Below are 115,343 nucleotides of genomic sequence, written 5' to 3' on the forward strand. Positions count from 1 at the left end.
CTATAATCATAAAAGAATTAAGGCAAAATTAAAGGGTATGAGCCCAGTACAATACCGGGCTCATACCCTAGAGGCTGCCTAATGAAACGACCTGTCTAACTTTCGGGGGTCACTTCACACCCTGAACGGCTTTTCTTATTAAGTTAAATCACGTTTTAAAAACACAGTATATGAAATACATAAAAATACGAACAAATAAAGTAGTAACATACATGATGCAAACGGGAATGTTACTCCATCAATAAAACTTCCATTCTTTGAAATACTATATAAATCTGTGTTTGCTGGCAATAAATATTTCGCCCAGTTATATCTAGTGGCTGCTAATAACGCAATATTGCCTGATAAAGCAAGGAATAGTGAAATACCAATTGCACCTCCACTAGATCTCGTTAACACAGAAATCATAAATGCAAACGATGCATACACAACCGTTGGTAACCATGATAAAACATAATATTTACTTGCTTCCACAAAAATATTTTGTTTTATTATATTTCCATCTTGGAAAATAAACTCACTCCATGCAGGCTGTTGGAATTTATAAATAACAAGTCCACATAAAGCGGAGAAAATCATATTAAATATAAACAATAAAGCTGCAAATATAACGATTGCTAAAAACTTTGCTGTTAAAATTTTAAATCGACTCGCCGGACGGATTGTTAAAAATTTATATGTTCCCCAGCTATATTCATTCGCAAAAATTGTACTTGCATACACGAGGATAAATGGGAGCAAAATTGGAAATACGATAAAACCTGTATCTCTCATGAAAGAAAGTGGAGAACTGCTTGCCGGTGCTGTATCCGTATCTAAATGCTTCATCTTAAGCTGGTATTCTTTTACAAGCTCATCCCCTGATTTTTCTGCTAAAATAGCTTCTTTTTTCATGCCAAGCTTTTTCTCAATTTCTACAGTACGTTCTGTATAATCTACTTTCCATCCTTTTGTTTCCGGTTCAAAATACTTTACCGTAACCCATCCTAATCCGATTATTAATACTGCAATAACTGCAAATGGAATAATCGTTCGCTTCCGCTTAAATATTTTATACAGTTCATTATATACTAAATTAAACAATATCTTTTCCCCCTGTTAATTCTAAAAATTGCTCTTCTAACGTTTTTCTTTCTTCATATACACGATACACTTGAATATTTTTCTCAAGCAATGTACGAATAACATTTGGGATTTCTTCATCTTTTACATTAATAAGTAATTCATTATCTTTTACTAAAACATCATGCCCTAATATTTCCGCTGCTTTATTCGCATCATCTACACGTATACGGATCGTCTCCATCTCTTCGCTTTGGCTATGCTGAATATTTTGCGTAGCCACATATTCCCCGTGCTGAATAATGATAACTCTGTCACACATTAATTCAACTTCTGAAAGTAAGTGACTTGATACAAGTACAGCTTTTCCTTGTTCATGTGCAATTTTTTTTATGTACATTCTCATTTCATGTATTCCACTAGGGTCTAATCCATTTGTCGGTTCATCTAGTATCAACACGTCTGGATTGTGAATAAGCGCCTGAGCGATTCCTAAACGTTGTCTCATGCCGAGTGAATACGCTTTTACTTTGCGATCAATTACTTGTCCCATCCCTAACAATTTCACTACTTCATCGATACGTTCTTCAGTCACATTACCATTCATTCGTCCGAAATATGTTAAATTTTCATAGCCACTCAAAAAAGGATAAAATTCAGGTGTCTCAATTACCGCTCCAATTTTCGCAGCGGTTTTTTCGAATTGCTGTTTCACAGATTGACCATCAATCCATACTTCACCTTCTGTCATACGGATCATACCAACCATCATTCTCATTAAAGTCGTTTTTCCAGCACCGTTTGGTCCGAGTAAACCGACAACCTCGCCTTTTTTCACTTCAAAACTAATATTTTGTACAAGTGTCTTTGATCCGATTCGCTTCGTTAACCGATCGACTTTTACAATTGATTGTTCATTTGTCATTCTATACAACCTTTCCTTCCCATTCTTTGTCAGGTCTTTTCACTGTAACATGATTATTTTTATGTGTAAAATAGAAAAAAGCATGATTTCTCATGCCCTTTCTTTAAACCGCAACGAATTTTCACCCTTTAAACTTCGAACAAATCGATAACATTGCATCATCGATATTAAAACGACAGTCATAATAATTATACTAATAATTACAACTGCATATATTGTAATTGGCGCACTATTTATTCCTTGTATCCCTGCGATTTTCATAAAGATAACCGTGAATAATTTCAAAAATAGCATCCCATTAATTAATCCGAAAACAAATGCTGCTCCATAAATGAATAATTGCTCCTGACATAATACACATAGTACCTCTTTTCTTTTCATATTTTCTGCTACATAAGATGTAAACTCCTCCCTCCTCACATGCAAAAGAGAGTACATCATTTTATATGTAGTAAAAATACATATGAAAATTAATACAATAAAAAGTGTGTAAAAATACATTTGAAATACAAATGCATCCCCTACTTTCAAAATAGCTCCTTCATTAAATTGTAACGATATCATAAAAAACAAAATCATAGTACTCATAGCAATCCACATAAATTGCTTCATCCTTTTGGTAGCAAATGTTCTAATATTTTTTCTCGCTAACCGACATAAAGACATAACATTCTTCCCCTACCTTATTACATACACATTCTATACTACTAGTGTATAAAAATATGACATTTTAAACATCGCACTACAATCGGAATTTCTTCTAAGTCTTTAGTCCTAGAAAACGAAATGATAAAAAAATCACATTTAGAATATAATTGTAAAAAGGAGGAGATTGCATGCGTATAAAATTACTATCAATCTTGTCTTTATTATTACTCACAAGTTGTAGCCAACTAAAAAACAATGAAATTGCCATTGTTGAGCCATACAAATTAACAAAAGAGCAAGCTTCTATTTTACAAATGACTCCTTTTCAAGAAAGAAATAGCATGTTTTATAACGTTACGCTTAAAAATGATAAAGATGAAATAAATGCTACAATTGATTATTATAACAATGGTAAAAAAACAAAAGAAATTGCTAATATAGCTACCTCACATTTTTCAAAAAAGAAAGTAAAGCTTTCTTTTTTACCACCACATTTCCAATTCGATAAAGATATACAAGAAAAAAGGCAGTGGTATATGAATATTGAAGGTGGTTCAACGCTTGTTCATGAAGAAGAACCACGAAGCGTAAATAGCTCTGCAACTACTACAATTCAATCTATAAAAAATTTAAAATACAATCAAAAAACAACTTTAGCTGCTGTAATTCAAACCAGTAAAGAAACTGTAAGCGTTCCTACCATTGATGAAGAAACAGGTATTGATCTACTCTTAAAAGAAAATGAACACGTTTATCTATTTAGTATCGAGCTAAAAAAAGAACAATAAAGCGGAAATGCAACTTAAGTTGCATTTCCGCTTTATTGTTTAATAAGGTGTACTTTTATGGATTTGAATTAAATCCATTTTCTGTTACTACTATTATTCATCTTCTACTTCTATTCTTTTCTTCTCTCTTGCAATTTTTAAAAACTCTAGCAGCTCTGGATTACTATTCATTTTTTTGTAAGCCACTGACATTTCTGCCACAAAATTAGAATCATATAACTCTTTATATACAACTTCTGTTTTATATAACTTATTTGCCGATACGGGTATTACTGTAATTCCAATCCCTGCTGCTACAAGCCCCATAACTGTTTGATACTCTGTTGCTTCTTGTACAATGCGTGGACTAAATCCAACTTCTCTGCAAAGAGATAAAATTGTATCATACAAAGCTGGCCATACTGGTCTCGTAATAAATACAAACGGCTCATCTCGTAAATCTTCTATATGTATTTCATCTTTCTCTGCAAGTGGATGTGCCTTTGGTAAACATAAGGTGCAAGATAACCTTTGAATTGGCTCTAATTCTAATAATTGTGTTGGAATTGGTGGACGTAAAAAGCCAATATCGATACGGTTATCATGAAGTGCATGAACTTGATCTGGTGTTGACAATTCATGTAATGCAACAGACACTCTCGGAAATTTCTTTCTATATTCCCTAACAATTGATGGTAAAATATCATATATCGCCGCACCTACAAAACCAATTGAAAGTGATCCTACTTCTCCCCTTTGTGCACTTTGTGCAACTTCTACTGCTTTTTCAATTTGTTCAAACGCTTTTTTTACTTCTTTTAAAAACATTTCTCCTGCTTCTGTTAGTTCAACCTTTCTTTTCGTTCTTGAAAATAATGTAACTCCCATTTCTTTTTCTAATTGCTGTATTTGTTGACTAAGTGGTGGTTGTGTCATTTGTAAACGAGCAGCTGCCCGTCCAAAGTGTAACTCTTCTGCCACAACAACAAAATATTGCAAATGCCGTAATTCCATTTTTGGACACCCTTTTCACTTTCGATTAATACGTCTAATATATTAATACCATATAATTTATATATTAGACAAATATTTCGAATGAACGTATAGTAGAAATTGTTAATTCTTTTTTACAATTTTTATGTAAAAAAAGAAAGAGGTGGTTACTGTATGAAATGGTGGAAGTTAAGCGGACAAATTTTATTACTATTTTCTTTCGCTTGGACAGGTGAATGGATTGCAAAACAGGCACACCTCCCAGTTCCAGGAAGTATAATCGGTATTTTTTTATTATTAATTTCATTAAAATTAAACCTAGTTAAAAAAGAATGGATACAGGACGGAGCAGATTTTTTATTAAAAGAACTTATTTTATTTTTCATCCCTTCTGCAGTCGCTGTCATACGTTACAGAGATACACTAACACAATATGGAATCGATCTCATTTTAATTATTATGATTAGCACTCTTTGCGTTACCTTAGTTACAGGACTTTTAACAGAATTGCTACTAAAGCGGAAAGGATCAACGCAATGATCGGATTTCTTTGTTTACTATTAACACTATTCACATATTGGATATCAAAAAAAATGTATCAACGTTGGAATTGGAGTCTACTTTCTCCTCTTCTCGTCTGTCCCATTATTTTAATTGCTTTATTGCTCGGATTAAATACACCTTATGAAACATATGAATCTGGTGGTCACTGGTTAACTGAATTATTAAAACCCGCAACAGTTGCTTTTGCATGGCCAATCTATAAATACTTTGATTTATTAAAGAAACATGGAATGGCTATCTTACTTAATGTCATTGTCGGTTCGTTTTTATCAGTCATTACTTCAGCACTACTAGCAAATTATTTTCAAATTGATTCATCACTAGAACATAGTTTAGCTCCACATATCGTAACAACACCAATCGCAATGGCTATTTCAGAAATGATTGGTGGCATGTCACAATTAACTGCTGTATTTGTCGTTTTAACTGCCTTAACAGGAGCATTGCTCGGTCCTTCTCTCATACGTATTTGCCGTATTAAAACAGCAATCGCAAAAGGTATTATGTTAGGAACAAGCGCAAATGGAACCGGTACATCAAAAGCATTCGAAATCGGTCCTGTGGAAGGAACAATTGCAAGTTTATCTATGCTTTTAACAGCAGGCGCTAGTTTAGTTATCGTTCCGCTTTTCTTGTCTTGGATACATTAAAGAAGCAAGTATTTACATACTTGCTTCTTTATCTATATATTGGCACAGCAATTCATAATCCTCTGGAAAAGCTAAACACAATTGTTCAACTTCATGTATCCCTTTCCAAGCAATTTCATGTATTAACTCATCAGGATCTTGGATTTTCATATTACCGCCTATTTGTTTAACAAAATAATAATGGACATACACTGGAACACCGTATGTAATACCCTCTTTTTCATATATTTTATTTACAACTTCCACATTGTAACCTGTTTCTTCCCAAACTTCCCTAATACAACATTCTTCTAGTGTCTTTCCCTTTTCAAGTCCTCCACTTGGGACAGACCACCTTTTTTCTTCTCCCTCTTTTCCCTGCAGTACCATTAAAACTTCATTTCTTTCATTTACACATACCGCTGCACTACCTATCCATCTCTCCATAAACATCCCTCCCCTACTAAAATTCGCCCTCTTTATTATTTTCCCCTTGAAAAAAAGAGGAAAATAATAAAACAATGACGAAAAATTACATCAACTTCATAGACAATCCCTTTTTAGAAATTAAAACTGGAAGGATGAAAATATGATTTCTAATTATGTTGTGGAATGTGTCTTTTGTGAAAAAAATCGAAAGCCTCGCCAAGCTATTGTCACCGTTCCCGCCACTACTCAGCTACTAGCCATTGAAAAAGTGCGTGCAGAATGTAAACGTCGTTTCGGAAAAGCTTTATTATTACAAACAGAAATTAAAGAAGAAATAGTTTTTGAACAAAAAGAAAGCTGACCATCAATTGGTCAGCTTTCTTATCCGATCATATTTTCACATGAAGATTAGGGGCATCCTCTTTAAGGATCGGGATTTTCCCATTATGTACGTTCCATAATGGTCATCGAACAATATATTTCTATGCAATTAACTATTGAATAGAATAGGGCAAAACTTGTTCGCATTTTTAGAAAAGGGATAGGGATATAATTCAAGTAGTACTTCGAATACTCGAACTTTACACTCATAATATTAAAACAAATCCTTTTATATGGGAAATATGAATTACCTACATAATTCATTCGTAAAATATATTAATAGTTTGCTATATTAATTTTATCCCGCTATTTGTAAGCAGTACCCCCCTGCTTATTATAATTTCACTTTATTCCATCAATAGCATACATCCAGCTAAAACCGGTGTCATAATCATCGAAAACCTCAAAAGCATTCGCGGTGCATAATTTGTAAACTTCGCGCCAATATATGCCCCTAACATGGTCCCAATTAATACTTGCAATAACAATATATAATCTAAATATCCTTCCGAACTATATCCTAGCCCGCCTCCAATTGCAATCGGTAATATAACAAGCATCGTTGTCCCTACAGATTGCTGAATCGTTAGTCCCAATAGAACCATTAATCCAAGTTGAATAAACGGTGCAGAACCAATCCCAAATGAACCAGCCATCATTCCAGTAACTAATCCAAGGCATATACATTTCAACAAGTAGTTAACGGGAAACTCTTTATGTTTATATAAAGACGACTGTTCTTTGTTTTGGAACATAATTAATTTAATAAACATAAAAATTGCCGATAAAAATAACATCCCAGCTGTAAACCAATGAAGAAGATGAGCTGGTATAAGTGAACCAAATTTAGAACCAATATAAGAGCCAATTGCGCCAAATCCCCCAACAATCCCGCCTATAATAAGTGCTACATTGCCTTCACGGTAATGACTGACAACACCTGATAATGTCGTAAACGCCATTGCGGTTAAAGATGTTGCAAGAGCAACATGAATAGGAATATGGAATACTAAAGTGAGTATCGCGATAATAAACCCAGCTCCTCCAGCTCCAACAAATCCTAATAAAATACCCATTACTAACATTGTTATAATAATTGCCACAGACTTTCCCTCCAGTAACACAATTATCCATCATATTTATCCTTACATACAAATAAAAAGCATCCTAAACGGATGCTTTTTATTTCAATGATATGTACTTAATCTTGATTAATCAAAATAACCGCTGGACCAGCGACTACTACTCCAGCTACTTCTATCTTTTCAAATTCCTTTACTGTAATAGATATAACTCCTTCTCTTTCCATCAATTCTTTACTCAGGACATCAGTCGGGATTGCTTTCACCGTCTTACCTCCTTTTCATTTATACAATATGATAAAGTGAAACTTTCATCAGTGGGTTTTTTGTCCGTACTTATTGATTATTAACCCTCAGCAATCGGGCGAATAATCACCCAATGCATCTATATATATGCATCACCTCCGCTTTCATTCCTTATTCCACTCAAAAACCTTCTCCCCCTTCCGTGACATATTGAAAAATAAAAAAGAAGCTATAACATATAGCTTCCCTCCACGTTTCTTTAATCTTTATACACCGTATATTCCATAACTTTACCATCTCTATCAAATTGTAAAACAAGCTGTTCGCTATCTATTGGAATAAAGCCACGTTCAGTCCCAAGATAATACAAAGTGATAACTCCTTCTTCCCCACTTCTCGTTTCCGTTGGGGCTCCTAACAATTGTGTAATTTCTTCATTTGATTTCCCTATTAATTTATATTTTTGTAATAGATCATCTACCATATGTACCCGCTTATCTGCATGATTTAACCATCTATTCTGATTAAACTTTGATGTATATTCATTTACACTTAATTGTACAGTGCACACTATTAATGGTATGAGTGCTACTATTAAAACCCCCAACATTTGCTTCTTTTCTTCATTACGATTTTTAGAAACATATAAAATAACCCTTTGAATCATGACTAATAAAACAAATGGTATGAATACTACAAAAATGCTCCTTACACTTAAGGGTATATGGACCATATCAATGACGAATATAAATACAATGTACATTACTATATACAAACAAAAATAGCCATACAAAATGCTACGCAGCATATCGTTCAGAAAGATCTCCCCTTTTAACTCACTATATAGTTCATCCAGCTAATCATTTCTCGAATCTGTTCTAATTCTTGCTCTGTATATACTACTGTCCCTGTTAAGATTTCATTTCTGAAGAACGTTACAATTTGCTCCCGATCTTTTAATCTAGGTGTTTCCTCACTAGAAAGGTCTACTATTGCTTTTCCATTTTTATTATAAAAATATACAACTGGTTTTACCTTTTCTTTTATACTATTAGCCTGCATTTCATTCAAACAATTGTATAAAATTTTAGATAGTTTCTTCGCCTTATATACTGGATTCCCTTCATTTTTCACTTGTATAGTTGACGAATCTTTACCTACTATATATTCAAATGTCTCTTCTTTATCAACTTCTTGTTGATACTTACCCATTTCATCAATCATAAATGAATATATACCAGCATTTTCTTTCGTTAAACCATGAATTAATTTCTCGTTCCATTCTTTCGTCTCCAATAGATAAATACCAGTTTTGCACAAGATGAGATGATGGATTCTATTATCGTTTATTTCACTATTATTTTTAATAAAAACATTCGGCATGACTTGAATTTCAGCATCTAATATGATACCTTGCTCTATGAATCCTCGCTTCATATAATGTAATGTTTCGTACGTATTCATTTCAGCACCGTTTTTAGTATATTCTCGTAAATTTGCAATTAATTTTTGAAACATATGTATTTCGTTATTATGTTTATTTTGCATTTCACTACGTTCTTTACTATGCTGCATAGCTAATTGATTTTTCATCATACGCATATTTTCAATTTCTCTATTTGCACTTACTTGTAAATCATTGTATTTTTTCTGTTCCATATTTTTTAAATTATTTTGTTGTTCTTTATGCTCTATCACTGTAGCTGCAATTTCATTTTTATACGTTTCAATCGCTTGTTTCTTTTCAAATTCTACTTGCTGACTCTCTGATTCTAACTGTTTATTTTTATAAAACAGCACAAATGCTACAGCTAATAATATTAAAATCGCACCTATTAGCACATAATTCATATTTTTACTCCTTTATTTCATTTTCGATTATTTTTTATAAATATTTCTACTATAGTATACTATGGTTTCGATATAGACTTTGTAAAAGTTGTATATTTTTAATAAAAGGCACCTCTGACGGGGCACCTTTTATTTTCACTCTATTGTACACCATACTGAATATAACTCGAATCGTAGTATATCCATTGATTTGTCCCTAAGCAAAGCCATCCATCTTGCTTACTCCATACTCGATACGATTCACCCTGATGTAACTATCTTATAACATTTCCATTTAATGATGGAGCATCACGCAAATTTACATTATCACCAGTAATAGTCGCCACATAATGTTTATACTGAATATAACTCGGATCATTATATACCCACTGATTTGTCCCTAAACAAAGCCATCCATCTTGTTCTCCCCAAACTTCATATGTTTCGCCACGATTCAATTGGCGAATTATACTAGACTGTAAAGATGGTCCACTTCTCAAATTCACATTATCTCCATTAATTATAGCAACCCCGTACACTGGAGTTGCATTATTAAGCGGGGAAACATTACCTCCACCACTTGCTCCATTCCCTTTTAAAGCTTCTAATGAAACTGCAGCTGATACATCACAATTTCCTACGCCTGAAATTTGTCCAGAATCTGTGTACTGCCACGCTGTCCATCCACCAGCATCAGCAGGCGTTGTACTCGAGTATTTAGCAATCCAAAGCGGTATATCACTTAATCCGCTAATTCTGAACTCATTAATATACCAAACTCCTGTATATAACATTACATCTTTTCCAGTAGCCTGTTTCACATAATTTATGAAGCTTCTTGCCCAATTCGATATAGCGTTACCAGTTAAATTACTGTTGCTCGGATCTGTTGGTGATTCTAAACCCAGAACTGGCATTAAGTCTGTCTGGTTACTTTGTAATATACTCACAAAATATTTCGCCTCTGAAATTGCATCATTTTGTTCTGGACGTGCAAAATGGTATGCACCAATTAATACATTCGCACTTCGGGCTGCTTGTACATTTTTAGTAAAAGTAGGATCAATGTAGTTTACACCTTCTGTCGCTTTTGCATACGCTGCTGGAATTCCAGATGCCTTCACTGCATTCCAATCAATATTCCCTTCCCAATGAGACACATCAATAAACGTAACATTTGAACTTGATCTGTTTTACATATAAAATCTCCTATCAATTTTTTTACTTCGTATACATACAATATGTACAAGTTTCATAAGAGGACACGACATTTATGCTATAGAAACAAAGAGTAAACATATTTTGTATACAAAATAAAAAAGACCTTGTGTTACAAGGCCTTTTGCAAACTCACTTTATTTTGTAGCAAGTACATATTATAATACAAACCTTGCTCACTTAGTAATTCTTGATGTGTTCCTCTTTCTACTATCTCCCCATCATGCATCACAAAAATTTGATCTGCATCTTGAATTGTAGATAACCTATGCGCAATGGCTATCGTCGTTCTACCTTTTCGCATTTGTTGCAACGCTGTTTGAATAGCCTCTTCTGTTTCTGTATCGATATTAGCTGTTGCTTCATCTAATACTAATACTTTCGGATTCGTTGCTATCGTTCTAGCAAAAGCAATTAATTGTCGTTGACCGCTTGAAAATGCTGCACCTCTTTCTACTACTTCTGTTTCATACTGTTTTGGTAACTTTTCAATAAACGTATTCGCTTGCACAAATCGAGCAGCTTCTTTTACTTCTTCATCCGTAATTTCTTCATTATACATACGAATATTTTGCTTTACATTTCCAGCAAATAAAAATGCATCTTGCAATACGAGTCCTATTTTCTTTCTAATTTCTCGTTCTTCAAATTTTTCTAAATCTACACCGTCTATTACAATATTTCCTGACTTAATATTATAAAATCGCATTAACAAATTCATAATCGTACTTTTTCCGCTACCAGTATGCCCAACAAAAGCAACCGTTTGCCCTTGTTTCACGTGAAATGATACATTTTTTAAAACGTCACGCTTTCCATCATATGAAAAAGTAACATTTTTAAATTCAATATCTCCATCCACGACTTGAGGATTCTCATTGCCTTTTTGAACCGGTGCTAAATCTTTCTCGTCCATTAAATGAAATACACGTGATGACGAAACAAGTGCCTGTTGGAAAAAGGACAATTTCATCATCATCTCATTTACAGGTTGGAAGAAACGATGTATATAGTTAACAAAAGCATATAAAACTCCTACTTCAACAGGGCTCTTTAAAGCATCAATCCCAAATAAACCTAGTACTAACGCAATAGCTACAATATGCACTAAATCCGTAGCTGGTCGTAAAAGTAATGCGTCTAACTTCAAAGTACGTCGCCCTGCACTATAATGTTTATTATTCACTTCTTCAAACTCTTTTCTCATACGTTTTTCTTGTCTGAACACTTGAACAATATTCATTCCTTGTATGGACTCGTTCAACTTTGCATTTAACACGCTTAGTTGATTACGTACTTCTAAATAAAAAGCTGCACTTTTCCGGCGATATAATACCATAATCGCAAACATTATCGGAATTAATACGAGAGAAAATAGCGCTAATTTTACATCTAATAAAAACATCGCTACTAAAATGCCTACTAAAAAGACTACATTTTTCACAAATGTTGATAATACACTGACATAAAAATCTTTAATCGCTTCCGTATCATTCGTTATACGAGATACGAGCGTACCAATTGGCGTACGATCAAAGAAACTTAATGACAGCTTTTGAACATGTTCATATACTTCAACTCGCATATCTTGAACAATCTTAAAAGCAATGTTCTGAAAGTACAATAGATTTAAATACGTAAATAATACTTTTAATAAATGAGCAACTATGTAAATTACAAATAAAGTAACGAGCGCTGATCGTTCAAAATCCCGCGGTACTAGGTGTTCATCGAGGAATTGTTTAATTAAAAAAGGACCCATCATTTCCGTTACTGTCGCACCAACTAAAAAGATAAATGCTAAAGATAGCAACCCTTTATATGGCTTCATATAGGAAAGCAATCTACTTAAATCACTTCGCTTCTTCTCTACCATCATACGCCTCCTTTCTCGACTAAAGCTTCTAATTGCTGGCTTTCATACATTTCCTTATACCAGCCGTTTTCCTTCATTAATTCCTCATGTGTACCTCTTTGTACAATTCTACCTTCATCAACAACAAGAATAAGATTGGCATGCTGAATTGCACTTAATCGGTGTGCAGTAATAATCGTCGTTTTCCCTGCTCTTTCCCTCTTTAAGGCACTTAAAATCGTCTCTTCTGTTTTTGCATCTACTGCTGATAAACAATCATCCAAAATTAAAATTTCAGCATTTGTTAATAAAGCACGAGCAATAGAGATTCGCTGTTTTTGACCACCAGATAACGAAACACCTCTTTCCCCTACTACTGTTTCATATCCTTCTGAAAATTGGAGGATGTCATTATGAATACAAGCAATCTCTGCAGCTTCGGTAATTTCATTATATGTAGCATCCGCCTTTCCAAAGGCAATATTCTCACCAATACTTGCTGAAAATAAAAAATGATCTTGCGGCACGTATGAAATGGCAGAACGGACACCATGAAGTGTTATATCTCGAATATCTCGCTTCCCAATTTTTAATTCACCATTAAAATGATCATACTCACGGATTAAACATTTTAATAAAGTCGTTTTCCCTGCGCCTGTACGTCCTACAACTCCTAGTGTTTCACCCTTCTTCAAATCAAAGTGAATATCGGTTAAATGTAACAATTCATTTTTCTTATACGAAAATGAATCAACGGCAAACGAAACATTACCGCTCGCTATTGTATGTACAGCATTTTCGCTATTTACTACATCTGATTTTTGTGAAAGAATTTTTTCTACACGGTCATATGATGCACGCCCACGCTCCATAATATTGAACAACCACCCAAACGCTAACATTGGCCAAACGAGGGTACCTAAATATGTCGTAAATGTAACGAGATCACCTACTGTTAATTCACCTCTTACAACTAATACCGATCCATAACATACTGCGATTAAAAAAGAAAATCCAACGATAAGAGAGATTGTCGGATCAAATAACGAATCAATACGTGCAACTAACACATTTTTATGTACAACATCTTCTGATTTTTTTCGAAACGCCTGCAAATCTTCTTTCTCTTGTCCAAGAGACCGGATTACCTTCATCCCACTCATACTCTCTTGCACTTTATCATTGATTTCCGAAAACGATTGCTGTGCTTTATGAAACCTTTTATGTAATAACGTTCCATAATAATTTGTCGAAATGGCTACAATCGGCATTGGAATTAAACTTAATAATGTTAACTTCCAACTAATTGTAAAACCCATCGCTACGAGTACACATCCTCCGACAGCTAATGAGTCAACAAGCGTCAAAACACCCGCTCCAGCAGTTTGCTGGATCGCTTGAATATCATTGGTCGCATGTGCCATTAAATCACCTGTTCGATTTGACTGATAGAAAGATGGACTCATCTTTGTAAAATGTTCATATAAATTTTTTCGTAATTGGCGAGCTAATTTTAATGAAGACCCGAAAATCATAATACGCCATATGTAACGTAATATGTACATCGTAATACCTACAATTACTAATAATACAACCCATTTTAGTAACTTATCGGTCGTCAATGTTCCATCATTAATTTCATCTACAACGATTCCAATTACTTTTGGTGCTACAAGTTCTAGAAGTGCAACGCCAAACAATAAAATAATTCCAGTTATGTACGCTCGTTTTTCTTGTTTAAAAAACCACGCTAAATTCATAAATACTTTCATTTTTTTCCTCCTCCCTTAAAATGAGCGATGTTTTCAGTTTACCAAAAATACAGAATTTTTAAAAGTTTTAAAAACTATAACTAACAAAAAGAAAGACACTCTTAGCGAGTGTCTTTTAGCGCTTATTTCATTTGTTGCTTGTTCATCGCGCTCATCATTTGATTGATTTTCTTTTGGGAAGGTTTTTGTCCCATTTGCATCATCATCATTTTTAACATTTGTTCGTTAATTGGTGGATTTTTTTGTAAGTAATTCATCATGTATTTGCGGGCAATGAAAAATCCTAACGCCACGCCTGCTACTAGTGCTACTACGCCCACTAGAATACCTAACCAAATTGGCATATATTTTCCTCCTTCATGTTGTCTACCTTACAGTGTACTAAAACCTTTTCAATAAGACAAGATACAATTCGACATTTTTTACACATATGTTCGTACTTGTTTTAGAGGATTCAGCCATCCGTACTTTGTATTTTCATAATCCATTGCTAAAAATGTTAATTCACACTTTCTTAACACCTCAAAGAATGTCGTTTCCATAGAGACATTTCCAGAGGTATTCATACGAATATAGTGCGGTTTCACCATTATTTCGCCGTACTCCGCTCCCGTATAAAGTGTATGTGTATGATGTGTTCTATCATATTTACCAAGAACGCGCAAAGCTTGTTCTAATTTATGATGAATTTTCATTACTTGCAATGGCATCGTTATATACATCATTTGCTTATATAACACTTTTTTCTCCGAAAGGGACCCAGATTCTGAAAATCGAGCAAATAAATCAAAAAACAAATATTCACGACCAAAATAAGCTTTCGCAATATCCTCTTGAATTAAATACAATTCATACGTTTTCATTTTTCCACTCCCAATCTGGACAACCTTTTCTCTTCATTATATATAAGAAAGTTTGCAATGATTGTCTGACTGCGGAGAGATAAAAAACTTTTTCTGTCGAAAAAACTCATTTACATAGAAAAACCTCTCCATGCCGGAGAGATTTTTCTGAAATCATTAAAGCATTTCTTTTACTTTACGAACAACGTTCTCTACAGTAAATCCATACTCTTCCATAATCTTCTCACCAGGAGCAGAAGCACCGAATGTATCGATACCTAACACATCTCCTTCAAGACCTACGTAACGGTGCCATCCGAATGTAGCACCCATTTCAATTGCGAAACGTTTTGTTACTGCTTTTGGTAATACAGATTCTTTGTACTCTGCAGTTTGAGCTTCGAAGCGATCCATAGATGGCATGCTGACAACAGCTGCGTCAACGCCGTCTACTGCTAATGCTTTTTGAGCTTCAACAGCTAGGCTTACTTCAGATCCAGTTGCAAGTAAGATTACATCAGCCGTTTCTTTCTTGCTTGCCGAAACTACATATGCACCTTTTGCTACTTTTTCATACGTATCTTCTTTTGCACCTTCTAATGTTGGAAGGTCTTGACGAGTTAATACTAAAGCAGTTGGTTTGTTTGTAGATTCTAAAGCTAGTCTCCAAGCTGCAACAGATTCGTTACCATCAGCAGGACGGATAACAGAAACATTTGGCATTGCACGAAGCGCTGCTAATTGCTCGATTGGTTCATGCGTTGGACCATCTTCACCAACAGCGATACTGTCATGTGTGAATACATACGTTACTGGCAATTGCATTAATGCTGCAAGGCGAATTGCTGGGCGTAAGTAATCAGAGAATACGAAGAACGTACCACCGTAAGTTTTTAAACCGCCATGTAGTGCAATACCGTTCATTGCTGCACCCATTGCGAACTCACGTACACCGTACCAAATGTTTTTACCGCTGTAATCATCTCTTGTAAAGTCTTTTTCGTTATTCATGTATGTCTTGTTAGAACCAGCAAGGTCAGCAGATCCACCGAAGAATGATGGTACAGACTCTGCAATTGCATTAATTACAGCACCAGAAGAATTACGAGTTGCTGCTTTTGATCCTAATTCATAAGTTGGTAAGTTTTGCTCCCAACCTTCTGGAAGTTGACCGTTCATTGCTGCTTGGAATTCGTTTGCTAATTCTGGGTATGCTTGAGCATATTCACCTAGCATCGTGTTCCACTCAGCTTGCGCAGTTTCACCAACATCTTGTACTGTTTTACGGAAGTTGTCATATACTTCTTCTGCTACATGGAAGTCTTGCTCAGCAGTCCAAGCATATGCTTCTTTCGTTAATTTTGTTTCTTCTACACCAAGTGGAGAACCATGTGAAGCTGATTTTCCTGATTTGTTTGGAGAACCGAAACCAATTGTCGTTCTTACTTCAATTAGCGTTGGGCGTTTTTCGTCAGCTTTCGCTTCTTCAATTGCTTTCGCGATTGCTTCAATATCGTTTCCATCCTCAACACGGATTACTTGCCATCCGTATGCTTTGTAACGATCTTCTACACTTTCAGAGAATGAACGATTTAAATCGCCATCTAATGAAATATCGTTTGAATCGTAAAGCACAACAAGACGACCTAATTGTAAATGAGCAGCTAATGAAGATGCTTCAGCAGAAACGCCTTCCATTAAATCTCCATCACCACAAATAGCGTATGTATAATGATCTACTACATTATACGCATCACGGTTATATTTAGCAGCTAAATGTCTTTCTGCCATTGCCATACCTACAGCAGTTGCAATACCTTGTCCAAGTGGACCAGTCGTTGCATCTACACCAGCTGTATGACCATACTCAGGATGTCCTGGAGTTTTGCTTCCCCATTGACGGAAGTTCTTTAAGTCATCCATTGTTACATCATAACCAGATAGGTGAAGTAGGCTGTATAATAACATTGAACCATGACCTGCAGATAATACGAAACGATCACGGTTAAACCACGTTGGGTTATTTGGATTGTGTTTCATAAATTGAGTCCATAATGTATAAGCCATTGGTGCTGCACCCATTGGCATTCCTGGGTGACCAGAGTTTGCTTTTTCAATCGCATCGATGGATAATGTGCGAATCGTGTTGATAGAAAGTTGTTCGATTGAATGTGACATGCTATTCTTCCCTTCGCTTATATTAGTAAACGTTTTATACATTTATATGATAGCTTCCCACGCAAGATTATACAACATGTATCGACAAATATGTTGATGTTTTTTTGATTTTTTATAAAAAAATCAATGATTCCGGGAATGTATGGGTATTCAATATGACATACTTTTTCATTATTTTTATTTTAAAAAGAAAGGGAATTATCTGTATATTTATACAAATTTCTTCTATACTTACGTTTTTAAAAACATAAAAAAGCATCTAACTTCGATGCTTTTCAAATAAGTTAAACAATCCTTTTCCGAATCGAACTTGAAATCCAATCAATTATAATTACCATTAAAATGATACCTAATAAAATAATCCCAACACGAGACCAATTGCGTGAACTCAGCGCAAAAATTAGAGGCGTACCAATACCACCTGCTCCAATAACACCTAAAATGGCAGCAGATCGTACATTAATTTCGAACCTGTATAACGTATACGATAGAAAGTCTGGTAACACTTGTGGTAACACTGCATACCAAAGTATTTGAAAACGGTTTGCTCCTGTTGCTAGTAACGCTTCCGTGGGTCCTTTATCTATGTTTTCAATTCCTTCTGAATATAGTTTTCCTAACATTCCAATAGAATGTAATCCTAAGGCTAATACTCCTGCAAAAGAGCCTGGACCAACAGCTTTTATAAATAAAAGAGCCATAACTAATTCAGGAAACGTACGAACAAAACTAAGTACAAATTTTCCAGATCCTGAAGTTAATTTTCCACTACTCATATTCGTTGCCGCCCAAAAGGCAAACGGAACAGATAAAAATGCAGAAATAAATGTACCTAATATCGCAATTGCCAACGTATCAATTAATCCATGCAATAAATCTTCACCATCTGGCAAAGATACATACGACCAGTCTGGATTCAATACCCCTGTCATAATTGCTTTCGTGATTTCACCTGCTGTGTCCTTTATCCCTTCTAATGGTACTCCTGAAAAGGCCCAAACATAAACAAATGTAATTGCTATAAAAATAACCCAGCGATATACACTCAGTTTCTTCGGTTTTGGCACAATCATCGTCGTTTTACTCATTATAATTTCTCCCGCAACAATGTACTTGCATAATCAATTAATAATACAACAACAAGGGTATAGATAATAATAGATGCAGTTTGCTGATATTGTAAAAATCCAAGTGTACGATCATAGTATAATCCAATACCACCTGCCCCTACTAAACCTAAAACAGCCGCTGCACGTACATTCACCTCAAATGTATACAGAACATAGGAGACAAAATGTGCTTTCACTTGCGGAATTACCCCATAAACAATCCATTGCACTTTATTTGCTCCTACTGCTGTCATCGCTTCTAATGGACCTGGATCAATTGATTCAATTGACTCGTACAATAATTTTGCCACAAGCCCAATTGAGAAAAAAGTAAGAGCCAAAATACCCGGAAGTGGTCCTATTCCAAAAATAGCTACGAAAATTGCCGCTAATAATAAATCTGGTATCGTTCGAATAAAATTTAAAATCAATCGAGCTGGACTGTATAAAAATGTACTAGTAAACACATTACTTGCCGCAAACAGTGCAAGTGGAATAGCTAAAATCGCTCCTAAGGTCGTCCCAATAATCGCCATACGTATTGTATCTAACATCGCTGTTGTAATAACTTGAAAATAACTCCAATCAGGTGGCACCATTTCTTTCAATAGATCTACCATATTTGGAAAACCGTCTACCAGTTTTGAAAATGATGCATCTACTTGTACACTACTACTCCACAGCATTAAAATAACTAAAATAAACGTTAACATATGTTTCAATTTACTCGGCGGCTTCGGTATTTCATTTGAATATATCGTCACGTCATTCATTTTACTGCCACCTCTAATAATTCGCTTTTCTGAGCAACGTCCCCATAAATTTCAGCAAATTTTTCATCCGTTGCTTCTTCTACTAAACCGTCAAAAACAATTTCTCCTGCATGTAATCCGATAATGCGTGTCGCATATTGTCTAGCCAAATCAATAGAATGTAAATTTACAATTGTCGTGATTCCAAAATCCTCATTAATTTTTTTCAAATCATCTAGCACTTGCTTTGTCGTAAGTGGATCTAACGATGCAACAGGCTCATCTGCCAATATGATTTTTGCTTCTTGCGCCAATGCTCTAGCTATCGATACACGTTGCTGTTGTCCTCCTGATAATTCATCAGCACGTGCATATGCTTTTTCTAAAATATTCACTCTTTTTAATGCTTGAAATGCGAGCTCCACATCTTCTTTCGGAAACAAACCTAACGTTGTACGTAGTGTGGAATGATATCCAACACGACCAGCTAATACATTTTTTAATACTGTTGATCGCTTTACAAGGTTAAAACTTTGGAAGATCATACCGATATCCCGGCGCATACGTCGTAAATCTGTTCCTTTTGCAGCAGTAATAGACTCACCTTCAATCATGATTTCTCCTTCGGTAATCTCATGAAGACGATTTACGGATCTGAGAAGTGTAGATTTTCCAGCTCCAGATAATCCGACCATTACAACAAACTCACCTTTTTGAATTTTCAAGTTTATATTATTCAATCCTTTTGTACCATTTGGATACACTTTGGAGACATTTCGAAACTCTATCACACATCTTACCTACCTTCTATGTATTCAAAACGGCAAACTAACTGAAAACATCCCCTTTCAGCTAGCTGCCATTTCCATATGTATTATTGCGTTTTTACTTTCTTCCCATATTCACGAACGATATCAAATTTACTATCATCAGATTTAACATATCCTTCATGTGAATATACTTCTTTAATGATTTTGTGACCTTCCTCATTCTTTCCAATTTCAATGAAAGCATCTTGTAATTTCTTGCTCCACTCTGCATCTAAATCAGATCGTACAGAAATTGTATCGTTCGGAATTTTCTCAGTAAATTTCACTATTTTCGTTTGACCAAATATATTCGGATAATCTTTTTTTACAATATTACGAGCATCTTGGAATACAACAGCCGCATCTACGTCACCATTTAAAAGAGCAATAAGCGACTGATCGTGACCTTTTAATGTAACAGGTTTCACATCTTTTAACGGATCAATTCCCTCTTTTAATAGAACAGCTGCAGGCCATACATACCCTGCTGATGATGTTACATCTTGATAACCAATCTTTTTACCTTTTAAATCTTTTACACTATTCATATTAGAGTCTTTTTTAACAACAAACTCAGATTTATAAAAGTCTACTAAATCCTTTGTAGGGGCTCCCGTTTCATCATCTACTCCAAAACGTTGTGCTTGTAAAATTACATTTGCAGCCTTCTTTTCATGTGCTAATACGTACGCTGTTGGCGGTAAAAATCCTACATCTACTTGTTTAGATGCCATCGCTTCTACAATTGTATTGTAGTTCGTTGAAATACTAACTTTTACTGGAATATTCAACTTATCACTTAATAGCTTCTCAAGCGGTTTTGCCTTCGCCTCTAACGTATCCGCATTTTGAGAAGGAACAAATTGAACATTTAAAGTCTTCGGTACATACCCTTTTTTCGTATCTTCATTTTTACTTGCACTTGACTCTTTCGTCCCGCAGCCACTTAATAATCCCGCTGCTAGTACAACTGTTGTGCTCATTGCAAAAACTTTTTTCAACATGTTAATGCCTCCATTTTTCATTGTTATAAAATAACCTTTCATAAACATGAAGAAATATATCACATATTTTTACAAATAATTGATTATTTACAGAATCTTTACACATTCTATACACTCACATTAAAATTCTCTTCACATATTTGATATGATGAATTGGAAGATAACAATAGAAAAGGTGAGTCATATTGGAACAAAATCAAACTGTAACTTTAAACATCTTATTAACAAGCGATATACATGGCACTGTTTATCCTATTCACTACCAAGATAACTCCCCAGCAGAACTTGGTTTAGCTAAAATTTCTACTCTTATAAAAAAAGAACGTTCCCAAAATACAAACGTTCTTTTAATTGATAATGGCGACTTTATTCAAGGCACACCATTTACTTATCATTATGTTACATACGAAAAAAACAAAAAAAACCCAATGTCCTTATTAGCGAATTACTTACAGTATGACGCTGCAATTATCGGCAATCATGAATTTAATTACGGGATGGATATATTAAATAATGCTGTGACTACTGCGAACTTCCCGTACCTATCAGCAAACATTTTAGATAAAAACAGTAAAAAACCTTATTTCGGGAAACCATATGTAATAAAACATATTGAATCAAATATAAAAATTGCTATTTTAGGAGTGACAACGCATTACATTCCCAATTGGGAACAACCCCATCACATTAAAGATTTACTATTTGAAGATGCATTAAAGACTACAAAAGAATGGGTTTCTTACATTCGCAAACATGAGAAACCAGATTTACTAGTCGTAGCGTATCACGGGGGAGTTGAACGAGATTTACAAACCGGGGTACCGACTGAAGTGTTAACAGGAGAAAACCAAGGATATGCAATGTGCCATGAAATTGAAGGTATAGATCTTTTACTAACAGGTCATCAACACCGAGAAATTTCTCATACGATGGCTAACGGTGTAACAATTTTACAGACTGGATGCAATGGACACTCAGTTGGAAAAGTAAAAATAACATTCGAAAAAACAAAACATAAATGGGTGAAAAAAGAGAGTTCTTCTGAATTATTATCTGTACAAGGAGTTGAGGCGGACCAAGATGTACTTTCATTGGTAGCCGATTACGAAGAGAAAACACAAAAGTGGCTTGATCAACCTATTGGAATCATTCAGGGGGACATGCAAATTTCAGATGCTATGCAAACTCGTTTGCATGATCATCCTTTTATCGAATTCATAAATAAAATACAGATGAATATAGCTAATGTATCAATTTCTTGTACAAGTTTGTTCCATAATACATCTCCAGGTTTCCCTGAACATGTAACAATGCGTGATATCGTTTCTAATTATATTTATCCAAACACATTAAAAGTAATTAGAATAACTGGAGCAGATATAAAAGATGCTCTTGAACTCTCTGCTTCTTATTTCACATTAAAAACAGATGGATCAATCACCGTAAGTCCTATCTACATAGAACCAAAGCCACAACATTATAATTATGATATGTGGGAAGGGATTTCATACGTATTAAACATTTCAAAACCAATTGGTGAAAGAGTAGAATCTTTACAGCATAACAGTGCTCCTCTTAATATGAATGAAGAATATGACGTTGTAATGAATAATTATCGTGCAAGTGGCGGGGGAAATTTTTTTATGTTTCAAAACAAACCGGTAGTAAAAGATATACCCATAGATATGTCTGAACTTATCGCTAATTATATATTGGAACATAAAACGATAGAAGCAACTGTTAATAACAACTGGAAAGTTATTAAATAACGATTTTTACAAATAAAAAAGATGGGCTTCGCCCATCTTTTAATTTAATTTTGCATTATCTTGCTTTTTTAAAGCTTTTAATTTCGTCGGTGTAACATCTGTACCTTCTTCGTTAACAACTTTAATACCTTTAAGTTCGTTTAACATATTTTGACGAAATCCTTTTAAATATTGTTCACGTAGCGATTGACGCTCACGTTGCTCTTCTTCAGTTAAACCTTCAGCTTTTGCTTTTTTCGCTAAGAAGTTAATGCGTTCAACGAGTTCGTGATTAATCATCTCGAATCCCCCTTCTAATCAAAACTGATTATTATCATACAATAGTTACTCTTCTTTATCAAGCAATTGCTTCGTATACTCTACATATCTACGATGTACAGTCGCCTTTGAAACATTATGACCAAATCCACGTAATGTTGCTGCGATTTCTTCAAACGTGAGTTCACTTTTTCGCAAACGTACAATTTCCTCAATTGGCACTTCTTTTTTCTCTCTTCCTACACTTAAATGACGATTTTTTAAATTATTTTCTGGACGATAACCTTTTTCTACTGCACGTTGCATGCCTCGTTTAATTTTCAAGTTATGAATCTTTCTTTGATATTCTTCAACAATACCAATAATATCTAATACCATCGAATCAGAATCCGATAATTGTAATTCACCATTATGTGTATGCGTATATACTTTTATGCCTTCTTTATGTAAGCAATGCATTAATGCGATCTTCGCATTTCCTCTACCAAGGCGCGTTTCATCTTGTATAAGTAACACATCAATTTGTTCGTCTCGAATTGTATCCAACACCTCTAATATACCGTCACGTTCAATTGTATATCCACTAGCCTGCTCTTCAATCACCTTAGTAACATTCATTTGATAGCGCTCAGCTAAATGCAATAATTCATCTTTTTGACGTAACAATGATGTTTCTTGCGCTTCTTTCGTTGTACTCACACGTGCATAAATAATTGCATTCATTTTGAACCCCTCTTTCTCCCTATTATTTCCCTATAGTGTAACATAAATCCGCCATTTGTTCGAACTTATGTTTGTAGAATGTTTTTTCACATGTTATACTTATTAATAAGAAAAATGAAAGAAAACGAGGTGTTAGAAAACATGGAAAAGTTAACGAAACGCCAGCAAGACATTCTCGACTTTATTAAGCTAAAAGTACAAGAAAAAGGATATCCACCTTCCGTACGTGAAATTGGTCAAGCAGTCGGCCTCGCTTCTAGTTCTACAGTGCACGGACATTTATCACGATTAGAAGAAAAAGGATACATTCGACGCGATCCAACAAAACCACGTGCCATTGAAATTTTAGGCGAAGACCGAATGGATACGGAAACACAATCTGTTATTCAAGTTCCAATTGTCGGAAAAGTTACTGCTGGTTTACCAATTACGGCGGTCGAAAGCGTAGAGGAACATTTCCCACTTCCAGCTAGTATTGTTGCTGGAGCAGACCAAGTGTTCATGTTACGTATTTCTGGAGATAGTATGATTGAAGCTGGTATTTTCGATGGAGATTTAGTTGTTGTTCGCCAACAACAGTCTGCATATAATGGTGAAATTGTAGTCGCTTTAACAGAAGATAACGAAGCAACTGTTAAACGTTTCTATAAAGAAAAAGACCATTTCCGTCTACAACCAGAAAATTCTTCGTTAGAACCTATCATTTTAAAACAAGTGTCAGTTATCGGGAAAGTAATTGGCGTATATCGTGATTTACATTAAAAATAATAAAAAGAAGATAATTACCTTATTTACATACGGTAATTATCTTCTTTTTGTATTTTGATAGATTTCCATGCATTCTATTTCTTATTAACGAGTTTCAATCGTCACATCTCCAGCAGCCGTTTTACCGCTAATCTTTTTACTACCATTTCCAATTGTTACATTTTTATTTTCTTCATTAAAAATTGTTACATCTCCCGCAGCACTTTGCCCAGTAATTACCGCATCTTGTGGTTTTTCCGATAAAGTAATATCTATATCTCCCGCAGTTGAACTTGCTTCTAGATTATACTTAGAATCATGATCTTGAATATTTATTTCCCCACTTGTTGTTTTTGCGGTCACTTTCCCTAATACCTTCTTAAAGTTCACCTCACCAGCTTTTGTCGATCCCTCCACATTCTTAGCCGTTACTTGTTTCAACTCTACTTCTCCAGCAAGTGTTCTAACACTTACGCTATCACTTTTCACATCACTCATTTCGATTTGTCCAGCAGATGAATTTACTTTTACATCTTGGTAAGAGCGTTCGGGCACAAGGAGAGTCAATTTAGACGTTTGAAACCTAAAATCGTAAAAAGAAAAATCAAATGAAGCACCTTTTTCTCTTTCCCCAATAACTTTTAATGTGTCACCATCTTCTGCGATACGAATCTCTTGTTTACGTACATCTCCCGATTGCTTTACATAAAAAGAAGAGTCAGGAGATTTTTGGACAATAATATCCCCGGCATCTAACTTAACTTCTATATTTTTTAATGTTTCGTTTTTAATTACATTTTCTTTATCGCCTTTTTCAGCAGTCTGTACTGCTTTTTCATATGTTTGGGAAATTCCTATTACTCCAATAATGATACAAGCGATAGCGATTAAAAATAGTTTTTTCATCATTTACTCTCCTTTTATCATTTTGAAGTTCCATATTACATATCGTACACACAATCTCTTAAACCACGTTGTACTATAAAAAGCGATAATACATAACAATAAACCTACTCCAACAAACGTTATACTAACGAAAAGATCCAACCATATAAAAGTACCCATAAATACTTTTCCAATAACGAAAAATGGTGTTACTACACTAGCAATACCACCGATCCAAAAAGAAAATATAAAAGCAATAATTGCGACTAACGGGCCTAACACAATAATAAAATTAAACAAACTAAGTCCAATCGCTGCCATAACAGCTCTTGTCACATTTGAAGTCGATGGATTTTTTTTCATTTCATCAAAGCGATACATCGCAAGTAATTCTTTCGCGATTACTTTCGGAGAACCAAGGCCCTGTATTATTTCCGATTCAGTTTTCCCTTCTTCTAGTCCAAACTGAAAGTGCTCTTCATAATCCAATAAAATATCTTGCCTCTCTTCCTCTGGTAACTTTCTAAGATAACTTGATAATTCTTTAAGAAACCCTTCTTTACTCATCCCATTCCACCCCTTCAATAATTTCTTGTACCCCTTTCGCAAAATCACGCCATTCTGTTACTAACAAATGAAATTGCGTCTCCCCTTGCTCTGTTAATTGATAATATTTACGAGGTGGCCCTTCCGTAGATTCCTTTAAATACGTTTGAAAATACCCTTCTTTCGTCAAACGACGTAATAAAGGGTATACTGACCCTTCCGATATTAAAAATTTATTAGAAATTTGCTGAACAAGTTCATAACCGTAACTATCTTTACGTTTTACAAGTGCTAATACACAAAGTTCAAGCACACCTTTTTTAAACTGAACGTTCAAGCGCCATCCTCCTTCCCTATCTTAGTACTGTTCAATACACGGTACCTACTTTATCCATAATATACCACTTAGTATTATTTATTGCAAGGTACTAAGCTATATTTATTCCCTAAATTTAGAAAATGAACTAACGAAATTCTGAATAAGACTGCGTTATAACTGAGCAGCATTCAAGGTTTCATTTCATTTACATTAATATTAAACTTCATTCACTCTTTCCTCTTGAAGAATCCACCACACCTTATTCACTATAGCTAATGAGAAAAAGCCCTAATACTTATCGGTATTAGGGCTTTTTCTCATTATTATATATTAATCGAATTCCTATTTGAGAACCTGCATACGTGACAAATACTTTAATACCATATTTTATTTCTCATCATCGTTCCCCAAGATTTTTCGCTTAACATCTGATAAATCCTTCGACAACGAACTAAATGCTTTTGCTTGTTCTTCAATGACCTGTTGATTTTTTTCAATAACTTTTTGATATTGTTCTTCGCGCTGTTCATTCTTTTTTTGCGTAGTAAACAGCATCCATACAAATAAAGCTGCGAATGCTCCTTGTTGAATCATTGAATTGAAGATTTGTTCTTCCATCGTTCTCATCTCCTTTTCAAAAATTAAAGAGAATCATACGAGTGATCCTACTCTCATATCCTTATCTCACATTAAAATGTTCTTCTTTTACCCATGTGTTTTGCCCAATATCGATATAACCATCTTTTCTTGCAAAAATTCCATATGGATAAGATCCATCTACGTTTCCTTTATACTTTCCATTCGGACCATCATATGTGTTAATACCATAACCTGCTGGATATTTTGAGTAAGCATGGAACCACTCTACTTCAAAATGTTCTTCTTTCGCCCACGCTTCCCAACCTAGGCACAACATTTTTTCATTCCCACCATACCAAGCAGCATCTATAATTAAATATGGCATTTTTGTATTAATGACATTACCTGTGAACCAAGCATCTTTTCCAGGGCCACTATATAAATTGATGCCCCATCCTTCTGGGTATTTAGACGTTGCAATTCCTAGTCCTTTTGGTTGTAGTGGTTTATTATTATCTTTGTTAAATGCTTTGTTTATCTTCTCAATGAATTGATCCAATCTTCCTTCATCGAGCATTCGGTGTGGGCAATGCTTTCCACTCCACGATTTATGTGTACGTACGTTACTAATCGGTATATTGAATTGTTTCATTAACTGAGCGATAACAATTGCTGCATTATCCTCCGCCTTGTAATATCTATCCCCACCGCTTAGAGAATAGCAAATTTCCACTCCGATAGATTTACGATTACCATTTCCGTTACCATCACCTGCATGCCAAGCATTACGATCAAACGGAATACCTTGTACTGCTTCTTTGTCATCTACTGCAACATGAAACGACACTGAATTATTATTTCCAATCATATACGATATCTCATTTTCTGCTGATGCATCATTGTACGTATTATGTACTGTAATGAATTCTGGTGTCATTGTATTGGGACACTTTATACTATATTTACTTTGATCCACTAATTTTCTTCTAATTTCCATTACTGAACATCTCCTTTTTCTTTTATTTTTTATCATGTAAAATTCCATTGAATTATTAAGTCCATCTAGAAATTAAATGCTCATACATGCCGCATTTTATATAATGGGTTATAATCCTCATATTCAAAAAGGAAAAAGAGCAACCTTTTACATCAGTTGCTCTTTCAAAACTTCCACTCTATATTCCGCCCAGCATTTTACAGATATTACTCTCATCTCAAGAGGTATGATAACAAGTTTTTTTCATTCTACTTAATACGTGCAGATTTAAAGATATTATCTTACATTAAAATGCTCTTCTTGTACCCATGTATTTTGTCCAATATCGATATAACCATCTTTTCTTGCAAAAATTCCATATGGATAAGATCCATCTACATTTCCTTTATAATTTCCATTTGGACCGTCATATGTGTTAATGCCATAACCTGCTGGATATTTTGAATAAGCATGAAACCACTCTACTTCAAAGTGCTCTTCTTTCGCCCATGCTTCCCAACCTAGGCACAACATTTTTTCATTTCCACCATACCAAGCAGCATCTATAATTAAATATGGCATTTTTGTATTAATGACATTACCTGTGAACCAAGCATCTTTTCCAGGGCCACTATATAAATTGATACCCGATCCTTCTGGGTATTTAGACGTTGCAATTCCTAATCCTTTTGGTTGTAGTGGTTTATTAGAAGGATCAGTTGTACCACCACCTTCTCCTTTTCCTAAGTAATCTAATGGATTCACAGCATTACTCTTATTAACGTTCCAAGACCCTTTATGCAATTCAAAATGCAAGTGTTGACCACTAGAATCCCCTGTGTTCCCCATAATCCCAATAGTTTGTCCTTGTGTAACAGAATCACCTTCTTTTACTGTTCGAGAACCACTACGCATATGGGCATATACCGTTTCCCATGTAATCCCATCAATAGTGTGCACAATCATAATACATTCACCATAACTGGATGAAACATAAGAACGACTAACTCGTCCGCTAGCCGCTGCATAAATTGGATGATAGCCCGATTCAGCAAGGTCTATCCCATGATGATCTGGTCTGCTCCCCCTAAAACCACTTGTTACTCTCGTTGTATCTGTTGGATAAATAAATTTTGCCATAATAATCTTCCTTTCTATTTATAAGTAATATAAAAAGGCACTTAAAAAAGCACCTTTTATAAGATTTTTTCTTAATGTTCAAATTTAATATTTATAATCAAAGAAAAAGAGATCCTTTGTTATTACCTTACATTAAAATGTTCTTCTTTTACCCATGTGTTTTGTCCAATATCAATGTAACCATCTTTTCTCGCAAAAACACCATATGGATAAGATCCATCCACATTTCCTTTATAATTTCCATTTGGACCATCATATGTGTTAATACCATAACCTGCTGGATATTTTGAGTAAGCGTGGAACCACTGCACTTCAAAGTGTTCTTCTTTTGCCCAGGCTTCCCAACCTAAGCAAAGCATATTTTCATTTCCACCATACCAAGCAGCATCTATAATTAAATATGGCATTTTTGTATTAATGACATTACCTGTGAACCAAGCATCTTTTCCAGGACCACTATATAAATTGATACCCGATCCTTCTGGGTATTTAGACGTTGCAATTCCTAGTCCTTTTGGTTGTAATGGCTTATTATCACCGTCACCATTTCCTCCATCAAAATCCACATATTGCTTAACAATTTCAGAGTAGAAGAAATTCCCTCCATTTTTATATCGATAGCCACCATTGTAAGCAACAGCGATAGGGTTACTATATTTCACCATAGCACCAGTCGTATTTCCAAGTGATGGCGCAACAACCGTTTTAGAATACTGATCTGCCACCGGTAATGAATGTTGTTTATTGTTAGAAGCTAACCAGCGAAGGTAAGCTCGTCCAAAATTATATGATTGAACAATGGCACTTAAATCTGTAATGCCATTTTTCTTTGCATCATCAAAAGCTCCTTTTAGATGCTTTACTCCATAATAAATTGAATCTTTAGGATTTTTAATTGTATTCATCACCCAACCTTGTGATTCACTGGACTGCATAATATCAGGTGTTGTTTCAGAGTTTCCTCCACTCTCCACCATAATAATCCCAAGTACATAGGGAACTAATTCAGACACACCTTGTGCTGAACATTCACTTTCTACCATTGATTGCCAACGTAACACTTGTTGTGGCAGATTCTTTGTTTTAACTGAAGCAGCTAATAAACTCATCATTAAACATCTCCTTATTTTTCTATTATTTTCGCCTGTAAAACTACTACTTTACTAAATATAACTAGAAGCTAAAGACCCATTAATCCATCAAATCACTTCATGTTACTCACCTTCTTTCACAACAAAAAGAGCAACCATAAAAATAGTTGCCCTTTCGTCGAAATCTTATATTACTACTATAAATCACTTTTTCAATACTTTCTGTACACTGCATGTATCCTACAAAAAGGTAACACTAAAATCCATCTAAAAACTTGACAATCTTCCTTATTTCAGCGTGTTTTCGGCGTATATAGCCTGTACTATAATGTAATTCAAACGCAATTTGTTCTAAAGTCATCCCATCAACATATTTCATTTTAAGTATTTGATGATCCAGTCCTGTAAACTTATTAATCAAAAGCCTTAAATCATACTCTTCATTCATCTTATAAGCTAATTCATATTCAATTGCCTCAATCCGTCCTTCTACCTTAGCCCCTTCCGATTCAGCGGTTAATCGTACATTTTGCAAATCACCGCTAATCCAACGCTTCAATTCGGCTTTTGATTTGTCTAAGTTGTATTCTAAATAAGCAATTTCTTCTTCTAACTTCTTATAATCTTTGAGCCACTCGAACACTTACTGATTCACCCACTTCCATTCCTTTTACAAAGTCTCTTAATACTAATTTAATAGAATGAATATGCTTATTAGCTTTTTCAATCTTTATTACTTGTAAATCATCTTTCATTTTATAAACACAACCCTTCCCTAACATTTTTTATCCTCTATTGATCAGTTCATTATCTTTAGAATTTCGATATTTTTAATTAATTCCTGAATCCTATTGAAAAGACTTCTAACAGTCTCCATAGAAATTTAAGAAATAAACTGAAATTACAAATCGTTCATACTTGATCCAAGCATTCACTACTATTTTTATAATACTGTTCACTATGCATCTGGAATCTTTGAAGAATATAAATGCATTATTATTTTATTAAGATAATATATTTTAAAATAACAAAATCATCTAACGGTTTTCCTTATGACTTATATTTATTTAACACTTCTTGTAATCTCTCACGCTCTTCATCAATAGACTGTACAGTTTTTCTTTCCTCTTCTAGATTTGTTGATTCATCATCTTTATATAACCAATTGGGTACAATCTCTTTTCTATTTGAATACTTCCTACCTGTCCCTTTATATTTCTTTTTCTTACTCATTTCGAAACACCTATCTAGTATGGCCACATCAACTAATGTTTTAACTTCTTTCTCCTTCCAATTCCTCAATATAGCCTTAATGTAGTTCCATCTTGGTGCATTCTCATCAACAGCTTTATTAATTGCATGCTGAATTAACTCATCACTAAACAAATTACAAAAATCCCCCAACTCTGCAATTGCAATTTCACTTAACGGAATGCCCATCCCCTTAATAAAGTTACAACTTACTTTAACCCTCTCATTGATGAATACACGAGATTCTAATTTATCCATATCATCATAATGATTAGTATTTTGTATATTTGTATTTCGTTTATTAGTAGTTAGTCTATTAGTATTTAGTAGTTTCTGATTTTCCACATATGGCTTTACCACATCTTGGTTTTCCACTTGTGGCATGTTCCTTTGTGGCGTTTCGTAAATTTCCGTATCCCACTTTGTAATTTTTTTCGTATTCCCGTCACGAACAGGATAACGTTTTACATAACCTAATTCTTTTAATTCCTTAAAACCTGTACGGAGCGAATCTTCTCCATCCTTAGCATGTCGAGCTAATTCGCTAATATGAAAAGTCCAATCGTCTGGTAATGTAAGCGCATAGGCTAAGATCCCTTTCGCTTTCCATGACAACCTTTCATCTTTTAAACCAGTATTATTTATAACGGAATAATTACTATCTTTTTTCACTCGAATAATCCCCATACTAGCCACCTCATAAATTCTCAAAAACGGTATTCAATGTTATACTTATCTAGAGATATTTTTTCTTATAGAATCCGCTGCAACGGATTCTTTTCTTATGCATTCATTCAAAACAATCATGCTATCCATATCTATTTTCTTCTAAACCTCTCTTATTCCTCAAATTCAACATCCACTTGAATTTCGATATTCATAGGAATTTCTTGTGTTATACGAATCACATTTTGACTCATTCCTTTTTGAATAAGCTTTCTAACCTGCTCTTTTGCATCTTCTTTTGTTTTAAATTCACTGACAGTTGGTAACCCTGCTAAACTACTAGTAATTACTAAAATCTTTCTTTGCATGTTCTTTCCTCCTACTGAATGTCTGCCATATTTATTTGTGAGTTTTTAACTGTAATTTCTTCATTTAAAACAGTTGGAATTGAATATTCTTCATTAATAATTTGTATTGCTCTATCCAAATGATAACGTTTAATAGCTTTATAACTATTCACACCAAATTCCCGATGTAACTGACTATAAATATCTCTATATAACTTCCTTCTAAGACCGATATCCTGATAAGAATTTGAATTTTTACCTCCCAATAACATAATACCTAACCTTTTTACAGCCCTTGTTATCTCTTCACACTCGATAGCATAAAGCGGAGTATTTTCTCGCAACCCCTTCACCTCAGACTTTATTTCTTGTATCTCCTGAGTATGTCCTTCTAACGCAGCAAATGTTAACTTTAAAACCCCCATTGGATCCTTTGGCACATTTTGTTGATTTTGTATATACTGCTTCATTCGTTTGAACTCTTTCATAAATTTAATTTTCATTCCAACCGCTTCTCTACTGTTATATCCCATAACAAGTAACGTGAATGCTTCTTCTGTTAAATCATATTTAGAGGTTCGCCTGTTCTTTGAATTAACATAAGTGGACTCGTGAAAATTTTCTCCCCCAAACTCTTCACCTACATATACAATTTGTTTTCGAACTTCCTTCAAAACGTCGAAGTGATTTTTTTTGAATATCTTCGCAATTACCAAACTATCCGTTACTACTTTTCCATTAACTTCAAATACTAATGAACTATGTACTGATGAGTCAGTTAATTGCCCCATCCTCATCTCCTCCTCACTACTAATTTTGAACTATCTTTATTGCATTGAGATAATTTAGCACTACACATAATTCGTTACTTTCTTTTTACAGATTAACTAATTATCGTAATTTAAATTAAATACTTTGATATGAACCCTCTTATTAAAGTATCATTCAATAATTCGCTTATAGCATTACATTTTAAGTAAATCTCCTCCGATTTCAATTCGCTTCGTTTTCTTCAAATTCAAAAAGATATTCCAAACTATGTTCTGGAAAAAAAGTTTTCTTAATTTCAAAAGCTTCATCATAATAAAAACGAAATTTACCATTTATTTTGTCGCTCACTGTTGCGTGGCGAAGTTTCAGATGCGAAGAAATTTGTGTAATCATAATTCTTTTTCTCGCCATCTCTGCACGCAAATTCGGATACATTGACTCACCACCTGTTTTTTGTACGATATTGCGTTCATTTCCATTTAAATATAAACTCAATTCCGTATTTAGTCAACAAAAAAACGCATTTAAATACTCAATTTCGTATATTGTTCTATTTACTAACAAATTTAGTTAGGTTATGATATATACAGGAATACGCAATATCGTATACATTTTAATACGAAAGATGGTGAAAGTAATGAAAAAAGCAGAGGTTGTAACACGCCTAATAAAAGAAGCTGGCTATAGTAAAAGAGCCTTCGCCGAAAAAATAGGTCTCCCCCCCACAACACTGCAATCCATGTTATCAAGAGGGATTGGTAAAGCATCTGTTGATAATGTCATAAAAGTTTGTAAGGGATTAGGAATCACTACTGATGATTTAGAAAGACTCGCAACACAAGAGGGCAATACTGTTAAAGAAGAAGTTTCTATTTATGAAACCATCCAAAACGATCAATCAAACATTATTTACATTCCTATCATTGGTTCTGTAGCAGCCGGTACACCAATACTCGCTGAAGAAAATATCGAAGGCTATTTACCCATGCTAAGTACATTTTTAAACAAGCGTAAAAAGTATTTTTATCTTACTGTAAAAGGCACTAGCATGAATCTCGAATTCCCTGATGGTTCTTATGTTTTAGTAGAGGAAACTCCTTATGTTGAAAACGGACAAATTGCTGTTGTAAAAGTCAATGGTTATGATGCTACCGTGAAAAAGATTTCAAAATCTGGAAGCATCATTACTTTAATACCATTGAGTAATGACCCTATCCACGAACCAAAAACTTACGACCTTTCAGCTGAAGATGTAAAAATCATTGGTCGCGTTGTACAGGCAGTAAAGAATTATTAAGTTATAGCACAAGTGATTTAAAAAAAGATAAAATCAATTCTTTTGAAAAGATTTTCTTAGTAACATGATTTAAAATAACCAAAAACAATCCATTATCTAGTAGTTAATATATCCAATAACTTCACTAAAAAAGCCCTGATACCGTAGTATCAAGGCTTTTTTATTTCACAAATTATATAAAACTTACGTTTATCTGATAATGTTTTTCTATGATATCACTACTTGTTATTAATTCGTGGCTTTTATGTGGCTGTTTTTCATTTTATAACCACATAAAAGTGTAATAATTGGGAATTAAAAAACCCTTGATACGAGTTGTATCAAGGGTTCAATCCTCTTAGTATAGAGACATATATTGATCGCGTTCCCATTGGTGAACTTGCGTTCTAAAGATATCCCACTCAATCTCTTTCGCTTCGATGAAGTGCTCAAGTAAGTGTTCTCCTAGTGCACCGCATACTACTTCATTAGATTGTAATGTAACTAATGCTTGCGCTAATGTTGCTGGTAAGTCAACAATACCTGCTTCTTCGCGCTCTTCTTTTGTCATTACATAGATGTTACGATCTACTGCTGCTGGTGGAGTTAATTTGTTTTTAATTCCATCAAGACCTGCAGCTAATAATGTAGCCATTACTAAATATGGGTTTGCAGCTGGGTCAACACTACGTACTTCTACGCGTGTACTAATACCACGAGATGCAGGGATACGCACTAACGGGCTACGGTTTTGTGCAGACCATGCTACGTAACAAGGCGCTTCATATCCAGGTACTAGACGTTTGTATGAGTTTACAGTTGGGTTTGCTATCGCCGTAAATGCTGGTGCATGTTTTAAAATACCTGCGATGAAGTGACGAGCATCATCACTTAATTGTAAGTCACCGTTTGCATCAAAGAATACGTTCTCACCATTTTTAAATAATGATAAGTTACAGTGCATACCTGAACCGTTCACACCGTATAGTGGTTTTGGCATAAACGTTGCATGTAGACCATGTTTACGAGCAATTGTTTTTACAACAAGTTTGAATGTTTGAATGTCATCACATGAGCGAATTGCATTTGCATATTTAAAGTCAATTTCGTGCTGCCCTGGAGCAACCTCATGGTGAGATGCTTCAATTTCAAATCCCATTTCTTCAAGTTCAAGAACGATATCACGACGACAGTTTTCCCCTAGATCCATCGGCGCAAGGTCGAAGTATCCACCGTTATCGTTTAGTTCTAATGTTGGATTTCCTTTTTCATCAACCTTAAATAGGAAGAATTCTGGCTCTGGTCCAAGATTGAAGTCTGAAAATCCTAAAGCTTCCATTTCTTTTAACACACGTTTTAAGTTGTTACGTGGGTCTCCATCAAATGGAGTGCCATCTGCATTGTAAATATCACAGATTAGTCGAGCTACTTTACCTTTTTCAGCTGTCCAAGGGAAAATTACCCAAGTGTCTAAATCAGGATATAAATACATATCAGATTCTTCAATACGTACGAAACCTTCAATCGAAGATCCATCAAACATCATTTTGTTATCAAGAGCTTTCGTTAATTGTCTCACTGGAATCTCTACGTTTTTAATTACCCCTAAAAGGTCCGTAAATTGTAAACGGATATACTTTACATTCTCTTCTTTCGCCAAACGGAAAATATCTTCTTTTGTGTATCTAGACATTATAAATTCCTCCTTAGTCCCTCTAATCGCCTTCAGAATCAGTTATCTTTAGTGAAAAAATCTTGAAATGTCACCTTGTCGCAATGAAGTTCGATTGAATCTACCTGTATGTTGTAGTTCGTCTCGAAGTATTTTGCGAAGCTCAGTTTTTGAAATTTCTTTCGTTTCTTCTTTTACTTTCACTGCTTCTGTTTGATTTTCTTTCATTAGTAACACTTGTTTAATACCAGCCATATTCAAGCCTTGATCTAACAAATCTTTAATTTCTAACAACTTATCTACATCGTTAAATGAAAATAATCTACGATTCCCCTTTGTACGGGTTGGAGAAACAAGATTATGCTCTTCATAGTAGCGAATTTGACGTGCAGACAATTGTGTTAAATCCATAACAATACCAATAGGAAACAGCGGGGCAGAACGTCTATCTTCTTTCATTTTTCAGTTCCTCCTTCGCCTTAACTGCTTCTCATTTTATACTATGTTATGTTTAGTGTCAATAGATGTTAGCTTTTCTTACATGATTTTTTATAAATTTTTTCATGAATTTTTTCACTCTTTTTTCTAATCGCATAAATCATTACTTTTATACGAAAAAAGCTGCCGAAATCGACAGCTTCCCTTTAAGAAATTGTTAATAAATTCTTTTCAATCAATTCGTCAATCGCAGAACAAATCGCAATTTTAACATGCGAATACGTTAAGCCACCTTGCACATACGCAACATATGGCGGTCTAATTGGACCATCAGCAGACAATTCAATACTTGCACCTTGAATAAATGTTCCCGCAGCCATAATTACATCATCTTCATAACCTGGCATATAGTTTGCATACGGAGTAAAATGCGAATTAATTGGAGATGCATATTGAATCGCTTGGCAGAAGGCAATCATACGGTCTTTATCATCAAATTGAACAGATTGAATTAAGTCTGTTCTTGGTGCATTCCACGCTGGTGACGTGTTCATTCCTAACTTTTCTAAAAACGCAGCTGTAAAAATTGCACCTTTCAGCGCTTGTCCTGCAACATGTGGCGCTAAGAAGAACCCTTGATACATTTCTTGCAGACTGTATAAAGACGCTCCAGCTTCAGCGCCAATTCCCGGAGATGTTAAACGATATGCACACGCTTCAACATACTGTTCTTTCCCGACAATATAACCACCAGTTTTAACAATTCCGCCGCCCGGGTTTTTAATAAGCGAACCCGCCATTAAATCTGCACCAACATGACATGGCTCTTGCTCTTCAATAAACTCGCCATAACAGTTATCTACAAACACAACAACATCAGGTTTAATTTCTTTAACAAACGCGATCATCTCTTTAATTTGAGAAATAGTAAACGACGGACGAGTAGCATAACCTTTCGAGCGCTGAATACCGATCATTTTCGTATTATTATGAATCGCTGCTGCAACAGCCTCAAAATCAACAAGCCCAGCTTCAGTTAGCGGAACTGCATTGTAACCGATATTATATTCTTTAAATGAACCTACACCTTTCCCACGTACACCAACAATTTCTTCTAACGTATCATACGGTTTCCCAGTGATATACAATAACTCATCTCCGGGGCGTAAAATACCAAATAACGCTGTAGAGATAGCGTGAGTACCTGAAATAATTTGCGGACGAACAAGTCCAGCTTCCGCCCCAAATACATCAGCATATACTTTTTCTAACGTATCACGGCCAATATCATCATAACCATAACCTGTTGTCGGGATAAAATGCGAGTCACTAATTTTATGTTTACGAAAACTTTCTAATACACGAAACTGATTGCTTTCAATTACTTCATCCGCACGTTTATGTACTTCTGTAATCTGACTCTCTACTTCTTTTACGATTGGAGCAATTTTTTCTCCATTTTTCAAACGATCAAACATTTTTATTGTCTCCTTCTTCCACTAAAAATCTCTTTAATTGCACATTAAGTGATGAATGAGCAAAAATATACCCTGCACAATCATATACAAATTTATCTTCTAGAAACTCCATCTTTGCTAATAGAGTTTCCGTCTTTAAAAGCGTTAACAACTTACCTTCACTCGGAGGGATTTCCACTCGATAACGATCCATTTCTTTCTTCATCTTCGTTTCTATCGCTTCTTTTATACGCAATAAATCACTTTCTTCAAAAGCACTAGTCATTAAGAAATCACTTTTCGGAAACGGAATAAAGTTTTGATGTAATTCATCTTTTTTATTATATAACGTAATAACAGGAATATGGTTAATTTCAAGTTCTGATAATAATCTTTTTACTGTTTTTTCATGCCCTATGTAGTTAGGATCCGCGGAATCAACTACATGTAAAATGACATCTGCTTCCCCCGCTTCTTCCAGTGTTGAACGAAATGCAGCGATTAATGAAGTGGGTAAATCTTGTATAAAACCAACAGTATCAGTTAGTAATACTGTATAACCAGAAGGTAACGGCATCTTCCTTGTCGTTGGGTCTAATGTTGCAAACAGAAGGTTTTCTTCAAACGTATCAGCTTCCGTTAATCTATTAAACAGTGTCGATTTCCCTGCATTTGTATACCCTATTAATGACACTTGAAATACTTTATTATCTTTTCTTCTCTCACGATATCTTTTTCGATGTTCCACAACAACTGCAAGTTGTTTCTTTATTTCATCAATACGCAATCGAATATGACGACGATCCGTCTCTAATTTCGTCTCACCCGGTCCTCTTGTTCCAATACCACCACCAAGACGTGATAAGGACAATCCTTGCCCCATAAGACGCGGCATTGTATATTGCAACTGAGCTAATTCTACTTGAAGCTTACCTTCCCTCGACTTCGCACGTTGCGCAAAAATATCCAGTATTAGTTGCGTTCGATCAATTACTCTCGCATCTAATACTGAGGATAAATTCCGAATTTGACTCGGCGTTAATTCATTATTAAATACAATAACATCCGGCTCTAACTCTTCAGTTAACATTGTAAGCTCTTCTAATTTCCCTTTACCTATGTAAGTTGCCGGATGAAACTTTGGTCGTTTTTGCGTTGTTGACACTAACAATTCTGCTCGTGCAGTCTTCGCTAGTGATGCAAGCTCTTTCATGGAATGCATAAATTTTTCATCATCATCTTGTGGCAATTGACAGCCTACTAATATGACTTTTTCTTTTTCTTCCATCAAATATGTTCACTCATCCTTTTCGAAATTTAAACCTTCTAATATAATAGCAGAGGAAGCACATTTCATCTAGTTAGCGGGGGAGAAAATTCATGGCATGGGAGATTTTTAGCATCATAGGCACAATCGCTTTCGCACTAAGCGGAGCCATTGTTGCAATGGAAGAGGATTATGATATTTTCGGGGTGTATATTTTAGGAATGGCAACCGCATTTGGGGGAGGTGCCCTTCGTAATTTATTAATCGGTTATCCGATTGTCGCGTTTTGGCAACAAGACATGTTATTCCAAATCGCACTTTTATCAATGACTATTATTTTTCTTTTTCCAAATAAGTTAATTAGACATTGGAAAAAGTGGGAAAATATCACTGACGCTATTGGCTTATCGGCATTTGCTGTACAAGGAGCATTATATGCCCAAAAATTAAATTTACCAATTAGCGCCACAATTGTAGCAGCTGTTTTAACTGGTATCGGCGGCGGTATCATTCGCGATCTTTTAGCCCGCAGAAAACCTCTCGTTCTTCGAGCTGAAGTATATGCCTTTTGGACAATTTTAGCAGGTTTCTTAATTGGAGCTCAAATTATTGTTAGCGATTGGGCTCTTTACATTCTATTCATTTTAATTGTTTGCTTCCGCATGGTTTCTATTCATTACAAATGGCATTTACCGCACAGACGTATCGAAACGAAAGAACGTTCAATGCATAAATAGCACTCTAACCTCTTTACATATCGTAAAGAGGTTTTTCTTTTCTAACGATTTTTTCTTTATATAATGTTTATACTAATTTTTAAAGTGAGGTGAATACAAATGACAAACCACGTTAATAAAGGAGCTCAAAAAAGCTCAGTAAATCAATTTGGACACGATCCTAATTCAGCACACGACAAGAGCGCTAAAATGGAACACTTCCATAAAACACACCAAGAAAAAGCCAAAAAAGAGTAAACGAACTTATACACAGAAATCGACGCACAGTTTATGTACTGTGCGTCTCCTCTTCGAGCATCAAATCCATACTCGATATTCCAATTAAATCATTTTTATCATATGCATCTTCTTGCAACAACCGCATCGCCTGTGTACGAATTGATTTTTCAACAATATTCCGTACATACCGCCCATTACTAAACGATGTAATTTGCGACGAATACTTCACCGCATGTAAATGATCCCTAAATTTCCATTCAGCTTCTTTTGATAACTGATATTCACGATCTTCATACATTCTCTTCCCAATTTCCAATAGCTGATTTACCGAGTAATCCGCAAATTCAATAATAAATGGAAAACGAGATTGCAGCCCTGGATTTAATGAAAGAAAGTGATTCATTTCTCTTGAATATCCAGCTAAAATCAATACAAAACCATGTTGTTTATCTTCCATATGTTTTACAAGCGTATCAATTGCTTCTTTTCCAAAATCCTTCTCTCCTCCTCGAGCTAAAGAATACGCCTCATCAATAAACAAAATACCTCCCATTGCTTTTTTTATTAAATCTCTTGTTTTTTGAGCTGTATGGCCGATGTACTCTCCTACAAGATCAGCACGTTCAGCTTCAACCAAGTGCCCTTTTGATAGAATATTCATCTCAAACAGCAATTTTCCTATCATTCTAGCAACAGTTGTCTTCCCTGTACCCGGATTCCCTTTAAACAGCATATGAAGTACTTGCTTCTCAGACTTCAATCCCTTCTCTTGTCTTTTTTTATTCACATAAATCCAAGCATATATTTCTTTTATTATCTTTTTTATATCATCCATCCCAACAAGCTTCCCCATCTCTTCTTCAATTCTCTGCAGCATTTCATGTTTAATTGCAGTTTCATTTGAAATTACCGTTTTATTTTCTGCGGCTGGCAAAGAAATTTTCTTTCGATGGTTTAACACAATATTAATTTGATTGTTGTTTTTCTTTCGCATCGATTGTTCCATACAATCACCTCATTTTATCCACTCACCAAATATTATTATTCCTGTCCCCCTTGTAAATGCCTATTTTCAGAAAAGTTTGCTATAATATAAGAAATAATTAAGGTGGTGGGACTATGGAGACAACGGAATTCCATGATACAATACAAGCCTTTTCTATTTTTTTATTGAATAAAGGCCGAAAACCCTCAACTATTAAACGTTATGTTTATGACGTTGAAGACTTCGGACATTGGTTAGAAAAAAACAAAAAGCTCCCTTCCAGTAATATATGGGCTACACTTTGTACAAAAGACTACGAAGATTACTTTTCCGATTTAAAAACGAATCGACATTACTCAGAAAAAACGATGCATCGTGTATTTATTGTACTAAATAGAATGCATCATTTTCTAAACATCCCTAATCCATTGAAGAATATGGAAATATCCATTCAACCAGACCGTACACTTCGTAACGAAGATTTCATTTCACCTGATGAAGAAAAAAGATTAAAGTATATAGTCACTTCATTAGAAGGACTTTCAGAAAAACAACTTCCTGTGCGCCCTTTATTAATGGCTCGCAATATCGCTATTTTAAATCTATTGATCGACTACGGTTTATCCTTACAGGAACTTACAGCATTAACAATGCATCACGTTCACTTTGAAACTAACACATTGTCAATCCCAGCAACCGCAGGTGTAGAAAGAACAATTACATTAGCAAAAGAAGACAAAAAACAACTATATAATTATTACAAAAGCATCCCAGAACCAGTTCGCCCTAAATACCATAGTGATGATCCATTATTTGTCGCATTCGATTTTAACCGCGGAACATACAGGTGGGTATATGAAAATGATGCACCAAAGGCATTAACGGAAATTGCTATACAAAAAATGATTCGCCTCGAAGTGGCTAGAGCCAATTTACGTAAAGGAATTTCAGGACAACATTTTCGTAACACCTATATTTTAAACTTAATAAAAAAAGAAACTCCTGAATCAGAAATTATAAAACTCGCTGGATTCAAATCAAAAATTTCATTAAAGCGATATTATCAATACGCAGAAAATAGAAAAAACGCCTTATTGTAAGGTGTTTTTTCTATTTTTTCTTTAAACAAACGATTTTACTATGACCATTTAACTAATTTCTGCATCTACTATGATGAGTTTCGTTCACATTTTCGTGAGAAAGGAGAGATTTAATGTCTCGTTATAACGACAATCAAAACAAATTCTCCAAACCATGCTTTCCAAGTAGCGCCGGACGAATCCCAAATACTCCATCAATCCCAATTACTAAAGCTCAACTTAGAACATTTCGTGCGATTATTATTGACTTAACAAAAATAATCCCAAAACTTTTCGCCAATCCATCTCCCCAAAATATTGAAGATCTAATCGATACATTGAACCTACTAAGTAAATTTATTTGTTCACTAGACGCTACTTCCTCCCTGAAAGCACAAGGGTTAGCTATTATTAAAAACTTAATAACTATATTAAGAAATCCAACCTTTGTAGCAAGCGCTGTATTTATTGAGCTTCAAAATCTCATTAACTATTTACTATACATTACAAAATTATTCCGAATTGACCCTTGCACACTTCAAGAGCTCCTTAAATTAATAGCAGCATTACAAACTGCTCTAGTTAATTCTGCTTCGTTCATCCAAGGACCTACCGGACCTACTGGACCAGCAGGCGCTACTGGTGCCACTGGACCTCAGGGACCTCAGGGACCCCAAGGCAACACAGGCGCTACCGGCAATACGGGCGCTCAAGGACCTGCGGGGGCTACTGGGGCTACTGGTGCCACTGGACCTCAGGGACCTCAAGGCAACACAGGCGCTACCGGCAATACGGGCGCTCAAGGACCTGCGGGGGCTACTGGGGCTACTGGTGCCACTGGACCTCAGGGACCTCAAGGCAACACAGGCGCTACCGGCAATACGGGCGCTCAAGGACCCGCGGGGGCTACTGGCGCCACTGGATCTCAGGGACCTCAAGGTAACACAGGTGCTACCGGTGCCACTGGACCTCAAGGTGCTCAAGGTAACACGGGCGCTACTGGTGCCACTGGGTCTCAAGGTATTCAAGGTAACACGGGGGCTACCGGTGCCACTGGACCTCAAGGTGCTCAAGGTAACACGGGCGCTACTGGTGCCACTGGACCTCAAGGTATTCAAGGTAACACGGGGGCTACCGGTGCCACTGGCGCTACTGGTATAGGAGTTACCGGACCTACCGGACCTTCTGGCGGGCCTCCTGGACCTACTGGACCTCAGGGGCCTCAAGGTAACACAGGTGCTACTGGTGCCACTGGACCTCAAGGTGTTCAAGGTAACACGGGGGCTACTGGCGCTACTGGACCTCAAGGTGTTCAAGGTAACACAGGTGCTACTGGCGCTACTGGACCTCAAGGTGCTCAAGGACCTGCCGGTGCTACCGGTGCCACTGGACCTCAAGGTGTTCAAGGAAACACGGGGGCTACCGGTGCCACTGGACCTCAAGGTGCTCAAGGACGTGCCGGTGCTACTGGTGCCACTGGACCTCAAGGTACTCAAGGACCTACTGGTGCTACTGGCGCTACTGGACCTCAAGGTGTTCAAGGTAACACAGGTGCTACTGGCGCTACTGGACCTCAAGGTGCTCAAGGACCTGCCGGTGCTACCGGTGCCACTGGACCTCAAGGTGTTCAAGGTAACACGGGTGCTACCGGTGCCACTGGACCTCAAGGTGTTCAAGGTAACACGGGGGCTACCGGTGCCACTGGACCTCAAGGTGCTCAAGGTAACACGGGTGCTACTGGCGCTACTGGACCTCAAGGTGTTCAAGGTAACACGGGTGCTACCGGTGCCACTGGACCTCAAGGTGTTCAAGGTAACACGGGGGCTACCGGTGCCACTGGACCTCAAGGTGCTCAAGGTAACACGGGTGCTACTGGCGCTACTGGACCTCAAGGTGTTCAAGGTAACACGGGTGCTACCGGTGCCACTGGACCTCAAGGTGCTACCGGTGCTACTGGCGCTACTGGACCTCAAGGTGCTCAAGGTAACACGGGGGCTACCGGTGCCACTGGACCTCAAGGTGCTCAAGGTAACACGGGTGCTACTGGCGCTACTGGACCTCAAGGTGTTCAAGGTAACACGGGTGCTACCGGTGCCACTGGACCTCAAGGTGCTCAAGGTAACACGGGTGCTACTGGCGCTACTGGACCTCAAGGTGTTCAAGGTAACACGGGTGCTACCGGTGCCACTGGACCTCAAGGTGTTCAAGGTAACACGGGGGCTACTGGTGCCACTGGACCTCAAGGTACTCAAGGACCTGCTGGTGCTACTGGCGCTACTGGACCTCAAGGTGCTCAAGGTAACACGGGGGCTACTGGTGCCACTGGACCTCAAGGTGTTCAAGGTAACACGGGGGCTACTGGTGCCACTGGACCTCAAGGTGTTCAAGGTAACACGGGGGCTACCGGTGCCACTGGACCTCAAGGTGTTCAAGGTAACACAGGTGCTACTGGCGCTACTGGACCTCAAGGTGCTCAAGGACCTGCCGGTGCTACCGGTGCCACTGGACCTCAAGGTCGTCAAGGTAAGACGGGGGCTACCGGTGCCACTGGACCTCAAGGTGTTCAAGGTAACACAGGTGCTACTGGCGCTACTGGACCTCAAGGTGCTCAAGGACCTGCCGGTGCTACCGGTGCCACTGGACCTCAAGGTACTCAAGGACCTGCTGGTGCTACTGGCGCTACTGGACCTCAAGGTGTTCAAGGTAACACAGGTGCTACTGGCGCTACTGGACCTCAAGGTGCTCAAGGACCTGCCGGTGCTACCGGTGCCACTGGACCTCAAGGTGTTCAAGGTAACACAGGTGCTACTGGCGCTACTGGACCTCAAGGTGCTCAAGGACCTGCCGGTGCTACCGGTGCCACTGGACCTCAAGGTGTTCAAGGTAACACGGGGGCTACCGGTGCCACTGGACCTCAAGGTGTTCAAGGTAACACGGGGGCTACCGGTGCCACTGGACCTCAAGGTACTCAAGGACCTGCTGGTGCTACTGGCGCTACTGGCGCTACTGGACCTCAAGGTGCTCAAGGTAACACTGGCGCTACTGGACCTCAAGGTGTTCAAGGTAACACGGGTGCTACTGGCGCTACTGGACCTCAAGGTGTTCAAGGTAACACGGGGGCTACCGGTGCTACTGGACCTCAAGGTGCTCAAGGTAACACTGGCGCTACTGGCGCTACTGGACCTCAAGGTGTTCAAGGTAACACGGGTGCTACTGGACCTCAAGGTGTTCAAGGTAACACGGGTGCTACCGGTGCCACTGGACCTCAGGGTATTCAAGGGCCAACGGGCGCTACTGGTATAGGAGTTACTGGACCTACCGGACCTTCTGGTGGGCCTCAGGGACCTACTGGACCTCAGGGACCTCAAGGTAACACGGGTGCTACTGGCGCTACTGGACCTCAAGGTGTTCAAGGTAACACGGGTGCTATCGGTGCCACTGGACCTCAAGGTGTTCAAGGTAACACGGGTGCTACCGGTGCCACTGGACCTCAAGGTGTTCAAGGGCCAACGGGCGCGACTGGTATAGGAGTTACCGGACCTACTGGGCCTACTGGACCTAGTTTCCCTGTAGCAACAATTGTTGTAACAAACAATATTCAACAAACAGTACTACAATTTAATAACTTTATTTTCAATACTGCAATTAACGTAAACAATATTATCTTTAATGGCACAGATACAGTTACAGTTGTCAACGGTGGTATTTATGTAATTAGCGTATCTATTTCTACAACTGCGCCAGGATGCGCTCCTCTTGGAGTAGGCATTTCAATTAATGGGGCAGTCGCAACTGATAATTTCTCTTCAAATTTAATAGGCGACTCACTTTCATTTACTACAATCGAAACATTAGCAGCTGATGCAAGAATCTCTGTCCAATCTACTCTTAATGAGATTACGATCCCTGCAACAGGAAATACTAACATCCGCCTTACTGTATTTAGAATCGCTTAAATTTCACTATATATTGTTTATGACAAATAAAAAAAGAGCGAGGAAACTCGCTCTTTTTTGTTATGTACAATAATTCATTACTATTCTAATTCAATTGAAACATTTTTTTGTGGTACAAATGTAGAAATTGCATGTTTATAAATAAGCTGTTGCTTACCTTCTGTTTCCAGCAGGACTGTAAAATTATCAAATCCTTTAATTAGTCCACGAAGCTGGAAACCATTTAATAAGTACAGCGTAACAAACGTATTTTCTTTACGGAGTTGATTTAAAAACTGATCTTGAATATTGATTGATTGCTTCATGTCGAATCCTCCTCTTTTTCTCTACTTACTATTATTCGACTTTACTTGTAACTTTCCTTCTATGTATCGTAAAATTTCTGACGTTTTTTCACCGTCTGTAACATCAAACCACGTGACGTCCATTTTATTACGGAACCACGTTAATTGACGTCTTGCATAACGACGCGAATTCGTCTTTAATTGTGATACCGCATCTTCTAAAGAGGCTCGATTCTCAAAATAATCATAGATTTCTTTATATCCAATCGCTTGAATAGATTGACAATCTCGTATCCCTCTATTATACAGCCCTTCTACTTCCTCTAATAGGCCTTGTTCCATCATCAAATCCACTCGTAAGTTAATGCGATCGTATAGCATTTCTCGATCCATTGTCAAGCCAATTAATGAAACATCATAGAGTAACTCTTTTTCTTGTTTCTCAATTTGGTCACTCATTTTTTCACCCGTCGTGTGGAAAATTTCTAACGCCCGAATGACACGTCGTGCATTATTTGCATGAATACGCTCCGCACTTTCTGGATCTACTTCTTGCAATTTTTTATGTACATATTCCACACCGCGTTCTAAAGCTAACTTTTCCATTTGCTCTCGGTATATCACATCACCAGCATCATCTGTAAACTGATAATCGAATAAAACAGATTGTATATAAAGACCGGTCCCACCAACTATAATTGGTAATTTACCACGTTCTGTAATTTCTCGAATATGCTTGCGAACACGTTCTTGAAATTCCGCGACAGAAAATGAATCTTCCGGATTTTTTATATCGACCATATAATGTGGAATTCCGTCCATCTCTGCTTTTGTTACCTTTGCAGTTCCAATATCCATCGTTCGATAGATCTGCATGGAATCACCACTAATAATTTCACCGTTCAACGCTTTAGCAAGATCGATACTTAACTTTGTCTTTCCAACAGCAGTTGGTCCAATGATGACAGCAACTTTTTCACGTTGCACTTCTCCCATATCATTCAACTCTCTTTATGTAATATACTCCATCTATTGATTATACCCAATCTTACCAATTTTAACGGCATGATTGCAAGTTCTTTCATTTTGGTACATGAAATTATATATAAAAAGAACATAGTTTGTCCAATTCTGCATATACATGATAAAAATAGTTTCGAGAGGATGAGTTAACTATGAAACAATCCACCATCAATTTTTCATCTTTGACAAAAGACCTCATTTTAGCTACTTCTACAAAAGAACAAAATTGTTCACAAGAGGAGTTATACTTCGCCCTAAATTGTTTACTACGGGCTTTTCATTCTACTCTCCATGAAACAACATTACATCCAGAAAATGAAAATACAGAATATATACAAACGCAATTTTGCAGTGCATATAAAATTATTACAGGTAAAACTATTTATCCTTTTCAATAACCCATAAAAAGCGGTTGCTTACATAAATTCAAGCAACCGCTTTTTATATTAATATCGATAACCTATTGTATAACTTTCACTTTTACAGATTTGCGCCCCCAGCTATTAGTACTACCATCTGAACCGACCAATACATCAATACGATTTCCTTTAATCGCACCACCAGTGTCTCCAGCAATCGCTTCTCCATACCCTTCTACCCATACTTTTGATCCAAGCGGAATTACTTTCGGATCAACAGCAATTACTTTCATATTTGGATTTGCTGTTAAATCATGCCCCATTGCAGTTAATACACGACCACCATACGAACCATTCTCACTCGGATCTGCTGTATATGCCGTTGCTTCTACCGTAATTTCACGACCACCAGCAGGCGCACTTGTTTCAGTAGATTTTGCAACTGGTTTTGCAGCCGGTTTTTCTTTTACCACAGGTTTACTTGATTCTACCTTCTTAATAGACTCTTTATTCTTAACTACTGTATTATTTTTAACCGGCGTATTTGTTCTAGCTGGCGCTTCTTCTTGAGCTACAACCTCTTTCTTTTCAATTACAGGTGCCGTTCCTGTTAAAAATGGCACGTGAACATATCCGACTTTTCCATTGTAGTCGAATTGTAACCATTCATTTTGAACATGATTCGTCGTTTCAATCACATCATCTTTATTAAGTTTACCTAAAATTTCAGAATCAGTATTCGCTCCAGCACGAACATTTAATACACCCGCCGTTACATAATATGTGCTCTTTGTAAACTCAGCACTTACAAACGCTTCCTTACCGTTCAACTTAATTTTTGTCCATCCATTTTCTGTATTTATAACATCTAGTGTATTCCCACTTAACACTTTACCTACAAGCTTTGACTCTACATTTGGGTTTTCTCTAACATTTAATACGTCTGTTGTTACAATTGTTTCCGCTTTAGCAGAACCCGCAAAAATCCCAAGACCAAAAACTGCTGCTGTTGCTATACCTAATAATTTTTTCATGAATAGCCTCCATTTGCTTTGTTTTCGTATTTTTATTATAGCAACAGATTTTTAGAATTTTCGGAAATCACACAATTACAAAGCATTCGTAATATACGATTAACGAGTTGTAACATAAATTCCCATATTAATAAAATGTATTTCTAATACAATTTCCAATGGTGTTCATATATTTTTCATATACGAGCGCAAGAACTTTTTCCAGAAAAAATTACAGTGTTACTTTTTTGTTACAAAAAATTCACAATTCATTACATCTTTTACTAAAAAACATCAATATTCAATTGTTAACCTATTTTTTTGTAATAAAAAGAGAGCAGCTACTAAAAACTGCTCTATTTTCATTTGTTATTGAACTTTCTTTTTCCAAACACCTAGCATAATAGCCGAGACAATTGTTCCAATTAATATAGAGAAAATATATAGTAACGGTTTATTTACTAACGCTATTACAAATAATCCACCATGCGGTGCCGGTAATGTAATTTGGAATAACATAGATAACGCCCCTGCAATACTTGAACCAACAACACAACTTACGATTACTCGAACCGGATCTGCAGCTGCAAACGGAATCGCACCTTCTGTAATGAATGATGCTCCCATAATATAATTTGTTAAACCAGACTTACGTTCCGCTTCTGTAAACTTTGATTTAAAGAATGTAGTTGCGAATGCAATCGTAAGTGGCGGTACCATACCACCAGCCATAACTGCTGAGTGCACTCCAAAATTCTGCGCTTCTATTGCAGCAATACCAAACGTAAATGCCGCTTTATTAATTGGACCCCCCATATCAATTGCCATCATACCACCTAAAATAAGACCTAGTAATATAGCATTCGTACCGTTTAAACCATTTAACCACCCTGTCAACATTTCATTTAATGCTACTACAGGCGGAATTACTACTTTTTGCATTACAACTCCTGTAATCAATAATCCAAAGACTGGATATAACAATACAGGTTTAATTCCTTCTAATTGTACTGGTAGTCCTGAAAATAATCTTTTCAACCCTAAAACAACATATCCAGCTAAGAAACCAGCAATTAATCCACCTAAAAATCCCGCATTCGCATTCGCCGCTAAAAATCCACCTACAACACCAGGCATAAAACCAGGACGATCAGCAATAGAACTTGCAATAAATCCAGCTAAAATTGGTACAAGGAATAAAAACGCACCTGTTTTTCCTCCACCAATTGACATGAACAATTCAGCTAAAGGACCTTCCGCCTTTATACCACCAAACGAAAACGCTAGCGCTATTAAAATCCCGCCACCAACAACGAATGGAAGCATATTACTTACACCGCTCATTAAATGCTTATAAATTCCTAATCCCTTTTCTCCCTCAATACTTTCTGACTTCCCGTCCTCTTTTACACCTTTAAAGATTGGTGCATCTTGTTTGACAGCTCGTTTAAGCAGATTTTCCGTTTTTCGAATCCCATCAGCAACTGGCACTTGAATGACATGTTTACCAGCAAAACGATTCATTTCTACTTGTTTATCCGCCGCAACAATAATAGCTGTTGCACGTTCAATATCCTCTTTCGTTAAACCGTTTTTAATACCCGTTGATCCATTTGTTTCAACTTTAATCGCTATTCCTAACTCTGTCGCTTTTGCTTTTAAGCTATCCGCTGCCATATATGTGTGAGCGATTCCAGTTGGACAAGCTGTAACAGCAAGTACGTACGGTTCATCTCCTTCTGGTTTTGCAACTTCAATCTCTTCTTCTTTTTCATTCTCTTTTTCATCAAATAGTTGAAGAAGCTCACTTTCATCCTTCGCTTCTAATAGTTGCTTGCGAAACCCTTCATCCATTAATAATGTCGATAAACGAGACAACGTTTCTAAATGAGTATTATTCGCTCCTTCACTTGCAGCAATCATAAAGAATAAGTGTGCTGGCTGTCCGTCAAGCGACTCATAATTGATACCGCTTACACTTCTACCAAAACAAATCGATGGTTGTTTAACAGCCTTTGTCTTCGCATGAGGTATTGCAATACCTTCCCCTATTCCCGTCGTACTTTGGGACTCCCGCTTTAAAATAGCTTCTTTAAATTCCATTTTACTATTTAAACGATTTGCCCCGTTTAATTTCTCAACTAATTCATCTATGACAGCTTCTTTATTTGAAGCTGTCAAATCCATAATGACTGTATCCCTTTTTAATAGTTCTGTAATTTTCATATGTTGCTTCCCCCTATCGCTTAGCTACAATTACTTGCGACAATAATTCTTCTACTTTTTCCTTCTTACATAAATCAGCTGAAAATGCTGTTGCACTCCCTGTTGCAACGCCGTATTGAAATGCCTTTTCAATATCTTTTGTCTGTTCATATTTGCCTACAAACCCTGCAACAAGAGAATCTCCGGCCCCAACTGAATTAATTACAACACCTTTTGGAACAGTCGCTTCATATATACCTTCTGCCGTAAATAATAAAGCTCCCTCTCCAGCCATCGATACGATAACGTGTTTTACACCTTGTTTAATTAATTTTCTTCCATAAGGTAAAACGTCCTCTACTGTTGAAAGCTCCACTCCAAACAACTCACCAAGTTCATGGTGGTTTGGCTTAATTAAAAATGGCTTATTTTTAATTACATGTTGCAGTGCACTTCCACTTGCATCTACTACTACACGAATACCTTTTTCAGCTCCAAACGCAGCAATTGATTCGTAAAAGGTACTTGGAATAGAAACTGGTACACTCCCAGCAAGTACAACACAATCTCCAGGTTGCATACTCTCAATTTTTTTCATTAACTGTTCGAACTGCTCTTTTGTTACAATAGGACCTTGGCCATTTAATTCTGTTTCTTCTTCCCCTTTTATTTTCACATTAATGCGAGTATCTTCATCTACTTGGACGAAGTTTGTTGTTACACCTTCCGTCTGTAATACCTCTTTAATAAATTGACCAGTAAATCCACCAGTAAATCCAAGTGCTATATTTTTAACACCTAAACGCTGAAGAACACGAGAAACATTAATGCCTTTTCCTCCAGGAAACTTCATATCTTTCTCCGCTCGATTTATTGTTCCTAAATCAAAAGAAGAAACTTGCACTACATAATCAATAGATGGGTTTAAAGTAACTGTATAGATCATTTTTTATCAGCCTCAATTACATTGGTTTGTCTTTTATATTTTTCTAAATCAATTTCTAAATGGTTTGTAATAATATTTGCATCTTCAACATTTGCAATTTTCGCAAATGCAACTTCTGAAAACTTACTTTCATCAATTAAGAAATATCCTTCGTTTGCTAATGTTAATGCCATTTGTTTTAAGAGCGCTTCTTCTGGATCTGGCGTTGTAAAGCCAAGCTGTTCATGTACACCATTTGCACCTAAAAAACATTTATCAAAACGATACTTCTGCATACTTTCCTGTGCCATAGCACCGATTAAAGCTTTCGTCCTACTCTTCATCATTCCGCCTAGTAAATACGCACGAATATTATTTTCAACTAAAGCTTCAATATGCATAAGTCCATTCGTAACGACAGTAACATCTTTATTTATTAAAAATGGAATCATTTCAAATGTTGTACTTCCTGCATCTAAATAAATACAATCACCTTGGTCAACAACGCTAGCCGCATAATTAGCAATTTGTTGTTTTATTTGAATGTTTTTGGATGATTTTTCAACCATCGTTGGTTCTTTCCCTTTTCCTGTTAAAACAGCAGCACCACCATGAACTCTTTTTAATAACCTTTGCTTTTCCAATTGTGCTAAATCACGGCGAATTGTCGACTCAGAGCTTTCTGTTCTTTCAACTAATTGCTGTAATTTTACAACTTTCTGTTCTTTTACAAGTTGTAATATCATTTGATGACGTTCAGGAGTTAACATTTTATTCACCTCTTCTTTGATTACAGTATAATGAAAACGGTCACAAAAATCAACCATAAACAATCAAAAATAATCAAAAACATCCACAAACGTTTATAAACATCAAAAAAGAAACCTATTCGATCAAACAATCAAATAGGTTTCTTTTCTAAATTCACTTATAAAGAAGCTTTATATATACTTAGAACATCATCTTTATTTAATTTTTTAAAGTTACCAAATTCACCATACGCCATCGCTTTATTAGCCATTATATCAATTTCACTTTCTCCAATAGCGTAATCAGACAATGTTACTGGTGCCTCAATTGAAGTCCAAAATTGACGCAATGCCTCAATTCCTTCTAATGCCACTTCTTTATCTGTTTTGCCATCTGTTTCTATATCAAATACACGAATAGCGAACTGTTTAAAACGACTTACATTTTCCTCTACAACATGTTTCATCCAGTTCGGGAATAAAATCGCAAGGCCACCTCCATGCGGTATATCATGAACAGCAGAAACTGCATGTTCAATATTATGAGTTGCCCAGTCACCTCTTACTCCCATCGCTAAAATGCCATTTAACGCCATCGTTCCGCAATATAAAATTGTTTCCCTATGCTCATAATTTTCTAAATCACTTAAAAGCTTAGGTGCTGTTTCAATGACTGTTCTTAAAACAGATTCACAATAACGGTCTTGTAGTTCTGTATTCGTTCCATGATGGAAATATTGTTCTAATACATGTGACATAATATCTACCATACCATAAATCGTTTGATCTCTCGGTACAGATGCAGTATGAACTGGATCTAAAATTGAAAACTGCGGGAATGTAACTGGGCTTCCCCATCCATACTTTTCATTCGTTTCCCAGTTTGTAATTACCGAGCCTGCATTCATTTCAGATCCTGTTGCTGCAAGAGTAAGTACAGTACCAAATGGTAATGCCTCACTAGCAAATGCTTTTTTCGTTACAATATCCCATACATCTCCATCATATTTGCTACCAGCAGCAATCGCTTTCGTACAGTCGATTACACTTCCTCCACCAACTGCTAAAATAAATTCGACTCCATTATCTTTACAAATTTGAATCCCTTTCTTTACAGTTGATACACGAGGATTCGGTTCAACACCCGTCAATTCAAATACTTCTGCATTAATATCCTTTAAAATAGAAATTACATTATCATAAATACCGTTTCTTTTAATACTGCCTCCTCCATATACGAGAAGAACCTTCTTACCAAACTGTGGAATTTCAGTTTTTAACTGTTCTAATTGATCTTTACCGAAAATAAGTTTCGTTGGATTACGAAATACAAAATTTTGCATATTTCTTTACCATCCCTTCTATATGAAAAGCAACTATACTTTTGTATACCATATTTTTTTCATTTCACAAAAAGATTTGCTTAACAAAAAAGCCCCAGCCTAAAGGCTGAGACTTTTATTGATAATAAGGTGAGATCATTAAGTAAACAATAACACCAGATAAACTTACATATAACCAAATTGGCATCGTCCAACGTACAATTTTACGATGACGTGTTAATTGATTTGTAAAACCAAATACAAGTGCAAACAATGCAAGTGGTACGATAATTGCTGCTAGGATAATATGTGTAATTAAAATGATGAAATACACATATTTAATAAACCCTTCTCCGCCAAAATGTGTTGCTGGCGCCAAGTAATGATACGATAAATAAGAAACACAAAATAGCAACGTCGTTGTAAATGCTGCGAGGATAAAACCACGGTGCATTTTCACATTCTTTTTAATAATAGAGTATAAAGCTGCTAATAAGAATACGAACGTAAAGCTATTAAAAATCGCATTTAACATTGGTAAAATTGTTACATCAAAATGTACTTCTCCTTCATAGCCAACAGGTCCAAAGAACAAAAATAAAATAATCGCATTTACAATTACAGAAAGCGTTATCACAATAGGAGCATAGCTTTTCTGATTTGTTGATTGATCCACCAAAATGGTCACTCCCTCTTCCTTCAAATATGTATACGTAACCTCACTATTTTAACATACTATTCACAGTGTAAATGTGACAATAGTTTGACACAGCAAGACAAGACAAAGAAAAAAATCCTTCTTAATAAAACTTCTTAAGAAGGATTTTATCGCTTTATTATTCAAATAGCAATGCGATTAGTTTTTGTTAAAAAATGTATCGCTATATGCTTGAAAAATTTCAGACACTTGATATCCCATTAAAGAAATTGCTGTTAATGAAAAGAAACCAATCATAAGAAATCGAAACCACATATAAATCTCCTCCTTGTATTTAGCTTAAAAAACATTCACTATATTACAAGTTGAGTGGCACTCTTCATCGTCACTTTCCTTTTTCCTTACAATTGCTGTAATAAATCGAATCATAAAGAAAACTACAAAAGGAAATTGTTCGTAATTCACATTGGCATAGTTTAGCAACGGCTCGCGCTGCACATCGAACGGAGATGAGAAGGAATAGAACATACCTTGCTCTTCCATATATACAATTACAATTTTCATGCAAAATACGATTCCTAGAAACGAAACAATATCTTGCCATTCTGTTGTATATAACAGGTTATACAGCTCTAATACATACTCTTCCATCATCATCCCCCCCTTCCTTTTTCACCATTTTGCTCGCCTTCGTATAAAAAGTCAAGAAAAAAGTTTATATCCACTATGACAATAGTAATTACTTGTTTCTATGATTATATATGATTCTTTTATAGCAATGACTGGGTGTAACTCTCTTCGAAAATTAGAAAATTAGAATCGAACAGATTCCTCATTCTTACTTTTAGGATTCAAAACTGTGCTATTTTTATTTCTATTAAAAATAAAATAAGAAAGTATTATAAGAACTGTAACAAACATTGTTAAAAGTGCTTGTGAACGTAAAGTATCAATTGCGAACATCGCAACTAAAACTGCTATAATAGCAGCAATTGTAACATACGTTACATACGGAAAAAGCCACATTTTCACTTTCAAATTTTGTTGTTCTACTTTCCCCATTTTTTTACGCATCTTTAAATGCGAAACTGCAATAACGAGATAAACTAGTAGCGCAATCCCGCCAGATGCATTCACTAAAAACAAAAAGACTTTATCTGGAGAAATGTAACTAAACACAACTCCAATATAAGCGAAGAACGTTCCGAATAAAACGGCCCGAACAGGAACACCACTACTGTTCAATTTTAAAAATGACTTTGGAGCATCTCCTCTTTCTGCCATTGAAAAAAGCATTCTTGAATTTGTATATAATCCTGAATTTAAGCAAGAAAGCACAGCTGTTAAAACGATAAAATTCATAATTTGCGCTGCCGCTGGTATTCCTATATGTTCAAGTACAGCTACAAATGGACTTTTTAATATGTTTGCTGAATTCCATGGCAGTAGTGTAACAACTACCGCTATAGACCCAATAAAAAATACAAGAATACGCCAAATCACACTGTTTGTTGCTGTTTTTACTGCTTTTACAGGTTCTGCAGATTCACCTGCTGCTACTGCTACAATCTCTGATCCCATAAATGAAAATATAACGACAGTAATTCCAAGCAATACCGAACTTATACCGTTTGGCATAAATCCACCTTGTCCAATTAAATTCGAAGTGCCGGGTGCTTCTGTTCCTGGAACAAATCCTAAAATAACAGCAAGACCTAGACAAAGGAACAAAACAATACTTATTACTTTAATAAAAGAAAACCAATATTCAAACTCTCCAAATGATTTTACCGAAAAAACGTTCGTCAGCGTTAATAAAATTGTTAATATTAAACTTAATAACCAAAGCGGTATTTGTGGAATCCAATATTGGATAATACCAGCACCTGCTGTGGCTTCTATTGCAATAACAATTACCCAGAAAAACCAGTATAACCAGCCTATTGTATAACCCGCCCAAGGACCAATCGCTTCTCTTGCATACGTTGCAAATGAACCACTTGTCGGATTAACAGCTGCCATTTCTCCTAGCATTCTCATGACGAAAATGACTAGAAGTCCTGCTAATGCATATGAAACGATAGAACCTGGTCCTGCCGAATGTACAACTGCACCACTTCCAACAAACAAACCAGCCCCTATTACGCCGCCAATTGAGATCATTGTAATGTGGCGTATTTTGAGGTCTTTCTTTAGATTTTTATCCAAATCTTGTACATCCCCTTCCAAACTAAATTTTGAAATTTATGTAAGAGTACTGTGCGAAAGATTTTGTCCTATACTTTAAAATATATCAAAATATTCTGAATTTAACAATTACAATTCAACCTCCTTCAAAAATTATTACATTAGGTTTAATACTTTCCTATACACAATTGTTGAGAAAATTATAGTCCTCTTACAAAAGAAAGAACTTTCAGATATTATTAAATAAACAAGATTATACATCTAGACAACTTTTTGTATAGGAGTGTTGATATGTTAAACAAGTTCAAATTTTTTTGTTGTATTTTAGTAATGTTCTTACTTCTACCGCTATCCCCTTTCCAAGCACAAGCAGCAAACAATTTAGGTTCAAAATTACTCGTTGGATACTGGCATAACTTTGATAACGGTACTGGCATTATTAAATTAAAAGACGTTTCACCAAAATGGGATGTAATCAATGTATCTTTTGGTGAAACTGGTGGTGATCGTTCCACTGTTGAATTTTCTCCTGTGTATGGTACAGATGCAGACTTCAAATCAGATATTTCTTATTTAAAAAGTAAAGGAAAGAAAGTAGTTCTTTCAATAGGTGGACAAAATGGAGTCGTTTTACTTCCTGACAATGCCGCTAAGCAACGTTTTATTAATTCCATACAATCTCTAATCGATAAATACGGTTTTGATGGAATAGATATTGACCTTGAATCAGGTATTTATTTAAACGGAAATGACACTAATTTCAAAAACCCAACTACTCCCCAAATCGTAAATCTTATATCAGCTATTCGAACAATCTCAGATCATTATGGTCCAGATTTTCTATTAAGCATGGCTCCTGAAACAGCTTATGTTCAAGGCGGTTATAGCGCATACGGAAGTATCTGGGGTGCATATTTACCGATTATTTACGGAGTGAAAGATAAACTAACATACATTCACGTTCAACACTACAATGCTGGTAGCGGGATTGGAATGGACGGTAATAACTACAATCAAGGTACTGCAGACTACGAAGTCGCTATGGCAGATATGCTCTTACATGGTTTTCCTGTAGGTGGTAATCCAAATAACATTTTCCCAGCTCTTCGTTCAGATCAAGTCATGATTGGGCTTCCAGCAGCACCGGCGGCAGCTCCAAGTGGTGGATACATTTCGCCAACTGAAATGAAAAAAGCTTTAAATTATATCATTAAAGGCGTTCCGTTCGGAGGAAAGTATAAACTTTCTAACCAGAGTGGCTATCCTGCATTCCGCGGCCTAATGTCTTGGTCTATTAATTGGGATGCAAAAAACAACTTTGAATTCTCTAGTAACTATAGAACATATTTTGATGGTCTTTCCTTGCAAAAATAATAAAAAACAACAATAGGTTATAGGGCCTATTGTTGTTGTTTTTTATTTATGTAAATTACTTTTTCACTTCTACATGATGAAAAGATTCTTTTTCATCTCTTACATAACTATTCACAAGACTTAAAAGTAATTTACCACCAATTAACATCGCTTGTTCATCAAAATCAAATTGAGGATGATGATGTGGATATATCGCTCCTATTTCTTCATTCCCCGCACCTGTGAAGAAAAATGCTCCAGGAACATGTTCTAAGTAATATGCAAAATCTTCTCCCCCCATAATAGGTGGTACTTCCATGACCCGTTCTCTGCCAAGATCACGTTCCGCAACCGTCATAAAATGACGTGTTTCATCTACATGATTTATTAATATTGGATAGCCTCGTTTATATTGAATATTAACTTCAGCATGAAGAGACTGACAAATCCCTTCAACAACTCGTTTAAATTCCTTCTCCATATATTCTCTCACTTCAGGATCTAGCGTTCGAATGGTCCCTGTAAATGTAGCAGTATCTGCAATAATATTATCTGCTTGACCAGCATAAAATGTGCCTACTGTTAATACTGCAGATTGAAGCGGATCTACTTTTCTACTAACTAAAAGTTGTAATTGATTAATAACTTGCGTTGCGACGATAATAGTATCTACAGTATGATGCGGCATACCTCCATGACCACCTCGCCCTTGAACCTTCACTTCAAAAGAATCAGCTGCTGCCATCATTGCTCCAGCTCTTGCACCAACAATTCCTAATGGCATTTGAGAAGATAAATGTGTACCAAATACAACATCTACTCCCTCTAAACAACCATCCTCAATCATGGCAATTGCCCCACCAGGTTCTTTCTCTTCTGCATGTTGATGTATAAGAACTATTTTTCCAGAAAGCTGATCTCTATGGTCACTTAATATTTTTGCAACTCCTAAAAGTGTTGCTGTATGTCCATCATGCCCACAAGCGTGCATTACACCAGGAATCTTTGATTTATATGAAACTTGCTTTTCATCTTGGATAGGTAGTGCATCGAAATCAGCACGTAGCGCTATCGTCTTCCCAGGTCTTCCACCTTCAATTACGCCGATTACTCCTCTGCCCCCGATATTTGTTTTCACATCAATATGAAAACTTTTTAAGGTTTCAGCTATTTTTCTCGGCGTTTCTATTTCTTGAAACGATAGCTCTGGATATTGATGAAAATCTCTTCGCCATGAAACTATTTGGTTATATAAACTTTCCAATTCTTTATGCCATGTTTCTATCATAGAAATTCCCCTTTCTTTATTTAACACTTTAAACAAAATTTACATAATATTCAGTGTTTAATCAATAAAAAAAGAGAACTTTCTCTAAAAGTCCTCCTACTATTCTATTCACTATTTTGCTTCAACACAAAAACTGAAAGTTCAGGTACACTCCAAAATCTAACAGGCATCCTAGTAGTCCCAATGCCACGATTTACATATAAATATAACGGCTTACTCTTCCCCTCTACTTCATACATACCTTCAACATAGCTCTCAGCTAGTTTGGTAGTAATTAACGGACCTACAAAAGGAATTTGGACTTGTCCTCCGTGACTATGTCCTGACAGTTGAAGATCAACCGGGTAACGATTTATTTTGGTTACAACATCCGGCTCATGTACTAATAACATGTTGAAATCATTTTGTTTCAAGTTTTTTAAAGTTGAATCTATTTGCGGCTTCCCTAATAGAAAATCATCCAAACCTGATATTGTAATATATTTGCCGTTTTCCACTTTAATTTTCTGCACTTCATTTACTAATACAGAAAAACCAGCTTCCTCCATATATTCTTTGTAAAATAAACTACCGCCCCCACCCCTATCATGATTCCCAAACACAGCATATTTCCCTAAGGGAGCGTAAATTTTCTGCAAAATAGCCTTCGCTTCTTCTTTTTCCGCACTATAAGACCCAAATTTATCTATTAAATCTCCGGTAAAAACTACTATATCTGGATGTAATTCATTCATCTTCTCCACTAAATGTTCAAGTTGCTTCAGTGTAAACTGTGGTCCTAAATGTACATCTGAAAACTGTAATATTTTTTTATTATTAAATTCTTTAGGAATTGCAGAATCTTCTATTTCATTCCATGTAACTGTTACTAGTTTTCGTTCTATTTCTGTCGCATAATAATACAAACTTACTGGTATCATTAATATACTTATAAAACTAATAATAAATATCTTTATGATTGATTTTTTTCGTTCTTTTTTTACATGATTCGTATTCATGTTTTCACCTCTAGAAACACTTTAAATCCTTATTGTTACATTAATGTGACAACATGAATAATGTTCTTAATATGTAATTCCCTCCCTATTCACTTTGACAATTTTATACAGAAGTCATAACATATTTTTATAATACATAGATTTTTAAAATTTTCTCTATTCATTCCATCATTTTATTACGGAGGGGTTATTCATGTCTGTATTTACACCAGAAGAAATTACGGAACTTGCTGCGAATTCAGGAAGGAAAAAAGCTCATTTATCATTGCTCCCTATGCTAATTCTTGGTTTTTTTGGTGGTGCTTTTATCGCATTAGGATATTTACTCGATATTCATGTTATTGAGACAATGCCAAAATATTGGGGATCATTTTCTAGTTTTCTAGGCGCTGCTGTATTCCCTATTGGTCTTATTCTCGTTATTCTTGCAGGCGGTGAACTAGTAACTGGTAACATGATGACAGTTTCTATGGCCTGGCTTCAAAAGAAAATTACTTTATTTTATTTCATACGAAATTTAGTTATTGTTACATTTAGCAATTTCATAGGGGCTGTATTTGTAGCCTACTTTTTCGGTCATATCGTTGGCTTAACTGAAGGAGCTTTTTTAGCGAAAACTATTTCTATCGCTCAAGCGAAACTACACGATACACCATTGCAAGCATTTATTTCTGCAATCGGATGTAACTGGCTCGTTTGTTTAGCTGTTTGGCTCAGTATGGGAAGTAAAGAATTTATCGGAAAGATTATCGGCATTTGGTTCCCGGTTATGACTTTTGTTGCGATTGGATTTCAACACGTTGTAGCCAATATGTTTGTCATCCCAGCCGCGATTTTTGCCGGTCATTTCACTTGGGCTGAATATTTTCCAAACTTTATTTTTGTTTTCTTTGGAAATTTAGTAGGTGGTATGTTATTTGTAGCACTACCTTACTTCATATCTTATAATAAGGAACTACCTTCTTATCAAGAGAAGACTGAAATGAAGAACAAATCTCTGTCCGCTTAAATGGAATGTCAATAAAGTGCCCTAAAAAAATATTACAAATTTCATTTTTTTTGCGAATATATGTACGTACACTTGTTCTCGAATGTTTTATACGTTATAATAACAACTTAAATAGCATTATTTACATATGAGGTGAAAAACATGAACAAAACAGAATTAATTAAAAACGTAGCACAAAATGCTGAGATTTCTCAAAAAGAAGCTACTGTAGTTGTACAAACTGTAGTAGAATCAATCACTAACACTTTAGCTGCTGGTGAAAAAGTACAACTTATCGGATTCGGTACATTCGAAGTTCGCGAAAGAGCTGCTCGTACAGGCCGTAACCCACAAACTGGTGAAGAAATGCAAATCGCAGCTTCTAAAGTACCTGCTTTCAAAGCTGGTAAAGAACTAAAAGAAGCTGTAAAATAATGAAAAATATCCTTCTCATTTATGAGAAGGATATTTTTTTCATAACATAATTAATAAATATCTGACCATTATGCTGTTTCTTTTGTTCTTTTATGCAAATAAAACCTTTACTTTCAAAAAAAGGTTTTGCGGTAATGCTCGCCTCTGTATATATCTCCCTATGCCCCAATTTCACAGCTTCTTTTTCTAACTTCTGTAGTATGTATGAAGCGACTCTTTTCCCTTGATGATCTTTATGTGTAAATAAACGATCTACGTAATGCTCATCGTTGTAATCCCCAAATCCCAATATTACACCGTTATGATCCGCTACATAACTAATATTCTTCTCTAAAGACTTTAACCAGCTTTCTCTATCTAGTTGATCCGGTGCCCACACCTGTAGCTGTAAATCATTATAATCTTTTGCATTAACCGTATGAACTGTCTCATAGAACATTTGTAATACTTGATCTAAATCTTCTTTCTGAAATGTCCTAATTATAATATCTTTTAACATATATAAGTCTCCTTACCAAACTACCTCTTAACTTTTCTACTATATACGATTCCATATTTCTTCTTTATTATATCGTTTTAATTTCTATACGAACAAAAAAACAATACTTATTTAAAGTATTGTTTTTTTAATTCTATTCAATTACTTAATGCAGCTTTTTAAGATTTTAATTTAACTCTTTGTAATCGTAACGCATTTAATACAACGGATACAGAACTAAATGCCATCGCTGCTCCAGCAACCCAAGGGGCTAAGAAACCTAATGCCGCAATTGGAATTCCTAACGCGTTATAAGCTAATGCCCAGAATAAATTTTGTTTAATATTTCTTATCGTCATTTTACTTATAAAGATCGCATCAGCAATACTATTTAAGTCACCGCGGATTAACGTTATATCCGCTGCTTCCATCGCTACATCCGTTCCCGTTCCAATTGCCATACCAATGTTCGCTGTAGCAAGAGCAGGAGCATCATTTATCCCGTCTCCAACCATCGCTACTTTCTTACCATTTGCTTGCAGTTTTTTCACTTCTTCTGCTTTTCCTTCTGGCAATACTTCTGCAATTACGTAATCAATACCAACTTGCTTTGCAATTGCCTGAGCAGTTTGTGTATTATCTCCTGTAATCATCACAACGTCTAGACCCATTTTTTTCAGTCTTGCGATAGCTGCTTTTGAAGTATCTTTCACCGTATCCGCAACCGCAACTATACCAACATATTCTTTATCAATTGCAATAAGCATTGCTGTTTTTCCTTCTCGTTCTAGCGCTCCCATTGATTTAGAAACTTCTTCAATATCAATATTGAATTTCTTCATTAATCGACGTGTACCAATTAATAAGTGTTTTCCTTCTACAACTGATTCGATACCAAATCCCGGAATCGCTTCAAACGTTTCTGAACTTGGGATATCAATTTTCTTTTCTTTAATTCCTTCTACAATCGCTTCTGCAAGTGGATGTTCAGAATTTCTTTCTGCTGCCCCTACTAATCTAAGCAATTCATTTTCATTGAATCCATCTGCTACAATCACATCTGTTAACACCGGCTTCCCATTTGTCACTGTACCCGTTTTATCTAAAATAACCGTATCTAATCGGTGCGTTGCTTCTAAATGCTCTCCACCTTTAAATAAAATACCATACTCTGCTGATCTTCCTGATCCTGCCATAATAGATGTAGGCGTTGCAAGACCTAATGCACATGGACAAGCGATAACAAGTACTGCTATCATTTTCTCAAGTGCTCCGCCAAAATCACCAGGTGTAACAAATATCATCCATACTGCAAATGTGATAATCGCAATCACAACTACAACCGGTACGAAAATACCTGAAATTTGATCTGCTACCCTTTGAATAGGAGCTTTTGAACCTTGTGCCTCTTCTACTACTTTAATAATTTGAGCTAATGCAGTATCTCTTCCTACCTTAGTTGCTTTCACTTTTAAAAAGCCATTTTTATTTATTGTCGAACCTATTACTACGTCCCCAATTGACTTATCAACAGGAATACTTTCACCCGTTAACATCGATTCATCAATTGCTGACTTTCCTTCTACAATTTCACCATCTACTGGTATTTTTTCACCAGGCTTTACATAGACGATATCACCAGCTACTACTTCTTCAATCAAAATTTTTATTTCTGTTCCATCTCGCACAACTGTAGCTGTCTTCGCTTGTAAACCCATCAATTTTTTAATTGCTTCTGATGAGCGCCCTTTTGCTTTCGCTTCAAATAATTTACCTAAAATAATTAATGTAATAAGTACCGCACTTGTTTCAAAATATAAATCTGTCATATGTTCCGAAGAACCAATAGATTGAATACTTACATATACACTATAAAAATAAGCGGCCGACGTTCCAAGCGCCACGAGAACATCCATATTCGCACTTTTATTACGTAACGCTTTATAAGCCCCAACATAAAACTGTCCACCAATGATAAATTGAACAGGAGTTGCAAGTGCTAGTTGCACCCAAGGATTCATTAACATATCTGGTAAATAAATAAACGACGTAAATGAGAAATGACTAACCATTGCCCAAAGTAACGGGAAAGATAAAATAAACGAAATAATAAACTTCTTCTTTTGTCTTTCAATTTCTTGTAATCGATGATCAGTTGATGCATCTTGATCATCTGGTTTCACTTCTAATTTATATCCTAGCTTCGTAATCGCGCTCTTCATTTCATTTACATTAACTTCATCAGGATTAAAGTCTACTGTAGCTGATTCTAAAGCAAAATTTACTGTCGCTTTGTTCACACCATCTAACTTATTTAAACGCTTTTCAACTCTATTTGAACATGCTGCACATGTCATTCCTGAAACAGTAAATTCGGCTTTATCACTTACAATTCCATATCCTAACGATTCAACTTTTTCTTTAAACTGTTGCGGATTTGTTTTAGTTGAATCGTATATTATTTTTGTTTTTTCAAGCGCAAAATTTACATTTGCCTCATGGACACCTTCTACTTTTTTTAGACCTTTTTCAATTCTATTTGCACATGCCGCACATGTCATTCCTGATATTTGAAGATTGGCCTCTTTTTTTTCATTCATGTCTCTCACCTCTATATACCCTTATGAGGTATAATTATTAGCAAAATAAATCGTACTTCATTTAAAGTACGATTTATTTCCATATCTAAAAATAATTATTGCACATCGTATCCTTGATCTTCGATTACAGCAACGATATCTTTTAATGTTACGGCAGACGAGTTGATAGTAACTTCAACAGTTCCTTCTGCTAGTTGAACTTTCACTTGTTCAACACCGTTTAGCTCTTTCACACTGCTTTCGATAGCATTTACACAATGTCCACAAGACATACCTTCAACTTGTAATGTTAACTGTTCCATTTAAAATCCTCCTCTTGTTTATTCATTGTTTGTTAATCACAACCTCATCTTACCATACCCCCCTAAGGTAATCAATGGTTTTTTGTCATGATTTTTCAATTTTTTTCTGAAAGTTTATTTTACACACACTTTTTCACACCCCTACAAGGATAAAGAAAAAAACAAGCCAGTTAAATACTAGCTTGTTTTTACGCTTTTGAAAAACGTTCAAATACTGTCATTAATTCTTCAATTGCTTCGTCACCATTTCCATTTTTAATAGCTCCTGAAACACAATGACTCGTATGATTTTTGAGAACGCCCATTCCTACTTTTTTCATCGCTGCATTAATCGCTGAAATTTGCACTAAAATATCTACGCAATAACGATCATTTTCAATCATGTTTTGAATACCGCGGACCTGTCCTTCAATTCTCTTTAATCTATTTATAATCTGTTCTTTTTCTTTTTCTGATCTATATGTTACTGCTTCATGCTCTTTATGATCCATATTATCACCTTCTTAAAGTTTCTCTTCATCCAATAAAACAATTGTTTTTTATGAGTATACCAATTATAGCATTAAATATCTACGCATGATACCCCATAAGAGTATATTTACGCTTTATGATTATTCTTAACAACACATTAGCTTCTTAATCTCAATTTTCAGTATACCCTTTCCTTTTGTCAAAAAAATCATTATATCTCTCATCAAAATTCAATAAAATGAAACAAGAATAAGCGGGGATTACCCGCCCCCGCTTATCCTTCGTCTATAATATTAAAAACTTAATTTTCAGCTATTTAATCTAGAAATTTTTTCTTTCCATATATAATTATTGCTGATCACATACTTTTGTATCATTCACTATTGAAGTTCCTTCAACGGTTACCGTATGAAAACAGTCATTTACACGAACTGTCACAACATTATCTTGCCGATCAATAACGTGATATTCATTAAAATTTTTATTTAGAGCACTGCGAATTTGTTCTCCCTCATAAATTGGAATGCCATGTGATAAAACCCAAATAAGCCCAGCGATAGCAAGAATAGTTTTCATACGATCTACCTCCTTGAGAATATAGTGAACTTTTAATCCGTTCTTTTAGCTCCACTAATCATAAATGGAATGAACTAAGCCTTTTTGGAAATAAGTTCATTTCGTCTATTTTATGTTTATGCTAATTGTGAACGAATTGTGACAACTTTTTGTCTCTTTAGACGAAAAGTTGAAACAAAACTTTCAAAAAGGACAATTCTACTTGAACAAACGAAAGGCTATGGAGAATTTCTCCATAGCCTTTCGTTTGCATTTTATTAGACAATCATTCCAAATTATACGTGACTAATAAATCTTAACCCTTTACTTAAAGAAGTCGGCACAACAGATGCGTGATTCTCCCCTTCAGCTTCATAAAACGTAAATCTAAACTGATCGTGTTTTACTTGGAAAAGGCGCTCTGATAATTCGTTTGCCCCTACAACCATATGCTCTCGTTCTAGTGACCCAACTGTAAGGAACACTCCCGTTTCAAACTTGGCACTGTTTAATTCATTTATAAGATTCTCTTCTTTTTCAAGAACAGATTGGTTATTCCACCAAATAGATGGACTACTAATAAAATAATTTTGAAAAGCATTTGCGTTTGTGAATAGTATATGTAAAGCAAATAAACCACCTAGTGAATGCCCAAATAACGTTTGTTTTCTTTTATCAATCTCGTAATTCTTTTCAATCTGCGGCTTTAATTCTTCTTCGATAAAAGTAAAGAAATTATGTGCTCCTCCTGTTTTTGGCCACGGTTTACCGTCTGGTTTTAAAGGCGCATCTTTTGAAATTACGCTAGGCGTAAAATCATAGCATCTTTCTTCACCTGAAAATGCCCCTTCAATCGGATAACCAATACCTACTATAATGGCTGGTGAAACACCTGTTTTCTCTGCTCTAACTGATTGTATTTTAACCGCTTCATGGAATGTTTGAAAAAAGGCATTGCCATCTAATACGTATATAACAGGATAGCCCGACTCTGGTGCTGGCTGCCTCGGTTTTGAAATATGAATTTGATATTCCTTACCTTCTATTTTCGAATACATTTTCCACTGTTCCGTATTAGATGTTATAATCTGCTGTTTTTCAATCGTAGTATTCATCTTATATCCCCCCTTTTTAACTCGTTACATATATTTCAACTTTCTCTTCTTTAAGTCCAACGCTATCGTACCCAAAACAAACAGGAGACCCATTATACGGATCAATCATGACACGCGCATCAATATGAAATACTTCTTTTAACACTTCATTTGTAATGATTTCTTCTGGGATACCAGTTGTAACGATTTCCCCTTCCTTCATTGCAATAATCTCATCTGAAAACCTTGCTGCATGGTTAATATCGTGTAGTACCATTACGACCGTACAATTATGTTCTTTATTTAATCTCTCCACAATTTGTAATACATCTAATTGATGAGACATATCAAGGTATGTTGTTGGCTCGTCTAATAGCAACACTTCTGTTTCTTGTGCTAATGCCATCGCTAGCCATACCTTTTGTCTTTGGCCTCCTGATAAATTTGCAATTTGTCTCGTTCGAAATTCAGAAGTTTTCGTTATATTTAATGCCCAATCAATCATTTCTTTATCTTTTGTCGTTAACTTATTCACGTTATTTCGATGTGGATAGCGTCCATAAGAAATTAATTCTTCCACTTTAAGTTCACCTGGCGCAATTGGAGTTTGCGGGAGTAAAGCTAACTGCTTCGCAATTTCTTTCGTTGGAATTGTATGTAAATCTTGTCCTTGCAAATATACTTTTCCGCTTTTTTGTTTTAAAATTCTTCCCATTGTTTTTAACAATGTCGATTTACCGCAACCGTTTGGACCTATAATTGTCGTTACTTTTCCTTCTTGTATTTCCACATTTAAATCGCGAAACACTGTAAGCTTTTCATAACTTGTTTCTAAATTTTTTGCACTTAAAATACTCAATTTTATTCCTCCTCTTACGCTTTCGCCTTATAAAGTAAATATAAGAAATACGGTACACCGACAATAGAAATAACGATTCCAACTGGTAGCTCTACAGGTGTGAAAACTGTTTTCGCAATAAAGTCTGAAGCAATTACAAGAAACATTCCGATTACGCCGCACGTAGGAATGATATGCTTATGCTGAATACCGACAAGCCTTTTCGCTATATGCGGTGCCATTAAACCAATAAAACCGATACTCCCTGAAACAGCAACACATGCACTCACAAGTCCGATACTACTTAATAGTAAAATTGATTTCTCTCGTTCTACTGAAACACCTAAACTTGTAATACTCGTTTCTTCCAATTGAAATAAATCTAATAAATAAGCTTTCTTTTGTATCAGTGGAATTAAGATAATAAGCCACGGTAACATAGCTACAATATACTTCCAGTTCGCACTATATATGCTTCCAGACACCCACACTGCAGCCATCTCGAAATCAGTTGACTTCATTTTGAGTGATAAGTACATAGAAAAGGCTCCAAATCCTGTCCCAATTGCAATGCCTGTTAATAAAAGTCGCTGCGAATCCAACTTACCGTTTTTCCAAGAAAACAGATAAATGATGATAGCTGCACCTAATCCGCCTACTAAACCAAACATTGGCATCATCATAATAGAAACCCAGTCTGTGCTTTTTAATTGCCCTTGAAAGAAAAACATAAAAATGACGATCGCTGTTCCTGCTCCGGCATTTACTCCTAAAATACCTGGGTCTGCCAATCCATTTCTCGTAATCCCTTGAATAACGGCACCTGCAACACCAAGGCCTAATCCTACTAATCCAGCAATTACAATACGCGGAAGACGAAACTCAAAAATAACTAAATCATGTTCTGGTACTGGTTCAATTCTAAAAAGTGTTTTAAATACATCTGTAATCGTAATATCAAACGTACCATTCGTTAAACTAATGTAAATGGCACATAGTATTAAAAATACAATAATCCCCATCGTCATCCCGAAACGTTGACTTGAACTTTTAAGCATGTCTCTCTCCTCCTCTTGTACGAATTAAATAAAGGAAGAAAGGAATTCCAATTAAAGATGTTACGACTCCAATTGGCGTTTCAAATGGATAATTTACAAACCTACTTAAAACATCACATAAAGCTAAGAAAACGCCGCCAATAATGCCTGCACATGGCAAAATCCACTTATAATCTACCCCAATTATAAAGCGGGTAATGTGCGGAATAATTAAACCTACAAAACCAACTTTCCCCACTAAAGCAACTGCTGTTCCTGTTAAAAAGATAACTGATAAAATTGCCATCGCTTTAACTAGTTTTGTACGCTGTCCTAAATTAATAGAAACCTCTTCGCCTAATGAAAGAATGGTAATAGATTTTGATATTAACAACGCTAAAATTATTCCAATTATCCCAAACGGTATCGTGATTTTAATTATATTAGGATCTACTTGATCTAACTTTGCATTAAACCAAAAACTAACATTTTGAGAAATTTGAAAATACGAAGCCATGGCAGCCGATACACTGCTTAAAAATGTTCCAATAACTGTTCCTATAATCGCTAACCTAACTGGTGATAAGCCATTTTGGAGGAGCGAACCAAAACCAAACACGATACCAGCTCCTAGTGCAGAACCAATCATTGAACATACAACCATACCAATTGATGACATTCCCGGAAGAAAAATCATGCTAAGCGTAATAACAAAGGCAGCACCATCCGTCACACCCATAATAGAAGGGGATGCAAGATAGTTTCTTGTCATCCCCTGCATAAGTGCTCCTGATATGGCTAGAAATGCTCCGACTAAAAGAGCTGCAACTACCCTTGGTAAACGTGAAGTAATAATAATATTATGATTTACATCACTTGAATCAAAATGAAATAATGCGTTCCACACTGTTTCAGCATCAATACTTTTCGCCCCATACAAAATCGAAAGTATAACTGTAAATAAGATGAGTATGGGTGCTATACATAATATAGTTACTGGTACTGCATTTGTTTTCTGCATATCATTCAACGCACCTTACTTATTGTATTATTTAGATAAATTTTTCACTGCTTCTTTTAAGAATGCTGTTTTACTCCAAGCAGTACCACCTTGTGCCATTGGATCTACGACATTTACAAATACTTTCTTTTCCTTCGCAGCATTCATACTTTGCCAAATTGGATTGCTTTCAATTTCTTCTAACACTTTCGGGTTTTTATTTTCACTTGCCTCATATTGTAAGAAAATATAATCCGGGTTAAGTTCAGCAAGTTTTTCAAATGAAATTTTCTCTTGTGCTTTTACAGTTTTCAATTGTTCTGGAGCAGTTAGTCCAAGATCTTTATAAATTACAGGGTTGAAGTATACTCCTTCTGGATATAGGAATAATTCATTTGCTCTTAGTCTTATGACAAGTACTTTTTTATCTTTTAACTTATCTCCTAGTTTTGCTTTTGCTTTTTCAGCATCCGAATTGTAATCCTTAATAATTTTTTCTGCTTTATCTTTTTTACCAGTTAATTCTCCCATTAACTTTAAGTTATCTTCCCAATTTGTTGAAACGTGTGATACCGGGAATGTAGGAGCTACTTTTGTAAACTTTTCAGCTGTTTCTGCTGGGAATTTCGTACTCGATGTAATAACATCTGGTTTTAATTGTAGTAATGTTTCGAAATTTGGTTGCATTTTCTCACCAACAGATTTAGCACCTTCTAACTCTTTTTCAAGATATTTTGGTAATTTACCACCTACAGTAATGGCACCAACTGGTTTAATTCCAAGTACTGCCGCATCTTCCATTGACTCTAAACTAGCTGTCGCAATTTTATCTACTTTTGCTGGCACTGTATACTCTTTACCTAAATATGTAATTTTTCGTTTTTCATCTTTTTTCGTTTCCGTAGCTTTTGTCTGTTGTTTTTGCTCACCTGAAGTTTTATCCGCACTATTACATGCCGCTAAACCTACACTTAAAACTGTAACCATCCCTAAAGTAAATAATTTCTTGTTCATCTTTATATGTCTCCTCTCGAATTTTCAAACTATATTCTCAATAAAATTCAACTATATGAATCTTGTCTTACATATATATTTCATTAGATTAATAATTCTATCCAGAACTCATTCTCGTTCACTTCCCCTAAGCTATAATTCTTTTATACCTCATCCATTGATAACGCTTTTCATTGATAATGATTATCGTTACTAAGTATATATTTAATATGCAATTATTTCAAGAATGATTTGAAAAATTTTAACAAACTGAATTAAAAAAAGAAGTATTCCCCTAATATTAGGGAGATACTTCTTTTTTTTAGAAATTGATATGTAATTCAACTGGACAATGGTCTGATCCCATTACTTCACTATTAATTTTCGCTTCTGTTATTTGGTCTTTCATTCTTTCCGAAACAACAAAATAATCTAAACGCCATCCTATATTTTTCGCTCTCGCGCCCATACGATACGACCACCACGAGTATGCATCTTCTTGATCAGGATAAAGGTAACGATACGTATCAATAAATCCTTCTTCTAAAATACATGAAAATTTCTCTCGTTCCTCATCAGAGAATCCAGGGTTTTTACGATTACTTTTTGGATTTTTCAAATCGATTTCTTTATGAGCAACATTTAAGTCTCCACAAAAAATAACTGGTTTTTTCTCATCTAATCGTTTGATATAGGACCTGAAATCATCTTCCCATTTCATTCTGTAATCTAATCGTTCTAATCCACGTTTTGAATTTGGTGTATATAACGTTATCATATAAAAATCTTCGAATTCTAAAGTAATAAGTCGCCCTTCTTGATCATGCTCTTCAATGTCTAAACCATATGTAACTGAAAGCGGTTCTTTCTTCGAAAAAATAGCCGTTCCTGAATATCCTTTTTTCACAGCATAATTCCAGTATGTATAATATCCCTCTAGATTTAAATCAATTTGCCCTTCTTGTAATTTAATCTCTTGTAGACAAAATATATCAGCACTTGATTCCTCGAGATATTCCAAAAATCCACCTTTTGCGATAACTGCTCGCAAACCATTTACATTCCATGAAATTAACTTCACTTTTAGCCCTCCTCTTGATGTTTATTTCCAAATTTCATGCTATCACAAAATAGAAAAACAATCATATTTTCATCTTTGTAATCTTGCTCTTACATTTATGAATACATACATACGGACTTTATTCAGGTTATACTAATTTCAGAGGTGATGTTCTTTGCACAATGAAGGAGTTACATTAACAAATGAGTATTGGCAAGCAATTATTCATAATGATTCTTCCTATGATAGCAAATTCTTTTATGCTGTGAAATCAACTGGAATCTTTTGCAGACCATCATGCAAATCAAGAATACCGAATAGAAACAATGTACGAATTTTTCATCATGCAGAGCAAGCATTAAGTGAAAACTTTCGCCCGTGCAAACGTTGTAAGCCAAATGGGATCACTTTACCTAATGAAGAGTGGGTAGAACAAATTAAAGACTATATCGAAAAGCATTATGACGAATCCTTAACTCTCGACATGCTTGCGGAAATGTGTCACGGTAGCCCTTTTCATTTACAGCGTACTTTCAAAAGAATAATAGGGCTAACTCCTATAGAATATATACAACAATTCAGGGTTCTTAAAGCAACCGAATACCTTTTACACACAAATCAATCTATTAAAGAAATTAGTACTGCTGTCGGGATAGAAAACCCAGAGTATTTCGCAACTTTATTTAAAAAGAAAACCGGATTTACTCCTACTAAATATCGAAAAAAGAACGAAATGAAAGAGGGATACGATAATGAATTCCTACAAAAATAATTATATATATTGGACGCTACTTACACATAAAAATTGGCGATTTCATATTGCTGCAACTGAAAATGGACTATGTTTCATTGGATCACAAGACGAAAACTTTGAAGAATTAAATATATGGGCTAGAAAAAATATGCCCCAACATATATTGATTCATACTCCAGATTACTTGCAAATATATAAACAAGAAGTTATCGAGTATTTAGAAAACAAGCGAGAAACTTTTACATTTCCTATCGATGCTTATGGAACTAATTTTCAATTATCTGTTTGGAATGCGGTACGTGAAATTCCTTATGGAAAGACCTATTCTTATACAGAAATTGCTGAAAGAATTCAAAAACCTAAAGCTGTGCGCGCCGTTGCTTCTGCTATTGCTGCTAACCCTCTTCTTATTACCATTCCTTGTCACCGCGTTATTGGGAAGAATGGGAAACTAACCGGATTTAGGGGCGGATTAGAAATGAAGAAAAAATTGCTTACATTAGAAAAGTTGCAGGTGGAATTCATATGACAGCAGAATATAATAGCGCATTATCTATAGCAGTTCCAAAAGAATTTTGTTTCCAAGAAAATTTACGTTATCTATCACGTTCTAATAATGAATGTATGTTCCATATTGAAGATAACAAAATTTATAAAGTTATCCCTGTTCAAGATGTAAATCCTTTAGTTGAAATTAGTGTGAATACAGATGGAAATATTCAAATACGTTGTTTAGAAGAATCATATACATCTGAAAAATCGATACGTGAAGCTGTAGCTAACTATGTAAAAGAATGGTTTGATTTAACTACTGATTTAACCCCCTTTTATACATTAGCTAAACATGATTTACTCCTTCAAGGACCAATTGAACAATATTATGGCCTTCGTACTTTAGGTATTCCAGACTTATTTGAGGCACTTTCCTGGGGAATTATCGGTCAACAAATTAACCTAACATATGCTTATACGCTAAAAAGAAGATTAGTTGAGCAATTTGGAAGTTATGTAGAATGGGACGGTAGAAAACATTGGATATTCCCATCACCTGAAACAATTGCAAATCTACATGTAGAAAATCTTCAACAACTAAAACTGACGACTAGAAAATGTGAATATTTAATCGGTATTGCGAAGCTTATTACAGAGAGAAAACTATCAAAAGAGGATTTACTGCAAACACAAGATGTAAAAGTTGCTGAGAAACAATTAACTGCTATCCATGGTATAGGCCCATGGACTGCCAACTACGTTTTAATGCGTTGTTTAAGATTTCCTTCAGCTTTTCCAATTGATGATGTTGGTCTGCATAATGCAATTAAATTTATAACAGGTTCCGAAAATAAACCGACTAAAAATGAAATAAAAGATTTCGCGGCAAACTGGGCTAATTGGGAGTCTTATGCGACTTTTTATTTGTGGCGAGTACTATATTAAAAGAACCCAAGTAGCACATTCGTACTACTTGGTTCTTTTTTAAGCTTGCTCCTCAAAACGTCTTGCAATTTCCACAATAACTTGAACGGCTTTTTCCATAGTATCTACCGAAACATACTCAAATTTACCGTGATAATTTTCACCACCAGTGAAAATATTCGGCGTCGGTAATCCCATATATGATAATTGTGATCCATCTGTGCCTCCGCGAATCGGATGAATATTCGGTTCAATGTCTAAACTTTTCATTGCTTCATATGCAATATCAACAATTTCTCTTACCGGTTCAATTTTTTCAAGCATGTTATAGTATTGATCATTCATTTCTAAAACGACTGCATCTTCGCCATACTTTTCTTGCATAGTCTTCACAATATTTTCAACGTTATTTTTACGCGCCTCAAAATTTTCACGATTAAAGTCTCGAATAATATAATACGCTTTACTTTGCTCAACATCACCACTTAAAGAAAGTAAATGATAGAATCCTTCATAGCCTTCTGTATATTCTGGCGCCTCTTCTACTGGTAAATACCCGTTAAACTCCATAGCCAGTTTAGTAGCATTGCGCATTTTATTTTTCGCTGTTCCAGGATGTGTATTCGTTCCGTTAAACGTTAACTTAGCACCTGCAGCATTAAAACTTTCATACTCTAAACCACCTAATGGGCCTCCATCCATCGTATAAGCAAATGATGCACCAAACGCCTCTACATCAAAATGCGCTGGCCCACGACCAATTTCTTCATCCGGTGTAAATGCTACTCTTATTTTCCCGTGCTTAATTTGCGGATTATGTATTAAATGGTTCATTGCAACCATAATTTCTGTAAGACCAGCTTTATCATCTGCTCCAAGAAGTGTCGTACCATCAGTTGTAATAATTGTATGGCCTTTATAAGATGGTAACTCTGGAAATTGTTCTGGTGTTAACACAACATTTAGCTCTTCATTTAACGTAATTGCGTTTCCGTCAAAGTTTTCATGAATTTGTGGTTTTACATTTTCCCCTGTAAAATCTGTTGCTGTATCTAAATGTGCTAAAAAGCCGATTACAGGAACATCCTTATCGGTATTAGCCGGAAGTGTTGCCATTACATACCCGTTATCGTCCATCGTTACTTCTGTTAACCCAATTTCTTTTAGCTCTTCCACTAATAACTTACCAAACTCAATTTGTCCTGGTGTTGTTGGTACTGTATGGCTTTCTTCATTTGATTGCGTATCAATTTTTACATATCTCGTAAATCTTTCAATAAGTTCTTGTTTCAAGTTCATTCACTCCCTTTTATGTTTCTCCCTCCATTATAATCCTTAAAACGAAATATTTTAACTTTTTTGACTGTGAAGATGTATATTTAATTTACATTGTTAACATTTTTAAACGAATGATAAAAAGACATAATATTTGTACATTAAAACCGTAACAGGTAACATACATAATTATAAAATATGGGAGGTTTTAAAGATGAGGCTAACTCTCTTTCGCTATTTTCTTTTTTTCTTAGGATTAATTTTCTTTGGCCTTGGAAATGCTCTTGCAGTCAAAGTAAAATTTCTCGGTTTACATCCTTGGGAAGTTTTAAATATGGCTCTCTACCAAAAGTTTGGATGGACGATTGGTACGTGGAGTGTCATATGTGGGTTATGTCTCGTTCTCATTTCTTTACTAGTAGATCGAAAATATATAAATGTGGGAACATTTTTAAATGCACTACTTATCGGTCCGATTATGGACTTTTTCTTACAATCAAATATTCTTCCAAACGCTAGTGATTATTTATGGTTAAACTTACTCATTTTATTTTCTGGTATCGCCATTACGGGTATTGGGGGAGGTATGTATGTTGCTGCTGGAATTGGCGCTGGACCTCGTGATGGATTCATGCTTACTATTTCCGACAAAACAGGACTATCTATTAGCCGTGCTAGAATCATAGTAGAATGTATTGTACTAGTTATTGGATTTATGCTCGGTGGCCCTGTTTTTATCGTAACTTTTCTATACACTTTTATTCAAAGTCCAATCTTTCAGCAATCATTTAAGGTATTTCAAACACTTTTACATACTTTACAAAACAAAGATAAAGTTAGTAAACATATTTAAATTACAACTTAATACAAATCAAACACCCTATTTACGATTCTCACCGCAAATAAGGTGTTTTTTTATCTCATAATTTTAGAATATATACTACTCATTCACAATAAAAGTATATACATCGTCATAAATACAGCCATTTACCCTTATAACGTACTTCCCGGGTTTACTAAAACTAATTGTGTATTTATTTAGCTGAATTGCTTCTTTATCTCCAGAAAGAACATCAATGCTTCTGCCACTTAATACATATAATTCATTTAGATTCATTGATACATCAATTACATTGAAATTCTCCTCTTTCACTTGCTGTGCTTCCGCAACGCTTACACTTGGTTCTAAAAACAGTAGTCCACTTAATCCAATCGTCCCCGCTAAAGCAACTCCCGCAAACTTTTTAATCTGTTTCATTACAATGACCTCCTTATAGATTTTGCGTAAAGGTGATGTCCCCCTTACACCACAAAGCCTATATGTAATGAAATGAAAAGTAAACGGAGACAGTAAGACAAAATTCTACATCTTTTTCTCATATTGAATATAAATCCAACGTTTGGAGTTTTGACACATTTAAAATTGTTTCCCTAAACCAATTTCCTCATACTTTATTCAAATACTGAATAATTACTTATTGATTTAACATTCTAAAAATAGTTGATAAAGATACTTTCTATTCAAAAAAAGATTTTGCTATAAAGTAACTTTTACAACAAAATCCATGCAACTAATTTTATTCCTCTTTCCATAATCTCTCCACATTCATTAATTGTTCTTCTTTAAACTCCATCTTATATATATCTGGTTTTGACGTATTCATTAAAAATTCAAAACCATATTGTTTATCAAAATAATTTATCATTAATGTCATGACAAGCCCATGTGTACCAATTACAATTTTGCGTCCTTGAAAATCCAATAAGATTTCTTTTAATACTTTCACTACTCTTCTCTGGCAATGTGCATATGACTCTCCTTCCATTCGTGCAAAGTCCGGATTAGAGAACATCTTCTGTACAAGTGGGTACACCTCTTTGTCTGATATAACCTGATCCTCACTTGAAAACATACACTCTTTAAGATTTTCATATACTACTATTTCTTTTTCATGGAAATTAGCTGACTCCTCTATCGTTAACATAGCCCGATTATAAGGACTGGAAATAAAAGTATCAATCCTCTCCGCTTTTAATATGTCAGTTACTCTACGGGCATCCATATGTCCCCTCTCAGTTAACCCGCGCATTCTTTCATTTCCTTCTAGTTTTGGTGACTCACCATGTCTAACCATATAAATATATGTGCTCATAATTTCTCCTTAAAATTTTTTATAAAGTGAAACTTTAATTAGCCCTCACTAATCGGGCTTTTACAGGAAAATAGCGAGATAAGTTAATAAATCACGTTCATTTATCCCATTTCAACACTTAGGCGTAATACTAAAATACTTTATAAACTGTGCTGATTTGTTCGTCTAATCCATTCTCCTACTAAACTCTCAAATAATTCAGGCTGCTCAATTTGCAAATTATGCCCTGCCATATCTAACACTGCTAATGTTGCCCTTGGATATTCTTCAATAATTTCTATAATATTTTGATAACCTACTGATATATCTTGTCTTCCAGTCAGTAAAAGAACGGGATTTTCATATTTTTCACGCTGAAAATCCATAGTAAGAGAGTAATTCTTTTGCAACCTTTCAATAAATTCATCATTAGCAACATCTAACCCAGGCTTAATTTCTTCTTTAAATCGCTTATATGTATATTCATTTGCTATTACAGCTAACTCACAAAATTCCTCTCTTTCTGTGGAAGTGAGCGTATTTAAAAATTCCTCATCTTGTACAATTACCTGTTTATCTGGAAGAATCCTTTTTTCTGGCTCCGCCACAACAACAGGACATACTAATAGTAATCCGCTAACTCTCTCAAACATCTTTGCAAGTATACCTTTGGCTAAATAGCCTCCATATGATTCTCCTACCAATAAAAATTTTTCAGTAGAAATGATTTCCTCAATAAATGTGATAAGCACTTCTATTATACGATCTGAACTATTTATCCAATTTGGAGCATTCGATTTTCCCATTCCAGGTAAATCAATATATATTCGCTTATAACCTTCATATTTCTGAAATACTGATTCCATACATTTCATCATTAACCTATGGTCAGGGGCGCAGCCATGTATGATAATGACCGGTTTACCCTCTCCCACAACTTCATAGTATATTTCTGCATCTTTAATTCGATATATCATAAAAAACCTCCCTATTTAGTGGTAATACTATTCCACTCTGTAAGAATACACGTTCTTATTTTATATCCTTTCTCAACATTTTCACAAATGTTAATTTTCAGATTAAAAATAAAAAGCTCCCCAAAAAAAGATACTCATCATTTTATATGCAATTTTGCATCTCCACTTACAAATCACTAAAAAAACTTTACAATTCAAAGGATGACTAAATATACAATTTCTATTTAAAGTCTTGATGCAGTCTATACTATCAACCGCAATATTTTTTAAACCTTAAGAATACTTACACTCTTTAACACTTTCCTTATAAACATGATTTTTATAAGGAAATCTGATACAATTCTTAAATAATATTATTATGTATAGATATAACGAACATAGTGCATAATTAAAGAAGGTGATTTCATTGAAATTAAATAAAAATTTACAATTATGTATATTAATCGGAACATTAATATGCTATTCAATCTATTTTATGTTTTTCTATCTGTTCCCTACTCATTTTTCAAATTCAGATGTACGCTTCGCTTCACTTGTCGTTGAAGCCATTACATTTGTATCACTGATTTACTCTATATATTCTAAAAAAGTCAGTTCAAATCCGTTTTGGATATGTATTACAATAGCAATTGGTAGTTTTTTATTAGGGAAAATAGTATATACATATCAAGATAGCTTCTTCGAAATTCCAATACATCGTTTTACGGTTTCTGATGTATTTTATATGTTTTTTCTATTTTTCTGTCTTATCGCTTTCTGCTATAAAATCTTAAAGGAATGCAATAAATGGGAAAAAGCGTTCTTTATTTGTGATATATGCATAGTGCTTACTTCCATATTTACATTAGAATGGTATTTATTTAATCAACCAAATTTAAATATATTCGCTCTTTCACTAGGAGATGTTTTCCTTTCATTTTTATACCCAATTGCAGATTTATTATTTCTACTGCTAGGTGTTAGTCTCTTTTTCCGTCCAACAATTTTTAATTCCAAACGGAAAATTTATATCTTTATTTTTGTATTAATAAGTTCTGCAACTTTTAACTATATTTATTTTTACTTAAATAACCACTTATCAACTGAAACGATAATATTATTACGTCTTTTATATAGAATACCTATATTACTTATTGCAATAGCTGGCTCTATTTCAGAAGATCATAATAGCCATAAAAATTATTTCCTTGTAAACCCTATAATAGGAAAAAAAGCTTTAGTTGTATTTCCCTATCTTGCTGTTGCAATACTAATCGGGTTTACATTAAAAGAACAAACATCATCTTCCACTCTCATTACAGGAAATTGTATTACTTTTATTTTCGTACTCATTCGTCATTCTATCGTACGTATGCAAAACAATTCCTTAACAAAACGTTTGCAGGCATTTAATGCCCAACTAGAAGAAAAAGTTACTTTACGGACGTCTGATTTAGTTCATAAATCAGAGGCTCTTTCTCAAAAACAGCAAAAGTTTAAATCATTATATGAATATCATCCTGACCCTATCTTCACCATTGATTTAAATGGAATATTCTTAAATGTAAATAAGGCTGGGAGTGTACTACTTGGGGTACCAACGGATGAGTTATTAGGTGAAACTTGTTTTTCGATCATTTTAGATGAAGATAAGCATAAGCTAGCATTGGCATTAGAAAAAGTGAAACAACAAGAATCGGCATTCTTACAACTTAGTTCTCAATATAAAGATGGCTTTACTTATTTTTTATACGTTACAATCATTCCTATTATAATAGACGGACAAATTTCAGGAAGCTATATTATGGTGAAAGATATTACTGCACTAAAAAAACAGCAAGAAGAAATAAAATATTTAGCATTCCATGACACTGTAACGAAAATTGGGAACCGTGCCTTTTTCCATAAGAAATTAAAGAGAGTTATAAAAAATGCTAAAATAACAGAAAGCGAGTTTGCATTATTATATTTAGATTTAGATCGCTTTAAAGCAATTAACGATACACTTGGACATTCGTCAGGAGATTACATATTAGAAGAAGTAGCAAAGCGATTCGAATCATGTCTTCCATCACATGCTCATCTTTCAAGAATCGGTGGTGATGAATTTACAATCATAATTGAAAACTATACTGACGAAGATTACTTATTCCAATTATGTAACCAATTATTTAAATGCATGAAAAAGTCATTTATCATACATGAGCATAAATTAACTTTATCACTGAGTATCGGCCTCGCTATTTATCCACATTCGGGAATCGATACCGCTACACTTCTGAAAAACGCTAATGTTGCAATGTATGATGCAAAAGCAAAAGAGTTTAACTCTGTCTCTATTTATGACGATGTAATCGCTAAAAAAATTGAAAGACGATTACGATTAGAAAAAGATTTACCAAACGCTCTACAAAATGAAGAATTGTTCCTTTTGTATCAACCTCAAGTTGATAGTGAATCTAATAAAATTATCGGTGCAGAAGCTTTAATTAGGTGGAATCATCCTGAATTAGGTATTATTTCTCCATACGAATTTATTCCGATTGCAGAAGAAACACTACAAATTATTTCAATAGGAAAATGGACATTAGAGCAGGCTTGTAAGCAAATGAAACGTTGGCACGCACTCGGATATTCACATTTAAAAATAGGTGTAAATTTATCTGCTAAAGAATTTGAACAAGAGGATTTTGTAAAATCTATTTCTTCTACTTTAACAAATACTGGTTTACCAGCAAGCTCTCTTAATCTTGAATTAACAGAGCGAATTGCAATGATGGATGAGCGAGAAACATTGATAAAACTGCGTACACTAAAAAGTTTAGGGATTCACATTTCAATCGACGATTTTGGTACAGGTTATTCTTCGCTAGCCTACTTACCTTTATATCCAATTGATACGTTAAAAATCCCGAGAGAATTTATTACAATGTCTGAAACATGTGATGATGGAATGGAAATTATTAAAACAATCATCACATTAGCAAATACATTAGGAATGTCTGTCATTGCTGAAGGTGTAGAAACGAAAGAGCACGTAAATTTCCTTCAAAAAAATAAATGTCAGTTTATTCAAGGTTATTATTACAGTAAACCTATTCATATTCATGCATTTACTGAGCTATTAGAAAACGGCATTCACCCATAGTACATAGCCAATTGAAATAAATAATAATGAATTTGAACAAATATAGTAAAAAGGAAAGAAGATACCTTCTTTCCTTTTGTTTTCCTATTTACATTTCTATTACTTCACCACTTCATTTATTATATCTATTAAATGATGAATCCCCTCATCATTTGTTTTCTTATATCCATTCATGTTTTGAATATATTTATCCTTATTTGTATACAACTTATTTACTGCATGTATAAATGTATTCGTACTTACTTTGTCTTGGAGTATAACTTCCGCATATCCTTGCCGTGAAAAATATTCAGCATTTAAAACTTGATCTCCTCTACTAGAACTGTTAGTTAACGGGATAAGCAACATCGGTTTCTTCAAAAATAACAATTCAGAAATAGCAGTAGAACCCGCTCTTGAAACTACAACACTTGCCATATTTAGTATATGCGGCAACTCATCGCCTATATATTCAAATTGCATATACCCCTCCGTGCCAATAGATGGGTCTATCTTCCCTTTACCACATATATGAATAATATTAAAGTTTAATAGTATTGTATCTAAACATTCCCTTACCATATCATTTATCCACTTAGCACCTTGACTCCCACCCATAATTAATAATACTGGTTTATCTTGCTGAAATTCACAATATCTTCTTCCTCGTAATACATTACCCTTCTCAATTTCTTCCCTTACAATTGGTCCTACATAAACCTTCTTCTCATTATTTACATTTTCTCCTGTCTGAGGAAATGTTGTGCATAGCTTTGTAGCAAAAGGTAATGCTATTTTGTTGGCAAGCCCTAATGTGCTATCTGGTTCACGTATAATTATAGGCACACGATTTAACCATGCTCCTATAGCTACAGGAACTGAAACAAATCCTCCTGCTGAAAAGATAACGTCAGGTTTTGTTTTCTTAATTAAATTATAACTTTGTAAACAACCGCGTATAATTTTAAAAGGATCTTTAAAATTCTCCCAATCCCAATATCTCCTAAGCTTGCCCGTTGAAACACTATTGTATTTAACATTTTGCACTAATGATTTTTCAATTCCATTTTTGGATCCAATATACTCGACTCTCCATCCTTTCTCTATAAATTTAGGAATTAATACAATATTAATCATAACGTGTCCGGCTGTACCGCCCCCAGTAAAAAGAATCGTTTTGCTCATAACTTATACCCACCTTTATTATTAAAAATCTAGCTTTCTCTTTACCTTTTAAATGTAAATAAACTTATTATTTTTTATATAAATCCTTAACTCCACCTCTATATCTTGTAAAAGATCGTTAATGAGTTCATAAAAATCATTTCCATACTCACTACACTCGTATTGAGCAAAGATTTGAATCACATACCTAGTTTCCGTCTCTAATGCTGACTTTATTCGATTAACCCTTTTTTCTTCTACATACGCTTGATATTTATGTATTGCCTCATAAATAAGCAATACATGCGCTTTTTCATCTCTCCAGTCCTGCGTATCAACAATTGAAAGATATAGCGTATTTTGATTATCTATTACTTCATAACCATTCATATATTTCTTACATCCTTTTTTGTTTTTCATTGCATGTAGATGTCACTACATTTCGCATACTCAAGTACATCTTTTAATGATTGATGAAATTCAATTTCTGGGATCCAACCTAACTTTTTTATTTCCTCTATTGCTAAACTCTCATTTGAGTCGCTCCCTTTTTTCTCTGTTTCCTCTATAAAAAAATTTAGCTGTGTTAATTCTTTATATTGTTCTAGTACATCTAATAAAGACCGTTTTACTCCTGATCCGATATTATATTGTTTTCCATTTATTCCATCTCGTAATAACACATGATACGCTTTGACCGCATCACGTACATCTACAAAATCTCTACTATCTTTCAAACTGTTTACTTCGATAATAGCTTTACTTGTACCTGATTCTATCTCTATCATTTTCTTTGCAAGAATCGAACAAATACCATTCGATACTCCTGGACCAATTAAATTTGAGGGCTTTGCAATGATAATATTTGAATCCATTAATCCTCCCCAAGCCTCTGCAATAATGACTTGCATCGTTTTACTTAAACTATATGGATTTGAAATTTTTATTTCGTTCATACTATTTGCTTGCAAAGCAGATCCTATAACTAATGTTCTACAATGCGAGGCTTCTTGCTTAATTGCTTCTAATAAATATAACGTTCCTATTACATTAATCTCTATATATTCAAGGGCAGCTGTCCAAGATTCTATGACCGAATTCCTTCCTGCTAAATGCAATACGTAGTCTGGCTTTATTTGTTTCATCACCTTCATTACTTCGCTCTTATTAGTTAAATTACAAGTAATACCATTTCTAATTTTTTCTCTATGTGCACGATTTTGAAACATAGGAATTACATGAAAGCCCTGCTCTAAAAAATAGTGGCAAGCATGGCGTCCTGTGAAACCATTTGCACCAGTTATCAAAAGGCTCGCATTTTTTTTCATCGCAAAAATCCTCCTTTTAATAGCATTTGTTTCACCTCATGTTTTTCAAGTAAGTCTTGTTGAGAACTAAAACTCTTCACATCCACTAGAGGATAGCTAGAATAATATTCTTGAAGTCCTTCTATAGGAATAGTCGGTAGTACCACAAAATAATTTTGATCAAAACTTATACTTGTTTTACTCTCTACCTCAGATAGAAGCATTTCACTTAATTTTTCACCCGGTCTTATCCCTACCTCTTTTACCTTAATGTTTTCTTTTCCCGAATCTTCAATTAATAATTCTGCTAAATCTGTTATTTTACATGCCGGCATTTTCATAACAAAGATTTCCCCGCCTCTACCTTGAGATACGGCTTTAAATAACAACCCAACAGCATCTTCAACTGTTAAGAAAAATCTAGTCATATTGGCATCGGTAATCCCTACTTGTGAAGATTTTTTAATTTGTTGTTTAAAAAGTGGTACTACACTTCCACTCGTTCCTAAAACATTTCCACCACGAATACAAATGAATTTTGTTTTCTTCGTTTGTATATTCGCATGAACCATTAATTTTTCACCAATTGCTTTTGTCATCCCATACGTATTTGATGGATCAGCTGCTTTATCCGTTGAAACATATATAACTTTTTCAACTTGCATCTGTATAGAGGCTTCAATTACATTTTGCGTACCATGTATATTGGTTTTTATAGCTTCATAAGGATAATACTCACATACTGGAACATGTTTTAAAGCTGCAAGATGGAACACATAATGTACATCTTGGCAAGCATAGACTAGTTGATCTTTATCACGAATATCTCCAATAATAAATTTTAACCTATCATCATTTATAAACTGTTGCTGCATTTCAAACTGAACCGTTTCATTTCTTGAAAAAACTCTAATTTCTTTCGGTGATTTTTCTAATAGTTGTTTTATAAGTTCATGCCCCCACGAACCTGTCCCACCAGTAATTAAAATTATTTTATTTAACATTCTTTTTCCTCCTACGAAACATCTCAATTTAAATAATATTTATTGAATTATTTTCAATTGATTCAAATCATAATCGTCGTTTGTTACATTTAATTGACAAAATAAAAAAACAGAAACTATTAAACATAGTTTCTGTTTTTCATTTCATCTCACAACAGTAAGATTTTTTATACGGTTTTCATGATAAATAAATTCCTTGTAAAAAACACCGCTCATTTATTTCTTATACTCGTAATAAAATAAATAGAATGATTCATAGCCAATAATCATGTTTAAATTTATGAAAAAGGGAGGTAACGGAATGGATCTAAGCAATTCAAATCATACATATAACGGACCTTCCAAAGCACTGCCCCTCTCCCTATTCGACGTAAAAAATGAATTAAAACAAAAAAGCAAGCTTATTCCTTCTGACACCATGTATAAATTAACGAAAGAAGAACAACTCATCATCAACAAAATAAAAATACAAACAGAACAACTAAATAAAAATAATGTTACAAGAACACGCGCATACTACCAATTTTACATTCAATATCCAGAAATACATTGGGCACTGCTTGGACATATGGTATCACGTAACGGCGGTTGGAATATGACTGATTTAAAGGGCGATTTATATACGAGAATTTTATCAGAAAAAGATCAATTCATATTTTTTTCTTTTTTAGAAAGAGGGAATTGGCTTATTTTCCAAGATGTATATCCTCAATTTTTACTTTACGAACAAAGTGTAAAGAGATCACAAAAGTTATTTCACCTTCTTTCTCACCTAAATGTTTCTACATTTATGGAAACGATGTGGAACCATTTTTGGAAAACAGGTAACAAAAAAACTTTAGCGATTGCAACTATTATTAATGAACAAAACTACTTAGAAAAAAGAGTGATTCAAAATGGACAATTTAAAAAGACTGTACTAAATAGTATTGGATTTAAACTCTTTGATTTCTTTCAGTTTAATCATATCCTTTTCCCATTCTACGAAAATGATAAGAAACAAAAAGTATTACTATTTGGTGATACAATGAAACATTTCACTTCCTTACATGAACGGATATTAATTGGAAAAAGATTGTACTCATTATTATTTCGAGATACACATATTTTATCTCAAATAATAAGCTGGGCTCAACACCATCCGCATACAGGATCTAGGAAAGATTACTGGCCCCATTTATTTTCGAGTGTAAATGAATCTTTTTCCCGTGAGTTTTATAAGCGCCGAATAAAGAAATGCCAGTTACGAAATGATGCTTATCGCATATACAGCCCTGCACTCATCTATGCATGGCGAGATATGAAGCATGAAGAAGTTGACAATAAAGATTGGTTTACTGATTGGCAAGTTGTAAATTACTTAGTTGATAAGGAGGAAAATATAAATGGACAAATTACAGAAGACTACTGCAAAACACTCGAAAAAATTGAACTCGCCATTCTCGCAAAGAAAAATGTCCTCCTCCGAGAAGAAGAATGAGTTTCTAGCATTAGTAGTTACAACCTTTCTCTCTTCTATTATTGGAACTTGCTTAGATGCCTTTTTTGTTAATAAACAAATATATTCCTTTCCGGCTAGGCCCTTCTCATCCACATTTTCGGTTAATATAGCTTTTACATTGTTCGTACTGCCGATTTTAACAGTTATCTTTATACACATTTCAAAAAAATTATCTAAGGTTTCTAGAATTTTATTTATTATTTCAATCGGTATTTGTGCTAGCCTTTTTGAGCAGATTGCTGAAAGTTTAGGTTTATTTGTACATAGTGCGAATTGGAACCATACATATTCTTTATTTGGTTATATGATTTTTCATTCTTTTATTTGGAACGTATATAATTGGATAAAAAAATAAAGAGACCATTATAGGTCCCTTCTTAAGCATACTCTTCCGTTATTGCTAATGGTGCCAATGTTTGAAGGCTTTTAGAGCGTAAACGATAGGCAACGACTTTCTTCTTATATTGCTTAATGACATCAACATGTTCCTCATAGCTATATAGAGAAAATCTAATCTCTTTATTCCCTTTCTTCGTATCAATGACTATTGGTATCCCTTCTCCGTGCGGTGGGAAATAATGTTTATCTAAAAACAAAGCCTCATTAAATTCATGAATAACTTGTAGTTTCATTTCTCCCTCTATATTTTTTCCATCTATCGATATAGAAGTATTTTCCGCCTCAAGCTTTTGATGCAATTCAAATTTACTAATAATTGATTCTACAACAGAAGTGGGCATGCTAGAAACTAATACTTTAATAGCTCCAAAAACAAATAATGTAACTATAAACCATGTTGTCATTGTTATCATCTCCATTACATTTAAAAAATAAATTTCGTTCCATACGGTATTAGTATACTAATGAGTATGCCAGTTACAATCACATATCCATATTATGAAATCTCATTTAGCGTGTCGGCAAACCGTTTAATTCCAATTTGAATTTGTTCTATATTCGCTCTACCAAACGTAAATCGTATATATTCATTTTTCGAACCTAAAACACTGCCCGGAACAAATGCGACACCATTCCGTATAGATTTACCTAATAAGTTATATTCATCAAACTTTCCTTTCACTTTACACCATACATGTATTCCACCCTCTGGCACGAAACATTCAACTCGGTCTCCCAATGTTCCTTCAAGCTCTGCAATTAATTCATCTCTTCTTTGCTTCAATTGTCCACGAAGTATCGTAATGTGTGTATGGAAATCCTTTGATTCTAAAAACTGATTTGCTACCCACTGCGTAAATACACTATGGCCAAAATCAACTTGTTGCTTTGCATCTGCTAAACGCTCAATTACGCGCGTAGGACCAATTACCCAGCCAATACGTAATCCTGATGCAACAATTTTTGATAATGAACTTATATAAAGAACATTCCCATTTTGATCCATTGATTTTAATGTCGGATTCACTTCTCCATTAAATGAAGTTAAACTATACGGATCATCTTCTACAATAGGTATACCAAATTCAGAAGACAGTTCTAAAATCTTTTTACGTCTCGCTAATGAAAGCACAGTTCCAGTTGGATTTTGATAATCTGGATTCAAAAACACCATACGAATGCGATGCTTTTTGTGCAAATCGATTAAGTCATCTGGATTCATTCCATGCTCATCAACAGGTAAATGAAATATGTTTAAACCGGCCGATTTAAACATTGGAAGCGAAAAACAATACGAAGGATCTTCAATCGCGATCGCATCGCCAGGTTTTAATAAACATTGAACGATAAGATTAAGCGCCTGTTGTGCTCCAGACGTAATAAGAATAGAGCTTGAATCTGCTTCAATTTGTTTATATTGCTGAACATGTGCTGAAATTGTTTTTCTCAACATCTCATTTCCAAGTGGATGGTCATAACCGAGGTTTTCCATAAATGTTTTCTCTGACAAAATTGTTCGAAATCTATCACTTGGAATTAATTCTGGTGACAGTTCACCACTTGCTAAATTAATTAAATCATCTTTTTGTGTTTCCGTTCGAATTTGTTGAACGAGTGGTACGTTAGGTAAGAATGATCCGTCCTCCACGTACCTACCCCAGTTCGGTATTCGTTTATGTGAGACACCCCATATGTCTGTATTGACCCGTGTTCCGCTTCCCTTTTGCCGTTCTACTACTCCAAGTGATTTTAATTCTTCATACGCAGCTACTATTGTACTCCGGTTCACCTGTAATTCCTTTGCTAACATACGCTCAGAAGGTAACTTACTATCAGAAGGAAATTCACCTGAAGAAATGCCTCTTTCAATATAATCAGCAATTTGTTTATATACAGGTGTCTTATCTGCACGATTTGGTTTCCATTCCATCTAGTTCCCTCCTTTCAAAACGAACTATCCTCATTTTTTACTAACAGTATTCACCGTAAAAATAGTATTAATTAGTCACATTTTCTTATCCGTAAATGGATATATCCAAAATAGTTCTCTTTCTGATTACTCGATAGCTTCTGAAATTCCAACTTCATACTCTCATTTCAGTTCTTTCACAAACTATCAAATCATTACCACATACCATGTTACCCCAACCAGTAGAACAAAAAGAAGAAGAATATAGATTGCAGATAAGTTTTTCACATTTCTCTTTGTAGACTTTCCATAATTATCCTCCACGTTTCTTGCAACTAGTACAGTCCCAAATAGCGATACAATTACAATAATAACGACTAGTGAAATTGCAAAACTCATTGTCTTTTCACCTCTCTAAGACCCATCTATTTTAATTAAAGAACTTACATAAAAACCTTCCTCTTTAAAACGTTGATAACATACTACCTTTCTTCTCTTATCATAATAGATGTTTGTAAAAATCGGACCAACCACTTTCGTGTTTTTTTGCTCATCCACTTTAAAAATAAAAAGCAACTGATCACTTAAGACCAATTGCTTTTTCGCAAGGTTAATTATATTCATTTTTCACTTGAAATTAATCCCATTTAAAAGTTTGATTTTTTCATAATGAAAAGTATCGTTCACACCATTTACAAAAAAGAACCTATGAAGGTCCTTTTTCGAATTGTACAACACAGCACTATGTTGAGTATCTTAAATTTTATACTAATGATAAAGTGAAACTTTAATCAGCCCTCACCAATCGGGCTTTTACGGGCAGCAGGCTCCTACCTAACTTCTTTGCTTCCTCTGAATTTTGAGGTAGGGGTCTTACTGCCCGGCAAATAGCGGGATAAATGTTAATAGACTTATTCTTCAATAATGAATTGTGAAATTAGCATTTCTAAATTTTCAACTTTCTTTTTCATTTCATTAGATTTCGTCGTTATTTCTTGAATCAATGTGGCTTGTGCTTGAATTGATTGTACCGTTCGATTCGTTTCTTGTGCGACTTGTGTTGCAGTTTCAGAAACTATTGACAAAGAGGCATTTACTTCTTCTGTCCCAGCAGACATTTCTTCTGTGGCAGCAGACACTTCTTCAATTTGGGTCGTTATTCTATTAATATCTTGCATAATAGATGAAAATGCGAGTTCTGCCTTATGCGCTGCTTCTTTACCACCACTAGCCTGTTGTTGACCTTTTTTCATTACATGAACTGTATCCTCTGTATCTTGATGTATAAAACGTATTAAATTATTTATATCATTTACAGATGTTTTAGATTTCTCAGCTAGACCTCTTACTTCAGCTGCAACTACTGCAAATCCTTTTCCATTTTCTCCAGCACGTGCTGCCTCAATTGCAGCATTTAAAGCAAGTAAATTCGTTTGTTCCGCAATATTAGTAATAACATCTAACGCTTCTTCAATTTGTTGTGTACGCGTAACAAGTCTATCAATGACCTTAGAAGTTTCTTCGACAACTTCATTCACGCTATTCATTTGATGAATAGATTGTTTTATAACTTCACTACCAGAATTTGCTTGATCTATTGTTGCAACAGCAACTTCAGCAACCATCGCTGAAGATTCAGCTACTGTTTGAACACCAGTTGCAATTTCTTCCATTGAAGTTGAACTTTCTTGAATACTAGTCACTTGTCCCTCTATTTCTTTATTTATTTCAGAAGTAGTTCGAACAACCTCGTTTGATATATGTGCTGCCGTTTTCGTCTCTTGTAGCATATTTTCAGTTGAAACAATCACTTCTTTCGCCGTAACCTTCACCTGACCGACTAATTGTTGCAAGTTATCTAACATACTATTAAAGGATTGTACAATATGGCCTAATTCGTTCTCGGATTTATAAGAAGTTCGAATTGTTAAATCTCCAGCAGATACTCGTTCCATATCTTTTTGTAATAATACAATTGGTTTTTTTATAGCATTTTTTGTTATAAAACCAATAAAAATGATTATTATGATTCCAACAAATGAAATAATTACAAATGTTATGATTGTATTTTTCACACTATTAACATTCTCTTTTTGTAGCTGTTCAGCAGCATTATTATTATATAAAATAAGTTCGCGAATAGACTGAATTGTTTTTTCCATATTAGGGTCAATTTCTTTTAAATAATAGCTATAGGCTTCTTCATTATTAGTCAGTCCCAAATCCTGTGCTTTTTTCATTTGTACTCTTAAATCTTTAAATTGACTTTGAAACGCATTATACAAATCTTTTTCTTTATGAGAACTAATTCTAGTTTCAAATTGTTTTAACAGCTCATCATTTTCTTTTCTAGTCTTATCCATTTCTATTATGAGTTCTTTCATTCTTTTTTCATCTTTCGATATCATAATCTCCATAAAATTCATATTAACATGGTAAAAATTTGATTCTACAATTCCTATCCATTCAATTGGTAATAGTCTTTCTTCATACATACTAGAAGATGCATTTTCACCTTTTTGAAGCCCTAAAAACCCGAGTGAAGATAACATAATACAAGCCAAACTCGATATAATGACTAACACATTTAATTTCGTTCCAATTTTACTATTTTTAATAAAAGACAACAAAATCACTCCATCTATATATTATATTTTACTTGTTTCATATTACAACAACAATCGACATTTATCGACATTTTTTTATTAATCTTATAATTATATTCGAAGAACTTGATTCTCATACTATCAAATACTAAAAAGTCTTATGGGAATCCCACAAGACTTTTAATAGAGTTATATTGTTTCTATGAAATTATGATAAAAATTAAAGCGACTTATTAGTTCTTATAACTTCTTGATAGAGAATCGGTGACCACTTATCACTAACATAATCTTGGATAACCCAACCAACTCTTTTTGGATTCTCTTGTTTAATATATGCCGCGATCTCGGGATTTATATAAGACGCATAATAATATGGACTGTTCCATGCTGTACCACCAGAAGACAAGCTTGTAAAATTAATATATAGATGATTTGAATCCTCGCTATTATTCATCGTTTCATTCATCGTATCTTTAATAGATTTTACTTTCTCATCATAACTCACTTTATATTTATCTTGTACTGTTACATTTACATTTTGATTTACAGTTGTGGTAAACGTCTCATTATCTGGCCAATAAAAATTATTATATCCTCCAGATTCATTACTACCACTATATCTTTTTAGTAGTACAATTTTCCCACGAGCATCTCCAAGTTTTATATTTCCTTCTGTTTTTAAAAAGATAGGATCAACAAAATAATTTTTTTCAAACGTACTACTAAATGGACCTTCTGCCCCTTTCATATCCTCATACTCTTTTTTTAAAGACATAATAATCGTTTCACTCGGGTTATCTTTTAAAAATTGTTTCGCTTCGTTTATGAATTCATGCAGTGTTACATAAAGATATAATGGCCCATGATGAAGAACTATCGTATTATCATCTGTTAAACGTCCTCTTATATCAAAAATGCGAGCTCCATGGTCCATTTGATAGCGAAAATCATATTCTTGCGTCATTCCCCATACTTGCTTAATCGGATTTTGCAACTTGAACGTTCCACTATCGTGTGTTCCTGGAATTGAAATTCGTGATAACGGGATATTATCAGGTATAGGTTGCATCCATTTTGACCAATTTTCAAGCTCATTAACAGAGCTAGCTGCAACTACTCTCTTATCATGTAAAACAAATACAAATGTGATAAATATTGTACTACATATGAATAATTTCAAAATTAACTTTTTATTGCTCATTATTATCCCTCTCTTTTTCTGTTTTTATATCAAACTTATTGAATATAATATAAGCTAGTTCATAAAAAATAAATAACATTTCATCAATATGAAATATTGCATAGAAGTAAAGTTAAAAAATCATTCACATATACTAAATTAGAAAAATTTAAAGGAACTTCATCTGAAGTTCCTTTTACTTATTTTATGTTCAATACGTATGAACCATCTTTATTCTCATATTTATAGACGTATAAATAATATTTACCTGGCTTTGCATTATAAGTTCCTTTAACTACATTTCCTTCATTTTCACCATATGCTACATAGTTATTTAAATCTGATTCATGATGAAGTACCCATGTCATTCCGATATTTTGTTCATTTAGTAGAGAAATATTAATATTTTCCGGCGATTCAATTTGGAAAGTAAAAACATCTACTCTATCACTATTATGTAGCGTTCCTTTCACCGGTGTATGAAAGTTAACTTTATTTGCCTGTCTAGGCTCATTATTTGGTTCATTTTCTGTTACTTGTAATTCATTCCCACCGTTTGGTTTTCTTTGTTCATAGCCTAAGTTTACTAGTATAGACTTCAAATCTGGTAAAACACCAATTTTATCTGCATATGGATCTTTAGATTTTGTTCCAGTGCTCTGGTTGCTTAATATTGCTCTTAGTTCACTAGGTCTATATGGTTGTCCTAAATTTTCTTTAGCAATACTTTGTACTAAAGTCGCTGCCCCAGCAATAATTGGCGAAGCACTAGATGTTCCGCTAAAGCTTGAAGTATAAAGATTTACAGCACTTCTACTTTGCTCGGCTGTAGTTGTATCTACATTTTCTCCCCATCCGTACACATCAATACGGCTTCCATAATTCGAAAACCACATACGTTCATGAGGGAAAGATGAAGAGCCAGCTCCTACCATAATTGCACCCGAATCTTTAAAATCTTTACTATTACGATTTAAGACTTGCTTACCTTTTCTATCTTTGAACTGGTCTAAATCATTCCACCCATTTGCTCCAGCCTCTATAATTACAATCCCCTTATCTGTACCAGCACGAATTGCATCAAAGATATCTGGCTGTACTTCAACAGGTAAATATTTATCACCATATCCATCGAAAGATGCTTGCGCCTCTAACAATAAAACATCCCCAGCTTCTAACTGATTTACAGCGCTTAATATTCCATCAGCCGTATTATACTGTCCGTTATCTCTTATTTGAGAGATAACCTTTGCTTTCGCTTTTGGCGCAATACCAATATTCCCAACTTCATTGTCCTCAGAGGATACAATTCCTAGTACAGACGTCCCATGACCGACATGCTGATCTATATTTCTTCCAGACATTAATTCAATTTTTTGATGTAATAAATCCTCATGATTTAATAACCATCCGTATTCCATATCAACAAAAGTGATACCATTTCCATTACCACCTTGAATTCCCCAGGCGAAAGGCGCATTAATACCGTATGGGGCCGCTTCAAGATAACCTTGTTTTTTAAATCTAGGATTGTTATTAGGATTAAGAGCTACACTTGATGATTGCACTTCAGGTGGCATTATTTTCTCTTGTTTCTTCATATACGCATCTTCTATTAAAGAAGATGCCTTTAACTTATCTACTATTTCTTCTTCATACCCACTATTTTGATTTTGAAGAATATAGTAGTTTAATAAACTTGTAGATACATGATTAGGTGCTTTCACTTCAAGGTTTTGTATTTGTTCCGGGCTTACAGATGTGAATAAACGAGTAAATGTTACATCTGGATATTCTGTCAAAAGATCTTTTATTACTTTATCATTCGTTTGAGATTGTATTTGTTTTTCAATACCATCTTCATATGGCAAATCCAAATCCGCTTTAAATTTCACAATGATTTGCTTATCTGTTTCTTGTTCTATCCCTGATTTAATCTGCTGTTCTATAGAATCAGCATGTACACTATTGATAGTACCTCCTGTTCCTAAAAGTGTTGTAATGATTACAGTTGACGCACACACTTTTTGAAATATCTTCATTACATTAATCCTCCTATTAATAATAATTAATCATTATATTAATATATAATGATTTTATTTCTATAACGTATTTCTTTTCTACTAAATAGATTATAGTAATCAGAAATATGAACTTCAATGTATTTTCATATGCAATATTTCATATTCGGACTCTACACTACACGCATATGAAACTTATAGTGATTATTTATTTTATATGTGCTAATATACTTACATTAATATATTACGCATATATACATTCCAAACTACATTACTTAATAGTTTCACCTTAATTTTTTCTTAGGAGGATTTACAATGAAATTACTAAAAATCAAACATATAATCCCTTTATCTGCGGCTGCAATTACATTCGTATGTAGTCAAAGTACAGCTGAAGCTTCTACCATTCATACAGTAAAAAAGAACGATACACTTTGGGGCATTAGCAAACAATACGGAGTTTCAATACAATCCATTAAACAGGCTAATAATAAAGGAAACGATCAAACATTTATTGGCGAACAGTTACATATTCCAGGGTCCGTGAAATCAAATGAAATCACTGTTCCTCAAAACGCCAAGCCTGCGAACATTTCTGGACAAATTATTTATCAAGTACAACCGGGAGATTCATTAGAATCGATAGCAAAGCGTTACAATGTCACTGTCCAATCTATAAAACAAATTAACAATACAGTCGGAAATAAGCTTTATACAGGACAACATTTAAAAATCAACTCAAGCATTTCACAAAAAGAAAAAGACTTAATGGCACGCTTAGTTACCGCTGAAGCAGGTGGCGAATCCTATAAAGGAAAAGTAGCAGTAGCGAAAGTTATACTAAATCGTGTGAATGCAAAAGGTTTTCCAAATACAATAACAGGCGTTATTTATGAACCTATTAAATACGGATATGCATTTACTCCTGTTACAGATGGAAGAATTAATCAGCCTGCAAGCGCAGAAGCAAAAATGGCTGTAGAAGAGGCTATCTCCACAAATGGAGTACATTCTGACTGGCTTTATTTCTACAATCCAAAAACATCAACAGACAAGTGGATTACGACACGTCAAACAGTAGCAGTAATCGGTAACCATGTTTTTGCTAAATAAGATTTAAAATCATTAACAGACCTCTTCACTTAAAAGGTCTGTTTTTTTCTATGTAAAATGTTATTAATCATATGACATAGTTATTTTTTAAACTGTTTCTTCTTTCAAATAAAAATTTTTGTATTTACTCCACCACTCGTAGAAATTAATAAAGCATCAAGTTCAAAAACTCTCACTTTATTAATAAAAGCTATTTCTTAACTTCATAAAATTGTTATACACTAGAAAAATAAAAAACAAACTATTCGTTAGCAGGTGGAAGAATATGTATGATGTTACGATTATCGGCGCTGGAGTAAGTAGCATTTTTATGGCTTATTCACTAGCTAAAAGTAACAAAAAAGTTTTAATTCTTGATAAAGGTAAAGCGCTAGAAGAACGCCATTGTCCGTTAGACGAAGGAAAGGCGTGTAATTGTACTACATGTGATAAATATTTCGGGTTTGGTGGTTTAGGAAAATCTGAAGGGAAATTTAATTATACAAACGGATTTGGCGGAGAACTTGAGCAAAAAGTCGGTAAAGAGGGCTTTATACAACTCATGGCTGAAGTAGATGAAATTCTATGTCAGTTTGGTGGAAGTTCGGTTTCAAAATATTCTACTGAAAATTCAAGTCTCACTAAGAGAGCTGAAGCGTGTGGTTTACAAATACTAACAACAGAAGTAAGACATCTTGGTACTACACTTTCCAGTAATATTTTTCAGCAGCTCTATGACTTTTTACTTACGAAAATAAAGATCCAATTTCATATAGATGTACAACATATTCTGAAACAGGAAGATTATTTTACAATAGAGACAAATCAAGGAACAGTTCAAACTAAGCAACTAGTATTTGCAACTGGGCGCTCTGGGGCCGATTGGTTAAAAGAAATGTGCAGTTCCCTAAATATTTCTCAGAAGCAAACACGTGTAGATTTAGGAATTAGAGTAGAAATGAAAGAACATCAATTACGTTCTATATTAAAAGATACTTTTGAAACAAAACTTTCTTATCAAGGTGAGCATTTCACAGCAACTACTTACTGTATGAATCCAAAGGGACGCATCATTCGAAAGTACGAAGAAGGTTTAGTTATGCCTGACGGTCAAAATTTTCGAGAACACGGAACTGGCACTTCTAACCTAAATTTCACTTTATTTATTCCTCGCTATTTTCCAACTCTCAAAGAAGCAAATGTATACGCAAGTTCAATTATTAAAGGCATTAACCAAGGACGAGATCGGATTGTTATACAGCGCTTAGAGGACTTACTAAAGAAACAACCTACGGTGGAAAACAGCATGGAACATAATCGTATACAGCCTACACTACAGGGGGATTATGGAGATTTGAATCAAGAAATCCGTCAATTATATATTGAAGGGCTCAAAGAATTTTTATTCCGTTTAGAACAATTTATACAAGAGCCTATCGATCAACATACTTTACTATATGGAATTGATGGAAAGTTCTATGCTCCTACGATAAGAATTAATAATCATTTTGAAACTAGTATACATGGGCTATTTTTAATTGGAGATTGTTCAGGCGTTACGCATTCATTATCTCAAGCAGCTGCAAGTGGTCTGTATGTTGGAAAGTACTTATCTGACATTTAATTTCTATCATTAAAATGTCAGTCAAATATTTTCAATTTCAAAACACTTTACTTACATATAGTAAAAGTATATTAATAAGCCCCCTATCCTTCCCGGCTAATGATTAACCGACAAAAAATCGGGATTTTACAAAATACATGTGTAATATAACTGTATAATTAAAACGATTGGCATTCAATTCTAATAAATTGAATGTCAACAGTTTTAAAAGTCTCTATCCATTTTCACCTTTATTTGTTCGATATTTTGTAACATCATCATAGTGTTTAATATGGTAGGATGTCTATAAGTCAATTTCACTACAACTATGACTTGTTCTGCCCGTTTCTCAAAAAGAGTTATATTTATGCTACTACGCTTTAAAAATCCCCATTGTATATATATGAATACTTCAAATTATTCCCTTTAGAAAACAAAGTCTAAATGGTTCATTACACTCTAATAGTTATAAAAACATAATATATAACTTTAGTTAAATAAATTATATAAAGAAGGTGTAAAAATGAATAACAAAATAAATTTACAAATGCAAAATATAAGTTTTGTTATAATAATGGCTTTAGCAGTATGGTTAAAAACATATCTTATTACGCGATTCAGTTTTGATTTAAAAATCGAGTCTTCAACGCAAGAGCTCATTTTGTTTATTAGCCCTCTAGCCGCATCATTAGCATTTATTGGATTAGCATTATTTGCAACTGGTGAAAAGCGAAATTATATAGCGCTCTGTATTAATTTCTTATTAACAATCGTGCTTGTTGGAAATGTAATGTTCTATGATTTTTATAGTGATTTCGTTACATTACCAGTACTTGGACAAACCTCAAACTTTGGCCAATTAGGCGCCAGTATTATAGAAATATTAAACTACAAAATTATACTCGCATTCGTAGACATTGTTTTCTTCTTTATTCTATTAAAAAAGAAATCATTGGTCTTTAAAACAGAACGTGTAACTCATTCTACGCGCTTGTTATACTTTCTTTTAACGATTGGTGTATTCTTTGCAAATCTACATCTTGCAGAAAAAGAGCGCCCTGAATTATTAACAAGATCATTCGACCGAGTCATGCTTGTCAAAAATTTAGGCTTATATACTCACCAAGTATACGACTTAACACTGCAAGTAAAAGCTGGGTCACAAAAAGCACTTGCTGATAGTAGTAAATTACAAGAAACTGAAAACTACGTAAAAGCAAACCAAAGCGAGCCAAACCCTAATATGTTTGGTGCAGCGAAAGGAAAAAACGTAATTGTCGTCACTCTTGAATCCTTGCAGACCTTCTTAATAGGCGCATCAGTGAACGGGCAAGAAGTTACACCATTCCTAAATGAATTCATAAATGAAAGTTATTACTTTGATAACTTTTTCCATCAAACTGGTCAAGGGAAAACATCTGATTCTGAATTTCTAATCGATACGTCGTTGTATCCATTAAATCGAGGAGCTGTATTCTTTACACACGGTAACAATGATTATACTGCAACTCCAGAAATTTTACGTCAGCAAGGTTATTTCACTTCTGTATTTCATGCGAATAACGCAACATTTTGGAATCGTAATATTATGTACTCCGCTCTTGGTTATGACCGTTACTATAATGAACTTGATTACAAAATCACGCCAGAAACAAATTTAAATTGGGGATTAAAAGATATCGAATACTTTGATCAATCAGTAGATATATTAAAAACTGTTAATCAACCATTCTATGCTCGTTTCCTTACTTTAACAAACCATTATCCATTTACGTATGATGAAGATACAAAATTCATTGAACCATACAACTCTGGTAATGGCGTATTTGATCGTTACATCGTAACAGCACGTTACTTAGACGAATCCATAAAAAAATTTATTGAACGTCTAAAGGCCGAGGGGCTTTACGATAATTCTATTATTGTGTTATACGGTGATCATTATGGCATTTCCGAAAAACATAATCGTGCAATGGCACAGTTTTTAGAAAAAGATCAAATAACAGAATTTGACACTTTAAATTTACAACGTACACCTTTATATATTCATATTCCTGGACAAACAGAAGGTCAAACTATTTCAAAGCCTACGGGACAAATCGATATGAAGCCTACTATTCTAAATTTATTAGGTGTTGATTTTACGAATGATATCCGTTTTGGCCATGATATGTTTTCAGATGAATATACTGGCTTTGTTGTTTTACGTGATGGTAGCTTCGTTACAGATAAGTATGCATACAAAAACAACACTTTCTACGACCGTATAACGGGTGAAATTGTGGATTTACCAAAAAAAGAAGCTCAAGCCCTCATTAAACGTGCACAAAATGAATTACGAATGTCTGACAAAATTATTGAAGGCGATTTATTACGTTTCTCAGAAAGCAATAAAATTAAAACTGGCGAAGTACAAACTAAAATTAAAGAAACAGAAAAATAATCTATATGAAAAAGGAGCAACTTATTACAGTTGCTCCCTTTTACTTTTATTCTACACTTGTTTCTAAAGCTACATCTGTATAGGTATTATCATTACCTATATTTAAAATTACTTCACATTGACGCAATCTCAATTCAAAGAGCATGATAGAATCATGATAAACTTCAGGATTTGATTTCATTTTATGTAACATCTCTTGTTTTTCTTGTATTTCTAATTGCGTATTTTCTACAGCTTGCTTTAAGGAGTTAAATGAATTCCTAAAGAATATATTAATATCTCGCTCTTGTGTGTTTTCAAACAGCTCAAATTGCAAGAAAAATTTCTTCATAATAGAAGCCGTTACTTCAGTATAATCTTCATTTTCTACATACTGTTTATATTTGTTATATAGCATAGATTTATTTTTAGGAAGAACTCCAAATAATTTACCGGCACTTTTTAGTAAAAATTGTGCTGGCGTAAATCGACGTAAAATATTTACTTCATCCATTTGTATTCTAGTCGTCATCCTGTCAGTATCTCTGCGCCAGTCATCAAGCACTTTAAAGTCACATTCTAACTGTATTTTATTTTCTCCAAATAGTGAATTAAGCCCTTCACTAAGTTCTTCTAAATACGTTTGACTTTGAAGAAGCTCATTATTAGAAGTTGCAATCCAATTTTGCATAGAAAGAGCAAGATTAGGTAATACAGTTTGTTCTAAATATTTATGCACTCTTTCATTCATTGCTTTATTTAGTTCCGTATCCATGTGTCCGAAATCACTTTCTTCACTAATTAAATTAGAACAGCTCTTTAATATCTTCGGAATATTTTCGGTAAGATCATTTGTAATTTCAGTCTTCATTGAACGATATGATTGTGTAATGAAATGAATTTTTTCCCTCTCAAATGTAGTAAGGTTATTAATGCTACCGTTTAGTTTCACTAGCATATCTTCATTCCAATTAATCGCATCCACTAAATTATTTTCTTTCTCAACGCGTTTATCCAAAAGATATGTAATTGTTTTTCGAATGAAGAACAATAGCTTTTCAGTACGTTCTGCATCCATATTTTTATGATTAAAGTTAAAATGAATAAACTTAGTTAAATCATTTAATTGTTGACTACTTGTATATAGCGAAGAGTAAGGGAAAATTCTCGCTTGCGGGAAATATGTGTTTATTCTCGCTTGCGTATCATATAATACTCTTTTCACTTCTGCTTCACTGTATATGTTATCGATTTTATTTAATAAGAAATGAATTTGTAAATTTGGTGTATGTTCTTGAATGCTTAATAGAATGTCACGTTCTTTGTCAGTAAAAGGTGAATCCGCATTCAATACGAATAGTAATTCGTCTACAGAATTCAAATATTCGAATATTTCATCTCTAGTGTCGTTATTCCTATTAAAGCCAGGTGTCACTACAAATGTAAGTTTATTTTCATTTAAAAATCTGCATGGTAATTTAAATTCAACACATGCTCTATCTCTATATGTTTGATGGTGTTGAGACATCATATTATAGTAATCAGAGACATCTTCCGTTGTTGTAATTGCAGAGTCTGTTATGGCATTAATTTCTGTATGAGCATCATTTTTTAAAACTACTACATTTGAAATTGATTTTTCTAATATATTTTCTCCTAATATAGAGTTAATAAATGTAGTTTTTCCGTTCCCTGAAGTTCCTGTTACTAAAATACGATTTGTTCTTAAATCTGCGAGCTCGTCAACTAACCATTTAAATCGGTGACCTATTTCTATATTCTGCTTTTGTGCCCACTGTGTAATAGATTCAAAAAGGTGTAAGCTGTACTCTAAGCCATTTACATGATTAATAGAATGTGACAGTAAGTTTTCCGCATGTTCTATATTTGCTGAATCTATTTTGGAAGGGAAAATCTCATCCCATGCCAATACAGCTGCAGATGGAAATACAGCATAAGATGGATTGACTACCTTTAACCAGTTTGCTAACAGATTTGGTATGATATCGTTTAATTGTCTAAGCGTATATTGACCTTGAATTAATGCAAAGTACGTTTCTTCGTAAAGTGCAGAAACTTTGTTCCATATATCAGACGATTGTATTTCAATATGTAAGAAAAATTCATTTATTGTATTAAGCCATAATAAGTAATTTTGTTCATTTCTATAACTGTTCCAAAGTGATGAAACCATTTGCGTAAATTGTACTTGATCTACATTATTTAATGTAACTAATGCATCATAAAAATAATCTGGTGAAATATGTTTAGTAAATCCTTTATCGATATATCCTTTTAACACCTCAAACCACGGATACGATTCTATTCGAATTAACTCATTCACAGCAAGCTCTACTGCACTATCAAAATCTTGTTGTTCCTCATAAAAGGAACGGGCAATTTTTGTTACGTTCGGATAATCAGGATTTAAAGAAACTGCTTCTTTAATAACACCGAAAGCTGAGTCAAAATTATTTTGCTCAATGTAAAGAGAAAGTAATTGTAGCCTAATTTCGGTCATCAATATTTTATTATCAGTAGTAATAGAAGTATAAATGTTTTCAGCAAATGATAACTGATTAAGTTCAAAATAAGCATCCGCAATATTTTTTTGTGCCCATGGTGCTAATTCATTACTAACCTTCTCCCATTTAAAAATAGCTGCTTCAAAATCTTGATGACGATAATAAAATTCACCTTGCGCAAAACGAATATAAGACCCATCAGAAATCTCATTTTTTTCTTCGTTTACATAAGCTTGTCCAAGTACGTCAAGAGTTGGCTTTGTTTCATTCTCCATTAGGAATGTCTCATAATACATCTTTTTTATTAATTGTTTTTCTAATCTCATCTTTTCCCCCACTATATCTTGAAAATACATTTTTAAGATATATCAGTACTTTTTGTATGTATGCTTTTTATCTTAACAAAGAATATCTTTTGGAAAATTTCATTTTCCTTTCATTTTTCAAGTTAGATTGAATTTTTATGAGAAAAATTTCAGTTTTTTTTCAATTCCCTTTCAGTTATGAAACAGCATTAAATGTTCCTAATAACCTAATAACACTATAATATTCCACATTATATTATCAGGAAAACCCCATATAAACCATATTATAAAAACAATCTATAACGAATTTATATGCATAATTCACTGTGCTGTCAAACAAAAAAACAACAATAGGAGCCAACATCTATTCATACCATTTCTTTCTCAAATTGTTTTCCTTTAAAATGTTTCAGTAGTTATGTAATTAAATTCCATTAACCTATATAAATAACTAGTCCAAAAAAAATCTATATGCATATCATGTTATAGTAAAGAATTTAGGAAATCCTAAAAGGAGGCATTTTCATGTTTGAAGATAAATCTAAAATAAACTACCCATATGAATTTACTGAAACTACAACAGTTCCTCTAAAGAACCCCATTGATAAAAAATTCAAGAACGGCTCTGGTACACATACTTTCCCAATTAAGAAGCATTATAAAGAGCAAGTTCTATACACTGAAAAAATCAATAATAATAAAAATAAATAATTGTATAGACCCTTATAACAATTAGCCAAATAAGAAGCAACATTTAACCATGCATAGTTATTTGGTTAGTAATGTAGAAATCTTTATTAGACAATTCATGCACCTTTTAAAAAGTGCTGTATACAGCGCTTTTTTATACATAGATAAATTTAAGCTAACGCAACCAAGAAATAAACTGTAAAATTACTCCACCATATTTTCGTTTAACAATTAAATCTACATATGAAAAGGGAGCAACAGTAAATGTTGCTCCCTTTTGAAATATAATTTTATTCACTCTACATAACCCTCTTAAACATCTTCTCCAACTCATAAGTAGAATGATGCACAAGAATTGGTCTTCCGTGCGGGCATGTGTACGGGTTTGTTGTTGTACGTAGTTCTTCCAGTAAAGCAAATATTTGATCGTTCGTTAAATATTGATTCGCTTTAATGGATGCTTTACAGCTCATCATGATAGCTGCTTCTTCACGTAACTTCTTAATATCAACTTTTTTTAGTTTAACAACTTGCTCCATCATTTCATCGATAATTTCTGTTTCTTGTCCTTTCGGGAACCACGTTGGATGCGAGCGGACGATAAAGGATTGATGGCCAAATTGCTCCAAGAATAGACCAACTTTTTTTAGTTCTTCTAGTTGCTCTTCGACACGTAAAAATTCAGTAAGAGATAAATCGATGCGGTACGGTACAAGTAATTCTTGTACTTCTTGCGCTACCCTTCCTACTTTATCACGAAAGTATTCATAATTAATACGTTCCTGCGCGGCATGCTGGTCAATCATATATAAGCCTTTATCATTTTGAGCGAAAATATATGTTCCATGCATTTGTCCAATTGGATAAAGCGGTGGTAAGTCATTCCCGTTCATTTCAATCTCTTTTATTTCCCGAACTTCTTCTTCTAATTCCTCTAGTTCAAAGTCCTCTTCGTTACTGTCCCACGATTTCTTTTCTTGAATTGGCTCTTCAATTATCGGTTTAGTGGATGGTTGCCAACTTTGTTCTTCTCTCACGAGTGACTGTGGTGGTTGCCATTCTTGCTTCGGTGGTTGCCAAAGCTGCGCTGGCTGTTTTACAGCCTCTGGTTCTTCTTGTTTTGCATCCATGCCAGTCGGTAAAACGATGTCCGGCATAGATGGTTCTTTCGGCTTCGCATGCTCAAACTGGAACTGTTCTTGCACACTTTCGTCTTTTTCTTTTTTCTTCGTTGTTACACCTGCATCTGGAATAAGCTGTATTTTTTTAAATGCCGCTTGCAATGTTTCTTCAATCAGCTTTAGTAATTCCTGTTCTTTACTAAAACGAACTTCTAATTTCGCTGGATGTACGTTAACATCAACTAGCATTGGATCCATTTCAATCGATAAGAAGCCAATTGGATACCGGCCAACTGGCAGTAATGTATGGTACCCTTGCTGAATTGCTTTCATTAATACAAAGTTTCGAACGTAACGACCATTTACAATTGTTGACATATAATTACGAGATGCTCTCGTTACTTCTGGTAATGTTACATAGCCTTTAATTGTAAAGTCTAAAGATTCGGCTTCAATTGGAACAAGCTTCTTCGCAACTTGAATACTGTAAATCGATGCAAGTACTTGTCTTACATCACCGTTACCTGACGTATGAAGCAATTTCTTTTCATTATGAAACAGTTTTAACGATACTTCTGGATGTGACATTGCAATACGATACACGATATCTGTAATATTTCCGAGCTCTGTATGAATGGTTTTCATATATTTAAGACGTGCTGGAGTATTAAAGAATAAGTTTTGTACTGTAATATCTGTTCCTTTTCGGCTCGCAGTCTTCTCTTGCTTTATAATGTCTCCACCTTTAATAATAAGGTGTGTACCAGGCGCATCACCTGTGCTAGTAATTAATTCTAATTCACTAACTGAAGCAATACTCGGCAATGCCTCACCGCGGAAACCGAGTGTTCTTATGCGGAACAAATCGTTTTCATCTTTAATTTTACTCGTTGCATGACGTTCAAAAGCGACGATACAGTCTTCTTCTGCAATACCATCACCGTTATCAATGATACGAATTTTCGATAACCCAGCTTCTTCTAAGTGGATTTCAATAGATGTACTATTCGCATCGATAGAATTTTCCACAAGTTCTTTTACGACTGAAGCAGGGCGCTCTACTACTTCCCCTGCCGCAATTAGGTTAGAGAGTTGATCATCGAGTTTGCGAATTTTCCCCATCTACTTACTCATCCTTTCTTTAACTTTTTCTGTAAGCGATACAATTCGTTCATCGCTTCTAAAGGTGTCATATCAAGTAAATCAATTTTTTTAATTTGCGCAAGTACTGCCGTTTCTTTTGCATCTAGAACTGGCTTGTCTTGTTTTTTCGAAGACTGCTCTGCGCCAAAGAACGATAGTTGTGATTCTTCTTCAGCCTCTACTTTCGTCTCTTGTATTTCTACTGGTTCTTCTTTTACAACTACAGCATCTGGAGTAACTTCTTGTACTTTCACTTCTGTACGCTTTGGAATAATAATTTCTTCCTGTCCTTCTAGTTGTGCTAACACTTCTTTCGCACGAGCGATTAAGCTATCTGGAAGCTCCGCAAGTTGCGCAACGTGAATACCGTAACTCTTATCAGCTGCTCCATCTTGAATTTTATGAAGGAATACTACTTTTCCATTCTCTTCAATTGCTGAAACGTGTACATTTTTCAGTTGATCTAAACTCTCTTCTAACACCGTCAATTCGTGATAATGCGTAGAGAATAACGTTTTTGCACCAATTTGGTCATGAATATGTTCAATAATCGCTTGTGCAAGTGCCATACCATCATACGTAGATGTACCGCGTCCAATTTCATCGAATAAAATTAAGCTTCTTTCAGATGCGTTTGCAATTGCATTTTTCGCTTCTAACATTTCGACCATAAATGTACTTTGACCTGAAATTAAATCATCTGCTGCACCAATTCTCGTAAAGATTTGGTCAAATACAGGTAATACTGCTTCTGTTGCTGGTACGAAACAACCGATTTGCGACATAACCGTTACAAGTGCTAATTGTCTCATATACGTACTTTTACCAGACATGTTCGGCCCTGTAATTAAAAAGACATCCATATTCTCTGGCATAATACAATCATTCGGTACATACAATTTCCCGTTCAATACTTTTTCAACGACAGGATGACGACCATCTTTAATAAAGATTTCGCGCTTTGTTGTCAGTACAGGTTTTACAAACTGTTCTTCTTCACTAACTGTCGCAAAACTTTGCAGTACGTCTAATTCACTAATTACTTTCGCTAAATGTTGTAATTTCGGAATAAATACTTTTACTTCTTCACGAAGTGCTGTAAATAAATCGTATTCTAGCTGTACAATCTTTTCTTCAGCTTCTAAAATTAACGTTTCTTTTTCTTTCAGTTCATCTGTAATGAAACGTTCAGCATTAGCAAGCGTCTGTTTACGCTCATAGCGACCTTCTGGAAGTGCTGCAAGATTCGCTTTCGTTACTTCAATGTAGTAACCGAAAATACGGTTGTATCCGATTTTTAACGATTTAATTCCAGTAATATCACGTTCTCTTTTTTCAAGCTCGGCAATCCACGTTTTCCCGTTTTTACTAACGTAACGATATTGATCAAGCTTGTCATTATAACCATCTTTAATAATATCTCCATCTTTAATCGAAAGCGGTGGGTTTTCTTGAATACTTCTTCCTAGTAATTCTGTTAAGCTTTCACATGGATCTGCACCTTGAATTAATCTCGATGCATAAGCGTTATCTAACAAACTAATTGCTTCTAAAATAGCTGGTACTTGAAGTAATGAACGTCTTAATTGTAATAAGTCTCTTGCATTTACGTTACCAAATGCAACTTTTCCTGCTAAACGTTCTAAATCATATACTTCTTTTAACTTTTCTTTTAAATCTTCACGTAAGAAGTAATCATTTACAAACGTTTCAACCATTTCTAAACGCTCTTCAATTCTTTCTTTCTGTATAAGTGGACGTTCCATCCACTGTTTTAACATACGACCACCCATAGCTGTTTTCGTCTTATCCAATAACCATAATAGTGATCCTGTTTTTTCTTTCGTTCGAAGTGTTTCTGTCAGTTCTAAATTTCGCTTTGAATGTACATCAATTTTCATAAATTGATTCGTATAATAAATTTCTACTGGTTGCAAATGATCTAAAGAACGTTTTTGCGTTCTTATTACATAGTTAAATAAACGTCCAACTGCTTTAATTAATTTTGCTTGTGAAACATTTTTCACAAGATGTTCTAATCCTTCCGGAATTGCCGTTGCATCTTCATACGAAATCGTCATTTTCAATGTTTCAGTTAACTTGTTTAGTTCATCTTTAGAAAATGAAGAATCAACAACAATTTCTTTCGAACCAGTTGCATACACTTCTAATAAAATATCTTCTACTGAACCAGTCAATAACGTTACTGTATTTTGTCCAGTCGTTAAGTCGTTACAAGCTAATGCATATGATCCATCTTCAAAATGTGTTAATGCAGCTAAGAAGTTGTTTTCTTTCTCATCAATTGTACGCCCTTCCATCATCGTTCCTGGCGTAATTAATTGTACTACTTCACGACGTACTACACCTTTAGCTGTTTTCGGATCTTCTACTTGCTCACAAACAGCTACTTTATATCCTTTTTCAACAAGTTGTTCAATATAGTTTTTAGCCGCATGATACGGTACACCGCACATTGGTATACGTTCACTACTACCGCCATCTCGGCTCGTTAATGTAATTTCAAGTTCATGAGCTGCTTTTACAGCATCCTCAAAGAACATTTCATAAAAATCGCCTAAGCGAAAAAATAAAAAGGCATCTTGATAATCTGCCTTAACCTTTAAATATTGCTGTATCATAGGCGTATATTGAGTCATACTTTTCCTCCATAATTCTTACATGATAATCTATTTTCATATATGTCGCATTTCACGGACACTCTTATCTCCTATTTCAGGAGTCTTTCTTCATTATAACATATTTCATAAAGAATCATGTTCATTCAGCGCCACTTATGTAAAGTAAAAAGCTAGGAAGAACTTCTCCCTAGCTTTCTATTACTCTTCTTCTGCATCAACGATAAAGTTTGGATCTAATTCTTCAAATTCATCATCAGCAATTTGGAAATCATCATCTGATTCTACGCAGCCTTCAGGATTTACACTTACACAAATTTTCGTTTCTCCAACTACTTCTGTTACAAATTCACGTTCTACAGTTACAACAATTTTATTACCATTTGGTGATACAAGTGCTTCTAAACAATTTGGCGGCTGAATAACACGAGCAATAATTTCTAAATCGTCACCAGAAAAGTTTTTATCACGATAACCAATACTTACTTCGTCCGTGTAGTTCACACGTTCTGTTACAACTTCAGTCTTTGTATTTCCATCAAATGAATACCAAGTGTTCACATCATAGAAACCTTCAATTTCCACATGCTTTCCATTCTTTCTTGCTTCGTACGAGTGGTTAATTACCCAGCACCCTAAAATACTTGTTGGTTCATTATTCGATTCACATGTATGCGTTGACTTTGTATACTTACGTCCTTTTCCAACCACTGCTTTTGTAATAATCTCTCTAAATTCGGACATTCGTAACCCTCCTCAATCACTATTCACTTAATCATATGCGTGACAATAGCGGAATGTGTCATTCTTTTTTTGAGAAGAACTTACGTTTAATCCACAAAAAAAAGAGATGTCAATATGACATCTCTTTAACAACCACAATTTCCTTTTTTACTTTCTACCGCTGCGCCAGTTTCACCCTTTAGTACATCGCCACCAGTTGAAATTAATATTTCATCTGTTACGTTGTTAGAAATTGTACTAGCAACTAACTGTAATAAGTCATTTACGTATGTTTGTGAAGATTTAAATTGTTGTACGACTGGAATACTGTCTAACTTATCTTGCAATGCATCAATTTCAGCTTCTACCTTTTTTAAAGCTTCCCATTTCCCGTAATGTTGCAAGTTTACAGCTTGTTTTTGCAGTGCTTTAATTTCATCGATTGCGCGCTTTACATTTTCATTTTTATGAATTTGCGCCTCTGCTTTCTTAAAAAAATCAACTTCTTCTGTTTCAGAAATCATTTTTGCTAATTCTTTCGCTTGTTCAACAATGTCATCTTTCGAATATACTTTCATCTATTATTTCACCTCAATCGGCTCTTCAACTAATTCCCCGTTAAGAGACCAAGTTTTTGCTTCCGTTACTTTTACTTTCACAAGCTGACCAATTAAAGATTTTGAAGCGACGAAGTTTACAAGTTTATTCGTACGAGTATAACCTGCAAGTACTTCCGGATTATTTTTACTTTCCCCATCAACTAACACTTCTACAATTTGACCTTTATAACGACTATTCTTTTCAATTGCCAACGTATTTACTAGTGTATTTAAGCGTTGAAGACGTTCTTTCTTCACTTCCATCGGTACATTATCTTTCATTTTTGCAGCTGGTGTACCTTCGCGAGGAGAATAAATAAATGTAAAGGCAGTATCAAATCCTACTTCACGATATAACGACATCGTTTCTTCAAATTGCTCATCTGTTTCATTTGGGAAACCAACGATAATATCTGTCGTTAATACTGCATCTGGAATTGCTTCTTTAATTTTTCTTACAAGTTCTAAATAATGCTCACGCGAATATTTACGCGCCATAATTTTCAGCATATCTGTACTTCCAGATTGAACTGGTAAATGGATATGTTCTACTAGGTTGCCACCTTTGCCAAGCACTTCAATTAAGTGATCATCGAAATCACGTGGATGACTCGTTGTAAAACGAATACGGGCAATATCAACTTTACGGAGCTCGTCCATTAAATCGCCAAGACCGTATTCTATATCTTCAAAGTCTTTACCATATGCATTTACGTTTTGTCCAAGTAACGTAATTTCTTTATAACCATTTGCAGCTAAATGACGAATCTCTTGGATAATATCTTCTGGACGTCTGCTTCGCTCTTTTCCTCGTGTATACGGTACAATACAATACGTACAGAACTTATCACAGCCATACATAATATTTACCCAAGCTTTAATGTCACCACGACGTACTTTCGGAAGGTTTTCAATTACGTCACCTTCTTTTGACCATACTTCAACTACCGTCTCTTTCGAGAACATCGCATCTTTTAGAATGTACGGTAATCTATGAATATTATGCGTTCCAAATACCATATCTACATGCTGATTTTTTTGCATAATTTTATTTACAACAGATTCTTCTTGAGACATACAACCACATACACCAATTAAAAGGTCCGGATTTCTTCGTTTGAGTGACTTTAAATGGCCTAGTTCACCAAACACTTTATTTTCAGCATTTTCACGAATCGCACAAGTATTTAATAAAACTACATCTGCATCCTCAGTTGAAAAAGTTGGTTCATATCCAAGCGTTGTGAAAATACCTGCCATTACTTCCGTATCATGCTCATTCATTTGACAACCATATGTACGAATATAGAATTTTCTTCCTGTACCAAAATTGCGAAACTCTTCAGGTAAGCCAAAATCCCGTTCAATTTTAACTTCTTCTTTCCCCCGCTTTTTCGCATCCTTTAAGGAAGGTGGTTGATATACACTTTCAAAGTATTTACTATAATCTTTCTCTTCTTTTTTCGTAGAGGAATTTGCTTGTTGACTTGCTAATCGTTGTTGCTCGTTCATCGGTAATCTCCTTTCACCCTTAACTATACATACTCTATAGTCCATTTTAATGCGCCTAGACTCACCTCAAAAATGGTTAGATAGCTTGAGAGATAACTTGTCCTTTGAAACTTGAGTAATCAATCTAATCATTCATAAGAATGAAGTCTTCCCCACGCAAATAGACATTCCCTTTTTATCATTTCTTGTTGTCCTACCCAAAGCATATTGCTTTATCCCTATAAACATTACCATAGTATGATGTATTTCGCCAATTTTAACAATAAAGAGGTCCTTTATTATCTTACATTTCATAAGCAATGAACTTGCTATTTTCATACAACGATTTATATATTATTTTACCATTCTGAATTTTCTAAGTAAACAAGACTATCCTATATTTTTGCGCATAAAAAAGGTTGCCAAATTGGCAACCTCCTCTTCTTACATTACATAAATTCAGCAACAAGCTCATCAAACATTTTCTGATCCATATTTAAATCAGATTTCACTAAAGGCTCTTCACTATACCCTTTAACAAGTTCTTGATATGATGGTTGCTTAGTATTTTGATAAATTAAACCTGTTACTAAACCGTTATTTTCCATTAACGTTTGCATAGCCATCATACGATTAGATGGATCATATCCCTCTACCGTGCTTAGTTTCGTTAAGTTCTCTTTAAACCAATCGTAAGTATTTACTTTATTGTAAGTAACACATGGGCTAAATACGTTAATTAATGAGAATCCTTTATGGTTAATACCAGCTTCAATAATTTGTGTTAATTCTTTTAAATCACTCGAAAAGCTTTGCGCCACAAATGTCGCACCAGCTGTTAAAGCCATTTCCATTACATTTAGTGATGGTTCAATTGAACCTTGTGGTGTGCTTTTCGTTTTAAATCCAGCTTCACTACGTGGTGAAGTTTGCCCTTTTGTTAATCCGTAAATTTGGTTATCCATTACGATGTACGTAATGTCGATATTACGACGAATAGAATGGATTGTATGTCCCATACCAATCGCAAATCCATCACCGTCACCACCTGAAGCGATAACTGTTAAATCACGATTTGCCATTTTCACACCTTGTGCAATCGGAAGGGCACGACCATGAATACTATGCACACCATATGAATTAATATAACCTGAAATACGGCCTGAACAGCCGATACCAGAAATAACAGCAAGTTCATCTGGATTTAAGCCAACGTTAGCTGCTGCACGTTGAATTGCAGCTTGCACTGAGAAGTCTCCGCAACCTGGGCACCAGTTTGGCTTTACACTGTTACGAAAGTCCTTAAATGTTGCCATTTAATACAACCCCTTTTTTGCATTCGTTGTAAATCTCTTTCGGCAAGAATGGGTTTCCATCATATTTTAAAAGACTAGAAATTTTCTCACCATTACCAAGATTCATTTTCATAATGTTAGCAAGCTGACCTGTTGCATTGTTTTCTACTACTACAACACGCTTCGCCTTTTTCACAAGTGGATCGATTTCAGCTGTTGGGAACGGGTGAATTAAACGCACATGAGCATGGTTTACTTTCATACCCTCTTGTTCTAAACGCGTCATTGCCTCTTCGATTGCACCACGAGTTGAGTTAAATCCAACAAGCAATACGTCTGCTTCTTCATGCTTAACATTTTTATAAACAGGGGTATTAAACTTCAAGTTCTCCATTTTACGGAAACGTTTGTCCATTTGATCTTTACGGTTTATTGCTGATTCCGATGGTTTTCCAGTTTCATCATGTTCTACACCTGTAACATGGTGAACACCATTTTTCATACCAGGTAAAACACGCGGTGAAACGCCGTCTTCTGTTACTTCATAACGCTTGAAGTATGCTTTATTTTCACGTTCTGGTAATTCTGCTTCTAAATCAAGCTTACCACGACGAATTTCCACTTTATCTAATTTAAGTGGTTCTACTGTTTGTTTTCCTAACGAAAGCTGTAAATCTGTTAAGAAAATAACAGGAACTTGATATTCTTCAGATAAGTTAAATGCTTCTACAATGTCATAGAAAGCTTCTTCAACTGTACTTGGCGCCATTACGATTTTTGGAATTTCACCATGCGTACCGTAAATCATCGCCATTAAGTCAGACTGTTCTTGCTTCGTTGGTAATCCTGTACTTGGGCCGCCACGTTGTGTATCAACAATTACTAATGGGGTTTCTGTAATACCTGCTAAACCGATTGCTTCCATCATTAATGAAAGACCAGGACCAGCAGATGCCGTTAATGTACGAACACCAGCATAGTTTGCACCGATTGCCATTGTACAAGCTGCGATTTCATCCTCAGTTTGGATTACTGTTCCGCCGACTTTCGGTAATTTTTTAATTAAATATTCCATAATTTCTGATGCAGGTGTGATTGGGTATGCTGACATAAAACGAGCACCACCAGCTACCGCACCAAATGCAATTGCATCGTTTCCAATCATAAACATGCGTTTTTTACCATCAGCTTTTTCAAGCTGCATCATGTTTACTTTCTCACCTAGTAATTCTTTCATATATTGAGAGCCACGTTTAATTGCGTCCATATTCTTTTGAACGACTTGCTCTCCTTTACGACCAAAGATTTCTTCAACAACATCTAAATAAGCTGTTTCATCTAATCCTAATACTGCACTTGATGCTCCAACAGCAACCATGTTTTTCATTAATGATGTGCCTAATTCCGAAGCAATATCTGTAAACGGTATCACATATAGATTTACATCTGTATTGTCAGGTATTGTTGGATTAAATTTCGCATCCGCAACTACAATTCCACCTGGACGTAGTTCGTGGAAATTAAAATCAATTGTTTCTTGGTCAAAAGCAATTAAAATATCTAAATCATCTGAGATCGCTCGTACTTCTGTTGTACTTACACGAATTTTATTATTTGTATGGCCGCCTTTTATACGTGATGAGAAGTGGCGGTAACCGTATAGGTAATATCCTAATCGGTTTAATGCAATACAGAAGATTTCTCCTGTACTTTCAATTCCTTCACCTTGTTGGCCTCCAACTTTCCATGAAAGTTGACTAATCATCTCCTACACCCCTTTTGGCTGCATTCATTGTAGTGTATTTTTTTACAGTAATAGTTTAGCATTTTTTATGCAAATAAACTACAACGGACGCAAATTATGCCTCTTCTGATTTCCCTGAATCTTTAGTATAAAGCTATTTTGTTTTTCATTCTAGTATTAGGTCTTAAAAAAAGCAATAAAATCAAATGAATTAATTTTAATTTTTCTGAATTTTAAGTCAAAATTCAGAAACTCATATGTTCTACAAAATTATCATATAAAAATCGTTCTACAGTAGATGCAGCATAGTGTTTGCAAAGCTCGTTCATTACATTTTCATAATCTCGATACGCTGATACATTTACAACTGTATCTACAATCCCATCAAAATCTGAACCAAACCCTATATTGTTTTCTCCACCTAGCGAGCAAATATATTCGATATGTTTTATTATATCTGTTATATTTGCTTCATTTTCATTCGTTAGGAACTGTGGTACAAAAGTGACACCGATCATGCCATTTTTCTTTATAAGAGCTTTAAGTTGTTCATCATTCAAATTACGTGGGTGCTCACAAAGTTTCATACAATTTGAGTGGGAGGCAATAGGATTTTTTACAATTTCTATCACATCCCAAAAGCTTCTTTCATTCAGATGAGACACATCAGTCCATACATGTAACGTATTAAGTTCTTGTACAACTTGTTTACCAAAAGTCGTTAAACCCGCCCCAC

At 34.8% G+C, this 115,343-nt stretch carries 111 protein-coding genes and 1 pseudogene (1 of these 112 running past the window's edge); 27 read left to right on the forward strand and 85 right to left on the reverse strand.

The annotated features are described in order from the left end of the window. Positions 1-82: IS3 family transposase (locus tag CGQ22_RS25735; RefSeq protein ID WP_140420774.1), on the forward strand; the 82-nt coding region annotated here is incomplete at its 5' end. Positions 83-138: 56 nt separating this feature from the next. Here the strand turns inward: CGQ22_RS25735 and CGQ22_RS25740 are convergent. From CGQ22_RS25740 to CGQ22_RS25750, 3 genes are all read right to left on the reverse strand, one after another. Then, the gene (locus CGQ22_RS25740; protein WP_000482759.1) at positions 139-1,083 is read right to left on the reverse strand and encodes an ABC transporter permease; all 945 of its coding nucleotides are present in this window, start codon (positions 1,081-1,083) and stop codon (positions 139-141) included. Then, on the reverse strand, positions 1,076-1,987 hold the full coding sequence (locus CGQ22_RS25745) for an ABC transporter ATP-binding protein (RefSeq protein ID WP_000180624.1): 912 nt from the start codon (positions 1,985-1,987) through the stop codon (positions 1,076-1,078). The genes CGQ22_RS25740 and CGQ22_RS25745 overlap by 8 nt, the downstream gene beginning before the upstream one ends. 90 nt (positions 1,988-2,077) lie before the next feature. After that, positions 2,078-2,653, reverse strand: coding sequence for an FtsX-like permease family protein (locus CGQ22_RS25750; protein ID WP_000050625.1), 576 nt, complete (start codon positions 2,651-2,653; stop codon positions 2,078-2,080). A gap of 170 nt (positions 2,654-2,823) precedes the next feature. Between CGQ22_RS25750 and CGQ22_RS25755 the strand changes: the two genes are divergently transcribed. Then, positions 2,824-3,423, forward strand: coding sequence for a hypothetical protein (locus CGQ22_RS25755; RefSeq protein WP_001220627.1), 600 nt, complete (start codon positions 2,824-2,826; stop codon positions 3,421-3,423). Positions 3,424-3,516: 93 nt separating this feature from the next. Here CGQ22_RS25755 and alsR read toward each other — a convergent pair whose 3' ends face one another. Continuing rightward, a complete protein-coding gene (alsR, locus tag CGQ22_RS25760) occupies positions 3,517-4,416 on the reverse strand; it encodes an acetoin biosynthesis transcriptional regulator AlsR (RefSeq protein WP_000423234.1) in 900 nt (299 codons plus the stop codon). A gap of 153 nt (positions 4,417-4,569) precedes the next feature. On the opposite strand from alsR, the gene CGQ22_RS25765 reads away from it, so the two are divergent. Together CGQ22_RS25765 and CGQ22_RS25770 are read left to right on the forward strand one after the other, a co-directional pair. Continuing rightward, complete coding sequence (locus tag CGQ22_RS25765; RefSeq protein WP_089149536.1) at positions 4,570-4,935, forward strand: CidA/LrgA family holin-like protein; 366 nt, start codon at positions 4,570-4,572, stop codon at positions 4,933-4,935. Continuing rightward, positions 4,932-5,609, forward strand: a complete 678-nt coding sequence (locus CGQ22_RS25770) for an LrgB family protein (protein ID WP_000578962.1) — start codon at positions 4,932-4,934, stop codon at positions 5,607-5,609. The genes CGQ22_RS25765 and CGQ22_RS25770 overlap by 4 nt, the downstream gene beginning before the upstream one ends. Before the next feature lie 12 nt (positions 5,610-5,621). On the opposite strand, the gene CGQ22_RS25775 is transcribed toward CGQ22_RS25770, so the two are convergent. Beyond that, entirely contained in the window at positions 5,622-6,035 is a 414-nt protein-coding gene (locus CGQ22_RS25775) for an NUDIX hydrolase (protein WP_089149537.1), read from the reverse strand. 142 nt (positions 6,036-6,177) lie between these two features. Here CGQ22_RS25775 and CGQ22_RS25780 point away from each other — a divergent pair, with 142 nt between their 5' ends. Continuing rightward, positions 6,178-6,378, forward strand: a complete 201-nt coding sequence (locus CGQ22_RS25780; RefSeq protein ID WP_000625227.1) for a DUF3903 domain-containing protein — start codon at positions 6,178-6,180, stop codon at positions 6,376-6,378. Between the two features lie 367 nt (positions 6,379-6,745). On the opposite strand, the gene CGQ22_RS25785 is transcribed toward CGQ22_RS25780, so the two are convergent. The 14 genes and pseudogenes from CGQ22_RS25785 to CGQ22_RS25850 form a co-directional block, all read right to left on the reverse strand. After that, complete coding sequence (locus CGQ22_RS25785; protein ID WP_000974657.1) at positions 6,746-7,501, reverse strand: sulfite exporter TauE/SafE family protein; 756 nt, start codon at positions 7,499-7,501, stop codon at positions 6,746-6,748. A gap of 98 nt (positions 7,502-7,599) precedes the next feature. Then, positions 7,600-7,746: a BC1881 family protein gene (locus CGQ22_RS25790; protein ID WP_000644411.1), complete on the reverse strand. Its 147-nt coding sequence runs from the start codon at positions 7,744-7,746 to the stop codon at positions 7,600-7,602. Between the two features lie 239 nt (positions 7,747-7,985). Further along, complete coding sequence (locus CGQ22_RS25795; RefSeq protein ID WP_089149538.1) at positions 7,986-8,534, reverse strand: hypothetical protein; 549 nt, start codon at positions 8,532-8,534, stop codon at positions 7,986-7,988. A 23-nt stretch (positions 8,535-8,557) separates the two neighbouring features. Beyond that, entirely contained in the window at positions 8,558-9,577 is a 1,020-nt protein-coding gene (locus CGQ22_RS25800; protein ID WP_089149539.1) for an NERD domain-containing protein, read from the reverse strand. Positions 9,578-9,717: 140 nt separating this feature from the next. Further along, a pseudogene (locus CGQ22_RS25805) lies at positions 9,718-10,716 on the reverse strand (GH25 family lysozyme). A gap of 170 nt (positions 10,717-10,886) precedes the next feature. After that, on the reverse strand, positions 10,887-12,650 hold the full coding sequence (locus CGQ22_RS25810; RefSeq protein ID WP_000229522.1) for an ABC transporter ATP-binding protein: 1,764 nt from the start codon (positions 12,648-12,650) through the stop codon (positions 10,887-10,889). Beyond that, positions 12,650-14,401, reverse strand: coding sequence for an ABC transporter ATP-binding protein (locus CGQ22_RS25815; protein WP_000862451.1), 1,752 nt, complete (start codon positions 14,399-14,401; stop codon positions 12,650-12,652). Before CGQ22_RS25815 ends, CGQ22_RS25810 begins: the two co-directional genes overlap by 1 nt. 122 nt (positions 14,402-14,523) lie before the next feature. Continuing rightward, positions 14,524-14,745, reverse strand: coding sequence for a YneF family protein (locus CGQ22_RS25820; protein WP_001123317.1), 222 nt, complete (start codon positions 14,743-14,745; stop codon positions 14,524-14,526). Between the two features lie 78 nt (positions 14,746-14,823). Next, a complete protein-coding gene (gene sirA / locus CGQ22_RS25825) occupies positions 14,824-15,264 on the reverse strand; it encodes a sporulation inhibitor of replication protein SirA (RefSeq protein WP_000860645.1) in 441 nt (146 codons plus the stop codon). Between the two features lie 156 nt (positions 15,265-15,420). Beyond that, on the reverse strand, positions 15,421-17,421 hold the full coding sequence (tkt, locus tag CGQ22_RS25830; protein ID WP_000019769.1) for a transketolase: 2,001 nt from the start codon (positions 17,419-17,421) through the stop codon (positions 15,421-15,423). A 284-nt stretch (positions 17,422-17,705) separates the two neighbouring features. Beyond that, on the reverse strand, positions 17,706-18,509 hold the full coding sequence (gene phnE / locus CGQ22_RS25835; protein ID WP_089149540.1) for a phosphonate ABC transporter, permease protein PhnE: 804 nt from the start codon (positions 18,507-18,509) through the stop codon (positions 17,706-17,708). Beyond that, entirely contained in the window at positions 18,509-19,303 is a 795-nt protein-coding gene (gene phnE / locus CGQ22_RS25840) for a phosphonate ABC transporter, permease protein PhnE (protein ID WP_001000776.1), read from the reverse strand. Before phnE (CGQ22_RS25840) ends, phnE (CGQ22_RS25835) begins: the two co-directional genes overlap by 1 nt. Then, entirely contained in the window at positions 19,300-20,073 is a 774-nt protein-coding gene (gene phnC, locus CGQ22_RS25845; RefSeq protein ID WP_089149541.1) for a phosphonate ABC transporter ATP-binding protein, read from the reverse strand. Before phnC ends, phnE (CGQ22_RS25840) begins: the two co-directional genes overlap by 4 nt. An 83-nt stretch (positions 20,074-20,156) precedes the next feature. Continuing rightward, positions 20,157-21,095: a phosphate/phosphite/phosphonate ABC transporter substrate-binding protein gene (locus CGQ22_RS25850; RefSeq protein ID WP_000915056.1), complete on the reverse strand. Its 939-nt coding sequence runs from the start codon at positions 21,093-21,095 to the stop codon at positions 20,157-20,159. Between the two features lie 185 nt (positions 21,096-21,280). On the opposite strand from CGQ22_RS25850, the gene CGQ22_RS25855 reads away from it, so the two are divergent. Further along, positions 21,281-22,864, forward strand: coding sequence for a bifunctional metallophosphatase/5'-nucleotidase (locus CGQ22_RS25855; protein ID WP_089149542.1), 1,584 nt, complete (start codon positions 21,281-21,283; stop codon positions 22,862-22,864). 39 nt (positions 22,865-22,903) lie between these two features. Here the strand turns inward: CGQ22_RS25855 and CGQ22_RS25860 are convergent, their stop codons facing one another. Both CGQ22_RS25860 and CGQ22_RS25865 read right to left on the reverse strand, forming a co-directional pair. Beyond that, positions 22,904-23,143 carry a DUF896 domain-containing protein gene (locus CGQ22_RS25860; RefSeq protein ID WP_000607015.1) on the reverse strand — a complete coding sequence of 80 codons (240 nt, stop codon included), beginning with the start codon at positions 23,141-23,143 and terminating at the stop codon, positions 22,904-22,906. A gap of 45 nt (positions 23,144-23,188) precedes the next feature. Further along, positions 23,189-23,845, reverse strand: a complete 657-nt coding sequence (locus CGQ22_RS25865; protein WP_000991471.1) for a YneB family resolvase-like protein — start codon at positions 23,843-23,845, stop codon at positions 23,189-23,191. 141 nt (positions 23,846-23,986) lie between these two features. Here CGQ22_RS25865 and lexA point away from each other — a divergent pair, with 141 nt between their 5' ends. Next, complete coding sequence (lexA, locus tag CGQ22_RS25870; protein ID WP_000413738.1) at positions 23,987-24,607, forward strand: transcriptional repressor LexA; 621 nt, start codon at positions 23,987-23,989, stop codon at positions 24,605-24,607. Between the two features lie 90 nt (positions 24,608-24,697). Here lexA and CGQ22_RS25875 read toward each other — a convergent pair whose 3' ends face one another. From CGQ22_RS25875 to CGQ22_RS25930, 13 genes are all read right to left on the reverse strand, one after another. Continuing rightward, positions 24,698-25,501, reverse strand: coding sequence for a DUF4097 family beta strand repeat-containing protein (locus CGQ22_RS25875; RefSeq protein ID WP_000976239.1), 804 nt, complete (start codon positions 25,499-25,501; stop codon positions 24,698-24,700). Next, entirely contained in the window at positions 25,502-26,044 is a 543-nt protein-coding gene (locus tag CGQ22_RS25880) for a DUF1700 domain-containing protein (protein WP_089149543.1), read from the reverse strand. Continuing rightward, positions 26,037-26,360: a PadR family transcriptional regulator gene (locus CGQ22_RS25885; RefSeq protein ID WP_001102628.1), complete on the reverse strand. Its 324-nt coding sequence runs from the start codon at positions 26,358-26,360 to the stop codon at positions 26,037-26,039. Before CGQ22_RS25885 ends, CGQ22_RS25880 begins: the two co-directional genes overlap by 8 nt. Before the next feature lie 369 nt (positions 26,361-26,729). Next, positions 26,730-26,960, reverse strand: a complete 231-nt coding sequence (locus tag CGQ22_RS25890; RefSeq protein ID WP_000392444.1) for a BhlA/UviB family holin-like peptide — start codon at positions 26,958-26,960, stop codon at positions 26,730-26,732. Between the two features lie 61 nt (positions 26,961-27,021). Beyond that, positions 27,022-27,918 (reverse strand): peptidoglycan recognition protein family protein, encoded by an 897-nt coding sequence (locus tag CGQ22_RS25895; RefSeq protein ID WP_046946488.1) that lies wholly within the window; start codon positions 27,916-27,918, stop codon positions 27,022-27,024. A 276-nt stretch (positions 27,919-28,194) separates the two neighbouring features. Next, positions 28,195-29,037, reverse strand: coding sequence for a M23 family metallopeptidase (locus CGQ22_RS25900; protein WP_001051373.1), 843 nt, complete (start codon positions 29,035-29,037; stop codon positions 28,195-28,197). Positions 29,038-29,159: 122 nt separating this feature from the next. Further along, positions 29,160-30,146: a lysozyme family protein gene (locus tag CGQ22_RS25905; RefSeq protein WP_139032834.1), complete on the reverse strand. Its 987-nt coding sequence runs from the start codon at positions 30,144-30,146 to the stop codon at positions 29,160-29,162. Positions 30,147-30,384: 238 nt separating this feature from the next. After that, on the reverse strand, positions 30,385-30,771 hold the full coding sequence (locus CGQ22_RS25910) for a DUF1492 domain-containing protein (RefSeq protein WP_000464427.1): 387 nt from the start codon (positions 30,769-30,771) through the stop codon (positions 30,385-30,387). Next, positions 30,746-30,910 (reverse strand): hypothetical protein, encoded by a 165-nt coding sequence (locus tag CGQ22_RS32175; protein WP_000900734.1) that lies wholly within the window; start codon positions 30,908-30,910, stop codon positions 30,746-30,748. The genes CGQ22_RS25910 and CGQ22_RS32175 overlap by 26 nt, the downstream gene beginning before the upstream one ends. A gap of 268 nt (positions 30,911-31,178) precedes the next feature. Next, positions 31,179-32,066, reverse strand: a complete 888-nt coding sequence (locus CGQ22_RS25915) for a DnaD domain protein (RefSeq protein WP_000511417.1) — start codon at positions 32,064-32,066, stop codon at positions 31,179-31,181. Positions 32,067-32,218: 152 nt separating this feature from the next. Continuing rightward, positions 32,219-32,413: a hypothetical protein gene (locus CGQ22_RS25920; protein WP_001189064.1), complete on the reverse strand. Its 195-nt coding sequence runs from the start codon at positions 32,411-32,413 to the stop codon at positions 32,219-32,221. 11 nt (positions 32,414-32,424) lie between these two features. Beyond that, complete coding sequence (locus CGQ22_RS25925; protein ID WP_000531300.1) at positions 32,425-33,183, reverse strand: phage regulatory protein; 759 nt, start codon at positions 33,181-33,183, stop codon at positions 32,425-32,427. A gap of 202 nt (positions 33,184-33,385) precedes the next feature. Continuing rightward, complete coding sequence (locus CGQ22_RS25930) at positions 33,386-33,598, reverse strand: hypothetical protein (RefSeq protein ID WP_000283431.1); 213 nt, start codon at positions 33,596-33,598, stop codon at positions 33,386-33,388. A 202-nt stretch (positions 33,599-33,800) separates the two neighbouring features. Here CGQ22_RS25930 and CGQ22_RS25935 point away from each other — a divergent pair, with 202 nt between their 5' ends. Next, positions 33,801-34,460, forward strand: a complete 660-nt coding sequence (locus CGQ22_RS25935; RefSeq protein ID WP_000708857.1) for a LexA family protein — start codon at positions 33,801-33,803, stop codon at positions 34,458-34,460. Positions 34,461-34,797: 337 nt separating this feature from the next. On the opposite strand, the gene glnA is transcribed toward CGQ22_RS25935, so the two are convergent. The 4 genes from glnA to hflX form a co-directional block, all read right to left on the reverse strand. Further along, positions 34,798-36,132, reverse strand: coding sequence for a type I glutamate--ammonia ligase (gene glnA, locus CGQ22_RS25940; RefSeq protein WP_000092763.1), 1,335 nt, complete (start codon positions 36,130-36,132; stop codon positions 34,798-34,800). Positions 36,133-36,180: 48 nt separating this feature from the next. Next, positions 36,181-36,570 (reverse strand): transcriptional repressor GlnR, encoded by a 390-nt coding sequence (gene glnR, locus CGQ22_RS25945; RefSeq protein WP_000656783.1) that lies wholly within the window; start codon positions 36,568-36,570, stop codon positions 36,181-36,183. A gap of 185 nt (positions 36,571-36,755) precedes the next feature. Further along, entirely contained in the window at positions 36,756-38,027 is a 1,272-nt protein-coding gene (locus tag CGQ22_RS25950; RefSeq protein WP_000460290.1) for a methionine gamma-lyase family protein, read from the reverse strand. Continuing rightward, entirely contained in the window at positions 38,020-39,294 is a 1,275-nt protein-coding gene (hflX, locus tag CGQ22_RS25955; protein WP_139032835.1) for a GTPase HflX, read from the reverse strand. The genes CGQ22_RS25950 and hflX overlap by 8 nt, the downstream gene beginning before the upstream one ends. Before the next feature lie 92 nt (positions 39,295-39,386). Between hflX and CGQ22_RS25960 the strand changes: the two genes are divergently transcribed. Next, positions 39,387-40,010, forward strand: coding sequence for a trimeric intracellular cation channel family protein (locus tag CGQ22_RS25960; protein ID WP_000312267.1), 624 nt, complete (start codon positions 39,387-39,389; stop codon positions 40,008-40,010). Between the two features lie 99 nt (positions 40,011-40,109). After that, on the forward strand, positions 40,110-40,247 hold the full coding sequence (locus CGQ22_RS32180; protein WP_000181499.1) for a hypothetical protein: 138 nt from the start codon (positions 40,110-40,112) through the stop codon (positions 40,245-40,247). A 31-nt stretch (positions 40,248-40,278) separates the two neighbouring features. Here CGQ22_RS32180 and spoVK read toward each other — a convergent pair whose 3' ends face one another. Next, positions 40,279-41,235 (reverse strand): stage V sporulation protein K, encoded by a 957-nt coding sequence (gene spoVK, locus CGQ22_RS25965; protein WP_000438174.1) that lies wholly within the window; start codon positions 41,233-41,235, stop codon positions 40,279-40,281. Between the two features lie 113 nt (positions 41,236-41,348). On the opposite strand from spoVK, the gene CGQ22_RS25970 reads away from it, so the two are divergent. Beyond that, positions 41,349-42,314 carry a tyrosine-type recombinase/integrase gene (locus tag CGQ22_RS25970; RefSeq protein WP_000450324.1) on the forward strand — a complete coding sequence of 322 codons (966 nt, stop codon included), beginning with the start codon at positions 41,349-41,351 and terminating at the stop codon, positions 42,312-42,314. 113 nt (positions 42,315-42,427) lie between these two features. Beyond that, positions 42,428-46,249, forward strand: coding sequence for a Gly-Xaa-Xaa repeat protein (locus CGQ22_RS25975; RefSeq protein WP_089149546.1), 3,822 nt, complete (start codon positions 42,428-42,430; stop codon positions 46,247-46,249). 80 nt (positions 46,250-46,329) lie between these two features. Here CGQ22_RS25975 and hfq read toward each other — a convergent pair whose 3' ends face one another. Both hfq and miaA read right to left on the reverse strand, forming a co-directional pair. Further along, positions 46,330-46,554, reverse strand: a complete 225-nt coding sequence (hfq, locus tag CGQ22_RS25980) for an RNA chaperone Hfq (RefSeq protein WP_000813896.1) — start codon at positions 46,552-46,554, stop codon at positions 46,330-46,332. 21 nt (positions 46,555-46,575) lie between these two features. Then, a complete protein-coding gene (gene miaA / locus CGQ22_RS25985; protein ID WP_089149547.1) occupies positions 46,576-47,529 on the reverse strand; it encodes a tRNA (adenosine(37)-N6)-dimethylallyltransferase MiaA in 954 nt (317 codons plus the stop codon). A gap of 179 nt (positions 47,530-47,708) precedes the next feature. Between miaA and CGQ22_RS25990 the strand changes: the two genes are divergently transcribed. Continuing rightward, positions 47,709-47,954, forward strand: coding sequence for a hypothetical protein (locus CGQ22_RS25990; protein ID WP_000814428.1), 246 nt, complete (start codon positions 47,709-47,711; stop codon positions 47,952-47,954). Between the two features lie 62 nt (positions 47,955-48,016). On the opposite strand, the gene entD is transcribed toward CGQ22_RS25990, so the two are convergent. The 8 genes from entD to gabP form a co-directional block, all read right to left on the reverse strand. Then, positions 48,017-48,949, reverse strand: coding sequence for a cell wall-binding protein EntD (entD, locus tag CGQ22_RS25995; protein ID WP_089149548.1), 933 nt, complete (start codon positions 48,947-48,949; stop codon positions 48,017-48,019). 348 nt (positions 48,950-49,297) lie between these two features. After that, a complete protein-coding gene (locus CGQ22_RS26005; RefSeq protein WP_000704594.1) occupies positions 49,298-51,154 on the reverse strand; it encodes a PTS fructose transporter subunit IIABC in 1,857 nt (618 codons plus the stop codon). Between the two features lie 13 nt (positions 51,155-51,167). Continuing rightward, positions 51,168-52,079, reverse strand: coding sequence for a 1-phosphofructokinase (gene pfkB, locus CGQ22_RS26010; RefSeq protein ID WP_000640861.1), 912 nt, complete (start codon positions 52,077-52,079; stop codon positions 51,168-51,170). Further along, on the reverse strand, positions 52,076-52,828 hold the full coding sequence (locus tag CGQ22_RS26015) for a DeoR/GlpR family DNA-binding transcription regulator (protein WP_000957273.1): 753 nt from the start codon (positions 52,826-52,828) through the stop codon (positions 52,076-52,078). Before CGQ22_RS26015 ends, pfkB begins: the two co-directional genes overlap by 4 nt. 158 nt (positions 52,829-52,986) lie before the next feature. After that, a complete protein-coding gene (locus CGQ22_RS26020) occupies positions 52,987-54,150 on the reverse strand; it encodes an iron-containing alcohol dehydrogenase (RefSeq protein ID WP_089149549.1) in 1,164 nt (387 codons plus the stop codon). Positions 54,151-54,265: 115 nt separating this feature from the next. Next, positions 54,266-54,808 (reverse strand): DUF420 domain-containing protein, encoded by a 543-nt coding sequence (locus CGQ22_RS26025; RefSeq protein WP_000228316.1) that lies wholly within the window; start codon positions 54,806-54,808, stop codon positions 54,266-54,268. 318 nt (positions 54,809-55,126) lie between these two features. Then, on the reverse strand, positions 55,127-55,441 hold the full coding sequence (locus CGQ22_RS26035) for a hypothetical protein (protein WP_002164152.1): 315 nt from the start codon (positions 55,439-55,441) through the stop codon (positions 55,127-55,129). 159 nt (positions 55,442-55,600) lie between these two features. Beyond that, positions 55,601-56,995: a GABA permease gene (gene gabP / locus CGQ22_RS26040; RefSeq protein WP_000360113.1), complete on the reverse strand. Its 1,395-nt coding sequence runs from the start codon at positions 56,993-56,995 to the stop codon at positions 55,601-55,603. Between the two features lie 270 nt (positions 56,996-57,265). Here gabP and CGQ22_RS26050 point away from each other — a divergent pair, with 270 nt between their 5' ends. Further along, positions 57,266-58,348: a chitinase gene (locus tag CGQ22_RS26050; protein ID WP_000932438.1), complete on the forward strand. Its 1,083-nt coding sequence runs from the start codon at positions 57,266-57,268 to the stop codon at positions 58,346-58,348. Positions 58,349-58,403: 55 nt separating this feature from the next. On the opposite strand, the gene CGQ22_RS26055 is transcribed toward CGQ22_RS26050, so the two are convergent. Together CGQ22_RS26055 and CGQ22_RS26060 are read right to left on the reverse strand one after the other, a co-directional pair. Next, on the reverse strand, positions 58,404-59,615 hold the full coding sequence (locus CGQ22_RS26055) for a M20 metallopeptidase family protein (protein ID WP_089149550.1): 1,212 nt from the start codon (positions 59,613-59,615) through the stop codon (positions 58,404-58,406). Positions 59,616-59,719: 104 nt separating this feature from the next. Beyond that, positions 59,720-60,613 (reverse strand): metallophosphoesterase, encoded by an 894-nt coding sequence (locus CGQ22_RS26060; RefSeq protein ID WP_001095331.1) that lies wholly within the window; start codon positions 60,611-60,613, stop codon positions 59,720-59,722. A gap of 193 nt (positions 60,614-60,806) precedes the next feature. Here CGQ22_RS26060 and CGQ22_RS26065 point away from each other — a divergent pair, with 193 nt between their 5' ends. Both CGQ22_RS26065 and CGQ22_RS26070 read left to right on the forward strand, forming a co-directional pair. Further along, positions 60,807-61,622, forward strand: a complete 816-nt coding sequence (locus CGQ22_RS26065) for a formate/nitrite transporter family protein (RefSeq protein ID WP_089149551.1) — start codon at positions 60,807-60,809, stop codon at positions 61,620-61,622. Positions 61,623-61,763: 141 nt separating this feature from the next. After that, positions 61,764-62,036 carry an HU family DNA-binding protein gene (locus CGQ22_RS26070; RefSeq protein WP_001043904.1) on the forward strand — a complete coding sequence of 91 codons (273 nt, stop codon included), beginning with the start codon at positions 61,764-61,766 and terminating at the stop codon, positions 62,034-62,036. Between the two features lie 19 nt (positions 62,037-62,055). On the opposite strand, the gene CGQ22_RS26075 is transcribed toward CGQ22_RS26070, so the two are convergent. The 11 genes from CGQ22_RS26075 to CGQ22_RS26130 all read right to left on the reverse strand — a co-directional run bounded on the left by CGQ22_RS26075 (position 62,056) and on the right by CGQ22_RS26130 (position 72,485). Next, a complete protein-coding gene (locus CGQ22_RS26075) occupies positions 62,056-62,535 on the reverse strand; it encodes a GNAT family N-acetyltransferase (protein WP_000910162.1) in 480 nt (159 codons plus the stop codon). Positions 62,536-62,693: 158 nt separating this feature from the next. Beyond that, a complete protein-coding gene (locus CGQ22_RS26080; protein ID WP_089149552.1) occupies positions 62,694-65,114 on the reverse strand; it encodes a heavy metal translocating P-type ATPase in 2,421 nt (806 codons plus the stop codon). A gap of 95 nt (positions 65,115-65,209) precedes the next feature. Beyond that, positions 65,210-65,416 (reverse strand): copper chaperone CopZ, encoded by a 207-nt coding sequence (copZ, locus tag CGQ22_RS26085; protein ID WP_000436977.1) that lies wholly within the window; start codon positions 65,414-65,416, stop codon positions 65,210-65,212. Between the two features lie 188 nt (positions 65,417-65,604). Then, positions 65,605-65,907 (reverse strand): metal-sensing transcriptional repressor, encoded by a 303-nt coding sequence (locus CGQ22_RS26090; RefSeq protein WP_000349639.1) that lies wholly within the window; start codon positions 65,905-65,907, stop codon positions 65,605-65,607. A gap of 328 nt (positions 65,908-66,235) precedes the next feature. Then, complete coding sequence (locus CGQ22_RS26095; RefSeq protein WP_089149553.1) at positions 66,236-66,463, reverse strand: hypothetical protein; 228 nt, start codon at positions 66,461-66,463, stop codon at positions 66,236-66,238. A gap of 275 nt (positions 66,464-66,738) precedes the next feature. Further along, on the reverse strand, positions 66,739-67,557 hold the full coding sequence (locus tag CGQ22_RS26100; protein ID WP_001098316.1) for an alpha/beta hydrolase: 819 nt from the start codon (positions 67,555-67,557) through the stop codon (positions 66,739-66,741). A 16-nt stretch (positions 67,558-67,573) separates the two neighbouring features. Continuing rightward, the gene (locus CGQ22_RS26105) at positions 67,574-68,395 is read right to left on the reverse strand and encodes an ABC transporter ATP-binding protein (RefSeq protein WP_000025767.1); all 822 of its coding nucleotides are present in this window, start codon (positions 68,393-68,395) and stop codon (positions 67,574-67,576) included. Between the two features lie 14 nt (positions 68,396-68,409). After that, the gene (locus CGQ22_RS26110; protein WP_000920457.1) at positions 68,410-69,432 is read right to left on the reverse strand and encodes a FecCD family ABC transporter permease; all 1,023 of its coding nucleotides are present in this window, start codon (positions 69,430-69,432) and stop codon (positions 68,410-68,412) included. Further along, complete coding sequence (locus CGQ22_RS26115; RefSeq protein ID WP_001173065.1) at positions 69,425-70,432, reverse strand: FecCD family ABC transporter permease; 1,008 nt, start codon at positions 70,430-70,432, stop codon at positions 69,425-69,427. Before CGQ22_RS26115 ends, CGQ22_RS26110 begins: the two co-directional genes overlap by 8 nt. 27 nt (positions 70,433-70,459) lie before the next feature. Beyond that, positions 70,460-71,425 (reverse strand): iron-hydroxamate ABC transporter substrate-binding protein, encoded by a 966-nt coding sequence (locus CGQ22_RS26120; RefSeq protein ID WP_001035506.1) that lies wholly within the window; start codon positions 71,423-71,425, stop codon positions 70,460-70,462. 301 nt (positions 71,426-71,726) lie between these two features. Then, complete coding sequence (locus tag CGQ22_RS26130; protein ID WP_000767615.1) at positions 71,727-72,485, reverse strand: exodeoxyribonuclease III; 759 nt, start codon at positions 72,483-72,485, stop codon at positions 71,727-71,729. 154 nt (positions 72,486-72,639) lie between these two features. On the opposite strand from CGQ22_RS26130, the gene CGQ22_RS26135 reads away from it, so the two are divergent. Genes CGQ22_RS26135 through CGQ22_RS26145 form a run of 3 tightly spaced genes read left to right on the forward strand, consistent with a single transcriptional unit; the run spans position 72,640 to position 74,655 of the window. Next, positions 72,640-73,236, forward strand: coding sequence for a bifunctional transcriptional activator/DNA repair enzyme AdaA (locus tag CGQ22_RS26135; protein WP_089149554.1), 597 nt, complete (start codon positions 72,640-72,642; stop codon positions 73,234-73,236). Beyond that, positions 73,217-73,747 carry a methylated-DNA--[protein]-cysteine S-methyltransferase gene (locus CGQ22_RS26140; RefSeq protein WP_001089844.1) on the forward strand — a complete coding sequence of 177 codons (531 nt, stop codon included), beginning with the start codon at positions 73,217-73,219 and terminating at the stop codon, positions 73,745-73,747. Before CGQ22_RS26135 ends, CGQ22_RS26140 begins: the two co-directional genes overlap by 20 nt. Beyond that, positions 73,744-74,655, forward strand: coding sequence for a DNA glycosylase (locus tag CGQ22_RS26145; protein ID WP_089149555.1), 912 nt, complete (start codon positions 73,744-73,746; stop codon positions 74,653-74,655). Before CGQ22_RS26140 ends, CGQ22_RS26145 begins: the two co-directional genes overlap by 4 nt. A gap of 39 nt (positions 74,656-74,694) precedes the next feature. On the opposite strand, the gene pepT is transcribed toward CGQ22_RS26145, so the two are convergent. Further along, positions 74,695-75,927: a peptidase T gene (pepT, locus tag CGQ22_RS26150; protein WP_089149562.1), complete on the reverse strand. Its 1,233-nt coding sequence runs from the start codon at positions 75,925-75,927 to the stop codon at positions 74,695-74,697. A 196-nt stretch (positions 75,928-76,123) separates the two neighbouring features. Here pepT and CGQ22_RS26155 point away from each other — a divergent pair, with 196 nt between their 5' ends. Continuing rightward, complete coding sequence (locus CGQ22_RS26155) at positions 76,124-76,762, forward strand: YczE/YyaS/YitT family protein (RefSeq protein WP_001241254.1); 639 nt, start codon at positions 76,124-76,126, stop codon at positions 76,760-76,762. Positions 76,763-76,849: 87 nt separating this feature from the next. Here CGQ22_RS26155 and CGQ22_RS26160 read toward each other — a convergent pair whose 3' ends face one another. The 3 genes from CGQ22_RS26160 to CGQ22_RS26170 all read right to left on the reverse strand — a co-directional run bounded on the left by CGQ22_RS26160 (position 76,850) and on the right by CGQ22_RS26170 (position 79,018). Then, positions 76,850-77,167: a hypothetical protein gene (locus tag CGQ22_RS26160; RefSeq protein WP_000809491.1), complete on the reverse strand. Its 318-nt coding sequence runs from the start codon at positions 77,165-77,167 to the stop codon at positions 76,850-76,852. Positions 77,168-77,486: 319 nt separating this feature from the next. Then, complete coding sequence (locus CGQ22_RS26165; protein ID WP_061884504.1) at positions 77,487-78,062, reverse strand: histidine phosphatase family protein; 576 nt, start codon at positions 78,060-78,062, stop codon at positions 77,487-77,489. 140 nt (positions 78,063-78,202) lie between these two features. Next, positions 78,203-79,018, reverse strand: coding sequence for an alpha/beta fold hydrolase (locus tag CGQ22_RS26170; protein ID WP_000640344.1), 816 nt, complete (start codon positions 79,016-79,018; stop codon positions 78,203-78,205). A 406-nt stretch (positions 79,019-79,424) separates the two neighbouring features. Here CGQ22_RS26170 and CGQ22_RS26175 point away from each other — a divergent pair, with 406 nt between their 5' ends. Continuing rightward, positions 79,425-82,145: a bifunctional diguanylate cyclase/phosphodiesterase gene (locus CGQ22_RS26175; protein ID WP_139032787.1), complete on the forward strand. Its 2,721-nt coding sequence runs from the start codon at positions 79,425-79,427 to the stop codon at positions 82,143-82,145. A 99-nt stretch (positions 82,146-82,244) separates the two neighbouring features. Here CGQ22_RS26175 and CGQ22_RS26180 read toward each other — a convergent pair whose 3' ends face one another. Genes CGQ22_RS26180 through CGQ22_RS26195 form a run of 4 tightly spaced genes read right to left on the reverse strand, consistent with a single transcriptional unit; the run spans position 82,245 to position 85,599 of the window. Then, positions 82,245-83,309: an undecaprenyldiphospho-muramoylpentapeptide beta-N-acetylglucosaminyltransferase gene (locus CGQ22_RS26180; protein WP_000047557.1), complete on the reverse strand. Its 1,065-nt coding sequence runs from the start codon at positions 83,307-83,309 to the stop codon at positions 82,245-82,247. Positions 83,310-83,357: 48 nt separating this feature from the next. Next, positions 83,358-83,708 carry a DUF6572 domain-containing protein gene (locus CGQ22_RS26185; RefSeq protein ID WP_074593605.1) on the reverse strand — a complete coding sequence of 117 codons (351 nt, stop codon included), beginning with the start codon at positions 83,706-83,708 and terminating at the stop codon, positions 83,358-83,360. Then, a complete protein-coding gene (locus tag CGQ22_RS26190) occupies positions 83,705-84,616 on the reverse strand; it encodes an SDR family oxidoreductase (protein ID WP_000739081.1) in 912 nt (303 codons plus the stop codon). The genes CGQ22_RS26185 and CGQ22_RS26190 overlap by 4 nt, the downstream gene beginning before the upstream one ends. Next, positions 84,613-85,599, reverse strand: coding sequence for a UDP-N-acetylglucosamine 4,6-dehydratase family protein (locus CGQ22_RS26195; RefSeq protein ID WP_000932600.1), 987 nt, complete (start codon positions 85,597-85,599; stop codon positions 84,613-84,615). Before CGQ22_RS26195 ends, CGQ22_RS26190 begins: the two co-directional genes overlap by 4 nt. Before the next feature lie 301 nt (positions 85,600-85,900). On the opposite strand from CGQ22_RS26195, the gene CGQ22_RS26200 reads away from it, so the two are divergent. After that, a complete protein-coding gene (locus CGQ22_RS26200; RefSeq protein ID WP_000366099.1) occupies positions 85,901-87,079 on the forward strand; it encodes a DUF2515 domain-containing protein in 1,179 nt (392 codons plus the stop codon). Continuing rightward, positions 87,054-87,455: a CBO0543 family protein gene (locus tag CGQ22_RS26205; RefSeq protein WP_033672769.1), complete on the forward strand. Its 402-nt coding sequence runs from the start codon at positions 87,054-87,056 to the stop codon at positions 87,453-87,455. The genes CGQ22_RS26200 and CGQ22_RS26205 overlap by 26 nt, the downstream gene beginning before the upstream one ends. A 22-nt stretch (positions 87,456-87,477) precedes the next feature. On the opposite strand, the gene CGQ22_RS26210 is transcribed toward CGQ22_RS26205, so the two are convergent. The 6 genes from CGQ22_RS26210 to CGQ22_RS26240 all read right to left on the reverse strand — a co-directional run bounded on the left by CGQ22_RS26210 (position 87,478) and on the right by CGQ22_RS26240 (position 95,236). Beyond that, positions 87,478-87,903 (reverse strand): YfmQ family protein, encoded by a 426-nt coding sequence (locus CGQ22_RS26210; RefSeq protein WP_000214631.1) that lies wholly within the window; start codon positions 87,901-87,903, stop codon positions 87,478-87,480. Between the two features lie 92 nt (positions 87,904-87,995). Continuing rightward, positions 87,996-89,429 carry a MocR-like pyridoxine biosynthesis transcription factor PdxR gene (gene pdxR, locus CGQ22_RS26215; protein WP_074593601.1) on the reverse strand — a complete coding sequence of 478 codons (1,434 nt, stop codon included), beginning with the start codon at positions 89,427-89,429 and terminating at the stop codon, positions 87,996-87,998. A 186-nt stretch (positions 89,430-89,615) separates the two neighbouring features. Then, positions 89,616-89,807, reverse strand: a complete 192-nt coding sequence (locus tag CGQ22_RS26220; RefSeq protein WP_000006453.1) for a hypothetical protein — start codon at positions 89,805-89,807, stop codon at positions 89,616-89,618. A gap of 512 nt (positions 89,808-90,319) precedes the next feature. Then, positions 90,320-92,035: a methyl-accepting chemotaxis protein gene (locus CGQ22_RS26230; RefSeq protein ID WP_089149558.1), complete on the reverse strand. Its 1,716-nt coding sequence runs from the start codon at positions 92,033-92,035 to the stop codon at positions 90,320-90,322. A gap of 199 nt (positions 92,036-92,234) precedes the next feature. Then, positions 92,235-93,215, reverse strand: coding sequence for a phosphatidylinositol diacylglycerol-lyase (plcA, locus tag CGQ22_RS26235; RefSeq protein ID WP_000066300.1), 981 nt, complete (start codon positions 93,213-93,215; stop codon positions 92,235-92,237). Between the two features lie 179 nt (positions 93,216-93,394). After that, the gene (locus CGQ22_RS26240) at positions 93,395-95,236 is read right to left on the reverse strand and encodes a S8 family peptidase (RefSeq protein ID WP_000689215.1); all 1,842 of its coding nucleotides are present in this window, start codon (positions 95,234-95,236) and stop codon (positions 93,395-93,397) included. 294 nt (positions 95,237-95,530) lie between these two features. Between CGQ22_RS26240 and CGQ22_RS26245 the strand changes: the two genes are divergently transcribed. The 3 genes from CGQ22_RS26245 (at position 95,531) to CGQ22_RS26260 (ending at position 100,353) form a co-directional block, all read left to right on the forward strand. Next, positions 95,531-96,328, forward strand: a complete 798-nt coding sequence (locus tag CGQ22_RS26245) for a cell wall hydrolase (RefSeq protein ID WP_000771012.1) — start codon at positions 95,531-95,533, stop codon at positions 96,326-96,328. Positions 96,329-96,593: 265 nt separating this feature from the next. Beyond that, positions 96,594-97,931: an NAD(P)/FAD-dependent oxidoreductase gene (locus tag CGQ22_RS26250; protein WP_089149559.1), complete on the forward strand. Its 1,338-nt coding sequence runs from the start codon at positions 96,594-96,596 to the stop codon at positions 97,929-97,931. Positions 97,932-98,433: 502 nt separating this feature from the next. Continuing rightward, positions 98,434-100,353 carry an LTA synthase family protein gene (locus tag CGQ22_RS26260; RefSeq protein WP_001060334.1) on the forward strand — a complete coding sequence of 640 codons (1,920 nt, stop codon included), beginning with the start codon at positions 98,434-98,436 and terminating at the stop codon, positions 100,351-100,353. Positions 100,354-100,399: 46 nt separating this feature from the next. Here the strand turns inward: CGQ22_RS26260 and CGQ22_RS26265 are convergent, their stop codons facing one another. Next, positions 100,400-103,183, reverse strand: coding sequence for a dynamin family protein (locus CGQ22_RS26265; protein ID WP_089149560.1), 2,784 nt, complete (start codon positions 103,181-103,183; stop codon positions 100,400-100,402). Between the two features lie 504 nt (positions 103,184-103,687). Between CGQ22_RS26265 and CGQ22_RS26270 the strand changes: the two genes are divergently transcribed. Next, the gene (locus CGQ22_RS26270; RefSeq protein WP_000461135.1) at positions 103,688-103,873 is read left to right on the forward strand and encodes a hypothetical protein; all 186 of its coding nucleotides are present in this window, start codon (positions 103,688-103,690) and stop codon (positions 103,871-103,873) included. A gap of 278 nt (positions 103,874-104,151) precedes the next feature. On the opposite strand, the gene mutL is transcribed toward CGQ22_RS26270, so the two are convergent. The 8 genes from mutL to CGQ22_RS26315 form a co-directional block, all read right to left on the reverse strand. Beyond that, positions 104,152-106,095, reverse strand: a complete 1,944-nt coding sequence (gene mutL, locus CGQ22_RS26275) for a DNA mismatch repair endonuclease MutL (RefSeq protein WP_000516462.1) — start codon at positions 106,093-106,095, stop codon at positions 104,152-104,154. 8 nt (positions 106,096-106,103) lie between these two features. Beyond that, the gene (gene mutS, locus CGQ22_RS26280) at positions 106,104-108,776 is read right to left on the reverse strand and encodes a DNA mismatch repair protein MutS (protein WP_000196024.1); all 2,673 of its coding nucleotides are present in this window, start codon (positions 108,774-108,776) and stop codon (positions 106,104-106,106) included. 180 nt (positions 108,777-108,956) lie between these two features. Continuing rightward, positions 108,957-109,499, reverse strand: a complete 543-nt coding sequence (cotE, locus tag CGQ22_RS26285; RefSeq protein ID WP_001288799.1) for an outer spore coat protein CotE — start codon at positions 109,497-109,499, stop codon at positions 108,957-108,959. Between the two features lie 125 nt (positions 109,500-109,624). Next, on the reverse strand, positions 109,625-110,056 hold the full coding sequence (locus tag CGQ22_RS26290; protein ID WP_000870461.1) for a YlbF/YmcA family competence regulator: 432 nt from the start codon (positions 110,054-110,056) through the stop codon (positions 109,625-109,627). A gap of 3 nt (positions 110,057-110,059) precedes the next feature. Beyond that, positions 110,060-111,589, reverse strand: coding sequence for a tRNA (N6-isopentenyl adenosine(37)-C2)-methylthiotransferase MiaB (gene miaB / locus CGQ22_RS26295; RefSeq protein WP_001005391.1), 1,530 nt, complete (start codon positions 111,587-111,589; stop codon positions 110,060-110,062). Between the two features lie 428 nt (positions 111,590-112,017). Beyond that, positions 112,018-112,884 carry a 2-oxoacid:ferredoxin oxidoreductase subunit beta gene (locus tag CGQ22_RS26305; protein WP_000190155.1) on the reverse strand — a complete coding sequence of 289 codons (867 nt, stop codon included), beginning with the start codon at positions 112,882-112,884 and terminating at the stop codon, positions 112,018-112,020. After that, positions 112,871-114,628: a 2-oxoacid:acceptor oxidoreductase subunit alpha gene (locus CGQ22_RS26310; RefSeq protein WP_000625417.1), complete on the reverse strand. Its 1,758-nt coding sequence runs from the start codon at positions 114,626-114,628 to the stop codon at positions 112,871-112,873. The genes CGQ22_RS26305 and CGQ22_RS26310 overlap by 14 nt, the downstream gene beginning before the upstream one ends. 224 nt (positions 114,629-114,852) lie before the next feature. Next, on the reverse strand, positions 114,853-115,343 hold the 3' portion of the coding sequence (locus CGQ22_RS26315; protein WP_000688039.1) for a dipeptidase. The gene runs 433 nt beyond the window's last position; 491 of the gene's 924 nt are visible here — the last part of the coding sequence; its start codon lies off the right edge, out of view; the stop codon is at positions 114,853-114,855.

Origin of the sequence: Bacillus sp. M13(2017) (assembly GCF_002218325.1) — a bacterium.
GTDB lineage: Bacteria > Bacillota > Bacilli > Bacillales > Bacillaceae_G > Bacillus_A > Bacillus_A thuringiensis_K.

What these genes read in the sequence shown, in the direction of transcription:
- CGQ22_RS25850 (WP_000915056.1), bottom strand. Translation starts at nt 21,095, where the DNA reads ATGTTGAAAAAAGTTTTTGCAATGAGCACAACAGTTGTACTAGCAGCG.
- cotE (WP_001288799.1), bottom strand. Translation starts at nt 109,499, where the DNA reads ATGTCCGAATTTAGAGAGATTATTACAAAAGCAGTGGTTGGAAAAGGA.
- CGQ22_RS26090 (WP_000349639.1), bottom strand. Translation starts at nt 65,907, where the DNA reads ATGGATCATAAAGAGCATGAAGCAGTAACATATAGATCAGAAAAAGAA.
- CGQ22_RS26310 (WP_000625417.1), bottom strand. Translation starts at nt 114,628, where the DNA reads ATGATTAGTCAACTTTCATGGAAAGTTGGAGGCCAACAAGGTGAAGGA.
- phnE (WP_089149540.1), bottom strand. Translation starts at nt 18,509, where the DNA reads ATGAGTAAAACGACGATGATTGTGCCAAAACCGAAGAAACTGAGTGTA.
- CGQ22_RS25925 (WP_000531300.1), bottom strand. Translation starts at nt 33,183, where the DNA reads ATGGGGCAATTAACTGACTCATCAGTACATAGTTCATTAGTATTTGAA.
- CGQ22_RS25755 (WP_001220627.1), top strand. Translation starts at nt 2,824, where the DNA reads ATGCGTATAAAATTACTATCAATCTTGTCTTTATTATTACTCACAAGT.
- CGQ22_RS25935 (WP_000708857.1), top strand. Translation starts at nt 33,801, where the DNA reads ATGAAAAAAGCAGAGGTTGTAACACGCCTAATAAAAGAAGCTGGCTAT.
- CGQ22_RS26100 (WP_001098316.1), bottom strand. Translation starts at nt 67,557, where the DNA reads ATGAATACTACGATTGAAAAACAGCAGATTATAACATCTAATACGGAA.
- CGQ22_RS32180 (WP_000181499.1), top strand. Translation starts at nt 40,110, where the DNA reads ATGACAAACCACGTTAATAAAGGAGCTCAAAAAAGCTCAGTAAATCAA.
- CGQ22_RS26120 (WP_001035506.1), bottom strand. Translation starts at nt 71,425, where the DNA reads ATGAACAAGAAATTATTTACTTTAGGGATGGTTACAGTTTTAAGTGTA.
- CGQ22_RS26260 (WP_001060334.1), top strand. Translation starts at nt 98,434, where the DNA reads ATGAATAACAAAATAAATTTACAAATGCAAAATATAAGTTTTGTTATA.
- CGQ22_RS25915 (WP_000511417.1), bottom strand. Translation starts at nt 32,066, where the DNA reads ATGGGGATTATTCGAGTGAAAAAAGATAGTAATTATTCCGTTATAAAT.
- CGQ22_RS26245 (WP_000771012.1), top strand. Translation starts at nt 95,531, where the DNA reads ATGAAATTACTAAAAATCAAACATATAATCCCTTTATCTGCGGCTGCA.
- sirA (WP_000860645.1), bottom strand. Translation starts at nt 15,264, where the DNA reads ATGAAAACGTATGAATTGTATTTAATTCAAGAGGATATTGCGAAAGCT.
- CGQ22_RS26290 (WP_000870461.1), bottom strand. Translation starts at nt 110,056, where the DNA reads ATGAAAGTATATTCGAAAGATGACATTGTTGAACAAGCGAAAGAATTA.
- CGQ22_RS26145 (WP_089149555.1), top strand. Translation starts at nt 73,744, where the DNA reads ATGACAGCAGAATATAATAGCGCATTATCTATAGCAGTTCCAAAAGAA.
- CGQ22_RS25765 (WP_089149536.1), top strand. Translation starts at nt 4,570, where the DNA reads ATGAAATGGTGGAAGTTAAGCGGACAAATTTTATTACTATTTTCTTTC.
- CGQ22_RS26095 (WP_089149553.1), bottom strand. Translation starts at nt 66,463, where the DNA reads ATGAAAACTATTCTTGCTATCGCTGGGCTTATTTGGGTTTTATCACAT.
- CGQ22_RS25990 (WP_000814428.1), top strand. Translation starts at nt 47,709, where the DNA reads ATGAAACAATCCACCATCAATTTTTCATCTTTGACAAAAGACCTCATT.
- CGQ22_RS25880 (WP_089149543.1), bottom strand. Translation starts at nt 26,044, where the DNA reads ATGAGTAAAGAAGGGTTTCTTAAAGAATTATCAAGTTATCTTAGAAAG.
- CGQ22_RS26195 (WP_000932600.1), bottom strand. Translation starts at nt 85,599, where the DNA reads ATGTTAAATAAAATAATTTTAATTACTGGTGGGACAGGTTCGTGGGGG.
- hflX (WP_139032835.1), bottom strand. Translation starts at nt 39,294, where the DNA reads ATGGAAGAAAAAGAAAAAGTCATATTAGTAGGCTGTCAATTGCCACAA.
- CGQ22_RS25960 (WP_000312267.1), top strand. Translation starts at nt 39,387, where the DNA reads ATGGCATGGGAGATTTTTAGCATCATAGGCACAATCGCTTTCGCACTA.
- CGQ22_RS26250 (WP_089149559.1), top strand. Translation starts at nt 96,594, where the DNA reads ATGTATGATGTTACGATTATCGGCGCTGGAGTAAGTAGCATTTTTATG.
- CGQ22_RS26210 (WP_000214631.1), bottom strand. Translation starts at nt 87,903, where the DNA reads ATGACAACATGGTTTATAGTTACATTATTTGTTTTTGGAGCTATTAAA.
- CGQ22_RS26060 (WP_001095331.1), bottom strand. Translation starts at nt 60,613, where the DNA reads ATGAATACGAATCATGTAAAAAAAGAACGAAAAAAATCAATCATAAAG.
- CGQ22_RS26205 (WP_033672769.1), top strand. Translation starts at nt 87,054, where the DNA reads ATGTCCTCCTCCGAGAAGAAGAATGAGTTTCTAGCATTAGTAGTTACA.
- glnR (WP_000656783.1), bottom strand. Translation starts at nt 36,570, where the DNA reads ATGAAAGAAGATAGACGTTCTGCCCCGCTGTTTCCTATTGGTATTGTT.
- CGQ22_RS25920 (WP_001189064.1), bottom strand. Translation starts at nt 32,413, where the DNA reads ATGCAAAGAAAGATTTTAGTAATTACTAGTAGTTTAGCAGGGTTACCA.
- CGQ22_RS26140 (WP_001089844.1), top strand. Translation starts at nt 73,217, where the DNA reads ATGAATTCCTACAAAAATAATTATATATATTGGACGCTACTTACACAT.
- CGQ22_RS25890 (WP_000392444.1), bottom strand. Translation starts at nt 26,960, where the DNA reads ATGGAAGAACAAATCTTCAATTCAATGATTCAACAAGGAGCATTCGCA.
- hfq (WP_000813896.1), bottom strand. Translation starts at nt 46,554, where the DNA reads ATGAAGCAATCAATCAATATTCAAGATCAGTTTTTAAATCAACTCCGT.
- CGQ22_RS25975 (WP_089149546.1), top strand. Translation starts at nt 42,428, where the DNA reads ATGTCTCGTTATAACGACAATCAAAACAAATTCTCCAAACCATGCTTT.
- CGQ22_RS26180 (WP_000047557.1), bottom strand. Translation starts at nt 83,309, where the DNA reads ATGAGCAAAACGATTCTTTTTACTGGGGGCGGTACAGCCGGACACGTT.
- CGQ22_RS25950 (WP_000460290.1), bottom strand. Translation starts at nt 38,027, where the DNA reads ATGTTTGATCGTTTGAAAAATGGAGAAAAAATTGCTCCAATCGTAAAA.
- CGQ22_RS25795 (WP_089149538.1), bottom strand. Translation starts at nt 8,534, where the DNA reads ATGCTGCGTAGCATTTTGTATGGCTATTTTTGTTTGTATATAGTAATG.
- lexA (WP_000413738.1), top strand. Translation starts at nt 23,987, where the DNA reads ATGGAAAAGTTAACGAAACGCCAGCAAGACATTCTCGACTTTATTAAG.
- CGQ22_RS25750 (WP_000050625.1), bottom strand. Translation starts at nt 2,653, where the DNA reads ATGTCTTTATGTCGGTTAGCGAGAAAAAATATTAGAACATTTGCTACC.
- CGQ22_RS25865 (WP_000991471.1), bottom strand. Translation starts at nt 23,845, where the DNA reads ATGAATGCAATTATTTATGCACGTGTGAGTACAACGAAAGAAGCGCAA.
- CGQ22_RS25800 (WP_089149539.1), bottom strand. Translation starts at nt 9,577, where the DNA reads ATGAATTATGTGCTAATAGGTGCGATTTTAATATTATTAGCTGTAGCA.
- CGQ22_RS25770 (WP_000578962.1), top strand. Translation starts at nt 4,932, where the DNA reads ATGATCGGATTTCTTTGTTTACTATTAACACTATTCACATATTGGATA.
- CGQ22_RS25930 (WP_000283431.1), bottom strand. Translation starts at nt 33,598, where the DNA reads ATGTATCCGAATTTGCGTGCAGAGATGGCGAGAAAAAGAATTATGATT.
- CGQ22_RS26270 (WP_000461135.1), top strand. Translation starts at nt 103,688, where the DNA reads ATGTTTGAAGATAAATCTAAAATAAACTACCCATATGAATTTACTGAA.
- tkt (WP_000019769.1), bottom strand. Translation starts at nt 17,421, where the DNA reads ATGTCACATTCAATCGAACAACTTTCTATCAACACGATTCGCACATTA.
- plcA (WP_000066300.1), bottom strand. Translation starts at nt 93,215, where the DNA reads ATGAGCAATAAAAAGTTAATTTTGAAATTATTCATATGTAGTACAATA.
- CGQ22_RS26050 (WP_000932438.1), top strand. Translation starts at nt 57,266, where the DNA reads ATGTTAAACAAGTTCAAATTTTTTTGTTGTATTTTAGTAATGTTCTTA.
- CGQ22_RS26075 (WP_000910162.1), bottom strand. Translation starts at nt 62,535, where the DNA reads ATGTTAAAAGATATTATAATTAGGACATTTCAGAAAGAAGATTTAGAT.
- CGQ22_RS26200 (WP_000366099.1), top strand. Translation starts at nt 85,901, where the DNA reads ATGGATCTAAGCAATTCAAATCATACATATAACGGACCTTCCAAAGCA.
- CGQ22_RS25895 (WP_046946488.1), bottom strand. Translation starts at nt 27,918, where the DNA reads ATGGAAATTAGAAGAAAATTAGTGGATCAAAGTAAATATAGTATAAAG.
- mutS (WP_000196024.1), bottom strand. Translation starts at nt 108,776, where the DNA reads ATGACTCAATATACGCCTATGATACAGCAATATTTAAAGGTTAAGGCA.
- CGQ22_RS26035 (WP_002164152.1), bottom strand. Translation starts at nt 55,441, where the DNA reads ATGATGGAAGAGTATGTATTAGAGCTGTATAACCTGTTATATACAACA.
- CGQ22_RS26020 (WP_089149549.1), bottom strand. Translation starts at nt 54,150, where the DNA reads ATGCAAAATTTTGTATTTCGTAATCCAACGAAACTTATTTTCGGTAAA.
- CGQ22_RS25875 (WP_000976239.1), bottom strand. Translation starts at nt 25,501, where the DNA reads ATGATGAAAAAACTATTTTTAATCGCTATCGCTTGTATCATTATTGGA.
- phnE (WP_001000776.1), bottom strand. Translation starts at nt 19,303, where the DNA reads ATGAATGACGTGACGATATATTCAAATGAAATACCGAAGCCGCCGAGT.
- CGQ22_RS26065 (WP_089149551.1), top strand. Translation starts at nt 60,807, where the DNA reads ATGTCTGTATTTACACCAGAAGAAATTACGGAACTTGCTGCGAATTCA.
- CGQ22_RS26165 (WP_061884504.1), bottom strand. Translation starts at nt 78,062, where the DNA reads ATGAGCACATATATTTATATGGTTAGACATGGTGAGTCACCAAAACTA.
- alsR (WP_000423234.1), bottom strand. Translation starts at nt 4,416, where the DNA reads ATGGAATTACGGCATTTGCAATATTTTGTTGTTGTGGCAGAAGAGTTA.
- pfkB (WP_000640861.1), bottom strand. Translation starts at nt 52,079, where the DNA reads ATGATCTATACAGTTACTTTAAACCCATCTATTGATTATGTAGTGCAA.
- CGQ22_RS26015 (WP_000957273.1), bottom strand. Translation starts at nt 52,828, where the DNA reads ATGTTAACTCCTGAACGTCATCAAATGATATTACAACTTGTAAAAGAA.
- CGQ22_RS25745 (WP_000180624.1), bottom strand. Translation starts at nt 1,987, where the DNA reads ATGACAAATGAACAATCAATTGTAAAAGTCGATCGGTTAACGAAGCGA.
- CGQ22_RS26055 (WP_089149550.1), bottom strand. Translation starts at nt 59,615, where the DNA reads ATGATAGAAACATGGCATAAAGAATTGGAAAGTTTATATAACCAAATA.
- CGQ22_RS25775 (WP_089149537.1), bottom strand. Translation starts at nt 6,035, where the DNA reads ATGGAGAGATGGATAGGTAGTGCAGCGGTATGTGTAAATGAAAGAAAT.
- miaB (WP_001005391.1), bottom strand. Translation starts at nt 111,589, where the DNA reads ATGAACGAGCAACAACGATTAGCAAGTCAACAAGCAAATTCCTCTACG.
- CGQ22_RS26115 (WP_001173065.1), bottom strand. Translation starts at nt 70,432, where the DNA reads ATGCAGAAAACAAATGCAGTACCAGTAACTATATTATGTATAGCACCC.
- CGQ22_RS26160 (WP_000809491.1), bottom strand. Translation starts at nt 77,167, where the DNA reads ATGAAACAGATTAAAAAGTTTGCGGGAGTTGCTTTAGCGGGGACGATT.
- CGQ22_RS26185 (WP_074593605.1), bottom strand. Translation starts at nt 83,708, where the DNA reads ATGAAAAACAAAAAAGGATGTAAGAAATATATGAATGGTTATGAAGTA.
- CGQ22_RS25860 (WP_000607015.1), bottom strand. Translation starts at nt 23,143, where the DNA reads ATGATTAATCACGAACTCGTTGAACGCATTAACTTCTTAGCGAAAAAA.
- CGQ22_RS25780 (WP_000625227.1), top strand. Translation starts at nt 6,178, where the DNA reads ATGATTTCTAATTATGTTGTGGAATGTGTCTTTTGTGAAAAAAATCGA.
- copZ (WP_000436977.1), bottom strand. Translation starts at nt 65,416, where the DNA reads ATGGAACAGTTAACATTACAAGTTGAAGGTATGTCTTGTGGACATTGT.
- CGQ22_RS25810 (WP_000229522.1), bottom strand. Translation starts at nt 12,650, where the DNA reads ATGGTAGAGAAGAAGCGAAGTGATTTAAGTAGATTGCTTTCCTATATG.
- entD (WP_089149548.1), bottom strand. Translation starts at nt 48,949, where the DNA reads ATGAAAAAATTATTAGGTATAGCAACAGCAGCAGTTTTTGGTCTTGGG.
- CGQ22_RS25820 (WP_001123317.1), bottom strand. Translation starts at nt 14,745, where the DNA reads ATGCCAATTTGGTTAGGTATTCTAGTGGGCGTAGTAGCACTAGTAGCA.
- CGQ22_RS26240 (WP_000689215.1), bottom strand. Translation starts at nt 95,236, where the DNA reads ATGAAGATATTTCAAAAAGTGTGTGCGTCAACTGTAATCATTACAACA.
- mutL (WP_000516462.1), bottom strand. Translation starts at nt 106,095, where the DNA reads ATGGGGAAAATTCGCAAACTCGATGATCAACTCTCTAACCTAATTGCG.
- miaA (WP_089149547.1), bottom strand. Translation starts at nt 47,529, where the DNA reads ATGGGAGAAGTGCAACGTGAAAAAGTTGCTGTCATCATTGGACCAACT.
- spoVK (WP_000438174.1), bottom strand. Translation starts at nt 41,235, where the DNA reads ATGGAACAATCGATGCGAAAGAAAAACAACAATCAAATTAATATTGTG.
- CGQ22_RS26305 (WP_000190155.1), bottom strand. Translation starts at nt 112,884, where the DNA reads ATGGCAACATTTAAGGACTTTCGTAACAGTGTAAAGCCAAACTGGTGC.
- CGQ22_RS25900 (WP_001051373.1), bottom strand. Translation starts at nt 29,037, where the DNA reads ATGGCAAAATTTATTTATCCAACAGATACAACGAGAGTAACAAGTGGT.
- CGQ22_RS26080 (WP_089149552.1), bottom strand. Translation starts at nt 65,114, where the DNA reads ATGAATGAAAAAAAAGAGGCCAATCTTCAAATATCAGGAATGACATGT.
- CGQ22_RS26005 (WP_000704594.1), bottom strand. Translation starts at nt 51,154, where the DNA reads ATGAAAATTACAGAACTATTAAAAAGGGATACAGTCATTATGGATTTG.
- CGQ22_RS26170 (WP_000640344.1), bottom strand. Translation starts at nt 79,018, where the DNA reads ATGATATATCGAATTAAAGATGCAGAAATATACTATGAAGTTGTGGGA.
- CGQ22_RS25815 (WP_000862451.1), bottom strand. Translation starts at nt 14,401, where the DNA reads ATGAAAGTATTTATGAATTTAGCGTGGTTTTTTAAACAAGAAAAACGA.
- pdxR (WP_074593601.1), bottom strand. Translation starts at nt 89,429, where the DNA reads ATGGAATGGAAACCAAATCGTGCAGATAAGACACCTGTATATAAACAA.
- CGQ22_RS26220 (WP_000006453.1), bottom strand. Translation starts at nt 89,807, where the DNA reads ATGAGTTTTGCAATTTCACTAGTCGTTATTATTGTAATTGTATCGCTA.
- CGQ22_RS26070 (WP_001043904.1), top strand. Translation starts at nt 61,764, where the DNA reads ATGAACAAAACAGAATTAATTAAAAACGTAGCACAAAATGCTGAGATT.
- CGQ22_RS25905 (WP_139032834.1), bottom strand. Translation starts at nt 30,146, where the DNA reads ATGAGTTTATTAGCTGCTTCAGTTAAAACAAAGAATCTGCCACAACAA.
- CGQ22_RS26265 (WP_089149560.1), bottom strand. Translation starts at nt 103,183, where the DNA reads ATGAGATTAGAAAAACAATTAATAAAAAAGATGTATTATGAGACATTC.
- CGQ22_RS25970 (WP_000450324.1), top strand. Translation starts at nt 41,349, where the DNA reads ATGGAGACAACGGAATTCCATGATACAATACAAGCCTTTTCTATTTTT.
- CGQ22_RS26110 (WP_000920457.1), bottom strand. Translation starts at nt 69,432, where the DNA reads ATGCTTAAAAGTTCAAGTCAACGTTTCGGGATGACGATGGGGATTATT.
- glnA (WP_000092763.1), bottom strand. Translation starts at nt 36,132, where the DNA reads ATGTCTAGATACACAAAAGAAGATATTTTCCGTTTGGCGAAAGAAGAG.
- CGQ22_RS26190 (WP_000739081.1), bottom strand. Translation starts at nt 84,616, where the DNA reads ATGAAAAAAAATGCGAGCCTTTTGATAACTGGTGCAAATGGTTTCACA.
- CGQ22_RS26155 (WP_001241254.1), top strand. Translation starts at nt 76,124, where the DNA reads ATGAGGCTAACTCTCTTTCGCTATTTTCTTTTTTTCTTAGGATTAATT.
- CGQ22_RS32175 (WP_000900734.1), bottom strand. Translation starts at nt 30,910, where the DNA reads ATGTTAGGGAAGGGTTGTGTTTATAAAATGAAAGATGATTTACAAGTA.